Source organism: Neptunicoccus cionae (genome assembly GCF_002860325.1).
GTDB classification, from domain to species: domain Bacteria; phylum Pseudomonadota; class Alphaproteobacteria; order Rhodobacterales; family Rhodobacteraceae; genus Amylibacter; species Amylibacter lutimaris.
On sequence record NZ_PKOJ01000005.1, the window covers coordinates 115,343 to 227,281 of the forward strand.

Annotated in this window: 117 protein-coding genes (2 of these 117 only partly in view); 62 read left to right on the forward strand and 55 right to left on the reverse strand. The window is 56.2% G+C overall.

Annotated elements, in window-relative coordinates:
• On the forward strand, window positions 1-147 hold the 3' portion of the coding sequence (locus C0U40_RS12985) for a TRAP transporter large permease (protein ID WP_101656228.1). 1,155 nt of this gene lie to the left of the window's left edge; only the last 147 of its 1,302 coding nucleotides appear in the window; its start codon lies beyond the left edge, outside the window; its stop codon occupies window positions 145-147.
• Between the two features lie 51 nt (window positions 148-198).
• Here the strand turns inward: C0U40_RS12985 and C0U40_RS12990 are convergent, their stop codons facing one another.
• Window positions 199-1,092: a LysR family transcriptional regulator gene (locus C0U40_RS12990; RefSeq protein WP_101656229.1), complete on the reverse strand. Its 894-nt coding sequence runs from the start codon at window positions 1,090-1,092 to the stop codon at window positions 199-201.
• 94 nt (window positions 1,093-1,186) lie between these two features.
• Here C0U40_RS12990 and C0U40_RS12995 point away from each other — a divergent pair, with 94 nt between their 5' ends.
• The 5 genes from C0U40_RS12995 to C0U40_RS13015 all read left to right on the forward strand — a co-directional run bounded on the left by C0U40_RS12995 (window position 1,187) and on the right by C0U40_RS13015 (window position 4,118).
• Window positions 1,187-1,480: a DUF2218 domain-containing protein gene (locus C0U40_RS12995; protein ID WP_101656230.1), complete on the forward strand. Its 294-nt coding sequence runs from the start codon at window positions 1,187-1,189 to the stop codon at window positions 1,478-1,480.
• A 44-nt stretch (window positions 1,481-1,524) separates the two neighbouring features.
• A complete protein-coding gene (locus C0U40_RS13000) occupies window positions 1,525-1,995 on the forward strand; it encodes an ester cyclase (RefSeq protein ID WP_101656231.1) in 471 nt (156 codons plus the stop codon).
• Window positions 1,996-2,049: 54 nt separating this feature from the next.
• Complete coding sequence (locus tag C0U40_RS13005; RefSeq protein WP_286134968.1) at window positions 2,050-2,541, forward strand: nuclear transport factor 2 family protein; 492 nt, start codon at window positions 2,050-2,052, stop codon at window positions 2,539-2,541.
• 51 nt (window positions 2,542-2,592) lie between these two features.
• Window positions 2,593-3,444: an NAD(P)H-binding protein gene (locus C0U40_RS13010; protein WP_286134969.1), complete on the forward strand. Its 852-nt coding sequence runs from the start codon at window positions 2,593-2,595 to the stop codon at window positions 3,442-3,444.
• Between the two features lie 68 nt (window positions 3,445-3,512).
• Window positions 3,513-4,118 carry a sulfite oxidase heme-binding subunit YedZ gene (locus C0U40_RS13015; protein WP_180957699.1) on the forward strand — a complete coding sequence of 202 codons (606 nt, stop codon included), beginning with the start codon at window positions 3,513-3,515 and terminating at the stop codon, window positions 4,116-4,118.
• A 409-nt stretch (window positions 4,119-4,527) separates the two neighbouring features.
• Here C0U40_RS13015 and C0U40_RS13020 read toward each other — a convergent pair whose 3' ends face one another.
• Both C0U40_RS13020 and C0U40_RS13025 read right to left on the reverse strand, forming a co-directional pair.
• Window positions 4,528-6,699, reverse strand: a complete 2,172-nt coding sequence (locus C0U40_RS13020; RefSeq protein ID WP_101656232.1) for a cytochrome P450/oxidoreductase — start codon at window positions 6,697-6,699, stop codon at window positions 4,528-4,530.
• Entirely contained in the window at window positions 6,696-7,502 is an 807-nt protein-coding gene (locus tag C0U40_RS13025) for a coniferyl-alcohol dehydrogenase (RefSeq protein WP_101656417.1), read from the reverse strand. Before C0U40_RS13025 ends, C0U40_RS13020 begins: the two co-directional genes overlap by 4 nt.
• A 93-nt stretch (window positions 7,503-7,595) precedes the next feature.
• Between C0U40_RS13025 and C0U40_RS13030 the strand changes: the two genes are divergently transcribed.
• The 5 genes from C0U40_RS13030 (at window position 7,596) to C0U40_RS13050 (ending at window position 13,047) form a co-directional block, all read left to right on the forward strand.
• Entirely contained in the window at window positions 7,596-8,498 is a 903-nt protein-coding gene (locus tag C0U40_RS13030; protein ID WP_101656233.1) for a LysR family transcriptional regulator, read from the forward strand.
• Between the two features lie 104 nt (window positions 8,499-8,602).
• Window positions 8,603-9,631, forward strand: a complete 1,029-nt coding sequence (gene dctP / locus C0U40_RS13035) for a TRAP transporter substrate-binding protein DctP (protein WP_101656234.1) — start codon at window positions 8,603-8,605, stop codon at window positions 9,629-9,631.
• 60 nt (window positions 9,632-9,691) lie between these two features.
• Complete coding sequence (locus tag C0U40_RS13040) at window positions 9,692-10,180, forward strand: TRAP transporter small permease (RefSeq protein ID WP_101656235.1); 489 nt, start codon at window positions 9,692-9,694, stop codon at window positions 10,178-10,180.
• 1 nt (window position 10,181) lies between these two features.
• Window positions 10,182-11,477: a TRAP transporter large permease gene (locus C0U40_RS13045; protein ID WP_101656236.1), complete on the forward strand. Its 1,296-nt coding sequence runs from the start codon at window positions 10,182-10,184 to the stop codon at window positions 11,475-11,477.
• A 94-nt stretch (window positions 11,478-11,571) separates the two neighbouring features.
• Window positions 11,572-13,047 carry an aldehyde dehydrogenase family protein gene (locus tag C0U40_RS13050; protein WP_101656237.1) on the forward strand — a complete coding sequence of 492 codons (1,476 nt, stop codon included), beginning with the start codon at window positions 11,572-11,574 and terminating at the stop codon, window positions 13,045-13,047.
• A 282-nt stretch (window positions 13,048-13,329) separates the two neighbouring features.
• Here the strand turns inward: C0U40_RS13050 and C0U40_RS13055 are convergent, their stop codons facing one another.
• The 5 genes from C0U40_RS13055 to C0U40_RS13075 all read right to left on the reverse strand — a co-directional run bounded on the left by C0U40_RS13055 (window position 13,330) and on the right by C0U40_RS13075 (window position 18,412).
• A complete protein-coding gene (locus C0U40_RS13055; RefSeq protein WP_101656238.1) occupies window positions 13,330-14,142 on the reverse strand; it encodes a carbon-nitrogen hydrolase family protein in 813 nt (270 codons plus the stop codon).
• 17 nt (window positions 14,143-14,159) lie between these two features.
• Window positions 14,160-15,428 carry an FAD-binding oxidoreductase gene (locus tag C0U40_RS13060; RefSeq protein WP_180957700.1) on the reverse strand — a complete coding sequence of 423 codons (1,269 nt, stop codon included), beginning with the start codon at window positions 15,426-15,428 and terminating at the stop codon, window positions 14,160-14,162.
• A 113-nt stretch (window positions 15,429-15,541) separates the two neighbouring features.
• Window positions 15,542-16,831, reverse strand: coding sequence for a TRAP transporter large permease (locus C0U40_RS13065; protein ID WP_101656240.1), 1,290 nt, complete (start codon window positions 16,829-16,831; stop codon window positions 15,542-15,544).
• Window positions 16,832-16,841: 10 nt separating this feature from the next.
• On the reverse strand, window positions 16,842-17,351 hold the full coding sequence (locus C0U40_RS13070; protein WP_101656241.1) for a TRAP transporter small permease: 510 nt from the start codon (window positions 17,349-17,351) through the stop codon (window positions 16,842-16,844).
• A gap of 59 nt (window positions 17,352-17,410) precedes the next feature.
• On the reverse strand, window positions 17,411-18,412 hold the full coding sequence (locus C0U40_RS13075) for a TRAP transporter substrate-binding protein (protein ID WP_101656242.1): 1,002 nt from the start codon (window positions 18,410-18,412) through the stop codon (window positions 17,411-17,413).
• A gap of 163 nt (window positions 18,413-18,575) precedes the next feature.
• Here C0U40_RS13075 and C0U40_RS13080 point away from each other — a divergent pair, with 163 nt between their 5' ends.
• Entirely contained in the window at window positions 18,576-19,451 is an 876-nt protein-coding gene (locus C0U40_RS13080) for a LysR family transcriptional regulator (RefSeq protein ID WP_101656243.1), read from the forward strand.
• Between the two features lie 278 nt (window positions 19,452-19,729).
• Here C0U40_RS13080 and C0U40_RS13085 read toward each other — a convergent pair whose 3' ends face one another.
• Both C0U40_RS13085 and C0U40_RS13090 read right to left on the reverse strand, forming a co-directional pair.
• Window positions 19,730-21,352, reverse strand: a complete 1,623-nt coding sequence (locus tag C0U40_RS13085) for a choline dehydrogenase (protein ID WP_101656244.1) — start codon at window positions 21,350-21,352, stop codon at window positions 19,730-19,732.
• Window positions 21,349-22,506 (reverse strand): aromatic ring-hydroxylating oxygenase subunit alpha, encoded by a 1,158-nt coding sequence (locus C0U40_RS13090; protein ID WP_101656245.1) that lies wholly within the window; start codon window positions 22,504-22,506, stop codon window positions 21,349-21,351. Before C0U40_RS13090 ends, C0U40_RS13085 begins: the two co-directional genes overlap by 4 nt.
• A 236-nt stretch (window positions 22,507-22,742) precedes the next feature.
• Here C0U40_RS13090 and C0U40_RS13095 point away from each other — a divergent pair, with 236 nt between their 5' ends.
• Window positions 22,743-23,768, forward strand: a complete 1,026-nt coding sequence (locus tag C0U40_RS13095) for a GlxA family transcriptional regulator (RefSeq protein ID WP_101656246.1) — start codon at window positions 22,743-22,745, stop codon at window positions 23,766-23,768.
• 95 nt (window positions 23,769-23,863) lie between these two features.
• Here C0U40_RS13095 and C0U40_RS13100 read toward each other — a convergent pair whose 3' ends face one another.
• Window positions 23,864-24,412, reverse strand: a complete 549-nt coding sequence (locus C0U40_RS13100) for a winged helix-turn-helix transcriptional regulator (RefSeq protein WP_101656247.1) — start codon at window positions 24,410-24,412, stop codon at window positions 23,864-23,866.
• Between the two features lie 40 nt (window positions 24,413-24,452).
• Between C0U40_RS13100 and C0U40_RS13105 the strand changes: the two genes are divergently transcribed.
• Together C0U40_RS13105 and C0U40_RS13110 are read left to right on the forward strand one after the other, a co-directional pair.
• Entirely contained in the window at window positions 24,453-24,827 is a 375-nt protein-coding gene (locus C0U40_RS13105) for a VOC family protein (RefSeq protein ID WP_101656248.1), read from the forward strand.
• A gap of 239 nt (window positions 24,828-25,066) precedes the next feature.
• Window positions 25,067-25,651 carry a 3'-5' exonuclease gene (locus tag C0U40_RS13110; protein WP_101656249.1) on the forward strand — a complete coding sequence of 195 codons (585 nt, stop codon included), beginning with the start codon at window positions 25,067-25,069 and terminating at the stop codon, window positions 25,649-25,651.
• Between the two features lie 60 nt (window positions 25,652-25,711).
• On the opposite strand, the gene C0U40_RS13115 is transcribed toward C0U40_RS13110, so the two are convergent.
• A complete protein-coding gene (locus C0U40_RS13115) occupies window positions 25,712-26,584 on the reverse strand; it encodes a LysR family transcriptional regulator (protein WP_101656250.1) in 873 nt (290 codons plus the stop codon).
• Between the two features lie 207 nt (window positions 26,585-26,791).
• On the opposite strand from C0U40_RS13115, the gene C0U40_RS13120 reads away from it, so the two are divergent.
• The 6 genes from C0U40_RS13120 to C0U40_RS13145 all read left to right on the forward strand — a co-directional run bounded on the left by C0U40_RS13120 (window position 26,792) and on the right by C0U40_RS13145 (window position 30,725).
• Window positions 26,792-27,337, forward strand: a complete 546-nt coding sequence (locus C0U40_RS13120) for an NADPH-dependent FMN reductase (protein WP_101656251.1) — start codon at window positions 26,792-26,794, stop codon at window positions 27,335-27,337.
• Window positions 27,334-27,573 carry a DUF2798 domain-containing protein gene (locus C0U40_RS13125; protein ID WP_101656252.1) on the forward strand — a complete coding sequence of 80 codons (240 nt, stop codon included), beginning with the start codon at window positions 27,334-27,336 and terminating at the stop codon, window positions 27,571-27,573. Before C0U40_RS13120 ends, C0U40_RS13125 begins: the two co-directional genes overlap by 4 nt.
• A 179-nt stretch (window positions 27,574-27,752) precedes the next feature.
• Window positions 27,753-28,757, forward strand: a complete 1,005-nt coding sequence (locus C0U40_RS13130) for an AraC family transcriptional regulator (RefSeq protein WP_101656253.1) — start codon at window positions 27,753-27,755, stop codon at window positions 28,755-28,757.
• Between the two features lie 110 nt (window positions 28,758-28,867).
• Window positions 28,868-29,701 (forward strand): SDR family oxidoreductase, encoded by an 834-nt coding sequence (locus tag C0U40_RS13135; RefSeq protein WP_101656418.1) that lies wholly within the window; start codon window positions 28,868-28,870, stop codon window positions 29,699-29,701.
• Window positions 29,702-29,753: 52 nt separating this feature from the next.
• Window positions 29,754-30,173, forward strand: coding sequence for a DUF4345 domain-containing protein (locus C0U40_RS13140; protein ID WP_101656254.1), 420 nt, complete (start codon window positions 29,754-29,756; stop codon window positions 30,171-30,173).
• Window positions 30,174-30,245: 72 nt separating this feature from the next.
• On the forward strand, window positions 30,246-30,725 hold the full coding sequence (locus tag C0U40_RS13145; RefSeq protein WP_101656255.1) for a DUF1772 domain-containing protein: 480 nt from the start codon (window positions 30,246-30,248) through the stop codon (window positions 30,723-30,725).
• 42 nt (window positions 30,726-30,767) lie between these two features.
• Here the strand turns inward: C0U40_RS13145 and C0U40_RS13150 are convergent, their stop codons facing one another.
• On the reverse strand, window positions 30,768-31,715 hold the full coding sequence (locus C0U40_RS13150; RefSeq protein ID WP_101656256.1) for an SDR family oxidoreductase: 948 nt from the start codon (window positions 31,713-31,715) through the stop codon (window positions 30,768-30,770).
• A gap of 165 nt (window positions 31,716-31,880) precedes the next feature.
• Between C0U40_RS13150 and C0U40_RS13155 the strand changes: the two genes are divergently transcribed.
• Window positions 31,881-32,768, forward strand: a complete 888-nt coding sequence (locus C0U40_RS13155) for an AraC family transcriptional regulator (RefSeq protein WP_101656419.1) — start codon at window positions 31,881-31,883, stop codon at window positions 32,766-32,768.
• 65 nt (window positions 32,769-32,833) lie between these two features.
• On the opposite strand, the gene C0U40_RS13160 is transcribed toward C0U40_RS13155, so the two are convergent.
• The 4 genes from C0U40_RS13160 to C0U40_RS13175 are packed head-to-tail and all read right to left on the reverse strand — an operon-like array spanning window position 32,834 to window position 35,819.
• Complete coding sequence (locus tag C0U40_RS13160) at window positions 32,834-33,409, reverse strand: TetR/AcrR family transcriptional regulator (RefSeq protein WP_101656257.1); 576 nt, start codon at window positions 33,407-33,409, stop codon at window positions 32,834-32,836.
• The gene (locus C0U40_RS13165; protein WP_101656258.1) at window positions 33,406-34,467 is read right to left on the reverse strand and encodes a flavin monoamine oxidase family protein; all 1,062 of its coding nucleotides are present in this window, start codon (window positions 34,465-34,467) and stop codon (window positions 33,406-33,408) included. The genes C0U40_RS13160 and C0U40_RS13165 overlap by 4 nt, the downstream gene beginning before the upstream one ends.
• Window positions 34,468-34,470: 3 nt before the next feature.
• A complete protein-coding gene (locus C0U40_RS13170; RefSeq protein ID WP_101656259.1) occupies window positions 34,471-35,148 on the reverse strand; it encodes an SDR family NAD(P)-dependent oxidoreductase in 678 nt (225 codons plus the stop codon).
• 2 nt (window positions 35,149-35,150) lie between these two features.
• Window positions 35,151-35,819 (reverse strand): cupin domain-containing protein, encoded by a 669-nt coding sequence (locus C0U40_RS13175; RefSeq protein WP_101656260.1) that lies wholly within the window; start codon window positions 35,817-35,819, stop codon window positions 35,151-35,153.
• A gap of 263 nt (window positions 35,820-36,082) precedes the next feature.
• Here C0U40_RS13175 and C0U40_RS13180 point away from each other — a divergent pair, with 263 nt between their 5' ends.
• The 3 genes from C0U40_RS13180 to C0U40_RS13190 are packed head-to-tail and all read left to right on the forward strand — an operon-like array spanning window position 36,083 to window position 40,228.
• On the forward strand, window positions 36,083-37,384 hold the full coding sequence (locus C0U40_RS13180) for a cytochrome c (RefSeq protein WP_101656261.1): 1,302 nt from the start codon (window positions 36,083-36,085) through the stop codon (window positions 37,382-37,384).
• Between the two features lie 20 nt (window positions 37,385-37,404).
• Window positions 37,405-37,881: a (2Fe-2S)-binding protein gene (locus C0U40_RS13185; RefSeq protein ID WP_101656262.1), complete on the forward strand. Its 477-nt coding sequence runs from the start codon at window positions 37,405-37,407 to the stop codon at window positions 37,879-37,881.
• Window positions 37,874-40,228 (forward strand): xanthine dehydrogenase family protein molybdopterin-binding subunit, encoded by a 2,355-nt coding sequence (locus C0U40_RS13190; protein ID WP_101656263.1) that lies wholly within the window; start codon window positions 37,874-37,876, stop codon window positions 40,226-40,228. The genes C0U40_RS13185 and C0U40_RS13190 overlap by 8 nt, the downstream gene beginning before the upstream one ends.
• Before the next feature lie 51 nt (window positions 40,229-40,279).
• Here the strand turns inward: C0U40_RS13190 and C0U40_RS13195 are convergent, their stop codons facing one another.
• The 6 genes from C0U40_RS13195 to C0U40_RS13220 form a co-directional block, all read right to left on the reverse strand.
• Window positions 40,280-40,429: a DUF2474 domain-containing protein gene (locus C0U40_RS13195; protein ID WP_101656264.1), complete on the reverse strand. Its 150-nt coding sequence runs from the start codon at window positions 40,427-40,429 to the stop codon at window positions 40,280-40,282.
• A complete protein-coding gene (gene cydB, locus C0U40_RS13200; RefSeq protein WP_101656265.1) occupies window positions 40,429-41,460 on the reverse strand; it encodes a cytochrome d ubiquinol oxidase subunit II in 1,032 nt (343 codons plus the stop codon). Before cydB ends, C0U40_RS13195 begins: the two co-directional genes overlap by 1 nt.
• A 3-nt stretch (window positions 41,461-41,463) precedes the next feature.
• Entirely contained in the window at window positions 41,464-42,912 is a 1,449-nt protein-coding gene (locus C0U40_RS13205) for a cytochrome ubiquinol oxidase subunit I (protein ID WP_101656266.1), read from the reverse strand.
• A gap of 335 nt (window positions 42,913-43,247) precedes the next feature.
• Window positions 43,248-44,009 (reverse strand): amino acid ABC transporter ATP-binding protein, encoded by a 762-nt coding sequence (locus C0U40_RS13210; RefSeq protein WP_101656267.1) that lies wholly within the window; start codon window positions 44,007-44,009, stop codon window positions 43,248-43,250.
• A complete protein-coding gene (locus tag C0U40_RS13215; RefSeq protein WP_101656268.1) occupies window positions 44,006-44,680 on the reverse strand; it encodes an amino acid ABC transporter permease in 675 nt (224 codons plus the stop codon). The genes C0U40_RS13210 and C0U40_RS13215 overlap by 4 nt, the downstream gene beginning before the upstream one ends.
• 4 nt (window positions 44,681-44,684) lie before the next feature.
• Window positions 44,685-45,437, reverse strand: a complete 753-nt coding sequence (locus tag C0U40_RS13220; protein WP_101656269.1) for an amino acid ABC transporter substrate-binding protein — start codon at window positions 45,435-45,437, stop codon at window positions 44,685-44,687.
• Window positions 45,438-45,802: 365 nt separating this feature from the next.
• On the opposite strand from C0U40_RS13220, the gene C0U40_RS13225 reads away from it, so the two are divergent.
• The 11 genes from C0U40_RS13225 to C0U40_RS13275 all read left to right on the forward strand — a co-directional run bounded on the left by C0U40_RS13225 (window position 45,803) and on the right by C0U40_RS13275 (window position 57,234).
• Complete coding sequence (locus tag C0U40_RS13225; protein ID WP_286134971.1) at window positions 45,803-46,276, forward strand: molybdopterin-dependent oxidoreductase; 474 nt, start codon at window positions 45,803-45,805, stop codon at window positions 46,274-46,276.
• Window positions 46,277-46,341: 65 nt separating this feature from the next.
• Window positions 46,342-47,652, forward strand: coding sequence for a sensor histidine kinase (locus C0U40_RS13230; RefSeq protein WP_145991936.1), 1,311 nt, complete (start codon window positions 46,342-46,344; stop codon window positions 47,650-47,652).
• Between the two features lie 384 nt (window positions 47,653-48,036).
• Complete coding sequence (locus C0U40_RS13235) at window positions 48,037-48,981, forward strand: Bug family tripartite tricarboxylate transporter substrate binding protein (RefSeq protein WP_101656271.1); 945 nt, start codon at window positions 48,037-48,039, stop codon at window positions 48,979-48,981.
• A gap of 70 nt (window positions 48,982-49,051) precedes the next feature.
• On the forward strand, window positions 49,052-49,492 hold the full coding sequence (locus C0U40_RS13240; RefSeq protein ID WP_101656272.1) for a tripartite tricarboxylate transporter TctB family protein: 441 nt from the start codon (window positions 49,052-49,054) through the stop codon (window positions 49,490-49,492).
• 5 nt (window positions 49,493-49,497) lie between these two features.
• Complete coding sequence (locus C0U40_RS13245) at window positions 49,498-50,994, forward strand: tripartite tricarboxylate transporter permease (protein ID WP_101656273.1); 1,497 nt, start codon at window positions 49,498-49,500, stop codon at window positions 50,992-50,994.
• A 3-nt stretch (window positions 50,995-50,997) separates the two neighbouring features.
• A complete protein-coding gene (locus C0U40_RS13250) occupies window positions 50,998-52,173 on the forward strand; it encodes an L-rhamnonate dehydratase (RefSeq protein WP_101656274.1) in 1,176 nt (391 codons plus the stop codon).
• Window positions 52,170-53,081, forward strand: coding sequence for a dihydrodipicolinate synthase family protein (locus tag C0U40_RS13255; protein WP_101656275.1), 912 nt, complete (start codon window positions 52,170-52,172; stop codon window positions 53,079-53,081). Before C0U40_RS13250 ends, C0U40_RS13255 begins: the two co-directional genes overlap by 4 nt.
• A 1-nt stretch (window position 53,082) precedes the next feature.
• Window positions 53,083-53,808: a GntR family transcriptional regulator gene (locus tag C0U40_RS13260; protein ID WP_101656276.1), complete on the forward strand. Its 726-nt coding sequence runs from the start codon at window positions 53,083-53,085 to the stop codon at window positions 53,806-53,808.
• Window positions 53,805-54,818: a 4-hydroxythreonine-4-phosphate dehydrogenase PdxA gene (locus C0U40_RS13265; RefSeq protein ID WP_286134972.1), complete on the forward strand. Its 1,014-nt coding sequence runs from the start codon at window positions 53,805-53,807 to the stop codon at window positions 54,816-54,818. The genes C0U40_RS13260 and C0U40_RS13265 overlap by 4 nt, the downstream gene beginning before the upstream one ends.
• Complete coding sequence (locus C0U40_RS13270; protein WP_101656277.1) at window positions 54,815-55,684, forward strand: NAD(P)-dependent oxidoreductase; 870 nt, start codon at window positions 54,815-54,817, stop codon at window positions 55,682-55,684. Before C0U40_RS13265 ends, C0U40_RS13270 begins: the two co-directional genes overlap by 4 nt.
• A 44-nt stretch (window positions 55,685-55,728) precedes the next feature.
• Window positions 55,729-57,234 (forward strand): aldehyde dehydrogenase (NADP(+)), encoded by a 1,506-nt coding sequence (locus C0U40_RS13275; RefSeq protein WP_101656278.1) that lies wholly within the window; start codon window positions 55,729-55,731, stop codon window positions 57,232-57,234.
• Window positions 57,235-57,313: 79 nt separating this feature from the next.
• Here the strand turns inward: C0U40_RS13275 and C0U40_RS13280 are convergent, their stop codons facing one another.
• The 4 genes from C0U40_RS13280 to C0U40_RS13295 form a co-directional block, all read right to left on the reverse strand.
• Entirely contained in the window at window positions 57,314-58,813 is a 1,500-nt protein-coding gene (locus tag C0U40_RS13280) for a tripartite tricarboxylate transporter permease (protein ID WP_101656279.1), read from the reverse strand.
• A gap of 32 nt (window positions 58,814-58,845) precedes the next feature.
• Window positions 58,846-59,340 (reverse strand): tripartite tricarboxylate transporter TctB family protein, encoded by a 495-nt coding sequence (locus C0U40_RS13285; protein ID WP_101656280.1) that lies wholly within the window; start codon window positions 59,338-59,340, stop codon window positions 58,846-58,848.
• A gap of 80 nt (window positions 59,341-59,420) precedes the next feature.
• Window positions 59,421-60,380, reverse strand: coding sequence for a tripartite tricarboxylate transporter substrate binding protein (locus C0U40_RS13290; RefSeq protein WP_101656281.1), 960 nt, complete (start codon window positions 60,378-60,380; stop codon window positions 59,421-59,423).
• A gap of 82 nt (window positions 60,381-60,462) precedes the next feature.
• Window positions 60,463-61,863: an NAD(P)H-dependent oxidoreductase gene (locus C0U40_RS13295; RefSeq protein WP_101656422.1), complete on the reverse strand. Its 1,401-nt coding sequence runs from the start codon at window positions 61,861-61,863 to the stop codon at window positions 60,463-60,465.
• Between the two features lie 163 nt (window positions 61,864-62,026).
• Between C0U40_RS13295 and C0U40_RS13300 the strand changes: the two genes are divergently transcribed.
• A complete protein-coding gene (locus C0U40_RS13300) occupies window positions 62,027-62,731 on the forward strand; it encodes a GntR family transcriptional regulator (protein ID WP_180957701.1) in 705 nt (234 codons plus the stop codon).
• Between the two features lie 101 nt (window positions 62,732-62,832).
• Here the strand turns inward: C0U40_RS13300 and C0U40_RS13305 are convergent, their stop codons facing one another.
• A complete protein-coding gene (locus C0U40_RS13305; protein ID WP_101656283.1) occupies window positions 62,833-64,983 on the reverse strand; it encodes an esterase-like activity of phytase family protein in 2,151 nt (716 codons plus the stop codon).
• Window positions 64,984-65,110: 127 nt separating this feature from the next.
• A complete protein-coding gene (locus C0U40_RS13310; protein WP_101656284.1) occupies window positions 65,111-65,680 on the reverse strand; it encodes a TetR/AcrR family transcriptional regulator in 570 nt (189 codons plus the stop codon).
• Between the two features lie 107 nt (window positions 65,681-65,787).
• Here C0U40_RS13310 and C0U40_RS13315 point away from each other — a divergent pair, with 107 nt between their 5' ends.
• Entirely contained in the window at window positions 65,788-67,008 is a 1,221-nt protein-coding gene (locus C0U40_RS13315; RefSeq protein WP_101656285.1) for a multidrug effflux MFS transporter, read from the forward strand.
• Between the two features lie 63 nt (window positions 67,009-67,071).
• On the opposite strand, the gene C0U40_RS13320 is transcribed toward C0U40_RS13315, so the two are convergent.
• From C0U40_RS13320 to C0U40_RS13345, 6 genes are read right to left on the reverse strand one after another with little or no spacing between them, the layout of a single operon-like run.
• Window positions 67,072-67,536, reverse strand: coding sequence for an HAD family acid phosphatase (locus C0U40_RS13320; protein ID WP_101656286.1), 465 nt, complete (start codon window positions 67,534-67,536; stop codon window positions 67,072-67,074).
• Window positions 67,533-68,078, reverse strand: a complete 546-nt coding sequence (locus C0U40_RS13325; RefSeq protein WP_101656287.1) for a histidine phosphatase family protein — start codon at window positions 68,076-68,078, stop codon at window positions 67,533-67,535. The genes C0U40_RS13320 and C0U40_RS13325 overlap by 4 nt, the downstream gene beginning before the upstream one ends.
• Window positions 68,075-69,142 (reverse strand): MBL fold metallo-hydrolase, encoded by a 1,068-nt coding sequence (locus C0U40_RS13330; protein ID WP_180957702.1) that lies wholly within the window; start codon window positions 69,140-69,142, stop codon window positions 68,075-68,077. Before C0U40_RS13330 ends, C0U40_RS13325 begins: the two co-directional genes overlap by 4 nt.
• Complete coding sequence (locus C0U40_RS13335; RefSeq protein ID WP_101656288.1) at window positions 69,143-70,192, reverse strand: ABC transporter ATP-binding protein; 1,050 nt, start codon at window positions 70,190-70,192, stop codon at window positions 69,143-69,145. It abuts the gene before it with no gap.
• A complete protein-coding gene (locus C0U40_RS13340) occupies window positions 70,180-71,883 on the reverse strand; it encodes an ABC transporter permease (RefSeq protein WP_101656289.1) in 1,704 nt (567 codons plus the stop codon). The genes C0U40_RS13335 and C0U40_RS13340 overlap by 13 nt, the downstream gene beginning before the upstream one ends.
• Entirely contained in the window at window positions 71,883-72,851 is a 969-nt protein-coding gene (locus C0U40_RS13345; RefSeq protein WP_101656290.1) for an ABC transporter substrate-binding protein, read from the reverse strand. Before C0U40_RS13345 ends, C0U40_RS13340 begins: the two co-directional genes overlap by 1 nt.
• Before the next feature lie 168 nt (window positions 72,852-73,019).
• Between C0U40_RS13345 and C0U40_RS13350 the strand changes: the two genes are divergently transcribed.
• On the forward strand, window positions 73,020-73,787 hold the full coding sequence (locus C0U40_RS13350) for a DeoR/GlpR family DNA-binding transcription regulator (protein ID WP_101656291.1): 768 nt from the start codon (window positions 73,020-73,022) through the stop codon (window positions 73,785-73,787).
• Window positions 73,788-73,865: 78 nt separating this feature from the next.
• On the opposite strand, the gene C0U40_RS13355 is transcribed toward C0U40_RS13350, so the two are convergent.
• Window positions 73,866-75,686: a hypothetical protein gene (locus C0U40_RS13355; RefSeq protein ID WP_101656292.1), complete on the reverse strand. Its 1,821-nt coding sequence runs from the start codon at window positions 75,684-75,686 to the stop codon at window positions 73,866-73,868.
• A gap of 451 nt (window positions 75,687-76,137) precedes the next feature.
• Window positions 76,138-77,043, reverse strand: coding sequence for a flagellar motor protein MotB (locus C0U40_RS13360; RefSeq protein ID WP_101656293.1), 906 nt, complete (start codon window positions 77,041-77,043; stop codon window positions 76,138-76,140).
• Between the two features lie 254 nt (window positions 77,044-77,297).
• Between C0U40_RS13360 and C0U40_RS13365 the strand changes: the two genes are divergently transcribed.
• From C0U40_RS13365 to C0U40_RS13380, 4 genes are read left to right on the forward strand one after another with little or no spacing between them, the layout of a single operon-like run.
• Window positions 77,298-78,014, forward strand: a complete 717-nt coding sequence (locus C0U40_RS13365) for a sigma-70 family RNA polymerase sigma factor (RefSeq protein WP_101656294.1) — start codon at window positions 77,298-77,300, stop codon at window positions 78,012-78,014.
• Between the two features lie 2 nt (window positions 78,015-78,016).
• Window positions 78,017-79,693 carry a hypothetical protein gene (locus C0U40_RS13370; RefSeq protein WP_101656295.1) on the forward strand — a complete coding sequence of 559 codons (1,677 nt, stop codon included), beginning with the start codon at window positions 78,017-78,019 and terminating at the stop codon, window positions 79,691-79,693.
• A gap of 12 nt (window positions 79,694-79,705) precedes the next feature.
• Complete coding sequence (locus C0U40_RS13375; protein WP_101656296.1) at window positions 79,706-80,362, forward strand: flagellar hook assembly protein FlgD; 657 nt, start codon at window positions 79,706-79,708, stop codon at window positions 80,360-80,362.
• Between the two features lie 45 nt (window positions 80,363-80,407).
• Window positions 80,408-81,001: a YcbK family protein gene (locus tag C0U40_RS13380; RefSeq protein WP_101656297.1), complete on the forward strand. Its 594-nt coding sequence runs from the start codon at window positions 80,408-80,410 to the stop codon at window positions 80,999-81,001.
• A 31-nt stretch (window positions 81,002-81,032) separates the two neighbouring features.
• On the opposite strand, the gene C0U40_RS13385 is transcribed toward C0U40_RS13380, so the two are convergent.
• From C0U40_RS13385 to C0U40_RS13410, 6 genes are all read right to left on the reverse strand, one after another.
• Window positions 81,033-81,455: a hypothetical protein gene (locus C0U40_RS13385; RefSeq protein ID WP_145991937.1), complete on the reverse strand. Its 423-nt coding sequence runs from the start codon at window positions 81,453-81,455 to the stop codon at window positions 81,033-81,035.
• A 431-nt stretch (window positions 81,456-81,886) separates the two neighbouring features.
• Entirely contained in the window at window positions 81,887-82,339 is a 453-nt protein-coding gene (locus tag C0U40_RS13390; protein WP_101656299.1) for a hypothetical protein, read from the reverse strand.
• A 14-nt stretch (window positions 82,340-82,353) separates the two neighbouring features.
• Window positions 82,354-83,121: a flagellar basal body L-ring protein FlgH gene (locus tag C0U40_RS13395; RefSeq protein ID WP_101656300.1), complete on the reverse strand. Its 768-nt coding sequence runs from the start codon at window positions 83,119-83,121 to the stop codon at window positions 82,354-82,356.
• A 76-nt stretch (window positions 83,122-83,197) separates the two neighbouring features.
• The gene (flgA, locus tag C0U40_RS13400; protein ID WP_101656301.1) at window positions 83,198-83,890 is read right to left on the reverse strand and encodes a flagellar basal body P-ring formation chaperone FlgA; all 693 of its coding nucleotides are present in this window, start codon (window positions 83,888-83,890) and stop codon (window positions 83,198-83,200) included.
• Window positions 83,890-84,672, reverse strand: coding sequence for a flagellar basal-body rod protein FlgG (gene flgG / locus C0U40_RS13405; protein WP_101656302.1), 783 nt, complete (start codon window positions 84,670-84,672; stop codon window positions 83,890-83,892). The genes flgA and flgG overlap by 1 nt, the downstream gene beginning before the upstream one ends.
• A 48-nt stretch (window positions 84,673-84,720) precedes the next feature.
• Entirely contained in the window at window positions 84,721-85,461 is a 741-nt protein-coding gene (locus C0U40_RS13410) for a flagellar hook-basal body complex protein (protein WP_101656303.1), read from the reverse strand.
• 140 nt (window positions 85,462-85,601) lie between these two features.
• Here C0U40_RS13410 and C0U40_RS13415 point away from each other — a divergent pair, with 140 nt between their 5' ends.
• The 4 genes from C0U40_RS13415 (at window position 85,602) to C0U40_RS13430 (ending at window position 91,033) form a co-directional block, all read left to right on the forward strand.
• Complete coding sequence (locus C0U40_RS13415; RefSeq protein ID WP_101656304.1) at window positions 85,602-87,359, forward strand: hypothetical protein; 1,758 nt, start codon at window positions 85,602-85,604, stop codon at window positions 87,357-87,359.
• 62 nt (window positions 87,360-87,421) lie between these two features.
• A complete protein-coding gene (locus C0U40_RS13420) occupies window positions 87,422-88,708 on the forward strand; it encodes a flagellar hook protein FlgE (protein WP_101656305.1) in 1,287 nt (428 codons plus the stop codon).
• An 11-nt stretch (window positions 88,709-88,719) separates the two neighbouring features.
• A complete protein-coding gene (flgK, locus tag C0U40_RS13425; protein WP_101656306.1) occupies window positions 88,720-90,117 on the forward strand; it encodes a flagellar hook-associated protein FlgK in 1,398 nt (465 codons plus the stop codon).
• 16 nt (window positions 90,118-90,133) lie between these two features.
• Window positions 90,134-91,033: a flagellin gene (locus C0U40_RS13430; protein WP_101656307.1), complete on the forward strand. Its 900-nt coding sequence runs from the start codon at window positions 90,134-90,136 to the stop codon at window positions 91,031-91,033.
• A gap of 30 nt (window positions 91,034-91,063) precedes the next feature.
• Here C0U40_RS13430 and C0U40_RS13435 read toward each other — a convergent pair whose 3' ends face one another.
• On the reverse strand, window positions 91,064-92,032 hold the full coding sequence (locus C0U40_RS13435) for a hypothetical protein (RefSeq protein WP_145991939.1): 969 nt from the start codon (window positions 92,030-92,032) through the stop codon (window positions 91,064-91,066).
• Between the two features lie 144 nt (window positions 92,033-92,176).
• On the opposite strand from C0U40_RS13435, the gene motA reads away from it, so the two are divergent.
• Together motA and C0U40_RS13445 are read left to right on the forward strand one after the other, a co-directional pair.
• Window positions 92,177-93,046, forward strand: a complete 870-nt coding sequence (gene motA, locus C0U40_RS13440) for a flagellar motor stator protein MotA (RefSeq protein ID WP_101656309.1) — start codon at window positions 92,177-92,179, stop codon at window positions 93,044-93,046.
• A complete protein-coding gene (locus tag C0U40_RS13445; RefSeq protein WP_101656310.1) occupies window positions 93,043-93,474 on the forward strand; it encodes a flagellar FliJ family protein in 432 nt (143 codons plus the stop codon). The genes motA and C0U40_RS13445 overlap by 4 nt, the downstream gene beginning before the upstream one ends.
• 3 nt (window positions 93,475-93,477) lie before the next feature.
• Here the strand turns inward: C0U40_RS13445 and C0U40_RS13450 are convergent, their stop codons facing one another.
• Window positions 93,478-94,884, reverse strand: coding sequence for a FliI/YscN family ATPase (locus C0U40_RS13450; RefSeq protein ID WP_286134975.1), 1,407 nt, complete (start codon window positions 94,882-94,884; stop codon window positions 93,478-93,480).
• Window positions 94,885-94,925: 41 nt separating this feature from the next.
• On the opposite strand from C0U40_RS13450, the gene C0U40_RS13455 reads away from it, so the two are divergent.
• From C0U40_RS13455 to C0U40_RS13490, 8 genes are read left to right on the forward strand one after another with little or no spacing between them, the layout of a single operon-like run.
• On the forward strand, window positions 94,926-95,264 hold the full coding sequence (locus tag C0U40_RS13455) for a flagellar basal body rod protein FlgB (RefSeq protein ID WP_101656311.1): 339 nt from the start codon (window positions 94,926-94,928) through the stop codon (window positions 95,262-95,264).
• A 2-nt stretch (window positions 95,265-95,266) separates the two neighbouring features.
• Window positions 95,267-95,686, forward strand: coding sequence for a flagellar basal body rod protein FlgC (gene flgC, locus C0U40_RS13460; protein WP_101656312.1), 420 nt, complete (start codon window positions 95,267-95,269; stop codon window positions 95,684-95,686).
• 11 nt (window positions 95,687-95,697) lie between these two features.
• Window positions 95,698-96,009 (forward strand): flagellar hook-basal body complex protein FliE, encoded by a 312-nt coding sequence (locus C0U40_RS13465; RefSeq protein WP_101656313.1) that lies wholly within the window; start codon window positions 95,698-95,700, stop codon window positions 96,007-96,009.
• A 1-nt stretch (window position 96,010) separates the two neighbouring features.
• On the forward strand, window positions 96,011-96,280 hold the full coding sequence (locus C0U40_RS13470) for a flagellar biosynthetic protein FliQ (protein ID WP_101656314.1): 270 nt from the start codon (window positions 96,011-96,013) through the stop codon (window positions 96,278-96,280).
• A 2-nt stretch (window positions 96,281-96,282) separates the two neighbouring features.
• Entirely contained in the window at window positions 96,283-96,732 is a 450-nt protein-coding gene (locus tag C0U40_RS13475) for a hypothetical protein (RefSeq protein ID WP_101656315.1), read from the forward strand.
• A 53-nt stretch (window positions 96,733-96,785) separates the two neighbouring features.
• Entirely contained in the window at window positions 96,786-98,885 is a 2,100-nt protein-coding gene (gene flhA / locus C0U40_RS13480) for a flagellar biosynthesis protein FlhA (protein WP_286134977.1), read from the forward strand.
• Window positions 98,886-98,887: 2 nt separating this feature from the next.
• On the forward strand, window positions 98,888-99,649 hold the full coding sequence (locus tag C0U40_RS13485) for a flagellar biosynthetic protein FliR (protein ID WP_101656317.1): 762 nt from the start codon (window positions 98,888-98,890) through the stop codon (window positions 99,647-99,649).
• A gap of 2 nt (window positions 99,650-99,651) precedes the next feature.
• The gene (locus C0U40_RS13490) at window positions 99,652-100,782 is read left to right on the forward strand and encodes an EscU/YscU/HrcU family type III secretion system export apparatus switch protein (protein WP_101656318.1); all 1,131 of its coding nucleotides are present in this window, start codon (window positions 99,652-99,654) and stop codon (window positions 100,780-100,782) included.
• 4 nt (window positions 100,783-100,786) lie between these two features.
• Here the strand turns inward: C0U40_RS13490 and C0U40_RS13495 are convergent, their stop codons facing one another.
• From C0U40_RS13495 to C0U40_RS13510, 4 genes are read right to left on the reverse strand one after another with little or no spacing between them, the layout of a single operon-like run.
• Window positions 100,787-101,398 carry a MotE family protein gene (locus tag C0U40_RS13495; RefSeq protein ID WP_101656319.1) on the reverse strand — a complete coding sequence of 204 codons (612 nt, stop codon included), beginning with the start codon at window positions 101,396-101,398 and terminating at the stop codon, window positions 100,787-100,789.
• Window positions 101,398-101,685 carry a hypothetical protein gene (locus tag C0U40_RS13500; protein ID WP_101656320.1) on the reverse strand — a complete coding sequence of 96 codons (288 nt, stop codon included), beginning with the start codon at window positions 101,683-101,685 and terminating at the stop codon, window positions 101,398-101,400. The genes C0U40_RS13495 and C0U40_RS13500 overlap by 1 nt, the downstream gene beginning before the upstream one ends.
• Window positions 101,682-102,674, reverse strand: coding sequence for a flagellar motor switch protein FliM (locus C0U40_RS13505; RefSeq protein WP_101656321.1), 993 nt, complete (start codon window positions 102,672-102,674; stop codon window positions 101,682-101,684). Before C0U40_RS13505 ends, C0U40_RS13500 begins: the two co-directional genes overlap by 4 nt.
• Before the next feature lie 13 nt (window positions 102,675-102,687).
• Window positions 102,688-103,164 carry a flagellar basal body-associated FliL family protein gene (locus tag C0U40_RS13510; protein ID WP_101656322.1) on the reverse strand — a complete coding sequence of 159 codons (477 nt, stop codon included), beginning with the start codon at window positions 103,162-103,164 and terminating at the stop codon, window positions 102,688-102,690.
• A 146-nt stretch (window positions 103,165-103,310) separates the two neighbouring features.
• On the opposite strand from C0U40_RS13510, the gene fliF reads away from it, so the two are divergent.
• The 5 genes from fliF to C0U40_RS13535 are packed head-to-tail and all read left to right on the forward strand — an operon-like array spanning window position 103,311 to window position 107,889.
• Complete coding sequence (fliF, locus tag C0U40_RS13515) at window positions 103,311-104,981, forward strand: flagellar basal-body MS-ring/collar protein FliF (protein WP_286134991.1); 1,671 nt, start codon at window positions 103,311-103,313, stop codon at window positions 104,979-104,981.
• 8 nt (window positions 104,982-104,989) lie between these two features.
• Entirely contained in the window at window positions 104,990-105,634 is a 645-nt protein-coding gene (locus C0U40_RS13520; protein WP_101656324.1) for a hypothetical protein, read from the forward strand.
• On the forward strand, window positions 105,631-105,972 hold the full coding sequence (locus C0U40_RS13525; RefSeq protein ID WP_101656325.1) for a FliM/FliN family flagellar motor switch protein: 342 nt from the start codon (window positions 105,631-105,633) through the stop codon (window positions 105,970-105,972). The genes C0U40_RS13520 and C0U40_RS13525 overlap by 4 nt, the downstream gene beginning before the upstream one ends.
• On the forward strand, window positions 105,972-106,835 hold the full coding sequence (gene fliP, locus C0U40_RS13530) for a flagellar type III secretion system pore protein FliP (RefSeq protein WP_180957704.1): 864 nt from the start codon (window positions 105,972-105,974) through the stop codon (window positions 106,833-106,835). The genes C0U40_RS13525 and fliP overlap by 1 nt, the downstream gene beginning before the upstream one ends.
• Window positions 106,836-106,872: 37 nt before the next feature.
• Complete coding sequence (locus C0U40_RS13535; RefSeq protein WP_101656326.1) at window positions 106,873-107,889, forward strand: flagellar motor switch protein FliG; 1,017 nt, start codon at window positions 106,873-106,875, stop codon at window positions 107,887-107,889.
• Between the two features lie 61 nt (window positions 107,890-107,950).
• Here C0U40_RS13535 and C0U40_RS13540 read toward each other — a convergent pair whose 3' ends face one another.
• From C0U40_RS13540 to C0U40_RS13565, 6 genes are all read right to left on the reverse strand, one after another.
• On the reverse strand, window positions 107,951-108,757 hold the full coding sequence (locus C0U40_RS13540) for a DUF1217 domain-containing protein (RefSeq protein WP_101656327.1): 807 nt from the start codon (window positions 108,755-108,757) through the stop codon (window positions 107,951-107,953).
• Complete coding sequence (locus tag C0U40_RS13545) at window positions 108,754-109,176, reverse strand: flagellar biosynthesis repressor FlbT (RefSeq protein ID WP_101656328.1); 423 nt, start codon at window positions 109,174-109,176, stop codon at window positions 108,754-108,756. The genes C0U40_RS13540 and C0U40_RS13545 overlap by 4 nt, the downstream gene beginning before the upstream one ends.
• Window positions 109,176-109,571: a flagellar biosynthesis regulator FlaF gene (locus tag C0U40_RS13550; protein ID WP_101656329.1), complete on the reverse strand. Its 396-nt coding sequence runs from the start codon at window positions 109,569-109,571 to the stop codon at window positions 109,176-109,178. The genes C0U40_RS13545 and C0U40_RS13550 overlap by 1 nt, the downstream gene beginning before the upstream one ends.
• A 96-nt stretch (window positions 109,572-109,667) precedes the next feature.
• Window positions 109,668-110,603 carry a flagellin gene (locus tag C0U40_RS13555; protein ID WP_101656330.1) on the reverse strand — a complete coding sequence of 312 codons (936 nt, stop codon included), beginning with the start codon at window positions 110,601-110,603 and terminating at the stop codon, window positions 109,668-109,670.
• A gap of 215 nt (window positions 110,604-110,818) precedes the next feature.
• On the reverse strand, window positions 110,819-111,757 hold the full coding sequence (locus C0U40_RS13560) for a flagellin (RefSeq protein ID WP_101656331.1): 939 nt from the start codon (window positions 111,755-111,757) through the stop codon (window positions 110,819-110,821).
• A gap of 129 nt (window positions 111,758-111,886) precedes the next feature.
• Window positions 111,887-111,939 carry the end of a hypothetical protein gene (locus C0U40_RS13565; RefSeq protein WP_101656332.1) on the reverse strand. The gene runs 463 nt beyond the window's last position, so 53 of the gene's 516 nt are visible here — the last part of the coding sequence; its start codon lies beyond the right edge, outside the window; the stop codon is at window positions 111,887-111,889.

Consider the following 111,939-nt stretch of genomic DNA (forward strand, 5'->3'; position numbering starts at 1 on the left):
TTTACGGTCAAAGCGGTTGTACCCGATGTTCCGTTGACCCGTATCTTTGCCGGAGTAACGCCGTTTATCATCGCGATGCTGCTGGGCCTGTTCCTGATATTCCAGTTTCCGGTGATTGCGACATGGCTTCCCGACTTTATGCGTTAGTTCCGTATCACGGTATCCAGCGCGGCAAATCGACGGAAGAGTTTTTAAGTTTCACAGCATCAAACCTGAACGATGCGTTATCAGGTGATCAATTAACCGTCGTGTCAGGGCTTTTTGCGGGCCGATGTCCGGCCATACAGCGTAAATGCCCAACGTCGGTAGGTTCCAATCCGGGAGTACGCGAACCAATTGCCCCTGTTCGATTTCCTGCTCGATTACACTTTTTGGGAGATGCCAGATACCAAGCCCCGCCAGTACCGCAGCCTTGGCAGCATTCACGGTGTTCACTTCTATACGCATGTTGGTTGGACTGATGCTCACCGATTGGTCTTTACGTTCCAGGGTTATCAAGCTTGGAATTTGCGTCACGGCGATGAAGTCATGGGTTTCAAGATCTTGGGGCGTCCCTATGGGTTTGCGCGCTGAGAGATATTCCGGCGAGGCGACCAGTAAACGTTCAAAATCGGCGATACGGCGATTTCTTAGGCTGCTGCTGCGTAAAGTGCCCAACCGGATCGCCAGATCAAACCCGTCCTTTACCAGATCGGTCGGCATGTCGCTGCACTGCAGGGATATCGCAACCATTGGATGCATCCGGGCAAACCCCCATAATGCTTGGTGTAGTTTACTATGTTCGCCGAAAGCCGGCATCGCCACATGCAGCGCACCGACCGGTTCCTCGTTACCGGCATGGATCGCGTCAAGGGCTTCTTCGCCTGCGGCCACCATGCGGCGGGCCGGATCAAGGGCGATTTGGCCTTCCGGAGTCAAAGACATCGACCGCGTCGAGCGAAAGAATAGCGTGACTCCCTGACGTTCCTCGAGTCGGGAAAGATGGTGACTGATAACAGACGTTGAAAGCTTTAACCGACGTCCCGCCGCGCTCAGGCTTCCCGTGTCAGCGATGGCCACAAAGACGGCGAGGCTGCGGTAGTCTTCGATCATCTTTCTAATTCCTGTAAAAGTGATTTCTTGACAATTGGGATAATCACAAAGGTGGATCTTGTCTATTTATGTTTTCAACACACAGGAGGTAGCAATGTTTGAAAGCAATGCAAAATTTACAACCGAACGGGCCAGCGGATATTTGCAACAACTTTGCAAGCATTTCGCGCACAAGATTGAGGTGGAGTTTGATCCCGAGGCTGGAGTGATCAGATTTCCGTTCGGCCAGTGCAAACTGACTGCCGAAGGAGATATTTTGGAGCTTACGGTCAGTGCCGAAACGCAAAGCGACCTCACCAAAACATGCCGTGTGATCAGCAGCCATCTTGAACGGTTTGCCTTCCGTGAAAATCCAAAGATTGAGTGGCGCCCTGTCTCCGCAACTTGACGCCAAACTTACAGTCCAACCCCAACCAAAAACTGGAAGATAACATGACAATAAAGACACTATTCGCATCTGCAGCCTTCGCTGCTCTCGCAACCGGCGCAGTCGCCAACGACAAGGCCACTGTGACTACATTTTACGAATTGCTGAGCAACCCTGGCTCTCAGGATCACGTAGCTGCATTCCAAGCCGCGACTTCCAAGGACTGGATCAGCGTGGGTGACTACTCCGGCAACACCAAAACCCGCGAGGCGTTTCTGGGCCAGCTGGGTGGTTTCGCACAACTGATGCCTGATCTGAACTGGGCTATTCAGGACATGCACCAAGACGGGGACACCTTTGTTGTGCGCAGCCGCGCAACGGGTACGCCAGTGGCACCCTTCTTTGGTGTTGATGGCCAGGGCCGCAGCTTTGACATCATGACCATCGACATCCACGAATTGGAAGACGGCGTCATCACGCGAACCTACCATGTCGAAGACTGGGCAGGCGCACTGCAACAGCTTTCCGGTAAATAAACAAACAGGTAACGGCCCGGAGCAATTCGGGCCAACACCACGCAGGAGCACATCATGCATCGTAGAACATTATTCAAAACATCCCTCGGCGCGGCACTTGCGCTGATGCTTGGCACGCAGGCAGGAGCACAAGACATGGACGAAACAACACAAGCCAGCTTTGACACTGTCATGGCCTTTATGGGCGCGATGGGCAGCGGTGATATTGAAGCAATGGGCCGTCTGATGGCTGATGATATGGTCTGGCACAGTGAAGGCGATACGACATTGCCTTGGGTTGGCGAGACAGTTGGCAAAGAAGCCATTTTTAAATTCCTTGGCATCTTTTCTGCCAACTTCCAGACCACCAAATGGGAAAACACCGATGCCTTCGCTTCTGGCGATACGGTTGCAGTGTTTGGACGTATGAACGGTATCACCACCCACAGCGGCAAAGAAATCGGCGAATTCACGTTCGCCCTGCGTGCCAAAGTGCGTGATGGTCAGGTGGTTCTGTGGAATTGGTTCGAAGACAGTTTTGCGATCAGCCAAGCCTACCACGGTTAAGAATTCTATCAGGCGGGCGTCTTCTGCGCCCGCCTGCCGCAGGAGAGGACCATGCCGATGACCATCGCAGTAACAGCCGTATCCGGCCAACTTGGCGGCGCGATTGCCCGCAATCTGATGGCACGGTTGAGCGGTGAAACCGTCATCGGCCTTGCCCGCACCCCTGCGAATGCAAAGGGTCTTGGTATCGAAATCCGACCCGGTGATTACGGAAACCCGGAACAGTTGCGCACATCACTAAGTGGCGTTGATACGGTGTTACTGGTGTCCGGAATGGACGCCCCGGACGCGCGTATTCAACAGCACCGCAATGTAATTAAGGCGGCCAAGGCTGCAGGCGTTAAAAAGATCGTTTACACCAGCATTCAAGGTGCGGAAGAAGGCACCGCTTTTTCGCCCGTCGTGCAAAGCAACCGCCAGACCGAGGCCGATGTGCGCGACAGCGGGCTTGCCTATGCCATCGGGCGTAACGGCATCTATATTGAACCGGACGTGGAATATATCGATAGCTACAAAGCCAGAGGTAAAATCGCCAACAGTGCTGGTACGGGCAGATGCGGTTACACAACCCGATCCGAATTGGCCCATGCTTACGCCTGCCTTTTGACCAGCGACACATTTAACGGCCAGACGTTTAACCTGTGGGGTGCAGCCATCACACAACCCGAGCTTGCCCGATATATGAACGATGCTTTCGGCACGTCGCTGACCTACCACGAGATGACGACTGAAGAATTTGTCGCGGATCGCACCGCCGAACTTGGCGATTTCATCGGCCCGATCATCGGCGGCATTTATGAAGGTATTCGTCGCGGCGTCTATGAAGTGCCCAGCGATTTTGAAACTGTTGCTGGCAGGCCTCACCAAAGCTGGACCGACTACTTCGGATCCCTAGTGAGTTGAGCCTCCCTTTTTGCATTGCAGCTCGAGTGCCTTATTCAGCCAAACGCCAAGTAACGAAAGTAACTTAAATGTCCGTAACAAAATCGTTCTTTAATTCACCCTATACCTTTTGGGGCATACTGACCTTGCCCGCCATTCCAATGGTGATCGGCCTGTCTTCCGGCGATCCGGAAGTAATCCATGACCTGCTGCATCCGACTGGTGAATTTGCGGCAAGGTTCATGATTATCGCGATGATGATCACGCCATTGATGATGCTGTTTAAAGGCTGGCGCGGACCGCGTTGGCTGATGAAACGGCGGCGCTATCTTGGCGTTGCAGCATTTGCCTATGCGCTGGCACATACCGGCCTGTACCTTGTTGACGAAGGTGCGGTCGCCTTTACAGGAGGCGAAATTTCAAAGCTTTACATCTGGACCGGCTGGCTTGCCTTCCTGATCTTTGTGCCCTTGGCCATCACATCCACAGATGGTTGGATTCGCAAACTTGGACCCCGCTGGAAAACGCTTCAGCGCTTCGTTTACGGTGCGGCGGTGCTGACGCTTTTGCACTGGGCGGCCCTTCATGATTGGGGCGGTATAGCTGGCGCGATGGTGCATTTTGTGCCGCTTATTGCGCTGGAGGCCTATCGGCTGGGGTATAATTTGCGCCGCCAGCGGATGGGGATGTCTTGAACGGAGAGGGCAAATGGAATTCTCCACATATTAGCGCTATTCCCAAGCAAACCTGCCATATATCGGGCCGATTGCAATTAAGCCTAGTACCCTAAGAAAGGCCAACTAATCTTACGCTTGAGGGAATAGCGTCTGTCGCCAGCGTCAACTGCGGTTTGCGCTAAAACAACTGCTCAAAGGCGATACGAAATCACCGCATCATACGGTGCGTCCCAATATGGCAGTGCTCTTTAGACAATAACCGTGTTTCCAGTTTTTCCGGTTAGACGTTCGACAGCATCGCTGCAAACACGCCGCATGATTTCAACAACCCAATGAACTACTCGCTCTCTTAGGTTGGGTCACATTTGGACCACTCCACCCCAACGACGGACAGAATTTGTAACGCCTAGAGAAACTGCCCGAACCTTCAAACGTCCAGTACAAGCCTCTTCGTTTTGGAACGTGAGCAGCAGACGGTTATTTGTGTATTCGCGGCTTTTTCCAGATCCGTTTGAACCAGATCGCGGTGGTCCGGCATGCCGGAAACTACCCGTGTCAGGCAGGTTCCGCAGACACCGGACTGACAGGAGACCTGCACGTGGATGCCGTTTTCTTCCAGCTTTTGCGCGATGGTTTCGCCCGGTTGGACATCGAAACTGCGTCCCGATTTTTGTGCAACCACGGTGAAGGGGGCGCCGTCGGTATTTACCTCTGCGCCAAACCGTTCCAGATGGATGCATTCCTCTGCCCAGCCTGCGGTTTGTGCCGAGGTGACAATGAAATCCATGAAGCCGTTGGGACCGCAGACATAGAGGTGACGATCTTTCGCAACCTTCTCCAAAACAGCGCTGATGTCGAGCTGCTGTTCCTTCGGGCCGGTATCTACATGGACCTGCACTTTGTCGTCAAACCGTGCCAGTTCTTGTGTGAAGGCCAGTCGATCTGCTGTTCGCCCGCAATAGTGCATCTCCCATGATGCGCCAGCTTTCTCCAGTGCGTAGGCCATGCTCAGCATCGGGGTAATCCCGATGCCCCCTGCGAACAGAATGGTATGCGCTGCATCCTTTTGAATCGGAAAATTATTGCGCGGGCGTCCGATCCTGATCCGCTGACCCTGTTCAAAACCTGCGTGAATGGCCGCGGAGCCACCCCGCGATTTGGGATCCAGCAGGATGCCAAGCCGGTATTTGGAACTGTCGGCAGGATCACCGGTAAGCGAATACTGCCGGATGAGGCCGGACTTTACATAAACATCCACATGCGCACCTGCATCATAGCGGGGCAGGGCAGCGCCGTCTGCGGAGGTCAGGTCCAGCCCGATGATGCCTGTCGCCATATCAATGCGCGTAGCCACGATCATATCCAGCCAAGGATTTTCGTTTGACCGGTTGCCAGTATCAGCCGTGTCTTCCAAGCCTTTTTCCAACAGGTGTACCTTAACCGGCATGCTGGCATAGGCGCGGATGGTATTGTTCATGGCCACGACCGGTTCGTCCAGCAGCTCGAAACGCTCCACCCGGCGGCGCAAGGCTTCCAGAAGCAAGATCATCTCGCGGCGGGCAAGGTGCATGCCCATGCACATATGAACGCCTTGGCCGAAGCCGAGATGATCGTGTACATCGCGGGTCACGTCGAAGCGGTCGGGATCGGGAAATTTGCGTTCGTCGCGGTTTGCCGAAGCATACATGACGATCACGCGCTTTCCGGCGGGGATCAGATGCCCTGCAATGTCACTGTCTTCCACAACGTACCGTGTAAAGGCGCGGATCGGTGTCGCCATGCGCACGGCTTCTTCCACCGCGTTGGGGATCAGGGCCGCGTCCTTTCGGATCAGTTCCCATTGCGCGGGGTTTTCGGCGAAAAACCTGATGATCTGCCCCGTGGTCGAGATCGTCGTGTCAAGCGACGGGTTGATGTAGTCCCGCATCAGCTGGGCGCAGGTTTCATAGGAAATGCCGCGTTCTGCACCGACATCGAAAATCCGCTTGGCCCAGCCGCCTTCTTTCAGTTTTTCGGGGCGTCCGTATTCCTGCAGGAAGTCGCGCAGGTCTACAAGGTCTGCAAAGGCTTGTTCTGTGCGGGCGTTCTCGGTGCCAAACAGGTTGAATGTGGCAGACGCCCATTTCAGCATCTGAGCTGAATCAACGGCCTTTGGCAGACCGACCAGTTCGGCAACAATCGTGACCGGCAGGTATTGTGCCAGATCGCTGACCGCATCAAATGTCCCGCGCGCGCACAGGGTGTCGATTAACCCGTTTGCGGCTTTCACCAACATCGGCTCGATTTCCTTTAGCGCACCGGGCAACAGGGGTTCTGAGGTCACAGCGCGGGTGCGGTCATGTTCTGGCGGATCGGAATTAAGTGTCGAGCCGACCAGAATGTCGTTTACCTTGGGAATTGGCGACACCCCGCGAGAGCTTACAAAACGCAGAGGCTGTCGCAGCACTGCGCTGACTTCGTCATATCTGGGCAGAGCATAAAGATCATGTTGCGGCAGATACACCACCGGACCAATTGCGCGCATTTTTTCATAAACGGGGTAGGGGTCCTGAATAACCTCGTCCGAATAAAAATCTATGCCGTAGGACGGTATGCTCATGGGTTTGGCCCTCCAGTTAAGCGGAGGCTTTCCAACCCCATTGCATCGCTTTGGTTGAAGGCTCCCATACCGCCGTCTATGGCGATGTCCGCGCCTTTGATCCAGTTGGAAACGGGTGACAGAAGAAAAGCCGCGATTTCTGCGATTTCTTCGGGTGCACCGGGGCGGCCTGCACGCGCGACGTTCTTGGCCATCCTTGCGCCGAACGCTTTCTGGAAATCGCCAAGAATGCCCGTGGCAATGCCGCCCGGACTAAGTGAATTAATGCGGAACCCCCGTTTTACCATGGCTTCGGTTTCGGCGATTGTCCAAAGGATCATCACCTCTTTGGACAGGTTATAACAGCGGGTGGCGTCAATCCCTTCCGTGGCAATGAATTGGGGCAGTTGGCTGGCACGGGTCAACTGGCCGAGCCGTTTGATCTGGTCCACATTTTCAGACCAACCGTGACCCGCCCGTGACGCCATGTTCACGATGGAAGCGCCTGTATTGAAGTGGGGCAGCATGGCCTGTGTGAGTGCCCGCGTCCCGAGAAAATTTACTTGCAGGATTTCTGCTTCCAACCCTGTGCGTGGTGGCAGACCCGCGTTGTTGCACAACCCGTCGAGCTTGCTAGGAACCTGACGTGCGGCCGCTGAAATGGATGTGTCGTCGTTCAGATCAAGCGGGATGAACACATCAACATTTTCACGGGTCTCGTGAAGATCAAACCCGACAACCCTGTGGCCCGCAGACTTCAGGCGCTGTGCGAGTTTCGCGCCAATTCCACTGGCAACTCCGGTGACGGCATATGTTTTGGTCATCATGATTTCCCTTGTAACTCTGTACAGGTTAAAGGATTTGACTTGATTACCGAAAGCCGTAAAAAATGACTAAGTATAACCAGAGGTGATCAAGTGAAAGTTCAACACATCCAGACTTTGGTCGCGATTGCGGACGCGGGGAGCCTGCGAGGGGCGGCAGAAGTGCTGGGGAAATCCCAACCGGCGCTGACAAAATCCCTGCGGCAGGCGGAGGACGATTTGGGCGTGTCCCTGTTCCAAAGGTCGTCGCGGGGCGTGGTTTTGACAGAGGTAGGCGAGCGCGTTTTAAGCCGTGCCCGCACCATCACTAGCGAGATCACCCGTCTGGATGATGAGGTTGCTCAGTTGCGCGGGGAACAAAAAGGCGCTGTGCATGTCTGCTTGTCGCCGCTGGCTGCCATTAAAATCATGCCAAGGGCACTCAGCCGGTTTCATAAATCCCACCCCAACATCGAAGTACGTTTGACAAGCGGGCTCTTCCCCGGTGCACTAAAGCCGTTGCGTGAGGGCAAGACCGACATCGTCATCGGCCCTGCGCCGCCGGTTGGTTTGGCGCGGGAAATTGCTGTCGAACCCTTACTTGATACCCCTATTGTTGTGATAACTTCGCGCAATTCCCCCTTTGCAGGGGCAACCTCGCTGGCCGAACTGACCGATGCACGCTGGATTATGATTGGTGCGCCTTTGGGGCCGGGTGATATTTTCCGCCAACCCTTTATCAACCACGGTCTGACGCCGCCCAAAGCGATGACCACCTCGGAATCCTATTTCGGAGCTATGTCCCTTGTCGAAAGCCTCGGAGCGGTGTGTACCTTCCCGCTAAGATTGCTAGAGGATATTCAAAAGGGCTGGGATATTGAACAAATTCCCTTGCGTGAAACCATAGCGCCGCTGCGGATTTCCCTGATGACGCGCGCAGGACATCCCTTAACGCCCGCAGCGGAAGAACTGGTAAATTGCGTGCGCATCAGATCGGAAACGATGAAACGCGCCTGATTACCTGTGGTTATGGATATTTCCAAACTTGACCTATTCGTTATCGCTTCGGGTGGGGTAGTCTCTCTTGGAGGGCTTTAAAAGCCAACTTACGGGAGGGTTCCATGAAACACACATTAACAGCCGCACTCTGTTTGGCGACGTCTGCACTTGCAGCGCCTGCAACCGCGCAAACAGAATTGTCATTTAATATCTTTTTCCCGCAAACGCATTTTGCGTGGTCGGTGTTCCAAGCGTGGTCGGACGATGTCGCTAAGGCAACCGATGGCGAGGTAAAGATCACATTCCCCGCACAATCCGTATCCCCGCCCCCCGGCGTGATGGATGCGGTGCGCAATGGTGTGGCTGATGGCGGTTTTATTTTCAACGGTTTCATCGGCAAGGCCGCGCCAGCAACGCTGCTCAGCCAGATGCCATGGATGCACAAGGGCGATAGTGCTGCCATGTCTGAAATGATGTGGGAAAACTATCAGGAACATTTTGCAGAACACGAAACCCTGCGCGGTGTGAAGCTGGTGTCCATGTTCAACCTTGGGCCGGCTTACCTGTGCAGCGTAAGCGACACGCCGATCACCTCGCTCGAAGAGCTGAGCTCCCGCCGGATCTGGGCGCTGCCCGGTACAATCGCAAACATTCTTAAAGATATGGACCAGTCGATCGTTGCCGGACCTGCTGTTCAGGTGCAGGAACTGACATCTCGCAATACGGTTGATGCCCATTTCGGGCTGACGATGGAAACGACCAACAGTTTCGGCGTGGCACCCTATACGAAATCCTGTGTAGACATTTCGCCGTCCATGCAATCCGCCAACTTTTCTATCTTCTTTAACGAACGCAAATGGGACCGCCTTTCGGATGAGCACCGCGCTGCAATTACTGAACTTTCGGGTTCTCATCTGGCAAGACGTCTGGGCGTGGCAACTAATGAAGCCGAAGCAAAGGGCCGTGCAACGCTTGAAGAACAAGGGGTGACGTTCACACCCGCAAATCCTGATCTTATGGCAGCGTTTGAGGCTTCAGCCGCAAAGATCTCTGGCGGATGGGCTGCAGAAGTCTCGGACAAATACGGCGTGGACGCTGCCGCGGTTGTCGAAGAGATGCGCAGCGAAGTTGACGCCGCTTCCGGAAGTTAAACCCGCACCAGAACAGGCGGACCAGAACCGGTCTGCCTGTTTCTTCTAAAAGGGGGGCTCATGCTGTTTTTAAGAAAATTCACGGTGATTTTAGGGGCGCTCAGTCTGGTTGCGATGATCCTGATCACCTGCACGGATATCGTAATGCGGTATATCTTTAACGATCCGATATTCGGCTCGGGCGAGATGATCCAGCTTCTGCTTGGCGTGGCAATTTTCGCAGGGATGTTTGTTGTGACGCTTGATCGTGGACACGTCAATGTCTCGCTGTTCGAGCCCTTTTTACTCAGCCATTTTCGCACCGCCTATCGCGGGATTTTCGACGGGTTTTCATTGATCGGGGTGGTGTCCGTCACCGGTATCCTTTTGTGGAAGACATGGGATCTTTGGGAATATCCCGAAGAATCCATCGTGCTGCAAATACCGATGATCCTTGTGGTCGGAACGATGGCCGCCTTGTCGTGCCTGTCGGTTTTGGGGGCGCTGTTTGCGATCCTGATTGAGAAACGCCAAACCCGCGCGCTCCCCTCTAAAGAGCAGGAAAACTAAGATGGAACTTGCACTTACCGGCTTTACCATACTTCTCATACTGGCCTTTATGGGTGTGCCACTGGCCTTCGCAACGCTCGCGGTCGGTTTTTTCGGGCTGATGTATCTGCGCGGGTTTGATGCTGCGGTTTCTGTCTCCGCCCAATGGATCGTAGAGACCGGAACCAATTACAACCTGTCAATCATTCCCCTGTTCGTCCTGATGGGGGCGTTCATCCACAGGTCCGGCATCAGCCGCGATTTGTTTGCGGCTTCCTATGCGTGGATGGGCCGGTTTCGCGGTGGTCTTGCCCTGTCCGGTGTGATGTCTTGTGCGGGTTTTGCGGCTGTTTGCGGGTCGTCTTTGGCCACAGCGGCCACGATGACACGGGTTGCCATTCCCCCGATGCGGGAATTCAAATACAACGAAGGCTTTTCTGCCGGAACAATCGCTGCCGGAGGAACCTTGGGCATCATGATCCCGCCATCTGTACCGCTGGCCATCTACGGGATCGTGGCGGGGGAGGACATCGGCCTGTTGTTCATCGCGGGCATCCTGCCGGGCCTGTTGTTGATCGGCCTCTTTATGCTCGCCGTACTGATCGTCACAGGGGTAAAACCCGAATTGGGCCCAAAGGGAGAGGCGATGAGCCTTCGGAAAACGCTGCGTGCGTCCTATTCCACCTGGCCTGTTATCATGCTGTTCGGGGTGGTCCTCGGGGGAATCTACTCCGGTATTTTCACCCCCACGGAAGCTGCGGGCGTCGGCTGTGCCGGAGCGTTCCTGTTCGGTGTTGCACGGGGGCATTTCATGGATCGCAAAAGTCTTTGGGGCGTGTTTGAAGAAACCGTTTCTACTTCTGCCTTGATTTTCGCCATTGTGTTCTCGGCGCTTATTCTGGCGCAGTTCGTGAACCTGACCGGGATGCCTTACGACCTTCAGGCACTGGTGCTGGGCTGGGGGCTCGGGCCGGTTGGGCTGGTGTTGATGATCTGCGGCATCTGCGTGCTGCTGGGTATGGTTTTTGAATCCATTGGCATCCTGTTGCTGATCATACCGGTGTTTCTGCCATCGCTCAGCGCGTTGGGGGTTGATCTGATCTGGTTCGGAATTCTGGTGATCATTGTAATCGAGCTTGGGTTGATTTCCCCACCTATCGGCATGAACGTCTTCACGGTGAAATCTGTCGCACCGGAAATCCCGCTTTCGGCCATCTTTCTCGGTGTGCTGCCCTATATTGTGGCCATGATCATCGGAGGTGTTCTGATCCTCTTCTTCCCGCAAATCGCAATCTGGTTACCCGGCGCCATGCGCTAGGACCATTTGAGAACTGATCATCCCCCAAACCAAGATGCCGAGGAGAAGCCAGCGTGCTGAAATCCTTTGCCAAAAACAGTCCGGAGTTGCAGCCATGAGCGCAGGTATAGAAACGCAGTTGTTTATCAATGGCCGGTCCGTTCCGGCCTCGGATCGCGGGACTTATGAAATCTTTAACCCTGCACGCCCGACAGAGTTGGTGGGGCGTGCTGCTGCCGGAACGCCTGATGATGTGGAAGCCGCTGTTACCGCTGCGCATCGGGCCTTTCCCGATTGGGCCGCGCTCAGCTATGAGGAGCGCGGCGAAATGCTGCTCAAGGTTGCGGCGGCAATCACGCAGGACATGGATGAGGTCGAAGACAGGGCACGTCTTTTCACCCGCGAGCATGGCAAGATCCTGCGCGAAACCCGTCTTGAAATCGGCCGTCTGGGGGAACGTTTTGTGCAATGTGCCGGCTATGCCGAGCGGCTGGAACAGGATGAAATCATCCGCGCGGCCCCCAATGACACCATTATCACACGCCAGCCGCGCGGTGTTGCAGCACTTGTCGTTCCGTGGAACTGGCCGCTTGCGATTTTGGGGGCAAAACTGCCGCAGGCTTTAATGGCGGGGAACACCGTCGTGGTCAAACCTTCGGCCAATTCCGCGCTCGCCCCAGCGATGACGCTGCACCGGATCGCAGAAATGCTGCCCCCCGGTGTGGTGAATATCGTCACCGGATCGGCAAGCCGGATCGGGGATGCCCTGATCGGCCATCCTTTGGTGCGGTATGTGAATTTTACCGGTTCCGTCGATGTCGGGCGACACGTAATGAAAGTTGCGTCCGAGAATATCACCCCAGTGACGCTGGAGCTTGGCGGGAACGATGCAGGTATCGTCTGTCACGACGTTGACCTGAGCGGTGACGCTTTTGAACGGTTATACCGTGCGGCCTTCATGTCTACGGGGCAGATTTGCTATGCCATGAAGCGCCTTTATGTGCATAAATCCCGCTTTGACGAAGTGGCCGACGGGCTTCGCGCAGTGGTTGATGCACAGGTGATTGGCGATGGGTTGCTGCCTGAAACCACAATGGGCCCGATGAATAACCCCAAACAGTTAAAAACCGTCACCGATATGATCAAAGAGGCCCGTGCAGCAGGGCAGGATGTTCACGAACTGGGGCAGGTGCCCGATCAAGCCCTTTATGAGGAAGGCTTTTTCCAGCGTCCGGCTTTGATCTTTAACGCCGATCCCTCTTTGTCTGCGGTTCGCGAAGAACAATTCGGCCCCGTCCTACCCCTCATCCCGTTTGAAACCGAAGACGAGGCAATTGCCTTGGCAAATGACGATCCGTTCGGGTTGGCATCCTCAGTCTGGACGACAGACACAGACCGTGCAGTTGCGCTGGCCCGCCGGATCGAGGCTGGCTACAGTTTTGTGAATGCGCACGGCCCTTCGGCGATGGACAACAACGGCCCGTTTGGCGGCTTTAAAAAGTCCGGCATCGGTCGCAATTTCGGGTATGAAGGTGTCACCCAGTTTCAGGGATTACACTCCATCGCCGGAGGACCGGGCACTCTTGTCTAGGGTGCAACCCTTCGGCCCGCAGGATCCGCAACCACATGGCCACTACGGAGAGCGACCACAAGTTCACTATCAAAAACAATCTTCCGGAATGGAACGTCATTCCTACCCAGCCAAACCAAGTCAGAATTGGACTGGCGATATCACCTATGTGTGGACCCGTCAGGTTAGGCTAAGGTTCCTTGTTTTTCTTCACCGCATTTCCGGTCTCTCAAAAGACAGGTCGCACAAACGCGCACGTAGGGCAGCATCAAACCGTGGCTGGTCCACATCAAGAATATGTCGTTAATTCAATTGCCTCTCGTTCGCGAGAGAGGGGATCTTCTGACGGGTCGCCTTGACCAACGTCAAATCGATCTCCGACAGAACGAAACCGGGTTGATCACCGGCATCGGCCAGTACCTTCCCCCAGGGATCAACGATCAGTGAGTGACCATACAGTTGGCTCCCGCCCGCGATCACGCCACATTGGGCTGGTGCAATCACGAAGGCACCGTTTTCGATCGCACGTGCCCTTTGTAATACGTGCCAATGCGCCTCTCCGGTGGGTTGGGTAAAGGCGGCGGGAGTAAATAGAAGGCTGGCGCCTGCTTTGGCCTGTTTTCGGAAGAGATGTGGAAATCTGAGATCATAGCAGATCGACAGGCCGACAGTTTGCCCGCACAGACCTGCCGTCACCACCGTATCGCCCGGAGACATAACATCACTTTCGCAGTAGCGGTGACCGCCACCGAGATCGATATCAAACATGTGGATCTTGTCGTATCGCGCTGTGATCTCGCCATCGGTTCCGATCAACAGGCTACGATTGCGCAGACTATCGCCGTTGATGACGGCGACAGAGCCTACAAGGACGTCGACCTTGCGGGTTCGGGCAAAATTACGAAAGGCGCGGATCGCCGGGTGCTCGGTTTCCGGAAAGGCGACAGGCGCCAGTGCGCCGTCCTTGACGTCAAGGCCTGCGCAGAATTCAGGAAGTGCTATTACATCGGCACCTTTTTCGGCGGCCTGCTGCATCAGGCTAAGGTTGGTCTCTATGTCGGCCTGAACGTCGGGCGTTGCGGTCATCTGGATGCAGGCTACGGTAAAACGTGTCATGGATCGGATACTTTCTTTCAAGTTGCGGACGACACCGGCGGCAGTAGCTTGCCGGGGTTCAGAATGTTTTTGGGATCAAGTGCTGTCTTGATGCGACGCATCATGCCGATCTCCTCCGGGCTTCGGGACAGGTGCAGCCATGCCAGCTTGTCGGTTCCGATGCCATGCTCGGCTGATATCGCACCGCTTCGGGCTCCGGCTGCGGTGAGTATCCGGGATTTCAGCGTGGTGGCATCTGCATCTGGCGCCCCGTCAAGGATCACAGCAAGATGCAGGTTGCCGTCACCGAGGTGACCAAAGCACATCATCTGCGATCCCGGCGCTAGCCGGGCAAGCGCGTCAATGCATTCATCGTGGAACGCCTGCATCTGTGCACGTGGTAGGCTGACGTCAAAGCCGATGATGTTGCGGTATTTTGTGCTGAGCGCCTCGTTAGCTTCGCGGATATCCCAGAGGGCTTGGGCCTGGGCTTCGGACTGCGACAGCACCGCATCTTCAATGACGCCGTTCTCCATCCACGGCACCAACGCAGTTAAAAGTGCCTCCTGAAGCGCCGCCTCGTCGGGGCCGGTGATTTCGACCAATAGTAACACGCCTTCGCCCGCTGCTATCGGTTCGGTCCCGGTGGTTTCGCATGCATAGGCGTAGTATGACGGCCACATGACTTCGAACGCATTAACGGGCACGCTGGTTTTTAGCATATCCAGCAGGCGGTGGGCAGCAGCAGTATCGGGCACCCGCAACAAGGCCACGGCGCGTGCGGGTTCGATCGGGACCAACCGCAGGTGGGCGCGAGTGATTATCCCCAGCGTGCCCTCGGAGCCTATGAAGATCTGGCGCAGGTCGTAACCGGTGTTGTTCTTCTTTAAAGGGTTCATCGACGTCACCACGGTGCCATCCGCGAGAACGGCCTCAAGGCCCAGCACCTGATCGCGCATCATACCGTAGCGGAGCACGTGCACGCCGCCGGCGTTGGTGGCGATCATGCCGCCGATCTCGCAAGAGCCGCGGGCGCCAAATTCTACCGGAAAGACCAGTCCCGCATCAGCAGCCGCCTGTTGCAGGGTTTCCAGCACGGTGCCGGCGCCCACCTCGGCGATACGGGCGTCGCGGTTGATTTTCGGCGCGGGCGCGAGACGCGACAGGTTGATCACCACACAATCGGCTGACGGCATGGCGCCACCTACAAGCCCGGTCAGCCCGCCTTGCGGAACCACTGGTATTCCTGCATCGTTGCACATCCGCAGAAGAGTCGCCACGTCTTCGGTGCTGCGTGGGAGCGCCACGGCCAATGGCTGTACGGGCTCGCGTGCAGTCCAGTCCCGGTGGAATCTGGTGTCGGACCTGGCGCCGGGCCAGACGACGTCGGCCCCGAGGGTTTCGATAAGCCTGTTAACGATCATCGGCTTGCTCCTGTGAAGAAATCGAGAGGGGCGGTCACCAGAATTGGGAAGGCAACAAGCAGCACAAGGATCAGAACCTCGGCCGTCAAGAAGGGCAGGACCCCTGTGATGACCTTGTTCATGCGTGTGCCCGATACCCCGGCAACCACGTTGAGGACATTGCCCACCGGCGGTGTCAGAAGCCCAAGGGCACCGGCCATAATGAAGACTACGCCGAAGTAGATAAGGTCGACGCCGGCTGCCTGGCACAGGGGGATCACGATGGGCATCATGATCAGCATCAACGGGGTAAAATCGAGAACCATGCCAAGCACCAAAGTCAACAGCACAAGAAAGCCAACCAGCAAAACTGGAGAGTCTATAAAGGGCTGTGCGAGGGCAATAACCGTGGCCGGCAGGCTTGCGGTGGTGATCAACCAGGCGCTGACTCCGGAAGCCCCGATCAGAAAGAGTACCGAGGCACTGACCAGCGCGGCACGGGACAGGCAGCCGTAGACGCCATTCCAATCAAGATCGCCGTAGACGAACATGCCAACCACGAAGGCCACCATGCAGGCTACAACCGCGGCTTCTGTCGGGGTGAAGATACCCGCGCGCAAGCCGCCAATGATTACCACCGGCAGCAGTAGCGCCGGGATGCCCTTGACCAGCGCGCGAAGTCGACCGGTGCTATCGACGCGGGGAAAGACTTGATAGTCGCCTCCGCCGCAGACCAGCCGCCAGGCGAGGATCAGTGAAACCGCCATCAGTAAGCCTGGCACTACGCCTGCAAGAAACATCTTGGTGATCGAAACGTTGGCCACCGCGCCATAGACGACAAAAGCTATTGACGGCGGTATGATCGGCGCGATGACACCACCAGCAGCCAGAAGGCCGACGCTCTGGCCTTCCGGGTAGCCGGCCTTGCGCATCATCGGCATCAGGATCGCGGCCAGCGCCGCACTGTCTGCAATCGCCGAACCCGAGAGCGAGGCGAGGATCAGCGCGGCGAAGATGCCGACATAGCCTAATCCGCCCTTGAGGTGACCGAAAAAGGCCAATGCCACGTCGATGATACGCTTGGACAAGCCGCCTTTGTTCATCAGCTCACCAGCAAGAATGAAAAAGGGAATTGCCAGAAGCAGAAAGTTGTCCACCCCGAGAATCATGTTCTGAGACACGATCTGCGGATTGAAAAAATCGATATGCAGCATTAGCGCGACACCGACCAGCACAAGCACATAGGCGATGGGCAGCCCGATCACAACGCCGAGCAGCAGCGTTCCCAGAAAGATTGAAATCAGCATTGGGTTTTCCTCAGTGGAGTTCCGGATTTTCGGAAGTGATCCCGAAATACGCATCAGTGGTCATTGTGCCACGTAGCAGCGCGATAGCACGACAAGCGGTGATCACGGCAAAGGCACAGGCCGCAAAGACCCCGGGTGCAAACACGACGGCGAGTGGCAGGCCTGAAACCGGAAGGTAATCGGTTAGGCTGAATTTCAGTTGCTGCCAGGCGCCCAAACACAGCAGCACATCACAGAAAATCATCAGCGCGGCCCCGATAACTGCAAGTACTTTGGCTGAAGTCTGAGGGAGGCGCTCCACCGCCATGGTCATCATGATGTGCTGGCCACGTGCCAGCACAACGATGGCGGCTAGAAACACAAGCCAAACCAGCAGGATGCGCGAGATTTCTTCGGTCATCACAAAGCCGGAATTGAAGCCGAAGCGCATGACAACGTTGATAAAAACCCCGACGACCAGCACGCCGAGAATGACCGCGCTGATGGTATGGATCAGCGGGATTGGGGTAAGACGGGACATGAGAACCTCCGATGATACGTTCGGCGCGGCGAAGCCGCCGCGCCGGGCTGGGCAGCCGTTTACTTGCGGCTGTCTTCGATGGCCGTTAGCATGTCTTCATAAAGAGGACGCAGGTCGTCAGTGACATTCTTCTCGACCACGGATGCCACCGCCGCTTGAAGCTCGCTTGCCGCTTCCGGTGTCAATGCACGCACGGCCTCCATGCCGCCTTCGGATATCAGCAATTCAACCGCATCTGCATCCGCCCGGCGCAGGATCTGGCGCTGTTCTACACCGAACTCCCGCGCCGCCTGAGACAATGCAGCACGATCCTCGTCGGACAGTCGCTTGAAGAACCGCTCGCTGACCAGCGGGATCATCGCGCCGTAAATATGATTGGTTGCGGTGTAATGGTCTTGCACCTCGTAAAACTTAAGAGATTGGACAGCCAGCGCCGGGTTGTCCTGAGCATCGACCGTGCCGGTTTCCATGGCTGAATAGAGCTCGGGGAAGGGCATCGGAACCGGGTTGGCGCCCAACGCGGTGAACGTGTCGATAAACACCGGCGCACCGATCACACGCACCTTAAGCCCGTCGAAATCCTCAAGGCTATCGACGGCCCGTTGAGAATTGGTGAAAGCGCGAAATCCGTTTTCCCATAGGGCCAGACCGCGCAAGCCATTCGTCTCAAGCCCAGCAACAATCTCTTCCCCGACGGGACCCAATGTTACGGCATCTGCATCACTATAGCTGGTGAAGACAAACGGCAGGTCCAGCAGTTTGAACTTGGGGTTCATATTCGACAGGTTGGTCGTTGATGTGACCAGCATTTCCTGCAAGCCGCCTTGAAGTGCGCTGATCTGTTGTTTTTCGTTGCCCAGTTGACCCGCAGGGAAGACCTTGACAGCAAGACGCCCGTCGCTCAGTTCGGAGACACGCTCCGCAAAGGTCTCGATTGATTGGGAAAACGGATCCGGCCCCGGGCCGAAGTGGCCCAGCTTTATCGTAGTCTGCGCCTGTATGGGCAGTACAGAGATGGCCAAAGCGGCAACCGTGGCAAGGCTAGTCAAGTGTATCGTCATTGGTAAAGGTTCCTCCCGATGAAATGATCTGTGCTGTCGTACCGAAAGCGGGGCAAATCCATCAAACCAATTGTTTCGGTCCGCCCTCCCGATATTTTTCGGCGCTAGACATTTTCCCGTGCTATCAATGCGTTCGACAGGCTGAAAGTTAGGACCCGATAGTATGAATGTTCGATTTGTAAGCAGTTTCGTGGCCACCGCGGATCTTGGCAGTTTCGCCAAGGCGGCCGAGGCTCTGTTTTCGACTCAGGGCACTATCGCCTCTCGCATCGCCAAGCTGGAAGAGGAACTGGGCGTGCCCCTTTTCCTGCGCGACGGATCGAATCTCGTGCTGACCGAACATGGCCATGCCGCCCTTCCGGCTGCCCGTAGTTTGCTCGAGGCGAGCAATGCATTCGTCGCCGCCGCCGGAGGAAACCGGACCGAGGGCGTGTTGCGCATCGCATGGACGGATTACATCTCTTATTTCCTGTCCTCAAAACTTCTGACAGAGCTTAACCGTCGCCATCCCGCGCTGAATATCGAGGTGCAGACCCATTCCAGCATGGATGTCGCCGAACTTTTACAGCAGGGCCGGATCGATCTTGGTGTATTCGTCGGCGTGGAATCCCGCCGCAATGTGACGGCAATGCATCTGTTCGATCTGCCGTTGCGCTGGATCGCCCGAAAGGATTTGCTGGGGGATTGCCGTTCGCTTGACATCCTTTCACAGGTGCCTCTGGTAAACTACCCGGCTGGCACCCTGCCTGCACAAGCCATAGATAAGCAGTTAAGCGATGCAGGCATCAAACCTGGGCTGGTTTATTGGATGGACACTTTGCCGTCAGTGCTATCGGCAGTGCGTGAAGGGCTCGCTGTTGCCTTGGTGCCGCCGAAGATCCTGCAGAGCGATTTGCAAAAAGGCGACCTTGTAGAGCTTGGTGCGCCGTCCCCCATCACGTCTCTGCCGTTCTATTCCCACTTTCGCAACAACGCTCGGGCAGATCTGTGTGCAGAGGTCAGTCAACTGATGGCCGGTTTACTCAGCTTCGACAAATGACCCTGTGTTCATATCCCGCTGCTTAATAACAGAAAAAAGTTAAATCACTGGTCGCCTTATCACCTCATCACCAGTGGCTTCCTCCAGACACCTGCAAGTTTCGCCATAGTTTTCGTCTCCCAGGACATTTTCGATCGGTTTTCAGGCTGTACTTGTCAAAAGGCGCAGCCTGATGCAGCTTTAACTTCCAGAGATTCTTCCAGTTCTCGGACAGAGCCTTCCTGACTGTTTGAAGCCGCCAAATGGTGTATCAACGCCCAACACATCCGCGTTGATTGTCACCATGTCGGAGCGCAATTGCCACGCCCCCGGATAATATCAGCCGCTTTTTCAGCGATCATGATCGCGGTAGCATTTGTATTGGCGCTTACGATTTCCGGCATAATAGAGGCATCAACCACCCGCAGTCCATCAACTCCGCGCACCCTGCATTCAGGGTCTACAACCACATCTACGGCGTCGGCATTGCCCATTTTACAGGTGCCGACCGGATGATAGCAGGTTTCCAGCGTGTCTGTGATCCAGCTATCGATCTCGGCGTCTGTGCGCACCTTTGATCCGGGAAACAGTTCGGGACCGGCAAACCGTGACAACGCAGGCTGGGCCAGAACCTCGCGCAGGATCGAAAGGCTATTGCGCAGGTCCGCCCGATCCGCCGGATCGGCAAGATAGTTGAAAAGGATTTCGGGAGCCTGCCGCGCGTCGGCACTGCGCGCCCTTACATGTCCGCGACTTTTGGGGCGCATAAGGTCAATGTGTACCTGAAAGGAATGTTCCTGCCTGATATCCACAGTTCCCGGTATTACCGAGAGCGGCATAAAGGTGAATTGCAGATCGGGATGCTCCACATCGGGGCGGGATTTGACAAAGCCGCCCGCTTCGAAGTGGTTGGTTGCAGCCGGTCCGGTCCCGCGCAGTGCCCACTCGGCACCGGCCAGCCAACTGCGGCCGGGACGGGTGACGGGATAAATGCTGACAGGTTCGAGACATTTATGCTGGATTACCAGATCGGGGTGGTCGTTCAGGTTCTCTCCGACACCGGACAATTCATGACGCACAGGTATTCCCGCATTTTCCAGAACGGACGCGGGACCGATGCCGGACAGATGCAAAAGATGCGGAGAGCCGATGGCACCGGCGGCAAGGATAACTTCCCGCTCTGCGCGCACCTCGACAGTTTTGTTCTTGGCAACATACCGGATGCCACGGGCCCGGCCCTGTTCCAGAATGATGTTCTGTGCCAGTGCGCCTGTGACAACGGTCAGGTTTTCGCGGGCGCGCGCGGGTTTCAGATAGGCCCGCGATGCGCTAAAACGCTTGCCGCCGTAGGTGCTGCGTTCTATCGGGCCAAAGCCTTCTTGCTCGGCACCGTTGAAATCCGGCAGGATCGGATATCCCGCCTCACCGCCGGCATCCACAAAGGCCCGGGCCAGCGGTGTTGCATCCAGTGAAGGACGCGTGACACGGATCGGTCCATCATCACCCCGCAACGGATCGGACGTGTCCGGTGCTGTTTCGGCGCGGCGGAAATAGGGTAGTACGTCTTCATAGCTCCAGCCGGTGGCGCCTCTTTGTGCCCAGCCGTCATAATCCCTCGGATTGCCACGCAACCACACCATACCGTTGATCGATGATGACCCACCCAGCACCTTGCCGCGCGGATGGCCCAGCCGACGCCCGTTCAGATGCGGCTCCGGTTCGGATGTAAACGCCCAACTGTATTGTGTTCCCCAGACGACGCGCGACATTCCAGCGGGCATCCGTAACCAGATCGACCGGTCTTCGGGTCCTGCCTCCAGCAGCAGAACCCGCGTGTCGCGGTCCTCGGTCAGGCGGCTTGCCAGAACGCAGCCCGCAGAGCCGCCCCCGACGATCACGTAATCCCAAGATTGCGTCGTCATTCCCGGATCGCCTGATAGCAGAGTTTGTGGAAATGATAGACAAGATGCTCGCTCTGGTTCGGCAGGCTGTCGTCTATCAGATACCGCCCCGATCCGAAGCCCATCGAGTGCAGCCCTTTCTGGTTGGTCACGTTAAGTTCGATATCCTCCGGTCCAAGCTGGGTGTTCATCCAGTGGATCGCGGCTTTTGTGACTTCGGGAACCTTGCGCCTTTTGGGGGCATAATAGCTAAACCGCAGCAACGATTTCTCGGGTGTGAGAGGGATCATGATGAAGGCGCCAACCATATCCGTGTAAGGGAACGAATAGAACGTCGTGTTCGGCCACAAGCCGATGTTGAAGAAGTAATCCGTTTGCCATGTGGCCCCCTCGAGCGGCTGGCCGTAAGCTTCGGTAACATCTGTGTTCGGCGGGCCAATGTAGGTCCACCATTTGTCATAGGAGGTCAGCGTATACCCCTTGAAGTCGATCAGAGCGGCGAGTTCCTTGTGGACAGGTCCGCTCAGGTCGAAATGGTATCCTTCAATCGAGTTTTCCTGAATGACCTTCCAGTTGGCATCGACAATCACATCGGTTTCTTCGATCAGCTCTACATTGTCCATGTCGGGCAAATATTTGCGCATTTCCTCTTCGGCACCTGCGGCCATCTCGGAAACCGGTTGTGCGTCATCGTCAAGGGTGATGAAAACCCAGCCTGCGTAGATTTCCAGACGCACTTTCCGCAAGCTGTGATCAGCCTTTGAGAAATTGCTCAGGTGTTCCGTGCGCGGTGCGGCCCGCAGACCACCGTCAAGGTTGTAACACCATGAATGGTACGGGCAGCGCAGCACGCCACCGACCTTGCCCCGCCGTTCGTTCATCAGGCGGTTTCCACGGTGACGACATACATTGTGCCACGCGTGAATCTTCCCGTCCTTTTCAGTTGTGACCACAACACTCTGTTCGAAGATGTTCTGAACAACAAAACTGCCCGGCTTTTCAAATTCGTTTACATGGCCCACAAGGTGCCAGCATTTCATAAAGATATTCTGTTTCTCTTCCTCAAAGATTTGAGGGTCGTAGAAATACGGTGCCGGAATGGTCGGACCATTCACCGGATCACTGTAGTCCCAAGTCAGGCCGGTCTTGTTTTGCGGGGTTTCAATCTTGCTCATGCCAGCGTCCTTCAGATCGGTGTGTGGTGTATTCTCCCCAACACGGTAAACATTAAAATGCGCAAGAGTTGACTAATTGCGACACGCTTGCACGCTTGGCGGCGATTTCCGGTTATTGAATTTTGCGTTTTATTCCAGAAAAGTGTGGGGAAATTTTGACAGGCGAAAATGAATATTTGTAGCTTTTGACGTAATGCGCCAGATACTGTCGCGAATGATTGAATTGGGGTGGCATCATGTCGGATCAGGATACAGTACTTCACCGCTACGGGTTGTTTCTTGTGCCGGGGTTTTCCAATCTCGCGGTGACACTTGTCACGGAGCCTCTGTTTATTGCCAACTGGCTGGCCGGGAAAACCCTGTTCACCTGGACCACGCTGTCGACCGACGGCTTCGCTGTGCAGTCGAGCAGCGGAACGCAGACGGCTGTCGACGCGCCTATTGCGGGCGGCAGCAAGCCAATGTTCGATACTGTCTTTGTGATCGCCAGCTTTGACACACGCGCCTCTGCGCAGGATCACCTTTTAATGGATTGGCTGCGCAAGGAAGCCCGAAACGGGGTAAGGATCGGGGCTATTGAAACCGGCAGCGAAATCATTATCGACGCCGGCCTCGTGCAAAGCGGCAGTGTGCCGACCCATTGGTATAACGCCAAAGGCAGTGAGGAGCGGTTTCCGAATCTTGATATTACGGAAACGCTGTTTGATGCGCGCGGCAAGCATCCCCTGTCCGCCGGTGGCATGGCGACAGCGGATATGATGCTGGATCTTATCGCGCAGGATGTGGGGGACGGATTTGCCGAGGAGGTCGGAAAGCACCTGCTTGTGGACGCCCGCCGCCCCGGTTCGCGGCCCCAACCTTCCAGCGCGGAAAACCTGCCTCCGATCGCAGAAGCCCGCCACCATCACGATCCCGTTGCCCGTGCCCATGCGATTATGGAAGAACAGATTGAGGAACCGATCTCTTGCGCAGAACTTGCCGCGCTTGTCGGCGTATCCACGCGACATTTGCAAAGGTTGTTTCGGGCGCGGCTGGGTCGGGGGATGGAGGCAACCTACCGCGAACTGCGTCTTGCAAAGGCGCATCAGCTTGTGCAGCAGACCGATATTTCCCTCACGGAAGTCGGCATTGCCTGCGGTTTTTCTTCGTTGGAGGTCTTTTCGCGGACCTACCGGAACCGTTTTGGCGTTGCGCCAAGCCGTGACCGCCGCCAGTCGCTGGAGGCCACGGTCTATCACAGTATCCCTTCGGACCGGAGTTAGCAGCGGAGGGCTGACGCGGGCGCTGAGCGAAGCGGACGCCGGAACGGGCCGAGCGGGCGGCGCAGGTTTGCAGTTGTCTGCTTATCAATCGTCGCTCACGGTTGGGTAAAACTGATTTCCGGTCCGGTGATCGCGCTGATCTGTTCCCCAATATTCACAGCGCAATAGATTGATCGCGGCGGTCGCGCGGTTTCGTCAACGCGGCGATGCACCCAATCCTTGTCTTCCATAGATTTCAAAGACTGTGACAGAGCACGATCCGTAATCCTGTGCAGGTTTCGCTTGATTTCGTTAAAGTGGCACGGTTTTTGAAGCGTGGACAATACCGGTACTGTCCATGATTTACGAAGCAACCTTTGGTCATCCTCCGAAGCGATGCGCTGGATTTTATCTGCAATTGCCGCCGCTTTCTGACCCAGCTTGGTCAGGCGGAATTCAGGTCTGAGCGGGTGGCCGTAGCCGGGGTTTCTTTCAAGCAATCCATGTTCAATGAGATGCTCCATGCTTTGGGCAAATGCCGTTCTGCTGGCGCCGGTGGCGGCCAGCAGCGGCGCCTGACGCCCTGCAACGCCCATGTGCAGGCTTGATAGAATTGGCAACGCCCAAGCCCGCGACGTGATCTTGACAAGTGAATTAATGTCCATAAAGTATAGTTAGTATATTTTTAGTTTAAAGGAAAGCCTCATGGCGCTAGTTACGTTGGATGAAACAATTACGATTGCGCTGTCTGTCAAAGACCGTCAGGCAAGCGCCGAATGGTACGACAACATGCTTGGTTTCAAGCTAATCTATCATGCAGACGAAGCGGGCTGGTCAGAGCTGCAAACCAACACCAAAGGCGTAACAATCGGCCTTGGCGAACATACCAGACCGGCCCCCGGGAATAGTGTGCCTGTATTCGGGATTGCCGATCTTGATCTTGCCCGCCAAAAGCTGGAGCAGGCCGATGTGAAGTTCGACGGGGAAACAGATGTTGTCGAAGGTATGGTCAAGACTGCAACTTTTTACGACCCTGACGGCAACGCCCTGATGCTGGCCCAAGACCTGACGGCGGGATAATGACCGTGTCGTCCTGTCCGGTGCTTAGGCCTTGTAGTCGGGTTCGGGAAAGCGCAAGAGAGCGATTAACCCGAGACAAGGACCAAAATGCCCGTACCGATCTATCATTTCTGCGCAAACCCGCCGGTTGTCGTTTTGCGGGCATTCCGGAAGGTTAGCCATCGCACAGTTTGCGGGCACGGTATTGCGCACGGTTTGATGAGTCCGGTTTTCACCTACCAGACGGGCGGGGTATTCCGATGAATGCGCCTTTGCCGGTCGGGGACTTCCAGTTCATTGCACTTGATGTGGAAACCGCATGTGGCAACAGCGCGAGCATTTGCCAGATCGGGATCGCCTGTGTCGGATACGACGAGACCATCCATACGTGGTCCACTTACGTTGATCCGCAAATGCCCTTTGCACCGTTCAACGTTGATCTGCACGGGATCGGACCGGAGACTGTAAAATCCGCAGGTAACTTTGCGCAAGTCTGGCCCGAAATGCTGCCGCTCCTGTCGCGCCATCCGATGGTGCAGCACAGCAGATTTGATGAAAAGGCTATCAATGCAGCTTGTAAAGCCCACGGGCTTCCGCGTCCGCGCCTTGTCTGGCATGACAGCGTAACCATCGCGCGGGCGGCCTGGCCGGAGTTGAAAGGCAACGGTGGCCACGGGCTGGCCAATCTGAAACAGGCGCTGGATCTGGAGTTTCGGCACCATGATGCAGGTGAAGATGCCCGCGCTGCCGCAATGGTTGTCTTGCGCGCGAAGGAAGTATCGTCAAAATTGGCTGCACGGCACGCAGTACGGTTCAAGCCGGTGCAACTGTCTTTTCCGTTCTAGCGATCCTTTGGCCGGAATGACAACGGCGGCAGAGTATAGCCCGTTTCCACGCCCGAAACATCAGCTTTGCCGCAGATCGTCCCAGATTGCCTGTGCCACAACGCCATTCGGTATATCCCTGCGACGCATTGCAAAATGCGGGACCTGCACGGGCGGATAGCTTTCGATGTTCAGGCGGACCAGCTGTTTCTTTTCCAACGCGTCGCTGATCATATGTTCGGGCATTCCGCCCCAGCCCATATTGGCCAGAAGGATTTCCTTTTTCGTGGCAAAATCCGATACGGTCCAGCGCAGACCACCGGGCAGCAATCCCCGACTTTGCCGGATCGTCTGCCCGCTGTCCGCAACAACGATCTGTGTGTAGCTCTGCATCTCGGCATCGGATTTAAACCTGCTGTCGCGGGCAGCAGGAAAATCCGGATGGGCAACAGGCAGGATTGCCACAGAGTCCAGCGGCAGAACATCAACGCGATCAAGGGGCACATCGTCCAAAGTTGAAATGGCGATCTGGACCTCGCCCGCCAGAAGCATCTCCAAAGAACCGCCCATGTTTTCGCGGGACAGTTTAATATGGGTCGTCGGAAACCGCGATGTCATGTCACCGATCAGTTTTAAAACGGGCGCGAAAGGAAAGGTGGCAGTCACGGTCATCGCGACTTCGGCTTCCTGCGCCGTACCAAGGGTCATGGACACGGATTTCAGATCCTGAACACCCTGTAGAACGCGTAAGGAATGCCGGTAGAAAACCTCGCCTTTTTCTGTAAGGGCAGGGCGGTAGTTTTCGCGGGACAGAAGCGCAAATCCGATTTCGTCTTCCAGCTTCTTGAGCATGTGGCTGACCGCCGATTGTGCCTTTCCCAGATTCTCGGCCGCTGCGCGGAAAGTTCCCTGTTCCACGATGGCGTTCAGGACCACTAACTGTTCCAGAGTCATGCAGTGCTCCTCAGATTGATCTGTTTATTAGATCATTAACATGAAAAATCAATATTATCAATTTATCAAGATCGCCCGTAAGTCTGAGTCAGCCGAAACAACGACCGTGCCCGTTCAACCCGCTTGTATCTGGCAGGTCAGCGCCACGCCTGAGTGGCACGTTTTTTCGGCAAACAATTTGAACACGACATAAATCGGAGACAGATCATGAAGATTGTAGCTTTTGGTGCCAGCACCAGTTCAACATCCATAAACAGATCTCTGGCTGCCTTTGCCGCATCACTTGCGAAAGGTGCAGAGGTTGAAATTCTGGATCTGAACGACTTTGAAATTCCCCTGTTCAGCGAGGATGCAGAGATGAAACTCGGTCAGCCCCAAGCGGCGCAGGATTTCCTGAACAAGATCAAATCCGCCGATGGGGTCATTGTGTCTTTTGCCGAACACAACGGTTCTTACACAGCGGCTTATAAAAACCTGTTCGACTGGGCCAGCCGGATTGATCAAAAGGTATATCAGGACAAATCGACAGTGTTTCTGGCCACATCACCCGGTGCGGGGGGTGCAGGCAGTGTTCTGGCAGCAGCTAAAGCCTCCGCGCCTTTTTTCGGTGTTGATCTGAAGGCGGCGGTGTCGGTCAAAAGCTTTTATCAGGCCTTTGATGCAGAAACCCAATCCATCACCGATCCGGTCGCGCGCGCAGAACTTGAAACTGCTGTTCATCACCTGACCGACGCTCTGAGGGTCACACAATGATAAGTCCAGATGTGATGCAAAAGCTGTCGGGGGCGGTGGTGAAGTCGGGGTTCATGTCCGTCGCTTTGTCGGGCGTGTTCACCGGTCTGGAATTCGGCCTGACGCTGAACTGGCTGGCACATTGGGGGCAGAGCATTCTGATCGCATGGCCGGTCGCGATCGCTCTGGATCTGGGCTTTGGATCAAACTTGCGCCGGATTTCCGGTGCGCTGGCAACCTCCTTTTCGCGCCAGTGATTACAAATTAACAGGCACTTCTACTGCGGCGTCTCACCGCCTTCCTGTTCACGACCGGCAGTTCGCTGCTTTGGCAAAACAGGGCCAAACCCCAAGTTGCATGTGTGCCTGTTAATCTTTTTGTCTCTCTCCGCCGATTGTCCTATTCTGGGCCCGTATTTCCAAGGGCGGCATTTTGAATGGGAGAAATCACAGCACTTTTTGTTAGAAAAGTCGTCGCCGCTGTCGGGGATGGCGCTGATCAGAATGCTTTGCTGGGATCGGTTGGTCTAAAGCCGACTGAAACTGATCTGGGCACGATGGTCACGGATGTGGACTATTACGCGCTGCTGGAACGGATTGGGGCGATTGTTGAAGAGGCAACCACATTTCCGTTGCGGGTCGGGGCGTCTATGCGATGCGATGACTACGGCGCTTTCGGTCTGGCGTGGAAAACGGCACCCAACCTGCGTGGTTCGATAGAGAGGGCGGCGCGCTATGCCCGTCTGCTAACATCTGTTGCAGGGCACGAAGTCCGCGGACATGCCAGAGGTACGTTTTTTCTGTTGCACCGCGACGGTCCGCGGCGGCTTGGTCTTCGAATGTCAAACGAAGCAACACTGGCAAGCACGGTGTCCATTATGCGGGAGGTTTCGCCAGAGCCTGTGGTGCCACTAGAGGTACACTGCCGCCACGCCGCCCCGGCCTCGGTCGCCGGACACGAAGCCTTTTTCGGCTGTCCTATGATTTTCAACTCGGATTTTGACGGTTTGTTAATGCGAGAGGCCACGCTGGCGCAGGCGAACCGTTTGGGCGACCCCGCGATTGCGCAGTTTCTGACACCCCATCTTGACGAGCAGCTTGCCGAAATTTCCAGTCGGACCTCTTTCCAGCAAACCCTGTTGCGCCGGATTTCCGACCGCCTGAGCGAAGGGCCGCCACGGGCCGGCGACATGGCAAAGGCGATGGGGATAAGCGAACGGACGCTTCACCGTCGTCTTGTGGCTGAAGGGGAAACGTTCCAAACCCTGCTGGAACAGGCGCGGCGCTGTCTGGCGGAAGGCCTTCTGGACCGGACCGACCACTCTATTGCCGAAGTTGCATTCTTGACGGGCTATTCCGAACAAAGCGCGTTTACCCGTGCCTTTAAGCGCTGGGTCGGTCAGACGCCCGCCGCTTTTCGGGACAACCGGATAAAGCATTAACGACATGCGCTTTGGCAACTTCCGTCAAAACACTGACCGAATGTGTCAAGACCGTCAAAGGCGCCTTCCGGCATACAAAGTGCATCCAAACAACTCATGGAGAGAGTGTGATGCATACCAAACCGATCCTCATAATCGGCGCTAATGGCAAGACCGGCCGTCGAATTGCAAAAATCCTGTCAGAGCGCGGATACTCTGTCCGCTCCGGCACTCGTAGCGCGGCCATCCCGTTTGACTGGGACGATGAAACAACATGGGCGCCTGCCCTTGAAGGTGTTGCCACTGCCTATGTTTCCTATTTCCCCGATCTTGCCTTTCCCGGCGCTGCCGAGAAAATCGAGGCGCTTGGCGCGCTGGCAAAAGAAAAAGGTCTGGAGCGGCTTGTTCTTCTCTCGGGGCGGGGTGAAACGCAGGCCGAACGGTCCGAAGAGATCGTGCGCGCTTCCGGCGTTGATTATACCCTGTTGCGCTGTTCGTGGTTTGCGCAGAATTTCAGCGAGGGGTATTTGCTGGAACCGGTGCTTGATGGGCAAATTGCCCTGCCGGCGGGCGATGTCGGCGAACCTGTTGTAGATGTGGACGACATTGCTGATGTGGCTGTGGCTGCCCTGACGGATATGGGCCGCCATTCAGGCGAGCTGTACGAAATCACCGGCCCGCGCCTGTTGCGCTTTTCAGAGGCCGCAGCAGAACTGTCAGCTGCGATTCACAAGCCGGTGCAATACATTCCGATCACGCTCGATCAGTTCCACGCCGCAATGAGTGAAATCGGCGGCACTTTTATCGCCGATGTTTTCACCCACGTCTGCGAAGAGGCTTTGGACGGGCGGAATGAATGGTTGGGCGATGGCGTGCAGCGGGCGCTTGGCCGCCCGCCCCGTGACTTCGCAGAGTTTTGCAAACGAGCAGCCGCAACCGGCGTCTGGGCTGCCAAGGCCGCCTGATGCCTGAAAACGGCGGCATCTTGCGGCCGTGTCTTACAGAAAGGAGTATTCAATGCCATTCTTTTCCAAAGCCGTGCTATTTCTTGCCGGTGCAATCTCTGTGGGCATAGGAGCCGCAGTTCTGATAATCCCGGAGGCTTTTTTTGCCTATAACGGGATCGTGCTGCATCAGGATCCGAGCCTGCTCAGCGAGGTCCGTGCGCCGGGGGGCACGTTGCTCGTGCTCGGGGTTTTCATGCTGGCGGGGGTGTTCAGATCGGGTTTAGCAACTGCCGCCCGCAATATCGCTGCCGCCGTTTTCCTGTCGTATGGCTTCGCGCGTATCCTCTCGGTTGCCGTTGACGGAACGCCGGATGAGAAGCTCGTTATCGCTGCGGTATTTGAAATCGGGATCGGTTTGCTCTGCATCCTTCCGGTCCCGCTGCGCCGGAAGGTGGAACCGTCCGCTGCAGCGGCTCTCGCTCCTCGGTGATCAGCCGGACCTAAACTTTGTCGTGCCGTTTCGGGCGGCGCGACGTCGCTCCTGCCAAGAAAGGACACTTTCATGTCAAACTGGTTTCTACTTCTTTGTCAGTTCTCGGTCATCGGTTTCGCCCTCGTCGCCGGTGTATTTCTCGCGTTTTCGGATTTCGTTATGCGATCCCTGTCCAAGGCAGACGGCCACGGGGGCGTTGAGGCCATGCAGATTATCAACCGCGAAGTCTTTCGCGTTGTCTTCATGGCGCTCTTTTTGGGGCTGGTTCCTGTGTCTGCGGCCCTGACTGTCTACGCCATAGTCGTATTGTCCGGTTTTGACAGCGCTCTCATCGCGCTGTCCGGATTGACTTATGTGGCGGGAACCTTCGGTGTCACGGTCGTCTTTAACGTACCGCTCAATCAAAAGCTGGCCCCGTTGGATCACAGTCTCCCCGAGACAGAACGGTTCTGGAGGCACACATACCTGCCGCGCTGGACCTTCTGGAACAGCGTGCGAACTGTGGCCTCCGTCATGTCTTCGCTTCTCTTGCTGTTGGGGCTGACCTGATGGTCGAACCCTTTCTTCCTAAAAATCCCGACGCCAGATCAATCAGACCGGCCAGTTGAACCCTGTTGCCTCTTCGGAAACTTCCCACAGTCGGGCCATTACCTGCTTGTCATGGGCGTGGGGTTCCAGTTTGCCGGTTCCGACCGGACCACCGGTCTGCATCCGTCCGGTGGGGCCGTGCAGGGCGCGTTGCTTCAGGCCGGTTTCTGTAGCGCACATGACTTCCGGATAGGCCCCTTTTTCGGCGGATTGCACGAAGGGTGTCTTTGTCATCAGCCACCAGAGCATCCGCGTCATGGTTCCGCCGCTGGTGCTGATAAGCGAGGTGGCCGAGGCGCCCGGATGACAGACGTAAACCTCCAGATCCCTGCCCGCAGCTTTGACGCGGTCCTGCAATTCGTAGGCGAACATCATTTGGGCCAGCTTGCTCTGGCTGTAGACGGGGTTGGCGCTATAGTTCTTATCCCAGTTCATATCGTCGAACTGGATGGTCTTGATCCCCAGATTATACCCGAGGCTGGCAACAACCACGATCCGGCCTCCGGAGGATTCGAGCCGTTCGAACAGTTTTCCGCACAACAGGAAGTGGCCGTAGTGGTTGGTTCCAAGCTGGCTCTCAAACCCGTCAACTGTCAGCTTTTGTGTGGGCACCTGAGCAATCGCAGCGTTGCAGATCAGCGCGTCAATTCGGGGCAGGGTCGCAAGCAGGTTTTCCGACGCAGCGCGCACCGATGACAGGTCTGCCAGATCCATGCGGATAAAGCTGACGTCCGCGCTTGGCCCGAATTCCTGCTTCAGATCTTTCACTGCGGCGGCTGATTTTTCCTCGCTGCGGTTCAGCATCACCACTTTCGCGCCCTTGGACAAAAATATCCGTGCCGCCTGAAATCCCGTGCCTGCATTGGCTCCGGTAATCACATAGGTCTTGCCAGAAAGATTGCCGAGACGCGCTGGCGTCCAACCGTCGGGGCCAAATTGAGTATCTGCCATATTGTATATTCCTTTCGTAGCGGCACAGGGTTGTGCAATGCGTTTCACTGTTAGCAATGGAAATAAGTGCCGCTACCTGTCAGAAACAGACGAAATCGTCGCGAATACTTGCCTGATCGTATCGAGGTGATTGAAACGGCAGTTTGCATCGCCTTTATTGGGGGCATGAGCAAACTTCAGATCAGACAACTTATCGAAGCCCGTATGCCTGTAGATGGAATGATAGACACCGGCATCGCAGGCGTGAAACTTTTCCGCGCAACCGAGGCAGTGCCCTGCGTTCCGGCGGTCTATGAACCCTGTGTCATCGCCATAGTCAGCGGTGGTAAGGAAACCGTTCTGGATGGCAAACGCTATGTCTACGACAGCAGCGAATATATGTGCTGTCCGATGTCGATGCCGGTGGAAGCAGGGACGCCGGCGGCGTCCGCCGAAACGCCGTTGTACGGGGTTTACATCGCACTGGATCAGCGCTTGATGACACAGATCACGATCGAGATGGACGCCGCCGGAGACAACATGCACCCTGTCGAGGGCAGTGCGCGCGGCATCCGGCTGGCCCGTTGGGACGACAGGTTTCTGGAGTCATTGTTGCGGCTGGTGCAACTTGGCACGAAAGAGCCGGATGTGGCGGTGTTGGGCGAAGCACGCTTGCGCGAACTCTATTATGCAATCCTAACGGGGGAGGCGGGGCAGTTCGCCCGTCAGGCTTTTGCGCCGGGCAATGCGATTGCACGGGCTATTTCCGATGTGTCGTCACAGCTTGCAGAGCCGGTGTCGGTTGACAATATGGCCGCCCGCGCCGGTATGAGCCGCGCTGTGTTCTATCGCCGGTTCAAGCAGGCAACGGCCATGACGCCCACCCAGTTCATCAAGGCAATGCGCCTGAACAACGCCGCGATGAAGATCGCCAGCGGTGTGACCGTATCCGAGGCAGCGCAGGATGTGGGCTATGTCAGCGCATCCCAGTTCAGCCGCGAATTCAAACGGCTTTACGGACAGTCTCCACGTCAGTGGGGCGAGGCTCAGGCGCTGCCAATGGCGCTCGGCTAATGGTTCCGGAATTCAGACCCCGCCGGTCCTTAGCTGCGGGAATGAGAAACATGTATCGCGTGCGTTCAGCCACAAATGCGCATGGTTAAAAGGGTGATTGCCTGATCGAACACGGCCGGATCTTCATCTGTACGGGCAAGCAGTTGCGCCCCCTCCAACAGGGAAAGAACAGAGACAGCCTCGCGCTCGGGGGAGTGAACGCCCGACACTGAACCGTCCTTGCGGCCCTGCTCCAGAGCCTTCTCCAGCCATTCCGTCACCATCCCGCGAAACAGGCCGATCTGCTTTATCACATCAGGCGAGAGACTGTCGCGGCTGGCAGAAAATGCCACGCAAAGGCACAGTTGCCTGCCATTATCGCTGCCTTCCTTGTACTGGCGGATCAGGCCTTGCAGCTTGGCACCACCGGTTTCACAACCGGAATCTATTTCCGCGCAGATCCTTTGAAAGTTCCGGTGATACCGTTCCATCAGCGCCACCGAAAGGTCGGCTTTGGAGGGGAAATGGTGGTGAATGCTGGCCTTTCGTATACCGACATCCTTCGCCAGATCAGCGTAACTGAAGCCGTCAAAGCCAAACCTGCGTGCGGCGCTTTCTGCGGAATTCAACAGGGCGGTTTTGGTATCTGATCTAGCTATCATGCTTCTACGTGCCGGAGTTGCAAAGTCTGTAGTGTGTTTTCAGCGGCTTCCAAAGCACCTTCGAGGTATCCCCCGAATTGGGGCGCAGCCTCGGTTCCCGAGACATGCAGAAGCCCGTCCCAGAGTGACGCAAGACTTGGTGGCAGTCCATAGTCCGGATGGCTGAAAAGGGGAGCGTGATCCGCTTGTGTGGCTGTGAGAGGATCAAATGCCCAGTCCTTGATCAACAACTCTGAAGGGTTGGCTGCCTCGGGGCCGAAAATCCGGACGAGCTGGTTTTGAATGTGGTGGCGCAAGACCTGCACATCCTTGCGCGCTTTCGGTGGCACACCAATGAAACCGAACAGGGCATAGGGCCCGCCGGTGGCAGGTGAAGCATCATGTATTTCGACCATCGGACCAAACCGGCTTTGCGCATCGCCGGACAGCCCGTTTTCGCGCCAGAACGGGGTCTCGTAAATGGCGACGGCCTTGCCCTGTCCTGCCATCCATGTGGGTATGTTTTGCAGGCTGGAAACCGCCGCGTCGGGTATCACCGGATCAAAAAGGATGTTTGCGGCCACACGGGGTGGCATCGACAGGACAGCAGTTTGCGCAGGGATAGTTTCGCCGTTGTGCAGGGTCGCTGCCACGCCAGATTTGGTTCGCACCAGTTTTATCACCTTGGCGTTCAGCCGTTTGCGATGATCTGGTAAGGAGCCTGTAAGCGCATCGGTCAATGACGCAAGCCCGCCAATCAGGCGCAACGATCCTTGCATCGAAGAAAAACCGCGGCCCCGTTGAACCTGCCCCTGTTCATTTTCAAAACTCAGATCGCCGCTCGCGTATTGTTCGAATGGTTCCAGCCCCAGCCGGTCAATCAGGGCCGCGATGCGCGGCTGTCCCGGCCAGAACCACGCCGGCCCCAGATCAAACTGCGCGCCTTGGTGGTGCAGGGTTTTGATCCGCCCCCCGAACCGTGAACGCGCCTCCAGCAAGACGTAGTCCTGTCCGCGCGCTTCCAGCGTGTCCGCGAGGGCCAGTCCCGAAAGACCGCCGCCAATAATAAGCACAGTCACGCTCTAGAACCCCTCTGATGCAGGTCGCAGGTCCAGTTCATGGGTCCAGGTCGACTTGGGCTGGTGTGCCAGCTGCCAGTATGCTTCGGCAATATCCGCAGGGTTCATCATCTTTGCAGGATCGAGGCTGTGCAAATTGCGCGATCTGTCGGTGTCGATGATCCCGTCGAGTATTGCATGGCAAACGTGGATGCCTTGGGGCTGGAATTCCCGCGCCAGAGATTGGGTCAGGCCGCGCAGGGCGAATTTGGCACTTGCGAAGGCCGAGAACCTTGCGCCGCCACGCAACGATGCCGTCGCCCCTGACACAATAAATGAGCCGCCCTCGGGCAACATTGCGGGCAGGGTGGCTTGCGCCAGCAGGAACGCGGATTGCACCATCGAAGCCCACGTCCGCTTGAAATCATCCAGACCTGTTTCACCAAAGGGCGCGATGACCAGTTCGGCTGTGTTGTGGATCACCACCTTTGGCGCACCGTGTTGTTTTATCAGGTCCGCCACAAGATCGGGCACTTGCTGTGCATCCGACAGATCAAGGGTTTGAAAAAGACCGGAAGGCCGGTCAGGCGCTGTCCGCCCGAGGCCGATAACCTTAAATCCGTCCTGTTCAAATCGGGCGCAGAGGGATTGTCCGAGTCCCGCGCCAGCGCCAGCGACAAGGGCCAGAGGTTTTTGAGTCATATTCACAGTTCCGGTGCTTTTGCATAGGCCAGATGGCCGGTTTTGATCCAGAGCTTTGCGCCATCCGGCCCCGCCGTCAGGGCCAGGGGATGACCATCTGGCAATCGCAACCACGCGCCTTTTTCGAGTGTGTCGGTTTCGTCGAAAACAGAGCCTCCGATCACGAGCATTTCAATGCCGCCAGCATCGAATTTCGACAGCACAGCCCCCGCGTCCAAATGGTGGTAGGTAACAATCTCGCGGGGATCTCGGTGCAGTTCGGCTGTTGCGACACCATCAAGGGTCGGCCCGAGTTCTTCGGCCATGGATTTGCGGAACTGGGTGCGGTCCGCAGGATCAAACTGCCAGAGCTTCACAAAAATCGTACAACCTTCCTTTGATCCGGGTGTGTGCGATGTGGCGGGCGGATTGCGAACGTAGGTGCCGGCGGGATAATCGCCGTGTTCGTCCTGAAACACACCTTCCAGCACGATGAATTCCTCACCGCCGGTGTGAGTATGGGCCGAGAACTGGCTGGCAGGTGCATAGCGCACGATCGAAGTCGCGCGGGCGACTTCTGCACCGATGCGGTCCAACATCCGCCGCTCTACACCGGGCATTGGGGACGCGACCCAGTCGAGCTGTTCCGAATGGATAATGGCACGGGCGCTAAAGTCTGCGTTAATTTCCACGGTCGTGTCCTTGTGATCTGGCGGGCGATATAAGTGATGCTTGGCTGTCTGCCTACCAGTAGGTAGATAAACCTGTCAAGCGTCAAAGAATCCGACAACACGGCACGGATGCCTGAAGTTGGTTAAAAAACAGGCATTTACTACGCCTTTCTGACTTCTTCGGAATTTGAAAAAAAAATGGAACCATAGGGCTGCCCGTGCGTTGGGGCCCAGTACAGCAGAAACTGTGACCTTTTAAATTCCGACAGTTGGAGCAATGCAGCATGTTAAAACGCGTATTCTGGGCGACGAGCGCCGTAATTCTTATCGGCGCAGCGGGGTTCGGAATTTACGCGTATAAACCAGCTATCGAACCGGTTGACGCAAGCAGCCGGACCGCCTTTGATCCCGAAATCGTAGAGAAGGGGCGTGTGCTGGCGGCTGCGGGATATTGCAGCGAATGTCACACAGCAGAGGGCGGAGCGCCCTTTGCCGGAAACTATCCGATGGACACTGGATTTGGGACGATCTACGCCACAAACCTCACACCTGCGATGGAAACCGGTATCGGCAGCTACTCACCCGAGGCTTTCCGGCGCGCCATGAAAGAAGGCGTCCGCAGAGACGGGCGCCATCTGTTTCCTGCCTTCCCTTACAACCATTTTACCAAAATGTCTGATGAAGATGTGGATGCGATCTACGCTTACATCATGACGGAAGTTCCCCCTGTGGAGCTGGAAACCAAGGAAAACGAACTGCCGTTTCCACTGGATTTACGCTTTCTTCAGGCAGGGTGGAAGCTGCTGTTTGTAGATTTTGACGACTACGCGGTCGATCCGGCCCATTCGGAAGAATGGAACCGCGGGGCCTATCTCGCCGAAGGTCTGGCGCACTGCGGTGCCTGTCATACACCGCGCAATCCGTTGGGGGCCGAAATCGAAAGCGACCAATACGGGGGCGCACAGATCAACGGGTGGACGGCACCCGCCCTGACGCCCCAAAACGCTTCTGCGGTGCCTTGGACAGCAGCGGATTTCAAATCCTATCTGACAGAAGGTGTGTCCGCCAACCACGGAATTTCTGCAGGCCCGATGGGGCCGGTCGTCCACATTGGAATCCGCGAATTGCCGGAGTCCGATATTGATGCACTGAGCCTCTATCTCGGGGAAAAATCGGGGACAAACAATGGTGATCCCGTAGACACTTCGGCTGTAGCCAGCAGTCTGGAGCGGGGACGGCCCGATCCGCAGTACCGTAAGGATCAGGGCGAGCGGTTATATGCAACCGCCTGTGCCTCTTGCCATTACAACACGGAACAGATTGCGGCAGGTCGCCCCGATCTCGGCATCAACTCGGCGACAAATCTGGATACGCCGGACAACCTGATCCATGTGATCCTTGACGGCGTCAGCGGGCCGGAAGGCATTGACGGGGTGGTTATGCCGGGTTTTCGCGATGCGCTCAGCCCGACGGAAATAACCGCAATTGCAGCCTATTTGCGGGATGCCCGCGCGAACCAACCTGCGTGGCCTGATCTGGCTCAAACCGTTACCCGCCTGAGCAATACCGCTGCACCAGCCGAATAATCCTGAAGGGGATCAGACAGATGATAGAATTTGAAATCAACGGAAAGCCCGTCAGTGTCGATGCGGACCCGGACACGCCCCTGCTGTGGGCCATCCGCGACGAGATCGGTTTGACAGGAACGAAATTCGGCTGCGGTATTGGCATGTGTGGTGCCTGCACGGTTCATGTGGGCGGGCGCGCGACACGGTCCTGCATTACGCCGGTTTCCGCGGTTGAAGGCACCTCAATCACAACAATCGAGGGGCTGTCCCCGCAGGATAACCACCCTGTTCAAGAGGCATGGCGCAATCTGCGGGTGCCGCAATGCGGTTACTGCCAGTCCGGCCAGATCATGCAGGCTGCTGCCCTGCTACAAGATATTCCCGCCCCGACAGACGAAGACATTGATGCGGTGATGACAGGAAATCTGTGCCGTTGCATGACCTATCCGCGCATTCGCAACGCTGTCCGCGAAGCGGCAGCAGCTATGACACAAGGAAACTCTGACAATGGCTAATCTTCTTTCCCGTCTGCGACAGAGCACAAGCACCGTGACCGGCTCCGCCGGTGCGCAAACCCAATCAGGATCGGATCTTACCCGTCGCGGCTTCCTTGTGTCGGCAACGGCTGCGGGTGCTGCATTCGGCTTTCCTCTGACAGGGCAGGCCGCAATGGACCCTGAAGCCGCAGATGGTGTTCCGCCCAAACCTGACGGGGCCACCTTCGAGCCGACGATCTGGTACTGGATTGACAGCGAAGGCCTGGTCAATGTGAACATTATCCGCGCTGAAATGGGCCAGCATGTTGGCACAGCAATCGCGCGCATCCTTGCAGATGAACTGGAAGTGGCATGGGATAACGTGCGGATCACCCATGTGGATAGCGCCGAAAAATGGGGTACGATGGTAACGGGCGGCAGCTGGTCTGTCTGGCAAAGCTGGCCGGTTTACCGGAAGGCCGGTGCCGCTGGCCGGGTTGCATTGATCGAAGCCGCAGCAGAAAAATGGGGCGTCGATCCGTCGACCTGTGAGGCGCGCGATGGCACTGTCAGCGATGGCACCAACACGGAAAGCTATGCGTCGCTCGTGGCTGAAGGCTTGCAGCGCTCTTTCACCGAAGAAGAGTTAAACGCGCTCCCGTTGAAACCCCACGGCGAACTCCGGCTTGTTGGCAAGGATGTCAAAGCGCTAGATATTGATACGAAAACCAACGGTCAGGCAATTTACGGTCTGGATGCGTCGGTGGACGGGATGGTCTATGCCGTGCCGCTGATCCCGCCAACGCGTTTGGGGTCTTCAGTGGTTTCCGTCGATGACAGCGGGGCAAAGGACGTCAAAGGCTATCTGCAGACCATCACCCTTGAAGACCCGTCCGGCACGGTGCCCGGTTGGGTTGTGGTGTTGGGGGAAACCCTGATGGCGGCAAAAACCGCCTCAGATTACGTGACGGTCGACTGGCAGGCAGGAGAGCACGCAGGTGTCAGCGAAGAAGACATCAATGCCCGCTCCCGCGAATTGATTGCGGATGAAAATTACGGCGCGATCCTGCCTTCGGACAATCCTGACAGCGCGTCGGCCTTTGATGCAGCGGCGGATGTGCTGGAGGCTGAATATGTCACGCAAACCGTTCTGCATTTCCAGTTGGAACCGGCCAATGCGACAGTGTTCCGGAACGAAGACGGTGTCTGGGAAATCCACACCGGCAACCAGTGGCAATCCCTGATCCTGCCGACCCTTTCGGCAGCCCTTGAGGCGCCTGCCGACCAGATTGTAATGCGCACCTATATGCTTGGTGGCGGGTTTGGCCGACGCCTGAACGGGGATTACGCGGTTCCGGCGGCGCTGGCCTCCAAGGCACTGGGCGGGAAACCTGTCAAACTGGTGTTCATGCGCGAAGACGATGCGAAGTTTGACAGCCCGCGATCCCCTTCGGTGCAGCAGTTGCGTATGGCCTTTGACGATGCAAAGGCCGTAACGGGTATGGATCATAACGCCGCTGCCGGATGGCCCACACAGGTGATGGTGCCCTCCTTCATGCCAAAGGGTGTGAACGACGAACCCTATGATCCCTTCGCCATTGACGGTGCGGACCACTGGTATGATGTCGGCGCACTGCGGGTGCGGGCGATTTCCAACGATCTGGCCAACGCGACCTTCCGCCCGGGCTGGTTGCGGTCCGTGGGGCCGGGCTGGACGAATTTTGCGGTCGAAAGCTTTATGGACGAAGCGGCCCATCGCGTCGGAGAAGATCCGCTGGCCTTCCGGTTGAAACATCTGACTGCGAAGGGGCAAAATGCGGGCTCTGCGCCCAATTCGGTGGGCGGTGCATCACGGCAGGCCAATGTGCTGCGCCGTGTCGCGGAAATGTCGAATTACGGCAACGCCGATCTGCCGGCAGATACGGCCATCGGACTTGCCACAACATTCGGTCAGTCCCGCACCATGCCCACTTGGGTAGGCGGTGCGGTGCAACTGCACGTCAATCGGGATACCGGTTACATCGACATTCAGAAAATGTGGCTCAGCTTTGATTGCGGTACTGTGGTTGATCCTGACAGCGCGCTTGCCCAATGCGAGGGTGCCGCACTGTGGGGGTTGTCTATGGCGCTTTATGAAGGGACGCGCTTTGAAGACGGCAATGTGGTGGACCGGAACCTTGGTACCTACACCCCGTTGCGGATGATCGACACGCCAGAGATGGAGATCGAGTTTGTGGACAGCAGTGAAGTGCCTGTCGGTCTGGGAGAGCCGGGCACAACCGTTATCGCCCCTGCAATCGCAAATGCGATCTATAACGCAGTCGGAGCGCGGTTGCGCAGCCTGCCCATCACGCCGGATGCCGTGGTCGCTGCACTGAAGGAATAGCGCGGTTTGCAGGAAAGGGGCGGGCAGGCGGCAAAGCCTGACTGCCCCGTTTCAGGTGATCCACAACCTGATCACAAAAGCGAGTGCGCCAACCGTGCCAACCCCTGCAAGCCAGAGCAGCACAAACCAACCCAGTCGCCGCAGCAGGCTTTGCGCAGGCTGGTGCGGCCGGGGTTGTTCCGGCGTTTTCGGCGCTGTCATCAGTGGTACCCTGCTTGTGGATCGACCTTACCGCGAAAGACCCAATAGGCGTAAGCGGTATAAGCAAGAATAACAGGGATCAACACACAGGCCCCGACCAGCATGAACAGTTGCGCCTTATAAGGCGCTGCCGCCTCGTAGATGGTTACTTCGGTCGGAACCACATAAGGAAACATGGAAACCCCGAGCCCGACAAAACACAACGCAAAGATGCCAAGTGTCAGAATGAACGGCCAATGGTCGTGCCGGTGTATGTGCAAGGCGCGAAACATCATTGCGGCCAGCGCTATAACCGCCAATCCGACCAGAACCGCCAGCGCGATGTTCCAACCCTCAAACCAGCGGCTGTAATAGCCTTCCTGAAGGAACGGGGTCCACAGGCTGACAACGCCGATAAATCCGACAGTGGCAAGGCCCAGCGTCCATGCGCGCTTGCGCATCCGCTCTTGCAGGTCTCCGCTGGTTTTCATCACCAGCCACGTCGCCCCCAGCAGCATGTAACCCACCATGACAGCAACTCCGACGGTCAGGGAAAACGGCGTCAGCCAGTCCCACCAACCACCGGAGTAAGTCCGAGCGGCCTTGTCGATTTGAATACCTTGCAATAAGGCCCCAAGCGCGATGCCCTGACTTAGCGAAGCCACGCCGGACCCGCCGATAAAGGCGATATCCCAAACGCGGCGCCACCTTTCGGTGCGCCAGCGGAATTCAAAGGCTACACCGCGAAAGATCAGGGCCAGCAGCATGGCAATAATCGGTGCATAAAGCGCGGGCAGGATCAGCGCATAGGCCAGCGGGAAGGCGGCGAACAAGCCGCCACCGCCAAGCACCAGCCATGTTTCGTTTCCGTCCCAGACCGGCGCGACAGAATTCATCATCACATCCCGATCGTCCCGTTTCCGTTCGCTGGCAAACAACATGCCAAGCCCCAGGTCGAAGCCGTCGAGGATGACATAGACCAGCACGGCAAAGGCAATCAGAAACGCCCAGACGAGTGTAAGATCAAAAGAGATTCCATCAGCAAGTGGCATGTCTCATTCTCCCCTTTGGGTGTCTTGCGGGTGGTGTGCCCTGTCTTCATGTGCAGGGGAAATCCCTGCGGCGCGAACGGGGCCTTCGGTAATGTCTTTCAGGCTCGGCTCATCGTACATCGGTGCATGGTTCATCAGACGCAGGATATAGAAGGTTCCTGCGCCAAACACTGCAAAATAGATTACGATAAAAGCGATCAGGGACGTACCAACAGCCGCCGCGTCCAGAGGTGCCGCACTTTGGGAGGTGCGCAACAGCCCGTAAACCGTGAACGGTTGGCGGCCGACCTCTGTTGTGACCCATCCGGCAAGAACCGCAACCAGTCCGGAAGGGGCCATTGCAAAGGCAGCGCGGTGCAGCCACGGGCTGTCGAACAAACGCCCGCGCCAGCGGGCCCACAAAGACCACAACCCGACGCCAAGCATCCCGAAGCCAAGGGCAACCATGATGCGGAAGGCCCAGAAAACGATGCCGACAGGGGGTTGGTCCGCAACCGGAATAGTATCCAGCCCGTCAAGGGGGGCATCCAGATCGTGCTTGAGGATCAGGGAGCTTAGCTTTGGTATCCCCACGGCATAGTCCAGCCGCTGTTCGCTCTGGTTCGGTATGCCAAACAGATAAAGCGGTGCGCCGTCGGGGTGGCTTTCGAAATGGCCCTCCATCGCCATCACTTTGGCAGGTTGGTGTTCCAGCGTGTTCAGCCCGTGCATGTCTCCGAGGAAAATTTGTACCGGTGCCACGATCGCCGCCATCCACATGGCCATAGAGAACATGGTTTTGGTGGCGGCGCCCACAGGCTCGGCTTTTCTGCGATAGCGCAACAGGTGAAACGCTGCGACACCCCCCACAATGAACGCCGTTGTCAGATAGGCGGCCGTGACCGTATGGGCCAGACGATAGGGGAAGGACGGATTGAAGACGATTTCCAGAAAGTTCTCCGGCATGAACTGGCCGGTCTCCGGATCAATTGAAAACCCCGCCGGCGTTTGCATCCAGCTGTTCACCGAAATGATCCAGAACGCCGAGAAAAACGTCCCCACCGCAACGGCGCTACAGGCGAACATGTGCAAACCGGGACCGACTTTGTCCCGCCCGAACAGCATGATGCCAAGAAAACCTGCTTCCAGAAAGAAGGCGCTAAGCACTTCATAGGCCATAGGCGCACCGATAACCGGCCCCGCCTTATCCGAAAATACGGACCAGTTGGTGCCGAACTGGTAAGACATCACAATGCCCGAGACGACTCCCATAGCGAAAGCAAGTGCGAAAATTTTAGTCCAGTAACGGAAAAGATCGAGGTATTTGTGCTCTTTCGTCCACAGCCACAGGCCGTTCAGCACTGCAAGGTAACTTGCAAGGCCAATGGTGAAAGCCGGAAACAGGAAATGGAAACTGACCGTAAAGGCGAACTGGATCCGCGCGAGAAGAACAGCATCAAACGAGTCAAACATGGGGTGCCTTTCCACAGATGCCGCTGAAGATTGTGCTTCACCGGCAAACTTCAAGGTAGCTGACAACCAACGCAAAGTATCGCGTGGTTGCCTTCAACCTAATCCAATTTCGCGGAGGTTAAATGCGACGAAATGGTAGGCCCCGAAGGGTGTGGAAGGAGCGAAGTCAGTGTAGCTTTTCTTCCCGATCCAAAACCGGCGAAATGCGCTTAATTTGTAGACGCTTTGCCCCCTCACTTTGAGACAAGGAAGCCGGCAGGGGGGCAAGCAATCACAGCGCCGCGTTCACACGCGAAGTGGTGCAGCAGATAACGGACGACTTTCCGCGTACCTGATTAAGCGGGTCCGGTCTTTGCCACGCGCCGTAAGAAGGCCTGCGTTCGCGGGTCTTGTGGATTTTCAAGAAGGTTTTCCGGCGTGCCTTGTTCGACGATCTGTCCGTCGGACATGAAAATGATCCGATCCGCAATTTCTTTGGCGAACTGCATTTCATGCGTGACGATCAACATCGTCTGGCCCTTTTCGGCAACACGGCGCATCAGGTCGAGAACTTCGCCAACCCATTCCGGATCAAGCGCGGAGGTAGGTTCATCAAACAGCATCAATTCGGCATCCAGCGCCATTGCGCGGCCTATACCGATACGCTGCTGTTGCCCGCCCGACAGCGCCGCCGGATAGGATTCCGCTTTGTCGATCAAACCGGTTTCCCGCAGGGTCTCGTCTGCGCGGGCGCGGGCATCCGCTTTGGACTGGCCCTTAACGGTCACGAGCGCTTGGGTGATGTTTTCCCGTGCGGTCTTGTTTGCAAAGAGCGCATAGTTCTGAAAAACGAAGGAGGTTCTGCGCCGCAGTGCAAGAATGTCCGAACGTGAAGCCGTTTCGGCGTCAACGGTCAGATCCCCAACCCGGATGACGCCTGTCTCCGGTCTATCAAGAAAGTTCAGGCACCTCAGCAAGGTCGATTTTCCGGTACCCGACGGTCCAATGATAACCACCCGTTCGCCGGTTGCGATATCCAAAGAGATATCGTCCAGAACGGTGGTCTCGCCAAATGATTTGCGCAGACCTTTGATGGAAATGGCAGCCTGTGATGTCATCTTGCATAAGCCTTGTTCAGATAGGTTTCCAAGTGACGTTGGGCGAAGGACAGGGTTTCAACCATAATCCAGTAGATTGCAGCCACAACAAGGAAGGCCTCGAAGTAGAGAAAGCTGCCCGCGGCTTCTTTCTGGGTCGCGCCCATCAGTTCGGTGACCCCCAGCGTGAACGCCAGCGATGTCCCTTTGATCATATCAATGAAGTAATTGACCAGAGTCGGTGCCGCCACGCGGGTCGCTTGGGGAAGGATGATATGACCCATCATCTGCATTTGCGTCATGCCAACGGCTTGCGCAGCCTCCCACTGGCTGCGGTCAACGCCAAGGATTGCTGCGCGGATGCTCTCGGCCATATAGGCCGAGAAGTGCAGTGTCAGCCCCATGATGGTCGCTGTGACACCATCAATCGTCGTCAGAAACGACAGAACCTGCGGCAGCCCGTAATAGAACAGGAACAACTGCACCAGAAGAGGGGTGCCGCGAAAGAAGCTGATGAACAGACGCACAAAAACATCCAGAACCGGCACGCGAAAAACCCGTTCGACGGCCAGAAGGGAGGCCAGTATCAGGGCGAAAAACATCCCGACCAACGCCATGAAAAGCGTTAGCGGGATATACCCCAACAGAACGGGGACCAAATCCCACATGTAATTAACGTCCAAACCGCGCATGATATTATTCCGCTATCGTGATGTCCGTTCCGAACCACTTTTCGGAAATTTCAGCCAACGTACCATTTTCTTTCAACGTGGTGATGGCCACGTCGATCCGGTCGCGGAGTGCGATACCGTCTGCATCATTACGAAACGGTAGCGCGTTGCGGATTTCGCTGAACGGGTTGCCCGCAAAGCTTAGCGGCAGTGGGCTTTCTGCGATCAGCTGCGCAGAGGACACGCGATCCATAACAAAGGCATCAACACGCCCCAGCGCGGTATCCTGCGCGATGTTGCTTTCATAGGTGCGGATTTCGATATCGGCTGCATTCGGAAGCTCTCTGAGCAATTGTTCAAAGTTGGAGCCGAGGTTCACGGCGACAGTTTTGCCGCTCAGGTCTTCCACACCGGTGATTGTTCCTTCGTTGCCCTTTTTCACCACGACTTGCGCGCCGTCGAAAACATAAGGCTGCGAAAAAGCAAACTTTGCTTCGCGTTCCGGCGTAATTGTAATCTGGTTGGCAATTGTGTCGATCCGGCCTGTTTCCAATGCCCCGACCAGCCCCGAGAAAGACATGGTGACAAAGTTGACGTCATCTCCGGTTTCTTCTGCGATGGCCTTCATAAAATCGACTTCAAAGCCTTGCAGTTTGTCGAGTTTGACAAAGGTAAAGGGAAAGTACCCGCCTGACATACCCACGTTCAGTGTATCTGCGTGAGCCGTGCCCAAAGTAAAAGACAGGGCGAATGCTGCGACTGCGACTGATTTTTTCATGTTATTTCTCCGTTCGTTGAAGCGGCAGGTAACACATATCTAAACGGCTTCAATGGGCCGCCGGAAGAAAGGACCAGTGTCGCAGTGCTTTCAATTTGTTTGGAAGATTGTTCTTCCGGAAAATCAATTCGAAGGATAAATACTGCTTCCCTTCCGGGGCAAACCATGTCGGCAGATCAACAGTCCGCGGAAATAAGTGAAAATCGGACCCTGAACTATTGACAAGCAAGCGTTCCCGCCCCCTATCCTGAATTCAACTCAAAGCTGATCTGATTTTGCCGTACGCAAGTCTGGCTTGTGGCCAAGGCATCAAAAGAAGCCACATCAGTTTTAACAAGTCGAGCGTATCCAGTGAGGGTTTTATTGTGAAGTTCCGAAATTATCTTATAGCCGTTATTTCCGCATTTTTCCTTGCAATGCCGGTATCAGGTTTCGCTCAGGCAATTCTGACGGTTTCCACCCATTCCACATCGCAGAGCTATTCGCTCGACGATATTCTGTCGATGCCGCAGACGACAGTAACAACCAACAACCATTACGTGGAGGGCAGCACCCTGTTTCAGGGGCCGAGCCTGCGATACGTGCTTGAGCAAACGGGTATCAAAGAAGACGCAATGTTGCGCATGACCGCGCTGAACGATTTCTCTGTCGATGTGCCCGCATCGGATGCCTTCAAGTATGATGTTATTCTTGCGGTCCATCAGAATGGCGAAAAAATGTCGGTGCGAGACAAGGGGCCGATCTGGGTCATTTATCCGATGGACGACCATCCCGAACTTTCGGACAGCCTATACAGTGACAGGCTGATCTGGCAGCTATCGAGCATAAGTGTGAAGTGATCTCTTTCGGTAAATTAATCCGTGGTGTGCTTCTGACACTGTTTCTGGCTGCGGCAATCTTTGGAATGTCGACTGTCCATGAGCTGAACGGCAAGGTGCGCAGTATTCAACCTTCCGGACAAAGCGATCCGTTGTGGGTTGCTTCACAATTGCAATTTGAACTGCTGCGTTTGCAAAATGACTTGGGAGAATTTGCACTCGGCTACAAAACGAGCGAATCCATTGGGTTGCGGTTTGATATCGCATGGAGCCGAATAAACATCATTAAAACCGGAAAACTGCCCCGCACCTTGAAAACCCTTGGGGTGAGCGATGAAGTCGTCACGAACCTTAAAGAAACCTTTGTGGAAATCGAACCGGCGATAGCAGGTCTGTCCGCCGTGTCGTTGTCTGACGAAGAACGCGTCAGACTGGTGGAGAACATCCTCGCGCAACTTGACGGGTATGACCAGAAAATACGGGCCTTCCTGCTAAATGTGGCCCATGCCAAAACAGATTCGACGGTCGAAGCCAGTGCAAGCCTGCTGTCCCTGTCAAATGCGCTGCGTTTTCTGGGCGTCACGATTTTCAGCCTGATACTTACCTTTACGATCCTGCTTTTGCTTGATCTCAGGAGGGCAAGGAATGCCGAAACAGCAATGCGCCAACTGGCAAAAGAGGCATCATCCGCGGCCCAGATGAAAATCAACTTCATGACGGTGGTCAGCCACGAGTTGCGCACACCCCTAACGTCCATCCTTGGCGGGCTCTCCTTGTTAAAACGGCGTCTTGCCGGCGATGCAGAGGATGAAATGGCGCTCAAACTGATTGATGTTGCATCCCGCAACGGGGATCGCCTTCTGGCGCTGATCAATGACGTGCTGGACGCACAGGCTTTAGAGGAAGGAAAGGTCACTATAAATCCCGAGCGGGCAGACCTGAACGAAATCGTGGCCAGCGCCGTGGAAAGTTGCCAACCCTACGCAGAGCGGTTCGGGGTGAACTACGCCATAGACTCGCAGGATACGGGTTTGATCGCCCTGACAGACGAATCCCGGGTTGTTCAGGTTCTCGTTAACCTGATCTCCAACGCTACCAAGTTTTCATCGGCAGGACAGACCGTCGAAATCAGGTTGAAGAAACGGGGCCAAAAGGCGCGGATCGAGGTTGTCGATCACGGTATGGGCATTCCGCACGAACAGCAAAAAGCAATCTTCTCATCATTCTATCAGGTCAATCCGGGAACGGTCAGTGCGATCAAAGGCAGCGGACTCGGGCTGAATATCTCACAGAGGTTGATAGAGTTGCTGGGCGGCACCATCGGTTTCCATTCGGTAGAAGGTGAAGGAACAACCTTCTGGATCGAAATTGACCTTCTTCCCGACGGGGACGATTGATTTAAAAAACCGTGCAATCTGCAGTGGCTAGTTAATAAATTAACATAATTATGATTATGCGTAATAGGGGCGGCCACACGGCACATTCTATACTGGGTTGCGACAAATCCCCTATCTTGCTGAAAAGCAAGGAGAACGGACATGGCCCACACAGAGCTGGATTTGCGTGAGAGACGCGCAATCGAAGACATGCTCGGGCGGTCTTGGCCCTGAAACCCCAAAGACCCATGCTTTACACTGAAAGATATTATCAAACAAATTCAGTGGCATAAATCCCGCCACCCTCTTTCCTGCGCATTTTGGAATTTTGGTATTCCAAAATTTTAAATGCCATGCTAGACGTTTGGTCGAGCGTAAGTTGCGCTTGATTCAAGGGAGGACACCATGAAGAATTTGCTTGTTATGGCGGCGGTCGCCGCTGTTGTTGGCGGTGAAGTTACCGCAGATGAATTTCCAACTAAGACGATTGAAGTAATCACCCACGCCGGTAACGGTGGCGGAACAGACGTAACCACACGGATGATGATGATCCGCGCCCGCCGTGAACTCGGCACCGATATGGTTGTTGTTAACAAGAGCGGCGGCGGCGGGGCTTCGGCCATGGATTACTACCTGACGCAGGAGCCGGACGGGCACAGCATCCTGACCTTCACCATCGGCCATTCGGCTACGGTTGCTTTGGGCAAGACCGACATGACACTGGATGACGTGCGCCCGATCGCGCGGGGTACCGATGATCCTCAGATCCTGATGACACGCTGCGGGGTTTACGACTCGGCTCAGGCATTTGTCGACGCACAGAAAGACACGCCGCTGACCTATGGCACGACCCATTTGGGCGGCATTGACGATGTGTCCGCCTTCATGTTTGCCCGCCGCGGCGAACTGGCGACCCCAAAAATCGTCCCGTTTGAAGGTGGCGGTGAACTGGCCACCCAACTGGTTGCCGGTGCTGTCGATGTGGCGGTTCTCAATCTCGCCGAAGCCGGCTCACAAATCTCGGCCGGTGATATCTGCCCGATGGTGGTTCTTGCGCCCGAGCGGATGAACGGCCTGCCGGATGTGTCCACTGCACAGGAACTGGGGATTGACGCAAACTATTCAACCGTTCGCGGTTTCGTAGTGCATGCAGACACTCCTGACGAAGTGGCCGCTAAAATCGAAGATGCCTTGGTCAAGGCGATGAACCACACTGTGTATCAGGGCTTCCTGACATCTGTAGGACTGGATTCAACCTCTGTCGCAGGCGCGGATGTTTGGGGCAAGCAGCTAACATCCATGCAGGCCGATATGAATTCCGCGCTCAAAGAGCTTGGCTTCATAGAGTAACCCTTCGAAAGAAGCCGGTCCGCACCCCAAATGGCGGACCGGATTTTCCCCCAAGATCTGGAGTCCATTGATGACCCGTTATGCGGTTCCTTGCGGCACAATTGCGTTTTGTATCGTGGCCTACTGGCTTACGACCCAATTCGACCGCGTCCCTCCTATATTCGTGCGCGGCATGCAGCCAGCCGATTTTCCACAGATGGTGTTGCTGCTGATTACAGCCCTGTCGGTACTGGTGATGATTTTCGACAAACCGGTCGAACATGATCCCGTTAAAATGAACGTCTGGACCAGCATCGGACTGTTTGTCGTATTTGCGCTGGTGGCGCAGGTTGACCTGTTCCTTGGCCTTGGCGTTTTTGCTGCAGGCCTTGCGTGGTCCTGGGGCGAGCGCCGCATCTGGGGTATCGGACTGGTGGCTGTCGTCAGTCCGGCGCTTATTTTTCTTCTGTTTGATCTGGTCTTCAAGATCCGCTTCCCGCGCGGTCTGTTAACCAATCTTTGGTACGGGTGAGCCTGATGGAACCTTTCTTCGCAGGACTATATGTTCTTCTGGACCCGCAACTGCTTATCCTGTTGTTTGCGGCCACATTGGGGGGCGTCATCATCGGCGCGTTGCCCGGATTGAACGCTACCACCGGCGCAGCTCTGCTGTTGCCCTTTACGATCACAATGGATCCGGTTCCGGCCATTGCGATCCTGACAACAATTTACTGTGCCGCAACCTTTGCAGGGGCGATCACGGCTATTCTGATCAACACGCCCGGTACATCTGCCAGTGCCACCACCTGTCTGGACGGGTTCCCGATGGCGCAACGCGGCGAAGCCGGACGTGCGCTTGGCATGGCGACGGTGTCTTCGACAATCGGCGGTATCATCTCGGTTGTCTGTCTGATGCTTGCCGCCCCGATGATGGCACGTATGGCCTATAATTTCGCGCCGCCCGAGTATTTTGCCCTGACCGTTTTCGGAATTTCCATGCTGGCCTCTATTGGCGATGGCACACCGCTGCGAAACATCATCGCCGGATCGTTGGGCATCCTGCTTGCGACAGTAGGTAAGGATCTTCTGACCACAGTAGAGCGGTTCACTTTCGGCTTTAACGAACTGTCCGAAGGTATCGGGTTTGTCCCTGTCATGATTGGTATCTTCGGGATTTCAGAGCTTCTGGTTCAGGCCGAGCAACGCAAAGGCGATCGCAAGCTGATCCAGATGAAAGCCATCAAACTGCCAAGCCGCGAGGATTATTCCCGTGTCTGGAAAACAATCCTGCGCAGTTCGGGTATCGGTACGTTCATCGGCATCCTGCCCGCTGAAGGTGCGACCGTCGCGTCGATGATTGGCTATAACGAGGCACGGCGCTGGTCAAAGACCCCCGAAGAATTCGGCAAGGGTTCTATTGAAGGTATCGCCGGTTCCGAAGCGGCCAACAACTCTGCCACGGGCGGGGCGATGGTTCCGACACTTGCGCTCGGCATTCCTGGCAGCCCGACTGCGGCGGTTATTCTGGCCGGTCTGATGGTGCACGGTTTGCAGCCGGGACCGACCATGTTCACCGAACAGGCCGAGTTTGCATATGCAATCTTCTGGGCCATGCTGCTGGTCAATATAACCTTCATCTTTGTCGGGTTGTTCGGCGCAAAACTGTTCGCACGGGTCACTTTCGTTCCTGTGCAGATCCTCTGGCCTATCGTCTTTTGCTTTTCGATCGTGGGGGCCTATGCGTTGCAGCAGTCGATGCTGGATGTTTACATCGCACTGGTGTCCGGCGTTATCGGTTATTTCATGCGCCGCTTTGGCTATTCGGTTGTGCCTCTTGCCATCGGGTTGATCCTTGGCGGGATGCTCGAAAAGCGGCTTGGTCAGTCCCTGATCATGCTCGATGACCAATGGTGGCTGATGTTCACCCGCCCGCTAAGCCTTCTGTTTTTCATTCTCACCTTTCTCGCGCTGTTCGGACCGATGTTTATCCGTCTGTTCCGGCAACGTGACCCACTGGTTTCTACTGGGGAGTAATCCATGACCAAAATCAAATCTGTTCGTACCCGCGTTTGGAACTGGAAAGGCCCGACTGTGCCGCCACACGGGAATTTCTGCACCAATGCTTCTGATGCCCTGTGGATGAAAGGGGATGCGATGGCATCCTTCCGCTTTCACCAGTGGCTGACCGTAGAGGTGGAAACCGAAGACGGCACCATCGGCATCGGGAATGCCGCCCTTGCCCCGAGTGTGGTCAAGAAAGCAATTGACGATTGGTATGCGCCACTTGTGATCGGGGAAGACCCTTTTGACTACGCCTATATCTGGGAAAAGATGTACCGGCGCACCCATGCCTGGGGCCGCAAGGGGATCGGCATGACGGCGATCAGCGCGATTGATATCGCGATCTGGGATCTGATGGGCAAGCTGGTGGGCAAGCCCGTGTTCAAACTGCTTGGCGGACGCACCAAGGAAAAGATCCCCGTCTATTATTCCAAACTTTATGCAGACAGTATCGACGCCATGCAGCGCGAAGCCGAAGAAGCCGCAAGCCACGGCTATCAGGGGTTCAAGACCCGTTTCGGCTTTGGCCCGAAGGACGGTATGAAAGGGATGCGCGAGAACCTTAAACGGGTTGAGGCCCTGCGTGAGGTTCTGGGCTATGACGTTGATCTTATGCTGGAATGCTACATGGGCTGGAACCTTGATTACGCCAAGCGGATGCTGCCCAAGCTGGAAAAATACGAACCCCGCTGGCTGGAAGAGCCGGTGATTGCAGATGATGTTGCGGGCTATGCCGAATTGAACGCGATGGGCATTGTCCCGATTTCCGGCGGCGAACATGAATTCAGCGTGATCGGCTGTGCCGAACTGATCAACCGCAAGGCTGTCAGCGTCCTGCAATATGATACCAACCGTGTCGGCGGGATCACGGCGGCCCAGAAGATCAACGCAATTGCCGAAGCGGCCCAGATTCCGGTGATCCCGCACGCGGGGCAGATGCACAACTATCACCTGACAATGGCCAATACGAACTGCCCGATCAGCGAATACTTCCCTGTTTTCGATGTCGAGGTGGGGAATGAATTGTTCTATTATATCTTTGACGGCGATGCCGAAGCTGTGGACGGGTATCTTCAACTGGATGACGACAAGCCCGGACTCGGGATCAGCATCTCTGACAAACATTTGAAGAATTTCGAGATTACAGAATGACCCATTACACCGGAATATGGCCCGTTGCGCCAACCCCTTTTCACGACGACGGATCCCTTGATCCGGAAGGGATGAAACGCGTTCTGGACTGTCTGATTGATCAGGACGCGGACGGGATTTGCATTCTCGCCAATTTTTCCGAACAGTTCCTACTTTCGGATGAGGAACGCGCGGTTCTGACACGGCTTTGTGTTGAACATATTGGCGGGCGTGTGCCTGTTATCGTCACGATCAGCCATTATGCAACACAGATTGCGGTGGAGCGGGCCCAGTTTGCCAAGGATCTGGGGGCTGACATCGTTATGATGATGCCGCCCTATCACGGGGCATTGTTGAAGGGGACACCGCAGCAGAGCTTTGAACAGTTTGCGGCTGTCGGCAAGGTAGGCATCCCCATCATGGTGCAGGATGCGCCCCTGTCGGGTGTCGATCTGCCGGTGCCCTTGCTGGTGCGCATGGCGCAGGAAATCGAGCAAGTCCGGCTGTTCAAAATCGAATGCCCGCGCGCGGCCAATAAAATCCGCGACCTGATTGATCAGGGCGGAGACGCCATTGAAGGCCCGTTTGACGGGGAAGAGGCCATCACCCTACTGGCGGATCTGGATGCCGGCGCAACAGGGTCGATGACCAGTGGCATGATCGTAGACCGGATCAAGCCGGTGATTGTCAAACATCACGCCGGTGACTTTGCTGGTGCAACAGAGGCTTATGGCCGCGTTGCTATGGCCATCAATCACGAGAACCGTCAGTGTGGCTGGCAATCGTGTAAGGCTGCGATGGTCGAGGGCGGCGTGATTGCATCCGAATTCTGCCGCCATCCGATCCCGCCCCTGCACCCGGCGATCCGCAGCCGGATGATTGATCTTCTGCGGCCGCTTGATCCTATGGTTCTGAAATGGGGGAAATGACATGAATGACACTGGCTGGACCTACGAGCTGAGGAATTTTGCCGAGTTGAAGCCCCGTAAATCGCTGGCGTCAGATGCGGCGGACAACCTGCGGGAATTTATTCTGCTGGGCAAACTCGCCCCCGGAATGCCGGTGCGGGAACGTGATCTGGCCGAAGCGTTCGGTATATCACGCACCCCGCTCAAAGAGGCGCTGCGCATTCTGGAAAGCGAAGGTCTGATCTCTTACGGTCCGACCCGTCGCCCCTTTGTCGCGGATCCTTCGCTGGATGAAATCAACGACTGGTTACGCGTACAGGGCGCACTGGAGGCACTGGCAGGTGAACTGGCTTGTCAAACCGCCAGCGACAGTGAACTGGCAGAAATCGAAAAGCTGAACACCTCGATCACCGATTTGCGCGACGGGGATGAACCGCTTGAAGCCTTCCGGCGCGATATGGCGTTTCACACGGCGATCGTCGCGGCCTCGGGCAATCATGCGCTCTATGAAACCCACGCAGTTTACAACGCAAGGCTCTGGCGGGTTCGTTTCCTGTCCTCCCAGCGTACAGCGGGTCAGGATGTCACCCGCCGGGAGCATCTGGAAATTGTTGCAGCCTTGAAAGCCCGTGATGCGGCGGCTGCACGAACCGCACTTAAACAGCATCTGCGCACCGCAGAAACCAACATTGCAAACGCCAAAGCAGAGGCGGATGCACAAGCCAATACAAAAGGGGAGTCCGAATGATGCGGCCCAAAATCGCAATAGTACCCGGTGATCCGTCCGGCATCGGCCCCGAACTCGTCGCCAAGCTCCTGTCCGAAGACAGTGTATGCGAGGCGGCAGATATCCTGCTGGTGGGAGATGCACATCTGTGGCAGCAGGGCGCTGCGCAGGCCGGAATGCCTGTGAAGTTGAATACAATCGAAGAATCCGGCGTGGCTTCCTTCAGCGGTCTTGCCCATCTGGATCTGGACACGATTGCGCCCGATGACATCAGGATCGCCGAAGTGACAGTGGCAGCGGGGACGACCTCTTTGCGGTGTCTCGACAAGGCGCTTGATCTGGCGCAGGCGGGGCTGGTGGACGGGGTGATGTTTGCACCGTTTAACAAGGCCGCCATGACATCCGCAGGCCTGAACGCAGAGGATGAACACCGCTATATGGCGCGGTATCTCGGGTTTACCGGCTATCATTCCGAAATCAACGTGCTTGACGACCTGATGACCACACGCGTGACCAGCCATATTGGCCTGAAAGACGTGGCCGCCAATATTGACGGGCCAAGCATCGAAAAGGCGATCGACCTTGCCCATGCTACGCTGGCGCGCTCCGGCAGGACGCGCCCTCATGTGGCGGTGGCGGCCCTGAACCCGCACGCCGGTGACAACGGCAAGTTCGGACGCGAGGAAATCGACGTGATCGAACCCGTGGTCCGCGCGTTTCAGGACCGGCAGATGAACGTGACAGGGCCTTGGCCATCGGACACCGTCTTTCTGAAGGCGAAACGGGGCGAAGTGGATGCGGTTGTGACCATGTATCACGATCAGGGTCAGATCGCGATCAAGCTGATGGGCTTTGAACGGGGTGTCACCGTTGCCGGTGGGTTGCCGATCCCCGTTGCCACACCCGCCCATGGCACGGCCTTTGACATTGCGGGTAAGGGAATTGCCAATGTGGGCGCAACGCGACAGGCATTTGACCTACTGGTGCGTATGGCCAATACCGCCAAGGCAGAGGCCGGAGCCGCCGCGTGAGCAGTCGGCGTATCGGCTTTGTCGGGGTCGGCCTGATGGGATCAGGCATGGCATCCTGCCTGCTTGCCGACGGGTATTCCGTCAGCCTGCTCGCCCACAGAAACCGTGAACCGGTGGAGCGTCTCATCGCACAAGGCGCCAGTGAGGCCCCCGACACTGCCACGCTGGTGCAATCCTGTGATGTAGTGTTCACCTGCCTGCCCAACGCCGAAGCGGTAGAGGCTTTTGCGGGACAGGTGCTGGCGCAATTCCGTCACGGACAAATCTGGATTGATACCTCTACCTCCCGCCCCGAGGTCAGCGAAGCTATGGCCGAACGCCTGCAGGCAAGGGGCGCAATCTTTGCGGATGCGCCTGTCACCGGCGGGCCGGAACAGGCGCAGGAAGGGAGCCTCAGTTCGCTTGTTGGTTGCGCAGAACAGCATTTCAGCGCGGTTGAAACCCTTGTGGGCAGCTATTCGAAACTGGTGCGCCGCTTCGGGGAAGCCGGTCGCGGCCATGCAGCCAAACTGCTGAACAACCTTGTATCGCAGGGAACGGCGGTTCTGCTGTCGGATGCTTTTCAATGCGCCCGCAAAACGGGCGTCGACAGCCATGCCCTGTTTGAAATCATGATGGCGGGGGCGGCGCGCTCCGGCACATTGGAAAAGACGGTTCCGGCGGCGCTGGAAGGGCGGTTTGACAGTTCGAAATTCACGATCGGCAATTCCGCCAAAGACCTGCGCTATGCCCGCGACCTCGTAAATTCTGTCGCGCCGGAAAGAACCGCACTGGCCGGTGTCATCGCAGACCGGCTGTCCGATCTGGAAACACGCGGGCGCGGGGGCGATTACATCAGCACCCTGCTTGACCCCGAAAAATCCTGATCGCGCCCTCCCCCGCTATTCCCCTTCAAGACGAAAGAAAAAAGATGAACTTTACGCCACATGGAAAACACCTGATCGCAGGCACTTGGGTCGGAGGTGGAGAAACCTTTACCTCCTCCCCTGCCCACGGGCCGGAACACACATTCTTCAAAGGCACACCCGATCTTGTGGATCAGGCCTGTGCCGCTGCCGAAGATGCCTTCTGGTCTTTCGGCTACAGCAACCGCCAGACCCGCGCGGATTTTCTGAACGCGATTGCCGACGAGATCGAGGCCCGCGCCGATGCGATCACAGAAATAGGCACGCAGGAATCCGGCCTGCCGGAAGCCCGCCTGCAAGGAGAACGGGGCCGCACAACGGGGCAGTTGCGCCTGTTCGCGGATCACATCCTTGCCGGAGAATACCTTGACCGGCGGCACGATGCAGCCTTGCCGGATCGCAGCCCCCTGCCGCGTCCCGATCTGAAGATGATCCAGCGCCCCATCGGGCCTGTGGCGGTATTTGGCGCGTCCAACTTTCCGCTGGCCTTTTCAACTGCCGGCGGGGACACAGCCGCCGCTTTGGCCGCAGGTTGTCCGGTGGTGGTGAAGGGTCATCCGGCCCATCCCGGCACAGGTGAAATCATCGCCGAGGCTGTTCATGCCGCGATAGAAAAGACCGGAATTCACCCCGGTGTTTTCAGTCTGGTGCAGGACGGAGACCGTGAAACCGGCGCCGCACTGGTGCAGCATCCGCTAATCAATGCGGTCGGATTTACCGGATCGCTGGCAGGCGGACGTGCCTTGTTTGATCTGTGTGCCGCGCGGCCCAACCCGATCCCGTTTTTCGGAGAGCTCGGTTCGGTTAACCCCATGTTTCTGTTGCCCGAAGCCGCCAAATCCCGCGGGGCCGAGATCGGCGCGAATTGGGCAGGATCACTGACGATGGGGGCGGGCCAGTTCTGCACCAATCCGGGCGTGACCGTTGTCCTGCCAGGGGCCGAGGCTTTCATCGGCGCTGCCACTGACGCGCTGAGGGATTCGGGCGAACAAACCATGCTTACAGACGGCATTGCACAGGCCTACCGCCGTGGCGTTGAACGGATGTCCGGCACTGATACGATCACGGAAATCCTTGTGACCCCTTGTGAGGGGCGCAGCGCGAAGCCCGGCCTCTACCGTGTCACGGCCCGTGACTGGCTGGCCGATACCGACTTGCAGGAAGAAGTCTTCGGCCCGCTCGGTATTATAGTTGAAGCGCGGGATACGGATGAGATGGCGCAGATTGCCAAGTCCATACAGGGGCAGTTGACCTGTACGCTGCATATGGACGAAGGCGATACCGACCTTGCCAGATCCCTGATGCCGCTGGTCGAGCGCAAGGCCGGACGGCTTTTGGTGAACGGGTTTCCAACAGGTGTAGAAGTGGCGGACAGTATGGTACATGGCGGCCCCTACCCTGCTTCGACAAACTTTGGGGCAACCTCGGTTGGTACATTGTCCATCCGTCGCTTCCTGCGGCCGGTCTGTTACCAGAATATCCCGGACGCCCTGTTGCCCGAAAGCGTTTGATCCGGCTATAGCCTGATAATAAACAGCCCCGCAGTTTTGAACTACGGGGCTGTTTTTTGTGCATTGCAGGGTGCCGGCGTCAGCTTTGCTTTGCCGCGGTCTTGCGCAACTTGCGGCGTTGCAGCATCGGGGCCAGTACAGTCGCACTGACCAGAATTACGGCCAGGCCCAGCAGGATCGCGCTGATCGGCCTTTCTGCGAAGATCGAAAAATCCCCGCGCGACATCGCCAGAGAGCGGCGCAACTCGCTTTCCGCTATCGGGCCGAGCACCACGCCAAGAATGATGGACACCAGCGGGAAACCGATCTTTTCAAGCAGGAAACCCGCCAGTCCGAACCCCAGCATCAGCCAGACATCCATCATCGAATTCTGCACGGAATAGGTGCCGACAATACAGCAGATGACAATGACCGGACCCAAGGCGGAATATGGCACATCCAGCAGTTTGGACAGCACCGCAATGAAGGGTTTGGAAAAGACAAGGATCAGCACGTTGACCAGCATCAGCCCCACAAACACCGCATAGATCAGATCACTGTTGCCGGTCATGAAGGTCGGTCCGGGAGTCAGGCCGTGTACGATGAACGCCCCCAGAATAACAGCCGTTGTGCCCGACCCCGGAATACCAAGCGCAAAGAGCGGCACCAGCGCACCGATGGCGGCCGCGTTATTTGCGGATTCCGGTGCCGCCACGCCTTCGGGTGCCCCGCGCCCGAACCGTTTACGGTCCTTGGACCAGCGCACGGTTTCACTGTAAGCCACCATAGCGGCGGTGGACGCCCCGATGCCCGGCAGGATGCCGATTGCGGTACCAATAATAGAGGACCGCGCGACGGTGCCACGGATTTCGCGGATCACCGGCCAGTCAAAAATGCGGATCTTGAAGGATTTCGTGGACAGGTGGATGTCTCCCTCCTGACAGCGTTTCAGCACTTCGGAAATCGCAAACAGGCCGATGATAACGGGGATCAGGTTGATCCCGCTCATTAAATGCAGGCTGCCAAAGGTAAACCGCGCCGTTCCTGTCAGCGGGTCCAGACCGACAGAGGCAATCAGCAGGCCGATACACACGCCAATCAGCCCGAGCAACAGATTGCCGCCAAGTGAGGCGACAACTGTCAGACCCAGAACGGCCAGCGCAAAAAATTCGGGCGAGGAAAACTGCAAGGCAATATCCGCCAGCATCGGCGTGGCCACGATCAGCACTATGGTGCCCACGATGCCACCAAAAGCCGAGGACAGGATACCAATACCAAGCGCCTTGCCCGCTTCACCCTTCTGCGTCATCGGGTAACCGTCAAGCGCGGTCATCACCGCTTCGGGGGTGCCGGGCGCACGGTAAAGGATCGCCGTAATCAGGCCGGAAAACACACTGGAGGCATAGATCGCTGTCAGCAACATAAAGGCGCCAGTGGGCTCCATCGTGTAGGTCACTGGCAGCAGGATCACTACCAAAATGACACCACTGATGCCGGGCAAAGCGCCTCCGACAAAGCCGATCAGCACCGCAGAGGCCAGGATCAAAAGGTTGAGCGGCTGCATGACGACGCCCAAGCCACCGATGAGGTCTTCTATCATTTTATGTCCTTTTCAGGTGATCACGCGTGGGGTCAGGGCAACGGAATGTGCAACAGGCGGTCAAACACAAGGGCGACCATCAAAACTGCGGCAACCGTCGTAAACAGGATGCGCAACGGGCGGCGTTCGCCCAGAATAACGTTCACAATTGCCGCGAACACGGCTGTGGCGGCCAGATAGCCGGTGAATTCCATCGCAACCGTATAGGCAACGGTCACAGCCAGCACCGCAAGAAAGCGCCAGCGGTAGCTGCTTGCATCTTCGCGCACGACAGCCTCGTCCGGGACCGTTTCTTCGGGCGGAAGATCATCGTCTTTGGTGATGAAGTGATCCGGTCCGCGCAGGATCAGCAGAACGAAAGCCAGCACCACAAAGGCCAGCATCGCAAGGATCACAGCCAGCGGCCATGTGCGCGGGCCGATGAGCGTGGTTACAGAGGCACCGCCGGGGAGTTGCAGGGCCAGCCACAAAAGCACCACGCCGCTAAAGGCCGTGACAAGAATGAAGGAATAAAGACGTGCGGACATGAAGGATCGCCTTGAAAATACGAAGCAAATAGCGCCGCGGCCAGCCACAATAAGCGGGCCGCCACGGCGCCGGTTTTAGGTCACTTCAATGACAGCAGTTTTTCAAAGTATGCAAGGTTCTCTTCCAGCACAGCGCGGTAGTCTTCGCTGCCAAGGAAGCCGGGACGAACATGCAGGTTCGCGCTTTTGGCGTAGGCCTGATATTCCTCGGAATTGAAGACGTCCTGAAACGCAGCTTCAATGATCGCAATTGTTTCAGGCGGGGTCTTGGCATTGATAAAGACGCCCCGTTCGTTCCCGAAGGTCAGGTTCCAGCCGTTTTCAACCGTAGTTGGCAGGTCGGGATAGGCCTCCAGCCGCTCATCGGCCAGTGCAAGGATCGGTTTCATCTCGCCGGATTCGATATACCCCTGAATGGCGCTGATTTCGTTGAACATACCGTCGATGTTGCCGCTCAGAAGGTTGGCAGAGGCGCTGCCTTCGTTGTCATAAGGGATGTAGGCCAGATCAAGCCCCGCTGCATCGTTCAGGCCCAGAAACGCCATCCGGTCCACGCTGGCCGCATGGGTGCCACCGATGATCACTTCACCGGGGTTTTCTTTGGCATAGGTGAGGAATTCTTCCAGCGTGTCGTATTTCTCGGTGTTGACCACAAGGGTCAGAACATCCGACTGCATTCGCGCAACCGGTGTCAGTTGGTCCAGACCGATAGGGTTCTGACCGGCCGCGCGGCTGGTGATGAATGTTGAGGAAGCAAATTCGATGGACTCGCCGTTCGGCTCGCTTTGCGCCGTGCGCTGGTGGGCCATCGCACCGGAGGCGGACGGCAGGTTGATGATGGTGATATTCGTGTCGAGCCGTTTTTCCAGCATGGGCTGAACGGTACGGGCGAAGTTGTCTGTGCCCCCACCTGCGCCAGCGGCTACGAAAGCCGTCATTTTCGCAGGTTTGAAAGCCGTTTCCTCAGCCAGCGCCGGTGCTGCAAGCGTCAGCGCGAAAGCCGCAGAGGTAAGGGTGAATGTGCGACGGGTAAAATGCATGATGGTCCTCCCATAGTTTGTATGCATGTGGTTCTTCAAGTCCCAAGCGCCTCCCAGCGCAGGGGCAGTTTCATAGGGGTCGTCAAATGGCCTCTTTCAAAGTTGCGGCACGGCGGTCCTGTTCTTCGCGCAAACGCAGAAGATCGCTTTCACCGGAAAGATCCAAATCGGCCATTCGGATCGGCTCCCCCGCGCGGACGTCGCGCAGCAGGGTCCGGTTCGAGGCGATGTAGAACGGGGCAGCGCTTTGCGCGGTTAACGGCGCAGCCGCGACCATGCGGGCAGAAACCCCTTCGATGGAATGGTGATGCCCGCCCATATCAAGCCGGTTGCCGGCCTTGAAATCCCGGTCTGCAAAGGCAGTCAGATCAACACAATGGCGCGGTTGCGCAGCACCCGAAGACACACCCCGCAAAGCAATTTCAAAGATTGTTGTCGCAGCCTCCATCCCGAGCAGATGGCGCGGGATATAGACCATCGCGGTGCGTCCGTTGCGGCTCAGCACATGGCCCTTGCCGCGCAGCATGTCCCATGTTTCGTCGTGGCGGCAGCGCACAACGACAAAGACACCGCCGGCAAAACTGACTTCATCCGGCGTGCGCAGGCAGTGGAAAACATCCAGCACGTTTTCCTGCGTAAGAATGCCACCGTCGGCTTTGGCACACAGGATCGAAGGCACTTCGTCAATGCGTGCAATCGGGCAATGCAGGTCGGGGCGGTCAGGGTGCATTTCGCAGGAATTTGCAACAATGGTCATTTCGCACAGGTCCGGCACTGCCCGTTGTGGCAGGGCGCGGGTTGCTTCTGCACGGCGGGCAACCATGTCCGCAGCCGCTGTATCGCCCAAACGCTCCAGTCCGGCAAATTCGGGGACGGCGTAGGTTTCACCATTACAATCCAGTGTTCCGCGCGCCGCGTCATAGACAAAATCGTATTCGCTGGATTTACCTGCGCAGATGATCTCAAGCCCGAGCACTTCGGCCCATGTGATCAACCCGATCAGCAGGCTCGGCTGGTCCCCGTCAACGGGCGAGACAATTACGCCTGCCTCTTGGGCCATTGCCGCAAGGCCCGGACCAATGACGCTGTCGACCTCTTTGGAGACGAGAGCAACGTGCTTGCCATTCTCGATGGCCAGACGCACATGGCGGGCGCCAACTTCGGGATCGCCCGTGGCCTCGACAACCACATCAACGGGCAACTCTGCCACGGCAGTAAAACTGTCCGTAGCAATAAAGGCCCCGTCGCGCCACGCCTGACGCGCTGCTTCGGCGTCCTGACACTGGCGGATTTCTGTTTCTTCAACGCCGACGGAACGCAGACTATCGGCAGCAATACGAACATCACGGTCAACGGCAACACGGACAGACAGCCCGGGGACTACAAGCCCCTGCGCCAGAAAACTGCGGCCGAATCCGCCAGTCCCGATGATGCAGCACTCTACCTTGCGCGTGCCCCGGTCAAAATAACCGTGGTAATTCATGATGTCCTCCCATGCCCCGACTTGCATGCAATAACGGGGCAGTATTCCCTTGTGGGTCGAATATGACCCGAATTTCACGTAAATTGCATGCAACATTGCCGAATGTCAAACAAAGTTTGTTAAAATTGTTGCCGTTTGCAGTTTTTGCATGCAATCCAAGAGCATGACAAAACAGACAAGCCCGACCGAACCGCCCCGTGGCACCCGCTCTGCCTATGTGACCGAGCTTTTGCGCGATATGATTACCCGCGGAGATCTCGAATCCGGCAGCCGTGTGAACGAACGGGTGTTGGTGGAACAGTTGAACATTTCCCGCACGCCCCTGCGCGAGGCCTTCAAGATACTTGAACGCGAAGGGCTGATTTCAATCCAGCCCAATGTCGGTGCTACGGTCGTCGCCTTTACAATGGACGATGTGGAAGCCTCTATAGAAGTGCTGATCGGGCTGGAAACCATTGGTGCAGAACGGGCGGCCGAACGGGCCACGCAGGACGAAATAGACAAGGTTGCAGAATTGCACGCCCGTATGGTCGCAGCCTTTGAAGACTCCGACCTGATGAGCTACTTCCATCTGAATCAGGAGATCCATCAAAACATTATTGATGCTGCTCACAATCCGGCGCTGTCCCGTGTCTATGCAGCAGAATGCGCCCGCATCCGCCGCTTCCGGTTTGCGGGAAACAGGGACCGGTCCCGCTGGGAACGCGCGGTGCGCGAACACGAACAGATCGCCGAAGCCTTCGCGCGACGGGAAGGCCCGTTATTGCGCGAATTACTGCGCGCCCACCACATAGCAGGCTGGCAAAAAGCGCGCCGCGCTTTGGAGGATGACAGGGGGGCAGAGGACAAAGCGGGATCGTCATCCTGAGGCTTTCAGTGATATCCTGAAATCGACCCGTCCATTTCGCGGTTTGCGACTGGCACAGCGCAAGAGCCGATGGCCCGCGCCGTGCCGATTTTTACTTCAGATTAAAGCTGTCCCAGCGACCAGAAGAAGGTTTCGCCAGAACTGTCATCGACGCCGTCATTGTCGGTGCTGACCCAAGCAGTACCATCCGCAAAGATCGCGAGTCCTTCAACCTTGTCAACGACATAGCCATTATTTGCTTTCAGGTCCGGAATGAGATCCTTCACCTCTTCTTTGACAACAACCGGCAGCGTTCCACCAAGTGCGGCTGGCACCATCTGATCACCAGCGATCCGGTAGACCTTTTTGATCACGGCATTGTCTCCGATCTGGTTGTCCCGCTCGACGACATAGACGTTACCCTCATGTGCGACGATCTCGGAAAGACCGACCCAGCCTGTGCCGACAGAGGCTTTGGGATAGAGCACTGCGCCCCACTCTTTGGTCTTGGTGTTGTAAGAGACAAGTTTGACGTGGTTTGCAGGATCGTCTTTCCATTCCCGCTGCACGGCCATCCACAGCGTGTCGTCAATCAGGGTGATACCTTCAAACCCGAACCGCTTTTCAACCGCAAGGAGTTCGGCCGGCAGGCTGATTTCCTGCTTGATCTCTCCTTTGGCGTTCACGTTGTAAATGCCGTGGGGGATCATACGGTCGGTACGGCCCTCACTGGCGAGCCAGAAACCGCCCTCGCCATCCCTTGTTATACCCTCAAGGTCCAGTTTTTGTGCTGGGAAGCCACCCCGTGTAATTGGCAGTGCACGGGTAATGCGTGCGGGAAAGGTTGTGGTATCAATCGTAAAGATCGTTGGCTGATAGCCGTAGAAACTATCATTCACCGCATAAATCATGGCTTCGTCGCCTGCGACCATGCCGGACAGGGCACCCCAGCCGATCAGTGTTTCCGCACCTTCGGAAGTGATTTGGGGATAGGCGGCGGGTGCGTTCTGGTATTCGTAGATCATTACGTGGCTGCGGATGCCACCGTCTTCGATCAGGTCCGCTTCATTGGCGGTGACGAATAGACCGCGCGCAGGGATCGCAATTGCACCTTCTGGCGCGATGCCCGAAGGCAACATCTGTTTCAGGGTAGGTACGGCAGGATTCGAGACGTCATAAACGCCCACAACAGAGGCCCGTTCCGCCAGAATGAAGACATATGGAGTACCTTCAAACGTGGCAAATTCCATCCCTTCAGGCTCGGCCCCTTTCGCATCCGAGCGTTTGTCGGGGTAATGGCCAAGCTGAACAATCGCATGTTCAAAGCTGTTGCCCGCTTCATACACTTCCGTTCCGTTCTTGTTGAAAATGGTCCAGCCACGGGCGCCGCCGTTCATGTCGCCTTCATTGGCGATGGCAAAGTGATCATCATCAATCCACTGAACCCCGTCCGGTTCGCGCAAGCGGCCTGTCTGGCTTTCGCTAAAGCGCAATGCGCCGCGTTCGTCCGTGGCGTCAATGTCCTTCAGGTCTACAGAACCAGCGGAGAAATGGCTGAGGACCGCACCGGCCTTGTCGATCACAACGATATGGTTGTTTTCCTGAAGGGTGACGACGATTTCACCCTTGGCGTTCACATCGACAAACTCCGGTTCGGGATCGTTTGGCCCGATCCCGGCCAGATTGTCCACATTGACCTTAACCATGCTGTCACAAGCCGGAATGCCGTTTTCGATGTCAAAGGTCACCACAAAACCGCCGGGCATCTGGCCAAGACCACCGTCGCCCAAATCCTCGTCACGCTCGTTTTCAATGGCGATGGCGATAAAGCTGCCGTCCGGAGCAATTGCGGTGCTGTCGGGCTGACCGCCAAGATCGCATTGTACAAGCTCGGCTTTGGTGGTGATGTCATAGGCTTTCAACACACCGGAAGGGGCGGTGTAGCTTTGGGATGTGTTAACTCCGGCCATGGCCACATTGCCCAGCACTGACACAGCAGTCGGTTCACCCCCGAGAGTGATGTTGCCTTTGGGCTTTGGATTGTGCGGGTCTGTAATGTCGATCAGGCCAAGTACGCCAAGCGGGCTGTCGGAGTAGACCAGTGTCAGTCCGTCACCCGAAACACTAATGATTTCTGCGGAGGATTCGGCGGCTGCCTCGGCGTTGTTTTTGAAAGTCGCAAAGCTGCTGATGCGGTTGAAGTTCATTTCGGCGGCGGCGCCTGTGGCTGCAATCGCAAGGATTGAGGCCAAGCCGGACAGTTTAAGTGCCATTCTGGTTTCCCGATGTCTGTCGTTTTGCGCGCAGTAATTGGCGCGCTTCGTGACAGGGCGATGACATAAGCGTAATGGCCGGATGAAACTTGGGCGCAAATCTACTTTGGCTGACTGCCGCTGCAAGTTAGTCGAAAATGTTCGACACAATCTCTCTGGCAAAGGCGGGGTTTAACGCTCCCCTATTTAGAAGCCGGTACCAGAAGGCGCCGTGAATCAGGGTTGAGATCGTTTCGGGATTGCGCGAGCTTGGCAGCTCTCCGGTGTCTTGCGCCCGCACCAGAAGAGCGGTGATCATCCTTTCCCGCGGCTTCACGAAACCGGCATGGAACGACGCCTGAAACCCGCTGTCATGCTGGGCTGCAGCAATCAGGGCGCGCAATGTATCGCCGTCAATTTCAAGATGGTTGAAGACATTGACAAGAAAGGTTTCAAGCAATGTGCGGCAGTCTTTATCGGTGTCGAAATCCGGTTCGGCCGCATAGTTGTGGGTCTCTTCGAACACCGCTTCAAGGATCAGATCGGCTTTGGTCGCCCAACGATTGTAAAGGGTCTGACGTGCCACGCCAGCGGCCTTCGCGATGGCTGCAATGGAAACATTGTCATACCCGTTCGCACGGACGAGCTGTAACGCAGCCGCCTTCAAAGCTTTGCCTGCTTCTGCATTCACCGGCCTTCCGCTGGCACCTTCACCCATTTTCCCACACCTTATGTCAACTGGTCACGAGACTTTGAATTGATTAATAGACTGCGGTCAAGTAATTAAAAATAGACTCAAGTCTATTAACTTACGCAGGTTCACCAATGACCCGAATTTCCCTGTTCCCCCGACGCGCTGCTGCGATCACAGCGGTCTTGGGCTTACTTTCACTTTTCCCGCCGCTGGCGACTGACATGTACCTTGCTGCCCTCGGTGATCTGGCTGAGTCCATGCGGGCCAGCCACACCGCGGCCGGGTTTTCGCTTTCTGTGTTCTTTCTTGGACTATGCGTTGGCCAGCTTTTGATTGGCCCGCTTACGGATGCCTACGGCCGCAAGGGGCCGCTTTTGGCGGGAACTGCCTTGTTTACCGCAACCTCCGTCGCCCTTCCCCTGATGAACGATATTGGCTGGTTTAATACGCTTCGCTTTGTGCAGGCAATCGGTGCAAGTGCGGGTATGGTTGTCGGGCGCGCCGTGGTGAAAGACTTGTACGAAGGCCAACGGGCGGCACAGGTGATGACAGTTCTGGTCATGTTGCTAACGCTTGGGCCGATCGTATCGCCGACCTTGGGCAGCCTGCTGCTCGGCAGCTTCGGATGGCGTGCAATCTTTGTTACCATGGCGCTTATCAGCGGTGCAGCTTTTGTGCTGTCTGTGGTTGTATTGCCCGAAACTCTGCCTGTTGCGAACCGAAAGTCACGTCCTTTTGTTCAGGGGTTTCACACCGCAAGGGTGTTACTGTCAAACGGGCGTTTCGTGACCATGGCCTTGGTGGCGGGGTTGGTCCAAGGGGGTATGTTTGCCTTCATCACAGGGTCTTCCGGTGTGTTGCAGGGGGTTTTCGGGTTAAGTGCCATTGCCTTTGGCGCAACCTTTGCCGGGGTCGCGGCGGCTTTGATTGTCTTCGGGCAGGTCAACGGTTTTCTCCTCCGTCGTTATAGCCCCGCGCAGATTTTACGCGCAGGACTTCCGTTGTTTGTTGCTGCGGCCCTGACACTGGTTTTTGTCTCTGGAACCACGTCTTTGTGGACCTTTATTGTACCGCTCTGGATCTCGATTGGCATGGTGGGTTTGCTGTCTGCCAATGCCATGTCGATCACGATGGAGCTTGCAGATGCGGGGGCGGGCATGGGGTCTGCATTGCTGGGGGCCTGTCAGTTTGCCATCGCATTCACAATATCATCCTGTGTTGCGATCGGCGGGACAGCGACGGCCCTGCCGATGACGCTTGGCCTGTTCGTGCCCGCCGGTCTTGCAACCCTTTTGTTCTTCGGCTCTGCACACAGGACCTCGGCACCCGAACCGGCACAAACGGCCGTCTAATACCAAAGCGGCAAGGTGCAGATTGAACGGGTCCGGCAGGTATCGCATCCTCCGGACCCTGTTCTAGAAATCTCCGGGTGCACATTGAAGGCAAACGAGCCCTTCGCCGCGCCATGCTTCAACGACCGAAGAGCGGTCATCAACCACCAGCCACGGCTTGAAGCCGTCCGCTTTCATTTCGCTGAGCGCACGGCGTTTCACTTCCGGATCAGAGGCTTCGTCCTGATCTTCTGCCCGCAGATAGATCCCGTCAAACGGCAGGTCGTGTTTGCGAAGCCATGCGATTGTGTGTTCGGCCCAGCCCTTTGGCCGCCCCGAACAGATGACAATGGTCTCACCGCTTTCCTTCAGCCGGCGCATCAGTTTTGCAATCGGATCGATCAAAGCCGCATCCGCCATCGCGCAATGAAAATCATCCCAGTGTTTTTCAACGCCATGTACAAGATGGCCAAGCCGGTCCGCATCAAATTCGGCCAATGTGCCATCTACATCAAACACGACACAGGGGGTTGCTGTTGCTTGGGTCATAAGGTCTTTTCCATCATTCTATTGTCTGCCCTGTGAAACAGGAGCGGTGTTGCATTGGGGGGGCGCTGGCCGACATCGCCTGTCGTCCAGAGCACACGGGCCGCGCGGATTATGCCCGAGTGACACACCAGAACAGGCAGCACCCCGTCAGAGGCAGCGCAGATTTCAGTGATCGTTTCCTGCACCCGCGCCAGCATATCCGGCCAGCTTTCGCCCTGGTCCGGTGTGGTCTCTCTCTCGGGCTGTCTGCAAAGGGGCTGGCCCTCGAACACGCCCCAGTTGCGTTCGCATAATCCGGCGTGCTGCGTGAAGCTGCTGTCCGGAAAAGCAAGCTGTGCAGTATGGCACGCCCGTGCCATCGGGCTGGCGTAAAGCGCGATCGGCTCCGGCCAGTTCCGTCCCGAGAGTGCCTGCGCCTGATCGCGGCCCTTTTGCGTCAGGGGTACATCCGTCACCCCCGCGATGATGTCGTTGGCATTTGCCGTCGTTTCGCCGTGGCGGATCAGACAGAAGCTTCGGGGTGGCAAGGGGGCGCAGTTCACAGCCGCACCCGATCATGAAAGAACACTTCCGCATCCAGCCCTTCAACAAGGTAGCTTTCGGGTTGTGTGCAAAAGGCAGGGGCGAAACGCTTTGCCCCAAGACGTTCCAGCATCCTGATCTGGTCGCGCAGCGGAGGGTGGACGTTCCAGCGTTGGAAGTACCCTCCCGGCACGCTGCAAATGCCCCGTGCATGGGCTGTCATATGGCCGGTAAAGATCACATGGGCATCCCGGCCCAAACGCCCGCTTTCGTGCCACGCCCGTACATAGCCCCAAGCCGCGCCACCATCCGCGTTCGGTGTGTCACAAATCAGAAACCGCGCCTGTTCCATTGGACCACGATCCAGCAGCGGGGCGATCTTGTGGGCGTCTTCGCTCACCGTGCCACTGGCCAGAGCAGCCCGCAGCGTCTCCTGACATTCAGGGTCCAGCATCACGCTGTCACAACCAAAATGCCGGATCAGATGCAGGGCCATCTCGCCTGCCCGCCCTGATGGCGGTACAGGCAAAAGAACTTGACCTTCCACCCCGTCCAGCAACGCATTCAGCGCCTTGAGGCGTTCGGACTGGGGCACATCATCAAGGTGATAGGAGCAGTCCAGCACAGCCGTTGCAGCAGCAGGTGGTGTATCAAAAGAAAACCAGTCCGACTCTTCCGACCAGTCGCCGGAATAGAACAACCCGTCCCCCAGATCAAAGTGCAGCCAGACCCCGCCCATCGCGTGACCGTTGCGCCCCGTGGTTATTTTGACCCCGTCAATCACGCTCTGCCCCTGTTCGGGCAGCAAGTGCACATTGGCCGCCGGTGGCAGCGCCTTGGCGGTTTGGGCCGTGGCATAGATCGGCAAACCGGCTTCAACCGCATGGGACGCACCGCCGATGTGATCGATGTGGTCATGGGTAATGAAAACGGCTTCTGCCCCGTCCAGCCAGTCGGGATCAAAATGCGCGTTGGCTTCGGGCCCGAAACCGCAATCAAGCAGCCAGATCCGATCGTTCACAGTCAGTTGCACGCATGCAGGGCCCTTGTCCCCGATGCCCGAGAGAAGTTGTATTGTCTGCATTTAGTCCTCTGAAAAAGCCCAAGGTGTTGTGATGGTCAGGCCCAGTTGTGCCCCGACATCAAAGCGGGCGCGCGTTTCTGCAAACAGGCGGGCGCCGCAGTCGGTCACGGTTTCCAGCAGGTATTTCCCGCCCATATAGGTAACACGCGCAACCTTGCTGCGCAGATCACCGGTTTCGGTGATTGTCAGGTTTTCAGGGCGCAGGCAGACGTGGCTGACCCGCGACTCCTGTTGTGCCGACTGCACGGCAACCTCTGCCCCCAGAATCCGTGCCTGTTGTGCTGTACCGTCGGTTCTGAACTGCTGCACCGGCACCACCGTGCCGCGTCCGACGAACTCTGCCACAAAGCGGTTTTTGGGACGTTCATAGAGGTTCTGGGGGGTGTCAAACTGTTGGATACGCCCTTGGTCCATCACGGCAATCCTGTCGGCCATTGCCATTGCCTCGGCCTGATCATGGGTAACATAAACCATCGTCGCGCCGGTGCGTTTGTGAAAATCGGTAAAGACCCCCTGCATCGTCGCGCGTAGCGCCACATCCAGATTGGCAAGCGGTTCGTCCAGCAGGACGGCACAGGGATCCGACACAAGGCAGCGGGCCAATGCTACCCTCTGGCGCTGCCCGCCTGACAGATCGGACGGCATACGGTCTGCATAATCTTCAAGCCCGGTCGAGGCGAGCGCCGCGTCCGTGTGCCTGCGGATTTCAGCCCGTGACAGACCGCGGATTTCCAGCGGATAGGACACGTTGCGGCGCACCGACATATGGGGCCACAGCGCATAGGACTGGAACACAAATCCGATGTTCCGCTGTTCGGGCGGAAGGTTCGCGCCGCTGTCCGCGTTGGCCATTTCGCGGCTGCCGATACGGATGCGCCCCTCAGTTGGTTCTTCAAAGCCTGCAAGTATACGCAGGAGCGTGGTTTTCCCGCAGCCCGACGGTCCCAACAGTGCGATAAACTCGCCATCGTCAAACCGCGTTGTGATGTCTTGCAACGCAGGCGTGCCTGCAAATGTCTTACCAACCGAAGACAGGTCTATGTCTGCCATGGGACAACTCCTTTGGGGAAACGGCGGGAGAAAAGCTGGATCAGGGCCATCAGGACCACGACCACCAGAACGATGGTCATAGCCAGGGCGCTGGCCATGCCGGTCTCGCCGCTGTCATCAAGATTGAATATCACCACGCCAAGCGTCTCGGTGCCCGAGGACCACAAAAGCGCGGAAACTGTAAGTTCGTTAAACGCCGTAAGGAAGACGAGGATCGCCCCCGCCGCTGCCGCCGGGGCCGAAAGCGGAAAGATCACATCACGCAAGCGCCGGTAAAGTGACGCCCCGACCGATTGGGCGGCTTCGTCCATAGCCGGATCAAACTGCTTCAGGCTGGCCTGAACCGGACGGAACATAACCGCGAAGAAACGGGCGATATAGGCCAGAAAGATGATCCAGATCGTGCCGTAAAGCGTGGCTTCGGTGAAAGGAAGCTTGATCAACAGAAGGATCATCGCGATGGACAGCACCACCCCCGGCAGCGCGTAAGGCAGATCAAGCAGGCTGTCGAACAGACGTGCCAGACGGGTCTGGCGCCGCTCCATCAGCCACGCCAGAGGCAGGCATATTGCCATCAACGCAACAGAGGCACCTGCCGCCAGACCGAAAGAATTGGTAAAGGCCCGCGATGTGACCGGCTGGCGGAACATAACCTCGTACCAGGACGCAAGGGTCACCGTATCAAGGCGCAGCGACACGCCATAGGCTGGCACCAGCGACGTGGCCAGAAGTCCGAACATCGGCAGGACGAGAATTGCAAAGACCACCGCCCAGAGACAGATTTCAACTGGCAGGCGCGCGGCGCCAAGTGGCAGGGCCAGCGGTCTGGAGGTACTGCCCACAAGGTGCAGTTTCTGACGGCTTTGAAAGAGCCGTTGCACAAGAATGCCCGCCACGGCCACCGCCCCGATCAGCATGGCAAGAACCGACACTTCAGCGAGCACTGTCGTCCCCATGCCGGCAAGCTTTTGATAGACGAGGGTGGGCAAAGTCGCATAACCGGCAGGTATGCCGAGCATGGCAGGTATGCCGAAATTCCCAAGCGCGGTTACAAAGGTTATTGCCGTGCCAGCAGCCAGACTCGGCAGCGTCAGAGGCATCACCACCTGCCACCATGTCCGCAAACCCCGCGCGCCACTGATGCGGGCGGCCTCGACCACGTCCTGTGGGATCGCGCGCAAACCGGCACGAAGAGTCAGAAAAATGATCGACATATGCTGGATGCCCAGAAGAAAGATGATCCCTTCAGGCGAATACAGGGGCTGCTTCGCACCAAGTGGTGGCGCAATTCCTAGCGTTTTCAAAAGAACCGACGACGGTCCCATGATCTGGGTCCACGACAGGGCCGTAATCTGCGGGGGGATCATCATCGGAATCATCAGGCAGAAAACCAGAGCCGCCTTGGCGCGCAAATCCGTCAGCGCGACCAGAAAGGCGAAGGCAGAACCCAACACCAGAGAGACCAGAGTGCCAAAACCGGCTGTAACCAGAGAATGCTTCAGTGCGCTGAGCGTTGACGGCTGTGCCAGCACATCACGCATCAAGCCAAGACTGGGGCTGCCCTGATCCGTGACGCCTTCCACAAAAAGGCGCAGTACCGGGGCAAGCGTCAGGCAGATCGCAAGGACCAGAATAGCAGAGAGCAGCCGGGCCTCGGACCGGCTGCCTCCATGATTTTGCGTGGCGCTCATCATTGTGCGCCGAAAAGCTCTGCGAACTTGGCTTTGTTAGCCTCTGCATTTGCAAGAGCCTCGGCCGGGTCGAAGGCCATCAGCTTGATTTCTTCGCGGGACGGGAAACCTTCTGGCACACCCATGCCGTTACGGGCAGGAATATAGCCCATGTCGAGCACAAGGTTCTGGCCAGCGTCGCTCAGCAGGAAGTCGACAAATTTCTGTGCACCTTCCACGTTCTTGGCGGAGGACATGATCGCCACAGGCTCTGTTACATAAGACACGCCCTCTTCAGGGAACACAAAATCCACAGGGGATCCGTCGGCTTTGTTCCGGATGGCAAGGAAGTCCACGACCATGCCATAAGGTTTTTCACCGGAGGCAACGGCTTTGAATGTGCCACCGTTTCCACCCTGCGCACGGGCCTCATTTGCGGCCAGATTTTCGTAATAGCTCCAACCCAGCGTTTCATCGCCGGTCAGGGTTGCGAGGTGGATCAGGGCCGCGCCGGAATAGAGCGGCGAAGGCATTGCAATTTGCCCTTTGATCGCATCATCCGAAAGGTCTTTCCACGATGTCGGAGCGGTTTCGATACCTGTGTTGTAAACGATACCCGTAGTGATCAGTTTGGTGGAGTGGTAGTAACCTTCACCGGAATAGAGAGTGGCATCATATTCAGCGGCTTCAGGGGATTGATAGGCGGTCAGCAGATCTTCCTGCGCCATACCTTCCAGCGTTACGGTATCAGCGATCAAAAGGACATCCGGCTGGGGGTTGCCTGCTTCGATTTCGGCGCGCAGGCGGGCCATCAGTTTGGTGGTGCCATCGCGGACCCATTCAACTTCGGTGCCCGGATTTGCGGCCATAAAGGCGTCGACAGTCCGCTGCGCATCAGCATTCGGCTGCGAGGTGTAAAGGGTAATGGTATCGGCCATGGCAGTACTGGCCAAGAGCGCGAAAGCGGCGGTGGTGATGAAGGACTTCATAGGGCTCTCCTGGAATTTTTTCTTTCGAACGAAAGGTTTTCACAGGTGGCCTTATCCATGAGGAATCTAACAGTTTTGCTACAAAAAGTTAAAAGTTTTAATTATATTGCAGGGGTTTAGAGTTTTTCCTAACCTCCCGCAAAATTTGATATTTTTCGAAGGAAAACTATTGTGCGACGGGACGTTACCCAAAGACGGGATGAAATCATCGCGTTATTGTCCGAAAACGGGTCTCTTTCAGCCGCCGATCTTTCGGCGCAACTTTCTGTGTCGGTGCAGACAATACGCACGGATTTGCGCAATCTGGACGAGGCCGGATTTGTGCAGCGCCGCAACGGCAGGGTGCAACTGCGCCAGCAGGGTGAAAACATCGGATACCTGCCCCGCGAAGGCATTTCACGGCAGGAAAAACAGCGCATCGCTCTGGCTGTCAAAACCCTGATTCCCGATCGCGCGCGTATGGCGCTTGGCACCGGTACAACGGTGGAAACATGCGCGCGGTTTCTGGCCTCTCATAAAGACCTGTTCGTGGCATCCAACAGCATCCATGCTGTCTGCGCTCTGCAACATGCGCCCGGCGTTGTGGTTGAACTGGCCGGCGGTGCCGTGCGAATGCGGGATCTGGACATGATCGGCGCATCCGCGCTTGAATTCTTTGACAAATACTGCGTGGATTATGCGGTCTTCAGCTGCGGTGGCCTGTCAAAATCCGGCAGGGTGATGGACTACAACTCTGACGAAGTTACGGCCCGCAAGGCCATCGCGAAATCTGCGCGAAAAAGCATACTGGTTTTAGACAGCACCAAAAGCGGACTGGAACTGGCCTGTCAGACCGGACACGTCTGGGATTACGATATTGTGGTGACTGGCGCAGTTTTACCCGAACCGGTTTTACAAAACTGCGCCCGCCATGACTGTGTGGTCATTCAGGTTTAGGCACGGGGTGTTTGACCGGATAACGGAACCCTAACAAAGCAAACACAGGGTCATCCGGCTGCGAGTTGCCTTCTTGCGTCAGACAATCTTCAGATGCTCTTTCTTGTTTGTCTGCTTTGCTTTCCAGTCCTTATACGCCTCCCAATGCTCGATCAGAAGGGTCAGCGTTTCCCGCCGGCTTAAGGATTTTCGGCGCCCCCGCACCAGATTGCGCAGGTTCAAAACCGGATTGCCGCGTTCAAGGTTCGTGCCGTATTCAATCCCGTCAAGAAACTCGGCGCCCCATTCATTGTGATCCCGTTGCACGCGATAAATGAAATAAGTCATCACCCCCGCAGACCCCAGTTCCTTCATACCGCTGCGGCGCGATCGAGAGAAACCGGCCGCAAGATCGGGGTGTTCTTTCAAAGTGTTGAGGATTTCAGTCGCTGACGGACTGTTGCCCGATCCAGTTAACGGCAGAGCGTTGTCTTGTTTCCACTGAAGTTTGGCCGCAGCCGCAAGAACACGGTCGTCCACCCGATTACCTGCACGCCGGACCGTCCGTTTGGCATGAGTGTCAAAAGTCGCAAAAGCCTGTTCGGGAATTCCGGTCGCAATCGGGACATCAATAGCGGTATCGGCCTCGATTATCGCATGCAACCTGTGTTGCCCGTTCAGCAGACGCGGTGCTTTGCTGTTGTCCTGCAGCAAGGGATTTTCGGTGAAGCAGATGGGTTGCGCGTTCATCATCCAGTTGGAACTCAGAATATCGCGCTTGATCATTGCGATATGGTTTTTCTGAATTTCGCGGTTCCCAGTATTAAATCGCAACCAGTCCCGCGCCATGTCAGGTGTCACGGTCATCATTTTGACTTGCTCGACGCCGTTGTCTGTTTCCGCGCCCCGTTTGACCTGTTCGTCCGTGCGCCCGCCAAATTCGTCGGTTTCGGAAAAAGTGTCATACCGCCCTTCCCGCAAACCGGGATAGCCTGTCATGGTCGGCAACCCGAGATTGGGCGGAGCCTGCGCAATCAGCGCAGCCTTGCTCAGCGGTTGTCCGTTTTCATCCAAAGGCGTGTCGCCAAAATCTTTTTTCCAGATATAGTTTTTGGATACCTTCTTGCCTTCGATGTGGTCGTTAAAGGCCAGTATGGCCAAAGCAAGGATTTCATCAACATTCAGGCCCATGCCGTTCTGTTCCAGAATGCTGGTCTGCATGCTGAACATTCCGGGCGGTGAATCCAGACCGGAGGTCGCATTCGGGCCAAGCTCACGCAGGAAGCTCATTAATTCCGCCTTATGACCGGCGCGCAGCGCCATGTAGATCAGGACGGGGCGCGCCGTAGAGTGCAAACGTGTGCCGCGCACTTTTTCGGAAATGTCCCGCGCTTCCAGAATTTCGGGATTTGCGTCCAGAACACGATCATATCGGGAGTAGCTGATCGGCGGATTTTCACGTCCCAAACTTCCGTTTTCTATGCGGATCAACTTGGACATTGTACGCTGGACCTTACCAGCTTCGCGGATACCCCGGCTTTCAAGAATGCCGGGGTACGACCTGCGGCGATGTTGGTCGATCGTATGCAAGGTATCCGCCCGCACCCCCCGTGCGACGATGGTCTTGAACGGGGTTTTCGCCTTGATACAGGCGTTCAGGCGTTGGATGCCGTCAATAACACGGTCTTCTTCGTCAAAAATGACGGGCTGGCCGTTTAATATCCACGCACCGTTTTCCATTGCTTGCGCATAAGTGGCGACAGCTTTGCTGTCGGGCGTCCGGCTGACACCCTGCTCCAATATACGGGCGGCAATATCCGGTGTGATTTCTTCCACATCAAAGCGCAGGCGGTTAGCGGCCGCAGCGGTCGGAGACGCGTCATCCACGTTGTAATCGGGATTCTTTTTTTCTAACGACATAAACTGTCTTCCTCCGCATTATCCCCAAACACCGGGATATACAGCCACTCTTTACTCGGGTCGTTGCGACCTCGATCGGGTAGGCCCGTTCTATTCAAGTCCGCAACGATAATTCGCACCTTGCATCTGCGCATTTTGGCAGCAGCCGAAAATTCCTGAAATCTTACTGCTTTTCATGCGCTTGCCTTCTTCAGTTCACATCAAACTGAAAGGATATTAATTCGAAGTTAACACTATTCAAGCAAATCGGAAGAAATCCGTTGCTGTGGGCGATTTAAAGCCAGTAATTGCGGTCAAACTTAGGCTTTTTATAGGTAAAAATGGATTCGGCTTTGAAATTGCCATTGTCTGATTTCAGGCGCAACGATGCCTTCTGCGCTTCAGGATAAGGCAAAAAATTGCTGAAAAGCCAGAGTTTTATTCGTTATTTCACAGATCAAAGACCGGTGGATCACTCGGTCCATTGTTGCGGCGGAAGGGTCAGATCTATGGTTACGCGCCGGTTGCGGGCGTCTTTGGGATCCGTTTTTATCAATGGCGATGCCGCTGCCACGCCGGCAACGCTTACGATCCGATGCGAGGCAATCCCCTTGTCCAGCATGGCGCGCCGCATGGCATTGGCGCGGTCAGTCGACAGTTCCCAGTTACCATATCCGTCAGAGGTGCGGAACGGATGGGCATCGGTATGACCTGTGATACGGATTTCAAGCGGCAGTTCTGCGATGGCCGGTGCCAGTTCTCCGAGAATGTCCAGCAGTTCCTCGCTGGGTCGAGCGCTGGCTGTGTCAAACATCGGACGTTCGCCAAGGTCGATGATTTCCACGGTCATCCCGTCTTCTTTGAGAGAAACCATCAGATTGTCGGAAAGAGCTTTGAGCTCCGGCGTCGTAGCAAAGCTTTCCTCTATCTGGTATTGAGCCGCGGCCAATTGTTGTTCGAGCGTTTGTTCAGCCTCTTCTTCGGGCTTGGTTGTTTCCTGATCCAGTTCAAGCCACGGATTAACCGCACCCGTGCGCGTTTCCGAAGAATCTTCGTCCATCGGGCCGACTTCTTGCGGGCCGGTCGGGGTGGAGGCCGCCACGGGATCCAGCTCGCTTTCAGGCTCCTTGCGCGCGGTGATCTCTGTCCCGATGCCGCTGATTTCCACCAACGGCACTGCAGCCGGTGTGAAATAATCTGCAAGACCGCGAAGTTGCTCTTCGTCTGATCCTGACAGAATCCATAGCAGAAGGAAAAATGCCATAAGTGCGGTCATGAAATCCGCATAGGCCACCTTCCAGTTGCCGCCGTGATGGCCCTTCACCGCTTTTTTCGGCCTTTTTATTATGATGGCATGGTTGTCATGGTTCGAAATCATAATCGCCTGATGTCCTGCTTTTGCCCGTTGTGACCATTTTTTGCCAATGGTTCTATTTGGCTAACGTAGTTCCATAAGACTTGCGAAAAAACATAAAATAGCCCAACTTCGAAAATACACCTCCAATCATGGGGGAAATACAACGATCGGGCGGAAACATCCGCCCGGCATGAGGTCAAAGGGTACGGTGCTACGGGAGATTTCCGCGCAGGCGGGTTTTCTGACAGCACCCGATAAAGAATTTGGGCAAGCATATGCGGGATAGCGCCGCGATTGTTTCAGGCAATGATCGTGGCGAAACTAACGGATGTCTCAGGGCGCATGCGGTCACTTATGACCCGCAAACCCTGACGCAAATAGTAACTGAAAACCTGTCCAAGGTTCAGTCAATGGCGCGAAGTATGGCGCGCACACGGGAACTGCAAGACGATCTTGTTTCAGCGGGTGTCGAGGCGATGCTGAAATCCCTGTCAAACTATGTGCCAATACCCGGCGTTCCGTTCTTTGCTTATGCGAAAATGTTTGTGCGATCATCCATGCAACGGGAGGCCGCCTTTCTGGCCCAACTGGTTGATATTCCCGAACTGCACCTGCGCAATGCAAGAAATGGCCGGATGGCCGCGCCCGAAGCCGCCTTGGTGCGAGAGGCGCAATATGTTTCCGATATTGATGACATGTTTGAAACGACAAGTGACCAGCCAAGCCACACGGCGGAATCCTCGTTAGTTAACAAAGATGTAGCCGAGCATTCGGCACGTATGATCAAACTTGCGGTCAAGGCTCTGAATGCGGAAGAAACGGAAATCATTCGTGCCCGTTTCCTAGAAGAAGAACCGGTAGATGAAGTGGCCGCCAGACTTGACATTTCGCCCGAAAAAATGCGAAAAATTGAACAACGCGCAAGATCCCGCATGAAGACTTTCTTGCTTAAACGTGGCGTTACAGCGGGTTTCATGAATTCGGAGAACTGACAGTGATAGCCTTCCCTCTCCTTGCGCAAATCCTGCCAGCCACTGTTGGTTCGGCCGCGCAAGCAGACGGGAACGGCAATTTTGAACAGCTTCTCGATACGGGTAAATTACCGGAACTGAAGACTCTTGTTCCCACCGCTCCCCTACCGGACGGAGAGGTCGAAGCAGAGGCAGACACCGTCACCGGAGAAGATGTCGCGATCCCCGTTGAAGCAGAGGAAACCGATACACCCGACCCGCTTGAAACGGTTGATCGAACCGTCCCGCAAACCGCTTCGAAATCCGCGACTCCATTGCAGGGTACGCCGGAAATAGAGTTGCCGCAGCCGAAAGAGATTGCGCAAGCTGCACCTCTGGAAGGGTCGGGCCCATTGCCGGTTGAGGTGGCGCCAGCCTCTCCGTCCGAGCGTCCGGAGCCTGTTCGCAAAGGCGTTTTGGAAGTTGCCAGTGACAAAATAGTCACGGCAGGACCGCAGCTTAAGGTGCCCGAACCTGCTGTCACACCGCAAGCTCAGCTTGAAGTGGCGGAAAACCCGACAAAAGCCTTGCCTGTAGACACCGCTGCTTCTGCGCCACAGGAAAGTGTGATTTCAGCACCTACCGACTTGGAAATTAACGGGCTCCTGGATCCTGCGGCACCCGACAACCAAACCGCCCCCGAACCCGACAAACAGACCACCCCCGAAAAAGAAATCGCCAGTTCCTTACCGGCATTAGCTCCGTCCTCTGACGTCGAGTTACCCGAAACTGCGGTGGTGGAGCCGGTCGTCAACACAGACGCGGACGTGGAAGTGGCGATTTTGACATCTGGGCAAGCCGCACCGCTACCGGCAACGCCACAACAAAACCAACCCGTCCCATCGGAACAAACCGCTGACCTCCCGCCGGTCATGCCTGCTTTGGACGTGCCCCAAGATCGCAAGGCGGTTGATCGGGACATCCAGACTTCTACAAATCCCGAGCCGCGCTCAGCCTCCGTTAAAAATCCCGAGGTGATATCGGTCACAAGAACCGGAGAGACGGTTCAGGTGGAGCTTGCCAAGACCAAAAATCCTGTGGCGGGTGAGACGTTCTCACAACAGCTTTCCAAGCCGCAGCCGGAAGTTTCTGCACCGGAAAGCGGATTGGCCAAGGTCCAATCGACAGGGGAGCCGACTACAATTGTTGCGCCCCAGCCCCTCCGTCCCGTCCTTGCCCCTGTGCAACCGGCTCCGGAACTGCAAACCGCGCCCGCTCCACAACCGACAAAATCCCCGATTGTACGGCAGGTTATGGAGCAACTGGTTCAATATCCAACCGAGGGCGGGGTTGCGACCATCCGCCTGAAGCCCCACGGCATGGGCGTCATCGAAATTTCGGTCGATCGTGCAAAAGACGGTGGGTTGAACGTTGATATGCGGGTGCAAAACCCGCTGGTGCTGGACGCAATGCGGGCAGAGCGTGGCGCGATTTCCCATTTGTTCCAACCCACAGGAACCACAGCGGGCGGTACACTTTCGATGGATCTCTTCCAATCCGGCGCGGGCACGGGCCGCGAGGAACAGCACCGCCAGAACCCGCCTTCGGAATCCAAAACGTCCAGTGATACACAGGCCGACCCCGAACATGCGGAGGATCCCGCCTTGCCCCTTCGCAGCAGACAGACACGCGCCTCCGGTGCTGTAAACATTTTAACCTGACAGGTCACAGATATGAGCATTACATCTATTTCCAGCGCATCGGTCACAGGGACAGCGGAAAGCTCCTTGTCCCAACTTTCCGACGATTACGAGACCTTCCTGAACCTGCTTGTGGCGCAAATTCAGAATCAGGATCCGTTGGAACCGTTGGATGCGACTGAATTTATCTCGCAAATCGCAACCCTGACCCAAGTCGAGCAAACGGTGAATACCAATTCCCAGCTGGAGCAGTTGCGCTCCACTCTCGCACTGACGGCTTCCATGTCCGAAGCCACACTGATCGGGCGCACAGTTACCGTTCCGGCCAGCGCGGTAGAGCTGGATGCAACCGGAACCCCCGTTACCTTCAGCTATGAGATTGAGGGCGAAGCCTCCTCGGCCACGGCAATCATCAGTGATGCGGACGGGAATGTCTTGCGCTTGATCGAAGACCTGCCGGGAACTGCGGGTGTGTTGAATGAGGTGTCCTGGGACGGGCTGGACGACAGCGGCACCCTTTTGCCAGCGGGGATTTACACCATCTCGATGGCCGCACAGGATGCGACGGGCGGGTATAACACTTACATCCGCGATCGGGTGGCATCGGTTTCCTATGTCGGCGGCGAACAGTTGCTTAACCTTGAAAACGGTTTGGAAGCTAGTAGCGGAGAGATCGTCAAGATCGAGTAACAACGTGCTCAAGAGTTTGCGAAAAATGTTATTAAGGGGGGACATATGATTTCGAGACGCAGGATCATTTGTAGCGGTCTTGCCAGCGCCCTTTTGCCTGTCCTTCCGGCTTTCGCGGATGACGGGCTGAATATACCCGAACCGGTACGCAAGAATAGCAAACTTGACCAACTGGTTCCGCTGATCGAACCCTATCTTGATCTTTACAATCCCCATACGAAAGAACGCGAAAAGGTCCGTTTCTTCGGCGCTTCCGGATACGATCTGGCCGCCGTCAACAAAATTAACCACCTGCTGCGGGACTGGCGGCAGGATCAGGTCGTGCAGATGGATGTACGCCTATATTGGGGACTAGCCGCCATCCGCACCGCGGCTGTGCGGGATGGCCTGACCGGAGAAATCCAGATCAATTCCGGCTTTCGCACGAAAAGAACCAACGACTATCTGCGCAGTGAAGGTTATCGCCCCGCGGTAAATTCACTGCACCTGCGCGGCAGAGCAGTGGATTTCGTGGTAAAAGGCGGTGATGTAGCCAATGTAGCGCGATACGCCCAGTGGTTGGAGATCGGTGGCACCGGACATTACCGCGGGCGCTTCATCCATGTGGATTCCGGCGACCGCAGGGTCTGGTTCGGTTAGATCCCGTTAAAGTTTGCGAAAAATATTCTGATCAGAAATGCAGATGGGCAAGCGGGGTCGTCATGATTGCGGTAACACCCTGTATCATGGCCAGATAGGAACTACGCATCTGTTGCTGGCTGGCAAACCCTTCAAATCCCGAAGCCTCGCCCCGCCATACCGGTAAAAGACTGCTTGTTTTTGGCGCTTTCAAAGGTTTCTCGGCCCGATATTCAGCCAACGCACCACCATTATTGCGGGTGACACGAATGCCATCGCACAGGCCGGGCCGGTTGAAATCCAGAATGTAGCCGTCCTCTGATTCCAGCCAGATTCCCTTGTGATACAAGCTTTCCGCGCTTTCCTGCCGGGTCACCCGACCGGAAACAACACGCCAGTCCGGTTGCTTGCCGCTAGCTTCCTTAACATCCGAAAAAGCATCCAGCGCAAGAACGGTCATATCCAGAACGGGCATTGGCGCCCCCTGACCTTGCGCTCCGCGATTGAGAAAATTCGAAAGCGGTTGGCAAAAGTTCACTACAGCCTGTGCCGCCCGTTCAATCTGGGTGTGCCGGGAAGCAGCCGGCATTTCCTGTGACATTGGTTCTACATGACCAATAGCACTGAAAGACCTGTCCGAAACTGCATGTTTGTAAGGGGCGGATCGCACGGGGTAGGACAATTCGGGCATATTCTTCTCGGGTATTCGGCGGATTAAAGGCAAATGTAAAACGGCGAGTCAGCACAATTAATTTGTGCCATGCAAAAAATTAATTTTCAAACAATTTTGACACGCAAAGGTAGAGTTTTTACATAAATTTTACAACGTAACGTTTGTCAAACAATTTCACCCTTTAAAGGGGCATGCAACCTCGCGCCAGCCCGGATTCATTACGTCGGAAAGAACTACAGTCCAGTTTGATAAAGAGCCGCGTTTTCGATGGAAATACCTGAAAAACCGTGCCGGTTTGCCATAAGCCCGAGCGCATGATTAACAGCCGGAATGACCTTTTCACTTTGCCTCACAAGAGGAAATGATCCCGCCGCAGTCGCCAGCCGCAGGGTTGTGTCCCTAAGATACTGAAGGTCCGGTACTTCGTTAGAAGCGGAAATCACGCCAAGGCGGGCATCAAAGATCAGGGTCCCGCGCCCGACCACGTTGATCGTCATCTTTTCAAGCGTGATTTCAGTGGTGTTTTGCTGCTTTTCCTTAGGGGGAGCTGCGAACAGCATTCCCTCAACTGTAAACCCCAGACCGCCCCCGGCACCAAGGCACACCAGCAAGAGAACGGCGAGAAGACCAAACCGCAATTTGCCAGCCCCACCATTTTTGGTGCCCTTGAAGAATATCCTGCGCATTATTTTGTGCTGCCTTAATACGGAAGAATGACGTCCAGAACATCCTCGCCATAACGGGGTGTTTGTACACGGGACAGCTGACCCTTCCCGCCATAGGAAATTCGGGCCTCTGCAATTTTCTCGTAAGGGATCGCATTGCTCATATCCACATCAACGGGGCGGATGATACCTGCAACACGCAACTCGCGCAGTTCGTTGTTCACCTTCACTTCCTGACGGCCGGCAATAACCATGTTGTTATTGGCAAGGCGACGGATAATCATTACCGCCACTTTCAGGCTGACTTTCTCGTTGCGCGCAATGCTTCCCTGTCCCCGCGATGTGCTGCCGGATGACAGATCGATGATAGAGCCCGTTGGCAGATCATCTTCATTGATGCCGGGCAGGATCGCATCCAGTTTGCTGCCGTATCCAAGGAAAGTAGACCCGTCGATTTCATTCCCTGAAGAACGTGACCTGCGAGATTCGTTTTCCAATTCCGCTTCATCGTCGATTTCGATCAGAACGGTTAGAATATCACCGACGCGCGATGCACGATGATCGCCGAAAAATCCGGTGGAGCCGGTCTGCCACAAGGAGGAAGCCTCTGCCCGTTGCGGAATCCGGACCGGTTCCGGTTCGGGCATGGGCACATGCACCACGCTGGCCTCGGGCATGACGATTTCGCTCACTTCGATCTCGGACATTTCCGGATTGCGGTGTTCTTTATACTGGTCGCAGGCGGCAAGGCCGAAGCACGATAAAAATAGGATTTTCGCAAATTTACGGGACTTCTGTCTCATTGCTGTCTCTTTGTTGCTCCGCGAATATCTTCGGGATGTTCCTGTCTTGGTTCCTGTCATCCGGTCCGCCCGCACCTTACGGCACCACTTCGACCAAACCTTCTCTCACCACGGTTGCTGTCAGAGCTACGTTGGAGCTCAGGTTTACTATGCGCACGTCATCGCCTTTCGCCCCGTCTTCAAGCGATTTCCCGGGCGCGCTGAGGTTCAACCCCCCTTTCGAAAGCACAATCGTCACCTTGTCGCCCCGTTCGATGACTAGCGGTTCCGAAAGCGATCCCTCAAGAACCGGACGCCCTTCCAAAAGGATTCTGCGGGATTCCATTCCTACGATATCCTGCTGTTTCCGCAGGGATTTGGAAGGCAGGGTATTCAGGGCGATTTCAATCGTGCGGAAATCCCTTTCGCTAAGCAATGTCCCTGCCGGAATACGACGCACGGGCACGTAAACCGGAACCGCGACAATTGCCTGTCCGCGAAAACCGATACCCTCCCCTTCGGTCGTGATCAGCCGCGTCGCAAACATGCCGGAACGGGGATCGAAGGAAAATCCTTCCAGCCGCGCCCCCTTTTCCGGTAAGCCCCTTGGCAGTTTCAGCTCGATACGACCGTCTTCGGGAATGTCCTGCAGGCTGGCTACCAACAGTTGCTCTTCCACAAGAAGAGAAACCGGAGTGCCTGCAAAAAGGTGATCGTCCGCCTGTAGCATGCCGCCCCAGCACACCAGCAGAAACGCCATAACGGCTTGGATCACACGCGTCGTTGCCATTATCGGATCTGGTTGGCCGTCTGCATCATTTCGTCAGCTGCTTTCAAGGCTTTCGCCCCGAGCTCATAGCTGCGTTGTGCCGTGATCAGGTCGGTCATCTGTTTGATCGGATCAACGTTCGAGTTTTCAAGATAGCCCTGACGCAGAATGCCATAAGCTTCGTCGCCGGGGTTGCCGACCATCGGCTCACCGGAGGCTGCCGTCTCAAGCAGGAGGTTGTTCCCGATAGGCTTCAGACCGGCATCATTGATGAATGTGGCGAGAGTCAGTTGCCCGATCTCGTCGGGTTCGATTGCATTGGCAGTATAAGCGAGAACCAGACCTTCTTGCGTAATTTCGATTTCCTGCACATCGTCCGGCACCACAAGCGCAGGTTCCACCAGGTTGCCATCCAATGTTACGATTTCGCCCTCGGGTGACAGGATCAGGTTGCCTGCGCGGCTGTAAGCCGTGCTTCCGTCTGCGCGGGTGATAATGAAGTAACCGTCCCCGTCAATCGCAAGGTCAAGCTGGTTGTCCGTTTGCACCAGACCGCCCTGTGTATTGAGGCGTACAACACCTGTCGCGTGCACACCAAGCCCGATATCAACCCCGACGGGCCGGACTGTGCCATCCGCATTGGCGGCCCCTTCCCGTTCCAGCGTCTGATAAATCAGGTCGGAAAATGTCGCGCGGCCTGCCTTGTACCCTGTGGTATTGGCGTTGGCGATGTTGTTGGCAATCACGTCAACGTTAATCTGTTGCGCCTGCATACCTGTTGCTGCAATTCCAAGGGTCTTCATTGTGGTCTCCGCTTAACGTATTATTTTTCGCAAATGTTTTGCGCAGGATTATTTCGGGGCCAGGCTACTTAAGGTCTGCTTACGCAGATCATCGCCAATATTCGCCAGATTCATGGAGCTTTCGTATTCCCGTTGAAGGGTGATCATGCGTGACATCTCCAGAATCGGGTTCACGTTCGACTTTTCAACGAAACCTTGTGCCATTTGCGGCTCCAATACAGGAACGAGTGCAACAGCCCCGTCGCGCGGCGCCAGTTTCGCCCCGCCAACTTGTGCCCAATTGTCCACGTTATCCGCTTGAAACACACCGATCCGGGCGATTTCTTCGCCTCTGGCGTCGGTGATCATTCCGTCCTTCGCAATCTCTATTGAACCGGAACCCGGTGGAATATTGATCGGCGCACCGCCTTCATCCAGAACCAGATCGCCTGTCAGCGTAACCAGATCCCCTTGACCGTTCATAACAAAATTACCGGCGCGCCCCAATGCGGTCTGACTTGTCGCTGTCTGGAAACCGAACCACCCGCTGCCGGTTAACGCGACATCCAGCGCGTTGGACGTCTTCACCAACACCCCTTCTTCAAGGTTCGCATATGTGCCGCCGTCGATCGCATAGGACATCTGCCGCAGGTCGTCTTTTGTATTGGTGTCAGAGATCATGCTTTCGAACACCGAAGTGGAGGCGCGAAATCCGTCGGTATTTGCGTTCGCCACGTTATTGGCCGCAACATCCGTAGCGCGCTGAAGCAGGGCTGCACGGGAAATGGCAAGATATGCAATATTATCCATAAGATGCAGGTCTCCGTATCGGGTGATTATTTCCGGTTGATCTGTGCCAACATCATAAACTATACATTATGTTGTGTTTTCGCATAACCCTAGAAATGCGAAAAATTAAAAAAGATACCGGAAAAAGGGCTGGTAAATCCGTGCATCAGTTTGCCCACTACCGAATGATATTTGCCGCCCGACGGTTTTTCGGGCTGGTTGCGGTTGTGGCGGGGCTGATCGGGACGGCATCCAACCCTACGTATGCAGCGGATAAAACACCACAACATATAGGGATGGAAGTGCCGCCCCTTCCGGAGTCTCAACTCGACACACGGTTTGAAAACACACAGTTTAATGCGGCGCAGCAGGCTTTTTCGGCGAATTTTGCGACTGCTGAACCGGCCCAACGTTCGACAGCAGCACTGGATTATGCCCAGTTCCTTATCAGCTGGATGATGCTTCCCGAAGCACAAGATTTAGTAGAGTTCAGTCTTAACGGTGCGAAGCAGGACGAAAGCGAACGCGCGCGGGCTTATATGTCCATGATTGACATCCTTTCCGGCGATCAAACGGCAGATAAAGAGATTCCGGCGGCCATGGGATTGGATCCTGTCTGGCCGGTTGTAGCCGGATTGTCGGCAGGCGATTCTATTGAAACCGATTTGCTGCGGTCTGCGTCCACACGACTTGAGCGGCACAGTCCGGCAGTCGCCGGTCGCCTTGTGCCGGTGCTCTTTGATGCAGCAGTTGCGAATAAAGATCTGGATTTTGCAAGAAGCCTTCTAAATGCTTCGGAAATGGGTACAGACCTTGCCGGAACGTCACAGATGCTGCTGATGCGCGGGCTTCTGGCGCGCGCAGAGCGGCAAAACCAGAATGCCTTTGATTTTTTTGCATGGGCATCAGAGCATCAGGACCGCGCAGCAGCACAGGCGCGGATCGAGCTGGCCGATATGGCGCTTGAAAACCCCGATCGCGCGGTGCGGGAACGCGTGCGGGATTTGCTGGTAGAAGGCCTGGCCCGCTGGCGCGGCGACGCGCTGGCGCTAAGAATGCGCGCCTTGCTGGCGCGGGTTTCCGAAGATCTCGGGGATGCGGAAACCGCAATCCTTTCCATGGCATCGCTGCACGCCGACCACCCCGAAACCCCCGAAGCAGAATTGGCAGAACGACGGATCGCTGTAATATTGGGTCAAATGGCAGAGGCGATCGAGGCAGACGCTATGAGCCTGCCGGACTCTCTGGCCATGGTGCGACGTCTTGAGCCATACATGAGCGCCCATACACAGCGGGTAGAGGTTCGCGGTGCTCTGGCCGGACGTTTCGCGCGGGCAGGGCTGACAGTCGCTGCCGAAGCTGAATACGCAGATATTTGGGACGGGTTGCTGGAACAAGAGCAAGCCGAAATCTCCCCTGCCCTGCTGGACCGGTTGTTGCTGGAACAGGCAAGGCGGTACCAGCGGGAAGACATTCCTGCTGCCGCAAGAAATTCGATCGCCCGCCGTCCGGCGGAACGCGTGAAAGACCTTGATCCAGAATTTGCGAAAATTGAACTTCTGGCCGGCGGAACACCGGAAAACGAAGGCGACGTAAAGGTATCGCTTGAAGTGGGACGCTACGCTTTAAGCAAAAACAATGAGGACGCAGCACTTTCCGCACTCTCGCGGGCAGGCGTGCTGCCGTCCGCAGAAGGTATTCACGCCGCCCGCATCGCGGCTGCTCGTGGGCAGTCCGATGTATCTGGCTACTTGCAAAATCTTACCGGCGACTCGCGCGAAAAAGTGGCGCGGCTCACCACAATCCGGGCCGCAGAAGCGCCCCAAATTTCCCCGCTTTCGGTAGAAGCTGCACGCGGGATTGTTGAGCGGGCCACATCGGCTCTTGAGGCGGTTGCGGCGTTAAACACGTCCGACTGAAGGAAGAATAACAGAACCGGACAGGCCTGAACTTGTCTGGAAAATCCGAAAGGGAAACAGGAATGTCCATTCAGAATGCCATGCAGGCAGGCGTCGCGGGCCTTAAGGTAAATTCTCAGTCCGTTGCCACGATTTCCAACAATATCGCGAATTCCAGCACGATCGGCTACAAGCGCAATTTTACCCAGATGGTCAGTCAGGTGGTTGGGGAATCCGGCTCTGTCAGCAGTGTCGACCGCAAGGATATTGAAACCGGCGGCGCGATTATCGGATCTACATCCGAAACGGATCTCGCGGTAGACGGAGACGGTTTCTTTGTTGTGATGAAAGACCCTGAGAGCAAGGACGCCTCAAACTTCCTGCTGACCCGTGCAGGCTCTTTTGAAGTAGATAAGAACGGCTATATGGTTAACGCCGCCGGATATTATCTGGCTGGCTACGGCTATGAAGACGGCAGCATCACCGGCGTGGATCGCAACACCTTTAGCGATCTTGAGGCTGTTAAAATGGGGACTGCGGCCATGGCCGCGGAAATGTCGACTGCAGGCAAAATAGAGGGCAACCTTCCCTCCAGCCTGACAGGTACCGGCGTTGCAGAAGACCCTTTTGTGTCAAGCATGTCCTATTATACCGCGCTTGGCGAACAGGAAGGGCTCAGCTTTGCATGGACCCCTTCCGACACCACGGAAAATACATGGAGCATCGAGGTTTCGGGCGACGACGGCACGGTTTACGGCACTGTTGAAGTGGTCTTTTCGGACTCCGGTGCAACAGCAGGGGCGCCGGCGTCCTATGTGTTTACCGCTGATCCCGGACTGACTGCGCCTGCGGATTTTTCGGTGGATGCAGATGGCAATATGACCCTGACCATCGACAACGGAACAGCGCCACAAAATCTGGTTGTGGCCCTTGGCGCGGTCGGCACCTTTACCGGCATCACACAGTTTGACGGGGATTATGAACCCCAGCAGATGACCGTTGATGGCTGGTCTGCCTCTGCGGTGGAAAAATCCGAAATTGACGCGGAAGGCAATCTGATCGGCATTTTCGAAAATGGCGAACGCCAGTCGCTGTATCAGATCGCCGTAGCAACTGTCACAAGCCCCGGAGCTATGGAAGAAACCTCTGGCAATGCCTACGCCCTGACACTCGGGTCTGGCGAGGCCGTGATGAACGTGGCCGGATCGGGAGCCGGAACCATTGAAGCGGGCGCGACCGAAGCCTCCAACGTAGATATTGCTCAGGAAATGACAGAACTGATTCAGGTTCAGCGCGCCTATTCTTCGAATGCAAAATCCATCACCACGTCGGATGAGATGATGCAAGAAGTCAACAATCTGAAACGCTAGGATAAGCTGAAATGAGCCTGTCTTCTGCTCTGAGTATTGCGCGGTCCGGTTTGACCGTCGCCGCGCAACAAACCGATCTCGTCTCCCGGAACATGGCGAATTCCGGAACCGAAGGCGTCACCAGAAAATGGGCCAACCTTTCCACCGACGCGACAGGCGGGGTTTCCGTCACTTCTGTTGAACGCAGTGTAGATACGCTGCTTCAACGGCTGGACCGTGAAAACATGTCCAAACTGGCGCAGCAGTCCACAGTGTCCGACGGGCTGAGCGCCTACACGAGTTTTCTCGGTCAGCCCGATGACGAAATTTCGCCTGCGGCCAAACTGTCCGAACTGCAAAACTCGCTGGTTCTGCTTTCGACCCTGCCTTCAGAAGAATCCACCCAAATACAGGTTGTGACCGCCGCCAAAGCCATGGCATCGCAGTTGAACGATTTGTCCGGAACGGTTAGCGACATCAATTCAGAGGTCGAGCGTAACATCCGCTACGATGTTTCCTCCGCAAACGAAGTTCTGGAGGAAATCGCAGCGCTGAACCAGAAAATCCTGCGCTCTGAAGATGGATCGGTGACACAGGCGGGATATCTGGACGAAATGGACCAGAAGCTGGATGAAATGAGCAGCTTCATGGACATCCAGACGGTGACTTCTAACGATGGCACCATCAATCTGTATACCGGCGCCGGAACCGAACTGGTCATCGGCAATACAGCGAAATCAATCAGTTACGATCCCGTGGCAGGCACGCTCTCTGCGGGTAGTATAGATATTACCCCGAACGGCGAAGGCCGCGGTGTGATGCAGGGCAGCCTTAGCGGGTTGTTTGAACTACGCGATGAACAGCTTCCGCAGCTGTCGGCCCAGCTGGATGCGCTGGCCGCTGGTCTGATTTCAACCATGCAGGATGCCAACCCGTTTGGCTCCGGTGGCACCGGACTGTTTACCGACGCAGGCAACGTGTATGATCCCGCGTCTGTCGAAGGGCTGGCGGGAAGGATCGAAGTGAACGGAGAGGTCGACAGTACCGCCGGTGGCTCTCCATCCCTGCTGCAAAGTGGCGGTGATCCGGCAACACCCCTCGGGGATAGCAGCTATATCACTGCGATGCTTGACGGATTCAATGAAAGCCTGACCGTGGATCTGGCGGGACTTGGGGACAGCCTGACTCTCGCTGAACTGGCACCGGCTCTGGTCTCTCAACAGCAAAGCCTGCGCGCCACAGCCGAGGCAGCGACCCTGACCACCCAATCCGCCGGCGAGACAATCGCTGCATCACGCAGCAATTTCGAAGGGGTAAATATTGATGACGAACTGCAAAAGCTGCTTGTGATCGAACAGAGTTACGCCGCCAATGCACGCGTTTTGACCTCGATCAACCAAATGCTCGACACACTTATCCAGTCGTTCTGACGGGAAGGAAACCGATATGACCATCAGTACAGTTAGCACCAGCCAGCAATCCCTGAACATGCGGACCGTCATTGCCCGCCAGAACGAAGAACTGGCCACGCTGACAAAAGAAACCGCAACCGGCGTCAAGGCAGATGTCTTTGCCGAAAACCCCGGTGCGGCGACGCAAAGCCTGTTGATGCGGTCCCATCTGGCGGCAACTTCGTCTTACAAAACCTCCAACGAATTGTTGGAAGGCAAGCTGGATGTGATCTACACAGCGATTTCCGGCCTGAAAGCCGAAGCAAGCAGTTTTCAGGATCTTTCTGTTAGCGGCGCAATCACCTCTATGAACCGCGACGAATACCAGCAGCAAGCAGCGCATACGCTGGAAACTATCGTTTCAGCCCTGAACACCACCTATAACGGCGAATTCCTGTTTTCGGGGCTGGCGACAGATCAGAAACCTCTGGAAATCGACGGAACCGGAACCGCTGTAACCTATTCAGGCGATACAACCGGAACTGCCTCTGCACCGATTGATGATACCACGACCCTGAACTATGGAATCCGTGCGGATGATCCGGCGCTGACTGCGGTGTTTGATGCGTTGAACCTTGTGCTGTCGACTGATCTGAACAGTCTGTCGGACGGCGATTTCGAACTGATGAGAGACAATGTGACCTCTTTGATGAACGAAGGCCTGAGCGGACTGACCTCGATCGAGGCAGCGATCGGTAACAACCAGAGCATCCTGAGCGCAAAGATCGACGATCAAAGCACAAGGCTCAACATCTACAACAATGCTATCGCGGGTGTGGAAACCGCCGATCCCGAGGAAACAGCGCTGCGGTTGAACCAGCTTATCCAGCAACTGGAAGTCAGCTATCAGATCACATCACGACTGAACGGCATGAGCCTGCTGAACTATCTCTAGGATGGCTCGTTTCGGGGTGGCTTCAGCCGGTTACTTGAACAGCTCGTTACGCAATGCGTCTACAGTTCCTTCCGGATTATCCGGATTGATAAAGCTGCCGGTTGTCCAGAACCCGAAGAACACCACTGTTGCGAAAAAGTAAGCTGCGAACAGTCCGGCTAGGATCTTGTGGGATTTCGAAACCACCGGCCCGCCGGTAAAAGTGAAATACACCAGCCCGCCGGATTCAGAGACAACCGGATGTACAGTTGCACCCGTCGGGACAAGGCTTGCCGGCATAAAGGCAGAAGGGAGCCGGATCTCTGCTACCGGCCGGTTGTTCGCAATGCACGCCGAGGCAGAAATGGCAAAACCTGTCCGGTCTTCCCGCAGCAGAATATCCCCTTCGGTCAGCGAGACTGTCGGACCGCTGGCCGCTAGGGTTAAAACCGCTTCACCGTTTGCGGACTGGCTGTAGCGGAGTCCCTCCAGATATGACGGCACCGGTGCGACACTCTCCAAAGGCACAAACCCCTGCGGCACGGCAGGTGTGTTTTGTGCATTCTGGGTGGATTTGGTCGGGGCCGGATGCTCCGCCTCGGGGGCATCTTTCACAGGGGCAACGTCAGCAGGTGTTGCCGCCTGCGGCATTGCAATCCCCATGTCCCGCGCAAATTCGAAATTCACCACGAAGTTTTCGATTTCTTCGCGCAGTTCTGAATCCGGCAGGTTCAGGGCTGTTTCTATTCCGGATAGAAGCACAATATCTTCGGAAAACCCCATGTCGATTTCGGGGTAGCCTTCCAACCGTGGATAGACCGCAAGAGTTTGTGGCACCCGAACCTGTTCCAGAGCTTGCAATCGGGCGACGACACCGGCCGGATTTTCTCCGTCGTGATAAGGCTGCATCTGTACGATACGCCCGTCCCTGACCACCACAGCCAGAGCGACTTCTTCGGGCCATTCAAAGTTTTGGACAATCTCGGAATTCTCGAACAATCGAATGAAGGGGGTCTTCACGTTAACGCTCACCTTACAGGTCCAATTCTGGTTCGAGAATGTCTGAAAAATTATAATAAAATTCGCATTCTCGCAAGCTGCATCTTTTGCGAAAAAAAGAAATAACCTATGCTTGTGCCAAGACATACTTCGGAGACGTAAACCATGTTAATCCCAATTGGGCTGCTCGTCATATTGCTGCTCGTTTTCGGAGGCTTCAGCCTGTCGGGTGGCAATTTCGATGTGATCCTTCACGCGCTGCCTTTTGAGGGAATGATGATCGCCGGGGCCTCTATCGGGGCCCTTATTGTTTCGAGCGATCTGCAAAGCCTGAAGCTGACGTTCGGGGGGTTGAAGCGGGCCTTTGCCGGGCCACGCTGGAAGGCCGCAGATTACAACGAATTGCTGATGCTGTTGTTCGAACTGGCACGTCTGCAACGGAACGCTTCTCCGGTTGAAATGGAGCAACACATTGAAAATCCGCAAGAATCTGACATTTTCACCAGATACCCGCGTATTTTGAAAGACACCTCCTCTGTGATGCTGATCTGCGACAGCCTGCGGATGATCTCGCTCAACTTTGACAACCCGCACCAGATGGAAGACGTCATTGAAAAGCGGATCGAAACAACACTTGAGGAACGTTTGATCGGCGGGCATGCCATTGCAAAAATGGCGGACGGCCTGCCGGCCATCGGGATTGTTGCGGCTGTTCTCGGGGTTATCAAGACAATGTCCTCTGTGGACAAACCGCCGGAGGTGCTGGGCATGATGATCGGCGGCGCACTGGTGGGAACGTTCCTCGGGGTGTTTCTGGCCTATTGTGTGGTACAACCTGTGGCCGACCGGATCGCTTCGATCGAAGAAGCGGACTACAGTTTCGCCAAAGTTATCCGCGATACTGTTGTTGCGATGACACAGGGCCACCCCCCGAATGTCTGCGTCGAAATCGGACGGGGCAACATCCCTGAACGGCTGCGCCCCAGCTTTAACAATGTGGATGAATCCCAACGCAATCTGGCGCGGGCGGCATGAAGGAGCGGGAAAAAACCTACGCGCTGCTGGCAAGGCTGCACACGCAGGAAATGGAAACCCAGGCGAGCACTCTTGCCGCGTTGCAGGGTGAAGCTGACCGACTGGTGTCAGAGCGGAACCGGCTGGATCAAAGCCGCAAGGAAGGCGCCTCTGTTACGATGGTTGAAGCCATGCCGTATCGCGGGCGTTTTCTGAATATCGTGCGGAAAGAGAACCAGCGTCTGTCCCGCCTTATTGACGATGTGGAACGGCGGATCGAAACCCAGCGCGATAAAGTGATGGAAGCCTACCGCGAGGTGCGGTCCTCGGAAAAACTGCGCGAGGACGTCAAGGACAACATCCGCCGTGCGATCCGGCAGTCTGCCCAGACAGAAGCGGACGAGTTGATCCTTCTTCGCAGAATTACAGACAACAATCCGGCGCGCTGATCCTCAGACAACGTTATCGTATTGGGTCGGAAGCTCTGGCATATCGACCTTAACCCCCGCCTCTTCCAGCAGGCCGTAAAGGGTTGCAAAAGCTTCTTCGCTGCTTTGGGGCGCACGCACGCCCTGCCCCAGAAAACCGTCTGCAAGTTTGGCAAAACGGATCGCGGCGTCCGTATCCGGATCTGTTCCGGTGCGATAGGCGCCGATGCGGGCCAGATCCTCTATATCCGCGTGTCGGGCAAGGGCACGGCGCGCGGCGGACATAATGGCAAGTTCGATGGCAATGTGGCAATCCGGCAGGGACCGAGACACGGATTTTGCAATGTTTATAGCAGGATAGCGCCCGGACTCTGCAATCTTCCGGTCCAGAACGATATGCCCGTCCAGAATACCCCTGACCGTATCAGCGACCGGTTCGTTCATATCGTCGCCGTCCACCAATACCGTGTAAAGGGCCGTAATATCTCCGCCTTCCTTGCGCGCCGATCCCGGACCGGACCGTTCTAACAAACGGGGCAATTCGGTAAACACTGTAGGCGTATAGCCACGGGTGGCAGGGGGTTCACCGGCGGCGAGTCCGATTTCCCGCTGCGCGGTTGCAAACCGCGTCACACTATCCAGCATCAACAGAACCTGTTTGCCCTGATCGCGATAGAATTCTGCAATCGACGTGGCCGCAAAGGCAGCCTGCCGCCGCATCAGCGGAGGCTGGTCCGACGTTGCCACAACCACCGCAGAACGGGCCATGCCTTCCGGCCCGAGATCCCGCGTCAGAAAATCCTGAACTTCCCGTCCCCGTTCCCCGACCAGCCCGATCACGATGACATCCGCATTCGCCTGACGGGCCAACATGGCCATCAGCGTCGATTTACCGACACCGGAACCGGCAAAAATCCCCAGCCGTTGCCCCCTGCAAATCGGTGTGAACACGTCGATTGCGCGGATACCGGTTTCCAGCTTTCCGCCCATTACCCGCCGGTCAAACGCATCGGGCGGAGTGTTGCGCAACGGGTAGCCGCAAGGCCCGTCCGGCAGTTCAAGCCCGTCCAGCGGTTCGCCAAAAGCGTCAACGACGCGGCCGATCCAGTCCTGCCCCGGAAAGATGTCTCCGGCACCCGTCATCAGCTCTACGCGGTCGCCCCGCCCGATCCCGTCCCATGTGCCAAACGGAAGCAGGCGAATCCCTTCGGAATCGGTTGCGACCACCTCGGAGGGGATTCGCCCCGCGACCAGCGCCCGGTCCCCAATTTTGGCACTTTCCCCGAGTCCGGAGGCCGTCAGACCCAAACCGCCAACGCTAATAACCTTTCCCGACACCAGCGATGACGGAATTTTACGCATCTCGCTCCGCAATTGCGAAAAAGTTGTTGGGCGCTCCATAAGCAGGCTTTCAATCATAGGTATATCCATTGTATAAACACCTACGATTGATTTTTTCGCAAGGACAAAACATGAGCGATGAATCCACTTCATGGTTGCAAACCGCCAGTCAGAGAATGAACTGGCTGGCCGAGCGGCAGAAGGTCATCGCCGAGAACATCGCCAACTCCGATACGCCGAATTACAAGGCGCGGGATGTGGAAAGTTTCGAAAGCTATCTGTCCCAGCAAAACGATCGTACTGTCGCGGTGCGGCAAGCTGAAAATGTTTGGGGCTCGTCTATGGACAATAACACCGTCGTTCTGGAAGAGCAGTCGCTGCTCGCGGCGTCCACGTCCAGCCAGTACCGTCTGGCCTCCAAACTTTATGGCAAGGCCTACGCGATGATCTCTATGGTGAACGGGAAATAACCATGTCTGATCTTGATAGTCTGAGCGCCATCGGGCGCACCGCCGGTTCGGCCCTGAAGGCCCAGTCCGAGCGCCTGCGGGTGATTTCCGAAAACATCGCGAATGCAGATACTGTCGGCGCCCCAGGCGGGGATACTTATAGACGCAAAGTCGTTACTTTCGGTGAAATTCTGGACCGTGAAACAGGGGCGAATATGGTCGCTGTGAAAAACGTGACCCAGGACGACTCGCCGCTCCAAATGCAATACGAACCCTCTCATCCGCTGTCCAACGAAGAGGGATTTATCGAGCGTCCGAATGTGGAGCCATTGATTGAAATGGCAAATATGCGTGAGGCTGCCCGCAGTTATGAAGCAAACCTGAACATGATCGCAACGGGACGGGAAATGCGCCGCCTGACCCTGGACATGCTCGACAAATAGAAAGCCCTTAAATGGATACTGCCTTTTCGACAGGTGCGCTGCGCGCCTATAAAATCGGCCAAACACTTACTGCCACACCCACCCCCCAGAAAACCGAACCAACCGGCCCGAGCTTTGCCGAGGTTCTTGAAAACACCGCGAAAGATACGGTTCAGGCCGTACGCGAGGGGGACCGTGCTGCTGTAGCCGGACTGCACGGAAAACTGTCTACACAAGAGGTTGTCGAGGCAACCATGGCGATGGAAACTGCGATTGAAACCGCCGTTGCCGTGCGGGACAAAGTTGTAGGGGCCTATCAGGAAGTCCTAAGGATGACCGTCTGATATGGGCGCGACCGACATCCATGAAGTGATTATTGACACGATCTGGACCATCCTGATTGCAGCGGGTCCGACCTTGCTGGTTGCTATGGGTGTCGGCTTGCTGATCGCGTTGTTTCAGGCGCTTACATCAGTACAGGAAATGACCCTGACGTTTGTGCCAAAGGTGGCCGCGATTTTTGTCGCTGTGGCGATATCCCTGCCGCTCATCTATTCCGCGCTGACCAAGCTCAGCGACCAGTCATTCGACCTTATTATAAACGGAGGTTTGTAATTATGCGTAGATTTCTAGCCGTTGTTTTTCTTGTTCCGCTGATCATTCCTGCGGTCGGCCACGCACAAGGGTTGTTCGCTTTCAAAGGCGCCGCACCGGCTACTGGCGGTTTTCACCAAAACTCGATCGTTACGCCGCCCGTCCAAGCCACGCTCAACGAGGTTCCATCGCTTGACGGGCCTTACGGTGACCAACTGCCAAGCCTGAGCGAACTTGGAGAGACCGAAGCCGAAACGGCAGAAGCACCCGCGGCAGCGCAACCGCAAAAGGGCACTGCCGCACCTGTGGTTTCCATGCGTCCCCGCATGAACCCCCTGCGCGAACCGGTTCGGGAAAAACGCAAGGTAAAACGGTTTATCCGCCGGCTTTTGAAACTTCCCTCTGCTCAGGAACCGCAGGCTGCGAAACGCCAGAACATTTCGAGCCTCCAAACCGGCACACCGCTTCCGTAAATCCGGTGTCCTAACCCTCAGCCCAATCGGGCCACAAGTCGAGAGCCCCGTCCATGGCACAAGCAGACCGGCAGAAGCCGACTGTCCTTGATAGTTTCTCCGCCCGTATGGGGATCATGTCCCAGCATCGGGATGTCACCTTTGCGATTGCTATCTGTACCGTTCTGGCGATCCTTTTTGTGCCGCTTCCGGCCATGCTTCTCGACATCGGGCTCGCGCTTTCTGTTTCCGTGTCTGTACTGGTTCTCATGGTGGCGCTTTGGGTGCGAAAACCTCTGGAATTCAGCAGCTTCCCCACGCTTTTGCTGATCGTCACCATGATGCGGCTGTCGCTGAACGTGGCCTCTTCGCGACTGATCCTTTCCGAAGGGCAGACAGGCACGGATGCGGCGGGCAACGTTATTCAGGGTATCGCCGATTTTGTGGTCGGGGGTGACTATGTCATCGGGACCGTAATGTTCTGCATCCTTGTGGCAATCAATTTTATCGTTATCACCAAAGGCTCTACCCGCATTGCAGAAGTTGCCGCGCGGTTCTCTCTGGATGCGATGCCGGGCAAGCAGATGGCTATTGATGCCGACCTTGGCGCGGGGATGATCAACGAACAGGAAGCGCGCGCGCGCCGCAAGGAAGTTGAAGACGAAAGCGGCTTTTTCGGTGCGATGGACGGTGCTGCGAAATTTGTGAGGGGCGATGCGGTTGCAGGCATTATCATCACCCTGATCAATGTGGTCGGCGGCATCCTCATCGGCATTACCCGCCACGGAATGAATGTGTCCGATGCGCTGCACAATTTTACGGTCCTGACGATTGGCGACGGACTTGTTACACAGATCCCTGCCCTGATCGTTTCGATTGCCGCAGGGATTATTGTCACCAAAGGCGCCACGGTCGGGGCCGCAAACGAGGCTGTGACCACCCAGCTTTCGGGCAATCCCAAAGCGATGTTTGTCGCGGCGGCGCTTACCTTTCTTATGGGCCTGTTGCCGGGCTTTCCATTCCTGCTGTTTGCGGTTGTGGCTGCGGTTCTGGTGGCGTTCGGTCTTTATTCCCGCGAAACCCAAAGGGCCGATCTGGCCACTGCGGCGGAAGTGGAAAAGACCGAAGCCGCGAAAGAAGCTGTCGAACCCGAAGCCACTGCCGGTATCGACACTGTAACGCTGGAGATGGGGCGCAGCCTTATCGTAATGCTGAACAACGACACAGCCGCCCTGCCCGGCAAGATCAAAAGCTTGCGGGACATGTTCCAGCGCGAGTACGGTTTCCTGCTCCCGCCTGTGCGGATCAAGGACGGCGATATTTCCAACAGCAAAGGATATGTTGTTAAGGTTCAAGGGGTTGAGGTGGCCGAAGGGGAACTGCGCCCGGGCAGCCGCTTGGTGATTGATCCGGCGGGTGAAGGCACAATGCTCTCCGGCGAGCGGGTCAAGGAGCCAACCTTCGGCCTGCCCGCCGTCTGGATCGACACCGCCTCTGCACCCGAAGCGGAAGCCGCCGGTTTTACCGTGGTTGACCCTGAAAGCGTGATCGTCACTCATCTGACCGAGACGCTGAAAGAGAACATGCCCGAAATGATGACATACGGTGTTGCACGGGAACTGATGAACAGTCTCGATCCGGCCTATCGCAAGCTCATTCAGGACATCTCTACCCCGACGCCTGTGATCCTGTTCCGCAATGTGTTGCGCAAGCTGCTGTCCGAAAGGGTGTCTATCCGCAACCTGCCCCTGATCGCAGAATCCATCGCAGAGGCCTCTACAGCCACGACAAATGCAACACTTGTGGCCGAACAGGTCCGCAAGGCCCTGTCTGCGCAGATTTGCAAATCACAGGAAGGGGCGGACGGGTTTATCCAGACGATTACGCTTGGCGGGACTTGGGAACAGGAATTTGCCAGCACAGTAAAGGTACAGGGCGACGATACAACCTGCACAATGCCACCCGCCAAAGTGCAGGAATTTGGCCGTGCCGCCCGCGGTGTGCTTCAGGCTTATGCGGCAAAGGACGAATGGCCCGCTCTGGTTGTCAGCCCCGAATACCGCCCGATTATACGGTCCATGCTGGAACGGATCGCGCCAATGACCCCCATTCTGTCATTCTCGGAAATCCACTGGAAGGCCAAACTGAAAACCGTCGCGCAGATCGGCGAATAGGTATGGGCGGCGGGTTCATCGCACAACTGACCGAGAGCTGGGTGCTGATGACCGCACTTATCTTTGCCCGTATCGGTACGGCAGTCCTGCTGCTTCCGGGATTTGGTGAAACCCAGATTCCGCCGCGTTTCAAGATCAGCCTCGGAATCGCGCTGTCCCTTGCGCTGATGCCTGCCCTTCCGGTTTTGGAAGCGCCTGACGTTACCACGGCTTTCGTCCTGCTGCTGGCCCTTGAGGTGCTGGTCGGGGTGTTTATCGGGATCGGCGCCCGCTTGTTTATGGCCGCTTTCCACATTCTGGGCGCGCTTATCGGTTTCGCAGCCGGCCTGAGCAACTCTCTGGCACCTTATCAGGGCAGCCCCGAGAGCGGATCGACCATATCGACCCTGCTGACCTTTGGCGCGGTCGCCTGTATCTTTCTGACCAACACCCACCATGTTTTCCTGACAGGACTTATGCGCTCTTATGCGATTCTGCCCCCCGGCCAGATCATAATCGGGGATCTGGCCGATCAGATCGCACGGATTGGGGGTGGTGCGTTCTACATCGCCGCCACATTGGGTGCTTCCTTTTTCGCATTAAGCCTGCTGCTGAACCTCGGTATGGGGCTGGCCAATCGGGTCATGCCGGCAATGCAGGTGTTTTTTGTTGCCGGTCCCGGATTGATCATTGCCGGGCTTGGTCTGCTCGCCATCACCGCTCCGGCCATCATGATTTACCAGAACGAACAGCTTTCGTTGTGGTTTGAAACGCTGGTCCGCTAGGGATGGCAGAACCGGAAGACGATGGCTCCAAGACCGAACAGGCCACGGAACAGAAGCTGCGCAAAGCCCGCGAAAAAGGCGATGTGCCGATTTCCAAAGAGGTCGGCCACCTGTTGATTTATGGGGCATTGCTCGCGGCAATCGGGTTGTTTTTGCCCCAGCAGGCTGCTGTCGGGGCAGTCGCGCTCGGATCGCTGTTCGACCTTGCCGCCTCCATGGAAATCGGCTCCGGCCTCACTGCAATCCATGATCTGCGAACGGCGCTCGTTTCCCCGGTCCGGCAGGCAACAATTATCGGCGCGGGCGTACTTGGGATCATGCTTGCCGCCGCCATGCTTTCGGGTCTGTTGCAAGGTCCCTTTGTGGTATCCAAGGAAAGAATCACGCCGAAGCCGAACAAGATTTCTCCCCTTTCTGGTATAAAAAGGATCTTCGGCGTCAACAATCTGGTGGAATTTGGCAAGAGTTTTATCAAACTTGTGCTGGTCGGAATCCTTGTTGCAATCATCGCCCAAAGCGTGGTGAGCGCGATGGTTCCCGGGGGGCTTATGCTGCCGGAGTATCTGCCTGAGATGCTTACCAAACAGTCGTCGCTTATGCTCGCGTGGATTGTGCTTTTGATGATCCCGATCACACTGGCCGATATTGCGTGGAAACGATACCGGCACGCCCAGAAACAGCGCATGTCGCTTAAAGAGGTGCGGGATGATCTCAAGGACGCCGAAGGCGATCCCCTGATCAAGGCCAAACGGGATATGATCCGGCGTCAAAGGGCCCGCATCCGTATGCAGAAAACAGTTCCCACCGCCACTCTGGTGATCACCAACCCGACCCATTACGCCGTCGCCCTGCGCTATGAACGGGGTAAGGACACTGCCCCTGTTTGCGTCGCGAAAGGCACCGATCTTGTGGCGGCGAACATCCGCAAACTGGCCTACGCCCACGAAGTTCCCGTTCTCGAAAGCCGCGAACTGGCCCGCGCGCTTCACGCCACCTGTGATTTTGACCAGACGATCCCCGAAGCCCATTGGGCAGAGGTAGCGCAGCTTGTGTCTTTCGTTCTGGATCTGAAAAAGAAAATCCGCCGCAAACCACCGGCCGGTGCCAGTCTGCGCCATCTGGAAGACGAGTAACCCCTTAATCCAGTGTAATATTAACCAGTTTCTGATCGCCCGGTAGGCGGGAGCGTTCCAGAATGATCGTTGAAATTGCCCTTGCCCGCGTCGGCTGCATCAGGGCAATGATCGGGCCGGAATTGCGCGGCTCCATTGCAGAGAGCACCAGCACCGCCACCTCGATTCCAGCTTCATTCATGATGGTTGCAGCCTGAACAGGTTTCATGGCCTTATAGATATCCACAAGACGCGCCACATCGTCCGTGTTTTCCCGCACCGACCGGCTGAGCAGGTGGTCCAGTTCGTTTTTGAGCGCGGTCAGTTCGGCAGCTTTGGCATCAAGTGTGCTCTGCGCGAGCGCGATTGTCGCTTCCCGCTCGTCCAGTTGCTGCTTCCTTTGCGCCAGCCTGTCCCGCTCCATTGCGATCGCCACCAGAAGTTCTTCCGGCGTTGCGGGGGCAGCCTCTGCTCCGCTCTGCTCAACCGGTTCGCTTTCGGCCACCGTTTCCGGTTCCGCTTCCTCTGCCGCCTTTGCCTGAGCAGGGCTGGCACGGAAGGCATCATAAATGGCGGCCCCCTTAAAGCTGGAGAGCCCCGCAATGATGATAACAGTTGCGGTCAGCTTCTTGCCCATCACTTCACCTCTTTTCCAAAGGCTTTATAGAATATCCGCGACAGATCCTCTTCTTCGGCAGCCTCGGGCTGCTTGCCGCCAGCGCGCGTGGTCTCGTCAAGCTGGACGCTGAAATTGCTTAGGCTTTCTTTGTGCTTGGCAATCGCAGCTTCGTAGGCTTCCAAGGTTGGTCCAACCTCCAGAAGTGCGGCGCGCAGCCTGTCAATCTTGCGGTTCAGCCGGATAACAAAGATACCAAGCGCAATCAAAAGGACCAGCAGGACGCCGTTTACGATCAGATCGTTCATTCTTCACGCCCCTCCGCATCCGGCTGCTGGATTCCAAGGGTATCAGCCTCAGTCGGGTTCAGATCGCCCCCTTCGATCTCACGCACGACCCGGAAACCAACGCGCCCGCCTTTGTGTTTACCCGCATACCCCTGAAAAACCGGAATACCCGAGCAGATTATGCTGATTTCCTTGTCTTCGGAGACACCAAGATCAATGACTGTTCCCGGTTTCCATTCAAGAATATCAACCAGTGGAATACTCAACTGGTGCACCCGTGCGGTAACCTTGACGCTGGAACCGTTGATCGTGCTCAGGATATGCTCACGCCAGGATTTATCCCCGCCCAGCTTGTCCCCGAGAAACACTTTGGAGAATTTATCCTGCACAGGCTCTAGGGTTGCCATGGGAATTATGATCGAAAAACTGCCCTTGCACGGACCGATCTCGACAGACATCTTCCCTACGGCACAAGGGGTTTTACCACCTTGCATTGCCGCCATTTGCTGGGGTGTTTCCATTGTATCCAGCAGAAAGCGCGCCTCGGTCAGGCGGGACACATTCGCAGAGAAATCGGTAAGAACAACTTCGACAAGCTGGCGCGCGATGTGGCGCTCTATCACGGACACAGGACGTTTCGGGGCGGAATCAGGGCGCGGCGTCCCGCCCATTTGCAACTCCAGCGCAGAAAAGATCATTCCACTGTCGAGACTGATTGCAAAACTGCCGTCCCATGGCTTTGCCTCTACGTTCGCGCAAATGCCAAACGGATCGAGTTCGCCTGCAACGTCTTCCCAGCTCCGGTATTCCACCTTGTCAAAATGGATGTCGCACAGGAATGCAGCCTTGGATTTGAACGCAGATACGAGCGATACAGCCATCCGTGCGAAAATGATGTCCAACATCGGCAGTTCGACAATACCGGCAGACGCCTGAGAGATCAGCTCTTCCTGAATAGAGCGGGTCATCTCGGAATCGGTCTCTGGTAATGCGGTCGTGTTGGCTTGCATTCGTTTTCTTTCGTTATTGAATCACGAAATCCTGAAAGAGGATACGTGAAACCGTGCGGTCTTCAAGCCGTGCGGCGGCGCGGCGTTTCAACTCGCTGCGCATGATGCTCATGCCCGCGCTGCCAGACACGTCGCGCACGGACAGTTGAGACAGATATTCGACGAAACTGTCCCGCAGAAGGGCTTTCATCTCGTCCGCGGACAATCCGTCTTCGGAATCGGTTTCTTCCAGCAGCACAATCGGGTTGACCAGCAAATGCCGCTGGATGCCGCCACTTCCGGCCTGAAGGGAAAGGGTAATCCGGCCAACATCCACCTGCACCATATTAACCTTCTCGACAACCTCAACCTTTTCGGTTTGGGTCGGGGTAAGCGTTTTATAGGCGAAAACACCCGCAACAGCCCCGGCAACAAAACCCGCCAGAAGCAAAACAGCAATCAGTTTCATGCCCTTACCGCTCTTGGCGACGTCCGGTGGTGAATCAGTCATGAAAAAGGGCCCAGCACGTTTAGATTTTTCGCAAATGTATCGTACTCGGCACCCAAAGGAAAGCGCCCCAAGACCGTGCGTATGCGAATAAACAACTTGTAGCTGTAGGGCTTAAAGAATATTATTTTTTCTAAATTCGCAAATGTATCCGCTCCGAAAAAGTCAGTAAAACTTTGAACAATCTTATCGAGAACCTGAAAGGGCTGGGGCGTAAACGTCTTATTCTTATGGGAGCGACAGCTCTCGGCCTGACCGCCGCCCTTCTGATCGGGTTGAGCGTTGCGATGACTCCCAATCTCCGGCCTCTGGTGATGGACGCCAGCGCCTCTGATTCTTCCCGTATGGTAAGCGAACTTGAGAAAGCCGGGTTCTCTCCTCGAATCTCTGCCGACGGGACCATGTTGTCCCTGCCCGAAAACGAAATAGCCCGCGCCCGCATGGCCCTAGCGCAGGCTGGTTTGCCCGCCGAGGGAAACGCGGGATGGGAATTGTTCGACCAGAGTTCCGGTCTGGGGATGAACAGTTTTCTACAGCAGATCAACCGCTTGCGCGCCCTTGAAGGGGAACTCGCCCGCTCTATCGAAACCATTCGAAATGTTGAACGCGCCCGCGTTCACCTTGTTCTTCCAGAACGGGAAACCTTTTCTCAGGAACGGCCCGAGGCCTCGGCCTCTGTTGTGATCCACGCCAGACGCGGCACTCCGCTGGACCGCAGTCAGGCTTTGGCCGTGCGCAGTCTGGTCTCCGCTGCTGTACCACGGCTCTCTCCGGATCACGTAACGATTCTGAACGGGTCCGGTCAGGCGATTCTCAGCGAAGAGGATATTTCCGAAGGCACCGGCCTGAATTCCGCCCGCGCCGAGATTGAAGAGCGGCTCCGCCGGAACGTTGAAAGCATTCTTGCTGCCCATGTGGGTGCTGAAAACGTTCGCGTCCGCGTAACTGCCGATCTGGATACATCTCGGGAAGTCGTCGTTCAGGAATCATTTGACCCCGACCAGCAGGTGCCCCGCTCTGTCGTTTCGGTCACCGATCAGTCCCAAACATCCGACGGCGCCAACAGCACGGTAGATGTGGCCAACAACCTGCCGGGAATCGACAACGGTGCTGGGGCTGCCGGCCGGTCGGAATCGAGCACATCGAGCCGTGACGAAACCTCCTTTGAAATCGGCAGCACCCGTTCGGAAATGATCCGCGAGCCCGGTGCGATCAAGCGTCTGACTGTGGCGGTCGTCGTTAACGGGATATGGAACGATGAAGGCGAATACACTCCGCGCAGTGCCGAAGATATCGCCCGCCTGACGGCCCTTGCCCATTCAGCCGCAGGCATCAGCGAGGAACGGGGCGATCAGGTAACGGTCGATTCGATGCAGTTTGCTGTGGGCGCGACCCCGCAAGGCGATAGTGCCGGAGGCGGCCTGACCGATGTGATTGCGATGAACTTCGGATCCATCCTGCGTTCCGTATCTGCAATTGTCGTTGTGGGCCTGCTGCTGTTCTTTGGCATTCGCCCCCTGATGCGGGCGGTGAACAAAATGATGGCTGAAGCAGGGGACGCGGCAGAAGCCCAAACCGGCGCGGCGGCGCAAAATGCAGAACCTACCCTGCGGGACGCCACAACCGGAGAGCCCGACGAGACGACTCCTGATCCTGACAATCCACCAGAAACCGTGGAAGAGGACGAAGAATTCGTATCCATTGCCTCTGTTTCGGGCAGTGTGATGCGACGCCATATCGACGGCTTGAACAAATTCATTGAAACCGATCCTGAAACCTCCCTGCGCACGATCCGTGGCTGGATCAACCAGAAAGGCTGATCGTTAAAATGAAAAGCATTCTGAGCCTGCCTGATCTGGACGAGGAAGACCGCGTCGAAGCGGTTCTTTCAGTATCGCGAGACGAAAACTTTACCCGCAAGGAAATGGATGCCGCAATTGCCGAAGCTGTTGAGGCTGCCAGAGCCGAGGCCCGCGAGGAAGGCTATAAGGCAGGCGAAGCGGCAATGCTGCAAAGTGCCGAAATCAAGCGGGTCGAAATGCTCGAAGCTCTGGCCCCGAGACTTGAAGAACTGTTTACAGAACACAGCACGTATTGTGCCGCTCTTGAACAGGAAATGACGCTGTTCATGCGGGACTTCTGCGAAAAACTGTTTCCTGATCTGGTATCCATACTGGGGCGGGATCGGGTCGCTGCGGAGCTGGTAGACATTTCCCGCCGCGCAATGGGAAGCCAGTGGCTCGAAGTGCGCGTGCCCTCCGGTTACGGGTTTCTGGCGCAGGAATTTGCCCGCCCCAAGGATGCCAAAATCGAACTGAAAGTCGTCGAAGACCCCAAACTGCGCCCTGTAGCGGTAGAAGCCAATTGGGAAAACGGCCGCTCGGAATACAACTTTGACAATCTGTGCGGGGACATCCTGCTTCTCTTGAAGAACCCTAAACCTGATCCGAAATCATCTGGAAAGCGATTATGACAGACGAACCCCGCAGCATTCTGAACGATCTCGCTGCCGAAGAGATCGACAAACTTTCGTCCGGAAAGGACGGAGACGGCGGGCAGAGCGTAAATGCAATGCTGAACGTGTCTCTGGATGTTCAGGTTGTATTGGGCCAGACCCGTATGCCTGTGGCACAGCTTTTATCCCTGACCCGCGGGTCGGTTGTGGAACTGGACAAGCGGATCGGCCAACCCCTTGATGTGATGATTAACGACCGGCTCGTTGCGCGCGGGGATCTGGTGAAAATCGGCGATGGCGGATTGGGTATTAACCTGACCGAGATCGTCAAAGACCACGTTTCGGAGAGCCGTTGATGCCATCGGGCGCGCTGAACCACAGTTTACTGCGGATTGCAGCCGCCCTTCTTATTGCCGGCTTGGCACTCGCGCTGGGGGCGACGGTGGTCGCTGCACAGGACACCGGCGTTGGTTCCCTGATCGGAGATCTTGCCGACGCGCTTGACCCGAACGCCGATGAAAGCGGCGAACTGTCAGGGCGTCTGTTACAGATGTTCGGCCTTCTGACGGTTCTGTCTGTTGCGCCGGGTCTGTTGATCGTCATGACCTCTTTCACCCGCTTCGTGATCGTGCTGTCGATCCTGCGTATGGCCCTTGGTCTGAATCAGTCCCCGCCCAATATGGTGATCACCTCGCTGGCGATGTTTCTGACCTTTTTCACCATGCAGCCTGTATTTCAGGACAGTTGGGACAACGGCCTTTCCCCCCTGATCGCCGGATCAATCACCGAAGAGCAAGCGGTAGAGCGCATTGCAGCGCCGTTCCATAAATTCATGGCCAGCAACACCCGTGACAAGGATCTGTCGCTGTTTCAGGGCTTCTCGGTGCAAAACGGCACCGTTGATCCTTCAACGCCTCTGGAGGATCTGGTCGAAAACGGAGAGATCACCCTGCCCGCAGATCGGTCCGAACTGGCGTGGTCCGTGCTGGTGCCCTCTTTCATGATCTCTGAATTGCGTCGCGCTTTTACCATCGGTTTTCTGATCTTTGTTCCCTTTCTCGCTATTGATCTGATTGTAGCCGCAATCCTGATGGGGGCCGGTATGATGATGTTGTCCCCCGTCCTGATTTCCCTGCCCTTCAAAGTGATCTTTTTCGTTGCGATCGACGGCTGGTATCGCCTTGCCGGTTCATTGATCCAATCCTATGCCGCCGGTTAGTACCGGCCGCGCCCTGACAATATGGAGCCCCTAGCCCATGCAACTCGACATAGAAGAATTCTCGCTCTCGGGCGCTGAAAAAGCCGCCGTTCTGTTCCTGTGCATCGGTGAGGAGCGGGGCTCGGCCCTGATGAAAAAAATGGCGCGTTCCGAAATTCAGGCGGTCATACAGGCCATGTCACGGCTGGGAACCATCCCTGCAAGCGTGGTCGAAACCGTCATCCGTGACTTTTCCGAAACCGTTTCCGGCGGGGCGGGTGTGGAAGGATCTGTCCAGATTGCCGAAAGGATGCTGTCCGGATTTATGACGGATGATGCTGTCACCGATATTCTGGGCGATCTGCGCTCGCCCACCCACGGGCAGAACGTCTGGGACGCTTTGGCGGCAGTCAACGAACAAACGATAGCCACATGGCTGTCCGGAGAACATGACCAGACGATTGCAGCGATCATGTCCCGTATGAAACCTGCGGTTTCCGCCCGCGTCTTGCCGCTGTTCGGGGCCGAACGGATGACAGAAATCACCACCCGAATGATCGGTCTGGGCAGCCTGTCCCGCAGTGTGCTGGAAAATCTGGAATCTGTTATCGTGACGGACTTCCTGTCCACTGCCACGCGAAAGTCCAACCTTGATCCCCACCAGCGGCTTGCGGATATGTTCAACAAGATGGACGCAGGCGCCTTTGAGGGGCTGTCGGCCAATCTCGAACAACGAATTCCGGCAGAGCTGGAAGAGATCAAGAAGAAGATGTTCACCTTTGACGATATGATCAAACTGGATGGTGGCGCACTGCAGCGGATCATGCGACTGGCGGAAGGCAACACGCTGGCGCTGGCCCTGCGGGGGGCGAAGGCCGATGTACGGGAGGCCTTCATGTCCGCACTCACCCAGCGGATGCGCGAGATGCTGGAGACAGAGATGAAAGAGATGGGACCGGTCCGTGCACGCGAAACCCGAGAGGCGCAGGCCGCACTTATCGACATCACCAATGATCTGGTCAGTCAGGAAGTCATCCGGCTGCCAAGCACAGAAGACGAAATGATCGAGGACTGATCCGAAAAAGAAACGCCGGACCCTGGCTCCGGCGCTTCGTCATTCATTACAGTTCAGCGCGTTACAGGTACTTTGACGCAGAAAATCCCTGAACCATATCAATGTCGATCGTGATCTGTGTGTAATCGGTTCCGTTGCTCAGAAGTGTGACCGCGGCGCTTTGGGTTTCCTGACTGTTTATCACATCCGCAAAGGCCGAATACTGTCGGATCAGCTTTTCACGCACTTCGGGATCTTGCAGTTCCTCGATGGAAAGGCGGCTTTCGAACATGGCCTTCTTTGCATCGATATCCGCACTGTCAAAAGCATCCGGCAGACCAAATGCTGTGGTGAAAAAACTGGTCAGTTCCACATCTGCGAGGATGGAATACCAGTTTGTCATGGACTGGATTTTCTGATCAAAGGTCAGCGCCACACCGACACTTTCGTTCACTTCGCTCTGGGTGTCGATCAGGCGTTGGGTGGTATAGCGCGCCACCATGCTGTCAATCCACTCGGCGTCCTGAAAATTTTCTCCGGCAAGCCCGTCGGTAGAAAAACCGAGTTCTTCGTTGATGCTGGTGTAATTGGAATCAGAGAGTTTATTGACCAGAGAGGAACTGTCTTCTGTGTCAGAGGTAATGATCTCTTTCATCATCGCCTTGGCATAGATTTCATCTTCCAGTCCGAAAGACTTCATCACGAAGCTGAAAACCTCATAGTCCTCAACCAGTTCGTCGATGGTACCAATCGAAGCAATCCGTTCGCGGAAGGCATCGATTTCCCGCGCTGATGTGGGATCGCGCTGCACGTCAGCTTCAAAGACTTCGCGGTTTTCACGGACCAGACTGATGCCAACAAACGGGGACAGGCCGCTGGTAGAGATCACGACGCAATCTCCTTGACCGGCGCAACAGCAGCCAGCGCCAGCAGTTCGTCTTCATAGGTAATAACCGGAAGAAGCCGGCGGTAGGCCGCATAAAGGTTGTTCGCTTCCACCAGCGCACGCGTGTCCCGCAATGTCTGGCCCTGACTCTTTGCCAATGCGGCTTCAAGTTCTGCAATGGCTTCGTAAATTCGCGGGAACAGCGTAGCCCTGTCATCCCGACTGACCATTGCAATCTGGATCAGATGGCACAAGCGGCGAACCGGTGTGCTGGCCATGGATTCCGCGAGGATTTCTTCAGCCCGCAACACATCAGACTGGTTTTCGATTTCGACAATCATCTGGTTGCGGCTGGCATTTCGCAGCACAGCACCGTTCACAACGACCCTGTCGCCGGCTTTCACTTTCAGGACCAGCCCCATTATGCCGCCTCCGACCCTTGGGTCTGAAGTGCCGCGATCAGGGGCGCGTTCACATCCATAAGTGCCTTAACAGTGCCCTGCCCGCTCAGAACCAGACTTGTCTGACGCTCTACAAAGATCGCCAGCGACAAAAGACCGGCGCGCAATTCAGGGGGAAGTGTGTTGCCGGGTCTGCTGAGATCGGCTTTGAACTCCAGCCAGAGCCGGACGTTATCATTCAGCGCTTCACGAAGCGGGCCTGCAAGAATGCCCAGTCGTGCGCCACCGGCTTCGGTTGCGTCATATTCGGACTGGTGGGCACCCAGACGCAGGTTCATCTGGCTTAGAATCCGGCGCTCGATCGCACGGGGTGTTTCTGTGGCTTTGATGGTTTTTTTATAGGCGGAAAGACTCATGAGGTATCACCTTCTGGTGGGGTTATGAGAAAGGCTTGATGTCTCCGACCCTGTTCTCAGGGTCGGAGCGCCAGATTTAGTAATCTCGGGTAAAGATTACTGGAACAGGCTCAGAACGTTGGACGGTGCCTGGTTCGCGATGGAAAGCGACTGAGTTGCCAGCTGCTGCTGTGTTTGCAGTGCTTGCAGACGGGCCGCTTCTTCTTCCATGTCCGCATCGATCATGGAACCCACACCGCTGTCGATGTTATCGGTCAGCTTGTTCAGGAATTCCTGCTGGTTCTCGATAGATTTCTCGGATTGACCCAGCTTTGTCGCAATGTCGGTGACGCTCGTCAGATAGCCTTCAGTGGTGGCCAGAACGCCCGCAAGGAATGCTTCGCCAGTCGCAGCTGTCTCTGCTGCTGTTGCAAAACCGGACGCAACACCTGCAAAACTGCCAACCAATGACGCCATGTCATATGCGCCAACAGCAATATCAGTTGTTGCATAAGTACCGCCCGCACGGGTGATACCAGTCACAACACTGCGATCGGTACTGACTGTACCTGCGTTGGCTGCGGCTGTTGTCTCGCTACCGTCTGTTGCGTCAATAGCCGCAGCAGTAACGCTGGCGTAGGTTCCGGCGCTCAGCAGGTCATCCCCGTTAAAGGTGGACTGGCTCAGCGTGGTTTCCATTTGCTTGACCAGTTCCTTCAGATCGTTCTCGATCTCTGTCTGGCCACCGGCTGCGCCTTGCGCAAAAGCAACCTTGTCAAGGAACTGCTGGGCAAGATCCTGAATGGTTTCAGAACCCAGACGGGCCGTTGCAACGGAGTTTTTCGTCAGGGTCAGACCTTCGTTGATGGACGCATAGGCAGAGCTGTCGCCCTTCATGGTCTCGGAGATCTGGAAATAAGCTGCGTTGTCTTTTGCAGATCCGACTTTCAGACCCGAAGAAATCCGGTCCTGAGTTGTGGCCATGTTGTCGTTCACTTCGCGAAGGGCCGAAAGGGCGTTCATTGCAGAAGTGTTTGTGATGATCGAAGTCATATTAAGTAGTCCTTGCTTTCTTGCTCTGGACACCGGTCATTCTACCGGTGGTAGGGATTTTTCCCATGTGAAGAAGAAGCGCTGGTCAGGTTTCCATCCGGTTTCCAAATGAACTCTACTTGAAGTTTATTTTTCGTTCGGCTGGATTTCGGTGCGCTTCCCTTCAACCCCGCCCCCGATTACGGGGCGGGATATTTCGGCTAAACGTCCGTTCCTTACTGGAACAGGCTCAGAACGTTGGACGGTGCCTGGTTGGCGATGGAAAGCGACTGAGTTGCCAGCTGCTGCTGTGTTTGCAGTGCTTGCAGACGGGCCGCTTCTTCTTCCATGTCCGCATCGATCATGGAACCAACGCCGCTGTCGATGTTATCGGTCAGCTTGTTCAGGAATTCCTGCTGGTTCTCGATGGATTTTTCGGACTGACCCAGTTTGGTTGCGATGTCGGAGACTTTTCCGACAACACCTTCAGTAGATGCCAGAACACCGGCAAGGAAAGCTTCGCCGGTTGCTGCTGTCGCATTGGTTTCAAAGTCGGTGCTTATAGCTTTGAAATCGCGCACGAGCTCGGCCATGTCATATGTGCCAACCACGATGTCGGTTGTGGCATAGCCAGTACCCGCACGGCTGATGCCCGTTACGACATTGCGGTCTACGCCGACTGTCGCATCACTGTTTACACTTGATGTCAGAGCACCAGTGCCCCCGTTAACCGCAGCTTCAGTCGTAAAGGTGCCACTATAAGATCCCGCACCCAGCATATCATCCCCGTTAAAGGTGGACTGGCTCAGCGTGGTTTCCATCTGCTTGACCAGTTCCTGAAGATCGTTCTGGATCTCGCCTTGGCCACCGGCTGCGCCTTGCGCAAAAGCAACCTTGTCAAGGAACTGCTGGGCAAGATCCTGAATGGTTTCCGAACCCAGACGGGCTGTTGCAACGGAGTTTTTCGTCAGGGTCAGACCTTCGTTGATAGACGCATAGGCAGAGCTGTCGCCCTTCATGGTCTCGGAGATCTGGAAATAGGCTGCGTTGTCTTTTGCAGAGCCGACTTTCAGACCCGAAGAAATCCGGTCCTGAGTTGTGGCCATGTTGTCGTTCACTTCGCGAAGTGCCGAAAGGGCGTTCATTGCAGAAGTGTTTGTGATGATCGAAGTCATATTAAGTAGTCCTTGCTTTCTTGCTCTGGACACCGGTCATTCTACCGGTGGTAGGGATTTTTCCCATGTGAAGAGGAAGCGGACCTCAGGTTTCCATAAGGTTTCCATTTTTCGCAAATTCGATTTTTTTTAAAATTTGCGTTCAAAACCCTTTCCGGGCGCCTTTACGTTAACATCACCAC

Coding starts and splice junctions, on each gene's coding strand:
- C0U40_RS13210 (WP_101656267.1), bottom strand. CDS start 44,009: ATGACATCACAGGCTGCCATTTCCATCAAAGGTCTGCGCAAATCATTT.
- C0U40_RS13255 (WP_101656275.1), top strand. CDS start 52,170: ATGACCCATTACACCGGAATATGGCCCGTTGCGCCAACCCCTTTTCAC.
- C0U40_RS13190 (WP_101656263.1), top strand. CDS start 37,874: ATGGCTAATCTTCTTTCCCGTCTGCGACAGAGCACAAGCACCGTGACC.
- C0U40_RS13040 (WP_101656235.1), top strand. CDS start 9,692: ATGCTGTTTTTAAGAAAATTCACGGTGATTTTAGGGGCGCTCAGTCTG.
- C0U40_RS13205 (WP_101656266.1), bottom strand. CDS start 42,912: ATGTTTGACTCGTTTGATGCTGTTCTTCTCGCGCGGATCCAGTTCGCC.
- C0U40_RS13295 (WP_101656422.1), bottom strand. CDS start 61,863: ATGAATTACCACGGTTATTTTGACCGGGGCACGCGCAAGGTAGAGTGC.
- C0U40_RS13025 (WP_101656417.1), bottom strand. CDS start 7,502: ATGACCAAAACATATGCCGTCACCGGAGTTGCCAGTGGAATTGGCGCG.
- C0U40_RS13080 (WP_101656243.1), top strand. CDS start 18,576: ATGAATGTTCGATTTGTAAGCAGTTTCGTGGCCACCGCGGATCTTGGC.
- C0U40_RS13235 (WP_101656271.1), top strand. CDS start 48,037: ATGAAGAATTTGCTTGTTATGGCGGCGGTCGCCGCTGTTGTTGGCGGT.
- C0U40_RS13340 (WP_101656289.1), bottom strand. CDS start 71,883: ATGAGCGCCACGCAAAATCATGGAGGCAGCCGGTCCGAGGCCCGGCTG.
- C0U40_RS13375 (WP_101656296.1), top strand. CDS start 79,706: ATGAGCATTACATCTATTTCCAGCGCATCGGTCACAGGGACAGCGGAA.
- C0U40_RS13010 (WP_286134969.1), top strand. CDS start 2,593: ATGCCGATGACCATCGCAGTAACAGCCGTATCCGGCCAACTTGGCGGC.
- C0U40_RS13085 (WP_101656244.1), bottom strand. CDS start 21,352: ATGACGACGCAATCTTGGGATTACGTGATCGTCGGGGGCGGCTCTGCG.
- C0U40_RS13280 (WP_101656279.1), bottom strand. CDS start 58,813: ATGATAGAAGACCTCATCGGTGGCTTGGGCGTCGTCATGCAGCCGCTC.
- C0U40_RS13055 (WP_101656238.1), bottom strand. CDS start 14,142: ATGACACGTTTTACCGTAGCCTGCATCCAGATGACCGCAACGCCCGAC.
- C0U40_RS13420 (WP_101656305.1), top strand. CDS start 87,422: ATGTCCATTCAGAATGCCATGCAGGCAGGCGTCGCGGGCCTTAAGGTA.
- C0U40_RS13090 (WP_101656245.1), bottom strand. CDS start 22,506: ATGAGCAAGATTGAAACCCCGCAAAACAAGACCGGCCTGACTTGGGAC.
- C0U40_RS13215 (WP_101656268.1), bottom strand. CDS start 44,680: ATGCGCGGTTTGGACGTTAATTACATGTGGGATTTGGTCCCCGTTCTG.
- C0U40_RS13380 (WP_101656297.1), top strand. CDS start 80,408: ATGATTTCGAGACGCAGGATCATTTGTAGCGGTCTTGCCAGCGCCCTT.
- C0U40_RS13545 (WP_101656328.1), bottom strand. CDS start 109,176: ATGGGGCTGGTCCTGAAAGTGAAAGCCGGCGACAGGGTCGTTGTGAAC.
- dctP (WP_101656234.1), top strand. CDS start 8,603: ATGAAACACACATTAACAGCCGCACTCTGTTTGGCGACGTCTGCACTT.
- C0U40_RS13170 (WP_101656259.1), bottom strand. CDS start 35,148: ATGACTCAAAAACCTCTGGCCCTTGTCGCTGGCGCTGGCGCGGGACTC.
- C0U40_RS13145 (WP_101656255.1), top strand. CDS start 30,246: ATGTCAAACTGGTTTCTACTTCTTTGTCAGTTCTCGGTCATCGGTTTC.
- C0U40_RS13240 (WP_101656272.1), top strand. CDS start 49,052: ATGACCCGTTATGCGGTTCCTTGCGGCACAATTGCGTTTTGTATCGTG.
- C0U40_RS13525 (WP_101656325.1), top strand. CDS start 105,631: ATGACAGACGAACCCCGCAGCATTCTGAACGATCTCGCTGCCGAAGAG.
- C0U40_RS13065 (WP_101656240.1), bottom strand. CDS start 16,831: ATGCTGATTTCAATCTTTCTGGGAACGCTGCTGCTCGGCGTTGTGATC.
- C0U40_RS13290 (WP_101656281.1), bottom strand. CDS start 60,380: ATGCATTTTACCCGTCGCACATTCACCCTTACCTCTGCGGCTTTCGCG.
- C0U40_RS13050 (WP_101656237.1), top strand. CDS start 11,572: ATGAGCGCAGGTATAGAAACGCAGTTGTTTATCAATGGCCGGTCCGTT.
- C0U40_RS13220 (WP_101656269.1), bottom strand. CDS start 45,437: ATGAAAAAATCAGTCGCAGTCGCAGCATTCGCCCTGTCTTTTACTTTG.
- C0U40_RS13495 (WP_101656319.1), bottom strand. CDS start 101,398: ATGGGCAAGAAGCTGACCGCAACTGTTATCATCATTGCGGGGCTCTCC.
- C0U40_RS13150 (WP_101656256.1), bottom strand. CDS start 31,715: ATGGCAGATACTCAATTTGGCCCCGACGGTTGGACGCCAGCGCGTCTC.
- C0U40_RS13195 (WP_101656264.1), bottom strand. CDS start 40,429: ATGACAGCGCCGAAAACGCCGGAACAACCCCGGCCGCACCAGCCTGCG.
- C0U40_RS13105 (WP_101656248.1), top strand. CDS start 24,453: ATGGCGCTAGTTACGTTGGATGAAACAATTACGATTGCGCTGTCTGTC.
- C0U40_RS13485 (WP_101656317.1), top strand. CDS start 98,888: ATGGGCGGCGGGTTCATCGCACAACTGACCGAGAGCTGGGTGCTGATG.
- C0U40_RS13345 (WP_101656290.1), bottom strand. CDS start 72,851: ATGAAGTCCTTCATCACCACCGCCGCTTTCGCGCTCTTGGCCAGTACT.
- C0U40_RS13510 (WP_101656322.1), bottom strand. CDS start 103,164: ATGACTGATTCACCACCGGACGTCGCCAAGAGCGGTAAGGGCATGAAA.
- C0U40_RS12995 (WP_101656230.1), top strand. CDS start 1,187: ATGTTTGAAAGCAATGCAAAATTTACAACCGAACGGGCCAGCGGATAT.
- C0U40_RS13360 (WP_101656293.1), bottom strand. CDS start 77,043: ATGATTTCGAACCATGACAACCATGCCATCATAATAAAAAGGCCGAAA.
- flgK (WP_101656306.1), top strand. CDS start 88,720: ATGAGCCTGTCTTCTGCTCTGAGTATTGCGCGGTCCGGTTTGACCGTC.
- C0U40_RS13490 (WP_101656318.1), top strand. CDS start 99,652: ATGGCAGAACCGGAAGACGATGGCTCCAAGACCGAACAGGCCACGGAA.
- C0U40_RS13135 (WP_101656418.1), top strand. CDS start 28,868: ATGCATACCAAACCGATCCTCATAATCGGCGCTAATGGCAAGACCGGC.
- C0U40_RS13285 (WP_101656280.1), bottom strand. CDS start 59,340: ATGTCCGCACGTCTTTATTCCTTCATTCTTGTCACGGCCTTTAGCGGC.
- C0U40_RS13160 (WP_101656257.1), bottom strand. CDS start 33,409: ATGATAGCTAGATCAGATACCAAAACCGCCCTGTTGAATTCCGCAGAA.
- C0U40_RS13155 (WP_101656419.1), top strand. CDS start 31,881: ATGAGCAAACTTCAGATCAGACAACTTATCGAAGCCCGTATGCCTGTA.
- C0U40_RS13335 (WP_101656288.1), bottom strand. CDS start 70,192: ATGGCAGACATAGACCTGTCTTCGGTTGGTAAGACATTTGCAGGCACG.
- C0U40_RS13315 (WP_101656285.1), top strand. CDS start 65,788: ATGACCCGAATTTCCCTGTTCCCCCGACGCGCTGCTGCGATCACAGCG.
- cydB (WP_101656265.1), bottom strand. CDS start 41,460: ATGCCACTTGCTGATGGAATCTCTTTTGATCTTACACTCGTCTGGGCG.
- C0U40_RS13300 (WP_180957701.1), top strand. CDS start 62,027: ATGACAAAACAGACAAGCCCGACCGAACCGCCCCGTGGCACCCGCTCT.
- C0U40_RS13265 (WP_286134972.1), top strand. CDS start 53,805: ATGATGCGGCCCAAAATCGCAATAGTACCCGGTGATCCGTCCGGCATC.
- C0U40_RS13520 (WP_101656324.1), top strand. CDS start 104,990: ATGAAAAGCATTCTGAGCCTGCCTGATCTGGACGAGGAAGACCGCGTC.
- C0U40_RS13120 (WP_101656251.1), top strand. CDS start 26,792: ATGAAGATTGTAGCTTTTGGTGCCAGCACCAGTTCAACATCCATAAAC.
- motA (WP_101656309.1), top strand. CDS start 92,177: ATGTTAATCCCAATTGGGCTGCTCGTCATATTGCTGCTCGTTTTCGGA.
- C0U40_RS13100 (WP_101656247.1), bottom strand. CDS start 24,412: ATGGACATTAATTCACTTGTCAAGATCACGTCGCGGGCTTGGGCGTTG.
- C0U40_RS13455 (WP_101656311.1), top strand. CDS start 94,926: ATGAGCGATGAATCCACTTCATGGTTGCAAACCGCCAGTCAGAGAATG.
- C0U40_RS13320 (WP_101656286.1), bottom strand. CDS start 67,536: ATGACCCAAGCAACAGCAACCCCCTGTGTCGTGTTTGATGTAGATGGC.
- C0U40_RS13185 (WP_101656262.1), top strand. CDS start 37,405: ATGATAGAATTTGAAATCAACGGAAAGCCCGTCAGTGTCGATGCGGAC.
- C0U40_RS13505 (WP_101656321.1), bottom strand. CDS start 102,674: ATGCAAGCCAACACGACCGCATTACCAGAGACCGATTCCGAGATGACC.
- C0U40_RS13500 (WP_101656320.1), bottom strand. CDS start 101,685: ATGAACGATCTGATCGTAAACGGCGTCCTGCTGGTCCTTTTGATTGCG.
- C0U40_RS13015 (WP_180957699.1), top strand. CDS start 3,513: ATGTCCGTAACAAAATCGTTCTTTAATTCACCCTATACCTTTTGGGGC.
- C0U40_RS12990 (WP_101656229.1), bottom strand. CDS start 1,092: ATGATCGAAGACTACCGCAGCCTCGCCGTCTTTGTGGCCATCGCTGAC.
- C0U40_RS13330 (WP_180957702.1), bottom strand. CDS start 69,142: ATGCAGACAATACAACTTCTCTCGGGCATCGGGGACAAGGGCCCTGCA.
- fliP (WP_180957704.1), top strand. CDS start 105,972: ATGCCATCGGGCGCGCTGAACCACAGTTTACTGCGGATTGCAGCCGCC.
- C0U40_RS13445 (WP_101656310.1), top strand. CDS start 93,043: ATGAAGGAGCGGGAAAAAACCTACGCGCTGCTGGCAAGGCTGCACACG.
- C0U40_RS13450 (WP_286134975.1), bottom strand. CDS start 94,884: ATGGATATACCTATGATTGAAAGCCTGCTTATGGAGCGCCCAACAACT.
- flgA (WP_101656301.1), bottom strand. CDS start 83,890: ATGGCAACGACGCGTGTGATCCAAGCCGTTATGGCGTTTCTGCTGGTG.
- C0U40_RS13275 (WP_101656278.1), top strand. CDS start 55,729: ATGAACTTTACGCCACATGGAAAACACCTGATCGCAGGCACTTGGGTC.
- C0U40_RS13470 (WP_101656314.1), top strand. CDS start 96,011: ATGGGCGCGACCGACATCCATGAAGTGATTATTGACACGATCTGGACC.
- C0U40_RS13045 (WP_101656236.1), top strand. CDS start 10,182: ATGGAACTTGCACTTACCGGCTTTACCATACTTCTCATACTGGCCTTT.
- C0U40_RS13475 (WP_101656315.1), top strand. CDS start 96,283: ATGCGTAGATTTCTAGCCGTTGTTTTTCTTGTTCCGCTGATCATTCCT.
- C0U40_RS13465 (WP_101656313.1), top strand. CDS start 95,698: ATGGATACTGCCTTTTCGACAGGTGCGCTGCGCGCCTATAAAATCGGC.
- C0U40_RS13310 (WP_101656284.1), bottom strand. CDS start 65,680: ATGGGTGAAGGTGCCAGCGGAAGGCCGGTGAATGCAGAAGCAGGCAAA.
- C0U40_RS13070 (WP_101656241.1), bottom strand. CDS start 17,351: ATGTCCCGTCTTACCCCAATCCCGCTGATCCATACCATCAGCGCGGTC.
- C0U40_RS13555 (WP_101656330.1), bottom strand. CDS start 110,603: ATGACTTCGATCATCACAAACACTTCTGCAATGAACGCCCTTTCGGCC.
- C0U40_RS13000 (WP_101656231.1), top strand. CDS start 1,525: ATGACAATAAAGACACTATTCGCATCTGCAGCCTTCGCTGCTCTCGCA.
- flgG (WP_101656302.1), bottom strand. CDS start 84,672: ATGAAGACCCTTGGAATTGCAGCAACAGGTATGCAGGCGCAACAGATT.
- C0U40_RS13535 (WP_101656326.1), top strand. CDS start 106,873: ATGCAACTCGACATAGAAGAATTCTCGCTCTCGGGCGCTGAAAAAGCC.
- C0U40_RS13095 (WP_101656246.1), top strand. CDS start 22,743: ATGTCGGATCAGGATACAGTACTTCACCGCTACGGGTTGTTTCTTGTG.
- C0U40_RS13125 (WP_101656252.1), top strand. CDS start 27,334: ATGATAAGTCCAGATGTGATGCAAAAGCTGTCGGGGGCGGTGGTGAAG.
- C0U40_RS13550 (WP_101656329.1), bottom strand. CDS start 109,571: ATGAGTCTTTCCGCCTATAAAAAAACCATCAAAGCCACAGAAACACCC.
- C0U40_RS13355 (WP_101656292.1), bottom strand. CDS start 75,686: ATGTCGTTAGAAAAAAAGAATCCCGATTACAACGTGGATGACGCGTCT.
- C0U40_RS13140 (WP_101656254.1), top strand. CDS start 29,754: ATGCCATTCTTTTCCAAAGCCGTGCTATTTCTTGCCGGTGCAATCTCT.
- C0U40_RS13305 (WP_101656283.1), bottom strand. CDS start 64,983: ATGGCACTTAAACTGTCCGGCTTGGCCTCAATCCTTGCGATTGCAGCC.
- flhA (WP_286134977.1), top strand. CDS start 96,786: ATGGCACAAGCAGACCGGCAGAAGCCGACTGTCCTTGATAGTTTCTCC.
- C0U40_RS13115 (WP_101656250.1), bottom strand. CDS start 26,584: ATGACTCTGGAACAGTTAGTGGTCCTGAACGCCATCGTGGAACAGGGA.
- C0U40_RS13260 (WP_101656276.1), top strand. CDS start 53,083: ATGAATGACACTGGCTGGACCTACGAGCTGAGGAATTTTGCCGAGTTG.
- C0U40_RS13130 (WP_101656253.1), top strand. CDS start 27,753: ATGGGAGAAATCACAGCACTTTTTGTTAGAAAAGTCGTCGCCGCTGTC.
- C0U40_RS13020 (WP_101656232.1), bottom strand. CDS start 6,699: ATGAGCATACCGTCCTACGGCATAGATTTTTATTCGGACGAGGTTATT.
- C0U40_RS13365 (WP_101656294.1), top strand. CDS start 77,298: ATGCGGGATAGCGCCGCGATTGTTTCAGGCAATGATCGTGGCGAAACT.
- flgC (WP_101656312.1), top strand. CDS start 95,267: ATGTCTGATCTTGATAGTCTGAGCGCCATCGGGCGCACCGCCGGTTCG.
- C0U40_RS13385 (WP_145991937.1), bottom strand. CDS start 81,455: ATGCCCGTTCTGGATATGACCGTTCTTGCGCTGGATGCTTTTTCGGAT.
- C0U40_RS13390 (WP_101656299.1), bottom strand. CDS start 82,339: ATGCGCAGGATATTCTTCAAGGGCACCAAAAATGGTGGGGCTGGCAAA.
- C0U40_RS13180 (WP_101656261.1), top strand. CDS start 36,083: ATGTTAAAACGCGTATTCTGGGCGACGAGCGCCGTAATTCTTATCGGC.
- C0U40_RS13110 (WP_101656249.1), top strand. CDS start 25,067: ATGAATGCGCCTTTGCCGGTCGGGGACTTCCAGTTCATTGCACTTGAT.
- C0U40_RS13410 (WP_101656303.1), bottom strand. CDS start 85,461: ATGGATAATATTGCATATCTTGCCATTTCCCGTGCAGCCCTGCTTCAG.
- C0U40_RS13230 (WP_145991936.1), top strand. CDS start 46,342: ATGTCGACTGTCCATGAGCTGAACGGCAAGGTGCGCAGTATTCAACCT.
- C0U40_RS13245 (WP_101656273.1), top strand. CDS start 49,498: ATGGAACCTTTCTTCGCAGGACTATATGTTCTTCTGGACCCGCAACTG.
- C0U40_RS13075 (WP_101656242.1), bottom strand. CDS start 18,412: ATGACGATACACTTGACTAGCCTTGCCACGGTTGCCGCTTTGGCCATC.
- C0U40_RS13430 (WP_101656307.1), top strand. CDS start 90,134: ATGACCATCAGTACAGTTAGCACCAGCCAGCAATCCCTGAACATGCGG.
- C0U40_RS13250 (WP_101656274.1), top strand. CDS start 50,998: ATGACCAAAATCAAATCTGTTCGTACCCGCGTTTGGAACTGGAAAGGC.
- C0U40_RS13560 (WP_101656331.1), bottom strand. CDS start 111,757: ATGACTTCGATCATCACAAACACTTCTGCAATGAACGCCCTTTCGGCA.
- C0U40_RS13005 (WP_286134968.1), top strand. CDS start 2,050: ATGCATCGTAGAACATTATTCAAAACATCCCTCGGCGCGGCACTTGCG.
- C0U40_RS13395 (WP_101656300.1), bottom strand. CDS start 83,121: ATGAGACAGAAGTCCCGTAAATTTGCGAAAATCCTATTTTTATCGTGC.